Here is a 103827-nt window from a genome sequence, read left to right on the forward strand (position 1 = left end):
AGCTTTTTCAATTGCAGGCTGAGCGCCGGCTGGGTGACGCACAGGCGCTCGGCGGCCCGCGTCAGATTGCCCTCGCGCGCCACGGTGACGAATACGCGCAAAGCCGTCGGGTCCATCACGGCAAGGCTCCCGATATGAGCATGGCTGATAACGATACAAAGAATATCTGATTGGACCCGCCGTCAATCCTCGACTTTGATGAAGGCATCACAGCCATCCTGCCGTTCACGGGGATTTCACCATGAGCTTTGCTTACGTCACAGCCGCCGAACGCGTGCCGCACTGGATCAACGGCGCCGCGCGCCAGAGCCACAGCGGGCGCAGTGCCGCGATTCACGATCCGGCGCTGGGGCGGGTGGTGCGGGAAGTCGGCCTGGCCGATGCCGCCGAAGTCGACGCCGCCGTCGAAGCCGCCGCCGCGGCGCAGCCGCTCTGGGCGGCGGCGGCACCGCAAAAGCGTGCGCGCGTGCTGTTCCGGCTGAAAGAACTGGTCGAACGCCACACCGATGATCTGGCCCGGCTGATCACCCGCGAGCACGGCAAGACGCTGCCCGATGCCCGCGGCGAGGTGCAGCGCGGGCTGGAGGTCATCGAGTTCGCCTGCGGCATTCCGCAGCTGCTCAAGGGCCAGTACTCGGATGCGATCGGCGGCGGCATCGCCCACTGGAGCCAGCGCATGCCGCTCGGCGTGGTCGCCGGCATCACGCCGTTCAACTTCCCGTTCATGGTGCCGATGTGGATGGCGCCGGTGGCCCTGGCCTGCGGCAACGCCTTCATCCTCAAACCCGCCGAGCGTGACCCCTCGCCCGCGCTGCTCACCGCCGAGCTGATGCGCGAAGCCGGCGTACCGCCCGGCGTGTTCAGCGTGGTGCAGGGCGACCGCCAGGCCGTCGAGCGGCTGCTGGCGCATCCGCAGGTACAGGCGGTGAGCTTCGTCGGCTCGACGCCGATCGCCCGCCACATCTATGAAACCGCGGCGAAACACGGCAAACGCGCGCAGGCGCTGGGCGGCGCCAAGAACCACCTGGTGGTGATGCCGGACGCCGATCTCGACCAGGCCGCCGATGCGCTGATCGGCGCGGCCTACGGTTCGGCCGGCGAGCGCTGCATGGCAGTGTCGATCTGCGTCGCCGTCGGCAATATTGCCGATGCGCTGGTCGCCAGAATCGTCGAGCGCGCCCACCGCCTGCGCGTCGGCGACGGCGAGGCCGAGGGCATCGACATGGGGCCGGTGGTCAGCGCCGAGGCCAAGGCCCGCATCGAGGGCTACATCGCCGCCGGTGTCGAACAGGGCGCCGAGCTGCTGCTCGACGGCCGCCATCTGCGCGTGCCCGGCCACGAGCATGGCTACTTCCTCGGCGCCACGCTGTTCGACCACGTGCGTCCCGACATGAGCATCTATCAGGACGAGATCTTCGGGCCGGTGCTCGGCGTGGTCCGCGTCGAAACCTTTGCCGAGGCGGTGGCGCTGATCAACGAGCACCCGTATGGCAACGGCGTCGCCTGCTTCACCCGCGACGGCCGCACCGCGCAGGAATTCACCCAGCACATCTGCGCCGGCATGGTCGGCATCAACGTGCCGATCCCGGTGCCGATGGCCTGGCATTCCTTCGGCGGCTGGAAGCAGAGCCTGTTCGGTGACCACCACAGCTACGGCGAGGAAGGCGTGCGCTTCTACACCCGCTACAAGAGCGTGATGCAGCGCTGGCCGGACAACCGCGGCAACGGGCCGGAATTCGTCATGCCGGTCAATCAGTAAGTCACGCCCCAGCGCACGGCCACGCACGCCGTGGCGGCCACGGCGTGCCAGCGCGGCGATCGCCCTGCCCTCGCATTCAGGAGTTCCGATGAAGGATTTCGGCAGCTACGACTACATCATCGCCGGCGGCGGTGCGGCCGGCTGCGTGCTGGCCAACCGCCTGTCGGCCGACCCGCAGACTTCGGTGCTGCTGCTCGAAGCCGGCAACGATGAACGCTGGATCTGGACGCGGATTCCGGTCGGCTATCTGTTCTGCATCAACAACCCGCGCACCGACTGGTGTTTTCGCACCGAGCCGGAGCCCGGTCTCGACGGCCGCTCGATCATCTACGCCCGCGGCAGGGGCCTCGGCGGCAGCACGCTGATCAACGCCATGCTCTACCTGCGCGGTCAGGCCCGCGACTACGACGAATGGGCCGCGCTGTGCGCCGATCCCGGCTGGCGCTGGCAGGCGGTGCTGCCACTGTTCAAGGCGGTGGAAGACCACTGGCAGGGCGCCAGCAACGCCCACGGCAGCGGCGGCGAATGGCGCGTCGAACAGCAGCGGCTGGCCTGGGAGCTGCTCGAACGCTTCGCCGAAGCGGCGCAACAGGCCGGCATCCCGGCCAGCACAGATTTCAACCGCGGCGACAACCACGGCGTCAGCCGCTTCGAGGTCAACCAGAAGCGCGGCGTGCGCTGGAGCGCCGCGCGCGGCTTTCTCGATCCGGTGCGCAACCGGCCGAATCTGCGCATCGTCACCGGCGCGCTCAGCGACCGGCTGCTGCTCGACGGTCGCCAGACCCGCGGCATCGAGTTCCGCATCGGTGGCGAGCCGGCGCAGGCCGCCGCCCGTCGCGAGGTGATCCTGGCCGCCGGTTCGATCGGCTCGCCGGCGATCCTGCAGCGCTCCGGCATCGGCGACGGCGCAGCGCTGCAGGTGCTCGGCATTGCCAGCGTGCTCGATGCGCCGGGCGTTGGCGCGAATCTGCAGGATCATCTGCAGCTGCGCAGCGTTTATAAGGTGCACGGCATCCGCACCCTCAACCAGCAGGCCAACAGCCTGTGGGGCAAGGCGCTGATGGGACTCGAATATGCGCTGCTGCGCCGCGGCCCGTTGACGATGGCGCCGAGCCAGCTCGGCCTGTTCGCCTATTCCTCGCAGGCCGAAAGCACGCCGGATCTGGAGTATCACGTGCAGCCGCTGTCGCTCGACAAATTCGGCGATCCGCTGCACGCCTTCCCGGCGCTGACAGCGAGCGTCTGCGATCTGCGCCCGCGCTCACGCGGCTGGGTACGCATCCGCGACCGCGAGCCGACGAGCGCGCCACGCATCGCACCGTGCTATCTCAGTGATGCGGCCGACCGCGCCAAGGCGGCCCGCGCACTGCGCCTGACCCGCCAGATCATGGCGCAGCCGGCGCTCGCGCCGTACCGACCGAGCGAGCACCTGCCGGGCAGCGACGACGACAGCGATGAAGCCCTCGCCCTCGCCGCCGGACGCGTCGGCACGACGATCTTTCATCCGGTCGGCACCTGCCGCATGGGCCGCACCGGCGACCCGCTCGCCGTCACCGACAGCCGGCTGCGCGTCCAGGGCATCGCGGGCCTGCGCGTCATCGATGCCTCGATCATGCCGACGATCACCTCCGGCAACACCAGCTCGCCGACGGTGATGATCGCCGAGCGCGGCGCGCGCATGCTGCTCGAAGATGCGCGCTGAACCTGCGGCGGGCGCGGATCAGTCTCACAACGTGATGAAGTCGCCGGCGCTCAACTGGTACAGCGATATCGAGCACTCGCTGATGTAGTTGCCGTAGAGCATGCTCCACAGATCATCGCCGTCGTGCTTGTAGCACTCGCAGTAGGCTTCGACGCAGGCGACGATGCCGAGATTGCCTTTCTTCTGCTGCGTATCGCTGTACTCGGCAAACACCTTGGCCGCGCCCTGCAGGTACTCCTTCAGGTGCGCCGACGACAGCGGCGGCTTGCCGCTTTTGATGATGGCCGTGGCGAGCTCACCGTGGAAACGGTCGATGCATTTGTCCGGCCCGATGTTGACGCGCTGCGGCAGCAGGCGCGTATTGCCACAGATCGTCTTCAGGCATTCGTAGAAGCAGAACACCACCTTGTCCTTGCTGGCGATGGCCGCGAGCTTCGAGCGCATGCCGGCATCGATGCCGAGGTTGCAGAAGTGCGCGGCGTCCATGCGCCCGCAGGCGGCGCAGGATTTGTCGATGATGTTCGCGTCTTTGGCATCGAAGGCGTAGTAGTCGGTGTCGGTCGAGCGATAACCCTCATCGATCTGGTGGGTGGCATTGACGTAAAGCAGATCCTGCGGCTTCAAACCCAGGCTGTACGGCGGTGCGTTCAGCTTCGCGAGCAGCGCCCGGTAGTAGAACAGATACAGAAAGAAGTGCCGGCAACGCTCATAGGCGTGCCGGCGCAATTCATCTTTGAGGGAGCCGCCCAAGACCAGGGCGCCGGATGTCGCTTCGCTTTTTTCTCTGCACATGATGCGTCCTCTGCGGTACAGCGGATCGAGACGAGCGCCGGTCGGCGACCGGCACCACGAAGCCACAAAAACCGGAGATGGCGGCCGGCACGATCAGCTCGCGTAGCCCGTGCTCAGCGCCCGCGCCCATTCATCGCGTCCGGCGGCGACGGCCAGCTGCACCACCACCCGCGTGTCATAGGGCACGGCGATCAGTTGCGCACTCCATTGGCCGTCGGCCCGGCGTTCGACGAGGGCATAACGCGCATCTGCCGAACCGGTTTCGGCGACATGAAATTCGGGCCGGTCGGCATCGAAGGCCGGCAGGCCGACGCTGCCGGGATTGACGATCAGCTGCCCGCCGCAGCGCACGCTGCGCGGCGTATGCGAATGACCGCAGGCGACCAGCGCCGAGCGTTCCGCTCCCAGGCGTTCGGCAATCGTCTGCCGATCGGCGAGCCGCAGGCGACCGGCGTCGATGGTCTCCAGGCAATAGATGAGATCGCTGGCCGGTGTGCCGTGGCAGAGCAGGACTTCGTCGCTCAGGCGCAGCGTCGCCGGCTGCGCACGCAGCCAAGCGAATTCAGCGGCACCGAGTGCGGCATGGGCAAAGGCATCGGAAGCGCCCATCTGCGCCGGTGCCTGCGTCAGCAGCTGCCGCTCGTGATTGCCGGCGAGGCTCGGCCAGCCGGCGGCCATCAGCCACTGCGCCGTTTCGCGCGGCAGCAGCGGGCCGGACACGCTGTCGCCGAGATTGACGATCTGGTCGACACCACGGTGGTGGATGTCGGCCGCAACGGCTTCGAGCGCCGGCAGGTTGCCGTGGATGTCGGAAACCAGCGCCAGACGCAGCGTGCAGGCGGACATGCTCAGGCCGCCGCGAGCGTGTCGAGTTCGTCGCGGGCGGTCTGCGCCAGCCCAGCCCAGTACCGGGCATCCGGCGTGATGTTCTGCAACACCAGGCCATCGAGCTCACGGCGGAAACGGCTGCCGGGATCGCGCAGTTCATCGAGCACCGCGGCCAGAAAGCGGCGTTCCTCGCCACCGAAGATCAGCCAGGCATGATCGGCAGGCTCCTGCAGGTATTCAGTGGCGCTGCCGGCACGGATCGCCTGCAGGCGCTGGTCGATGCCAGCAATGAACGTGCGCTGCTTGGTGACGAAGAAATCGATGACCCGTTCCGCCTCGGCGGCCAGCTGACGCTCCAGCGCGGACTGATCCGGGGCAATCCAGGCCGGCGTCAGACCCTTCATGTAACGCATCGCCGAGGTTTCGAACTTGCCGCTGGACTGATTGACGAAGGCCGGCACCAGCTCGGTGCCACCGTCGCAGGCCAGACTCGCCGCGACCAGATCGCTCAAGCGCGGACAGTCGCCACCGCGGCCGGCCGCCGCGCGCAGCACGCGCAGCGCCTGCGCACAGAACAATTCACCGTCGATCGAGTAGGTGCCGATGGCGATGTGGCCGGCCTGTGAGCCGCTGAGCCAGGTCTTGCCGTCGCGCTTGCTGCTCGATGAGCTGCCGCTGCGGTCCTGCACCAGCGCGCCACCGATCTGCACTGAAAAACGTTCGCGCTGCTCGGCATACAGCAGGGAAAACAGCAGCTGGCGCTTGCGCACGGTCTCGGCGATGCGGCGCGCCAGATGCGTCGGCAGTTCGTCTTCGCGATTGAACACCCGCACGAAATTGACGCTGCCGGAACCGATCGACGCCAGGTCGCTGAGGATGCCGCCGCGCGCGGTGCGCGGCGCACCCAGCAACACGGCACCACCGCTGAGGACCACCGGTTTGCTCCGCCCCATGCCTGCCACCCTCCGCACACCCTTGCATCTGGGCGAGGATAGACGTCCGCGCAGGCCTTGCGAATTGCCCTATTGCCGGCACCGCCCCGTGCAGCGGGAAAGCACGCCGCGGTTCTTAGCCCGCCATCACATTGGCACCAACCTGATGGCTGGCATTGATGCGGCCCGGGCGCTTGCTGTCGACGACGGGCTCGACATCTTCCATGTCCGGCGACGGATCGGAGCCGCTGGCCACGAAATCTTCCAGTGAAATGCTCGCCAGAAAGGCATTGATGCGGGCGCTGAGATCGTTCCACATCGCATGCGTGCGACAGGCCTCGCTGCCATGACAGTTGGCCTTGCCGCCACAGTGGGTCATGTCAACGGTTTCATCCACCGCAGCGATGATTTCCGCCATGCTGATGCGATTGGCCGGCCGGGCCAGACGATAGCCGCCCCCCGGACCGCGCACACCCTCGACCAGCCCACAACGCCGCAGCTTGGCGAACAGCTGCTCCAGGTATGACAGCGAAATGCCCTGGCTGCGGGAAATATCGGCCAGTGCGACAGGACCGGAACGGTGATTATTGGCAATGTCCATCATGGCTGTTACCGCGTAACGGCCTTTGGTCGATAGCTTCATTGGTCTCACCAAAAGTGGCTTGGAGCGAATACTGCCTGCATGGACAGCCCCCACAGATCATGTGGGAAGCCTACGAAAGCCGACTAAAATGGTCAACTATTTTGCACTGCAGCAGGACGCCAACTTCCGTGGCCTTGATAAAGGCAATAACCGAGCCATCTTGCGAGAAAACGATTGACGTGACTGCGCAGCCGCAGCTGCTGCTCGACAAGCTCGGTTTCGAGCTCGAACACCGGCCAGTGACGCAAACGCGCCACCATGACTTCGGCCTGTCGGGCGTCATGGTAGATGCGCACCCGCAGGCCGGGCTCATCCCAGCAGCGCTGTCCGCCATCGATAAAGCGGTAAGTCAAATCCAGTTCGCTGGTAAAGCGAAAGCGCTCGCGCACCGTCATGTGTACATCGAGTGCACCGGCAGCCGATGACACCCATGAAGTCGCCGCTGGCGGCATCGCGGGGACCAGCCTGCGCAGCTGCATGTAGTTGCGCTCATAGCTGTCCATCAGACCGGCGAAACTGCCCGGCCTGACGTCGAGTCCACGAACATGACATGCCGCCAGCCACGGCTTCACGATTGCCGATACCTCACAGATCACCTGCTGGGAATGCTCATGCTGCCATGCAAACACGCATCGGCGGCATCCCGATCCTGAAAAAGCGGTTCCCCCCTTTATAGAGGCGACATTATAATTAGCGCCCTTGCACAACCCGCCAGTCCACGCCATTCGGCAGACGAGGCGCAAGGTTGAACCTACGCCCGACGAGCGCGCTGGGACGCCCCTGTCGAGCGTTAGGTGGCAAAGAGGCCAGCGCTGATGCACGAGGCGCGGCAGCCTCTGCGGTTTTCAGTCGCGTTTATTTAAAGTCAAGGGGAACTACATTGACAGACTACGTGCTTTGGTTTGAAACCCTCGGCATGGATGACGTAAACCGGGTCGGCGGCAAGAATGCCTCCCTCGGTGAGATGATCAGCCATCTAGCCGCCGCTGGCGTGCAGGTTCCGGGTGGTTTCGCCACGACCGCCGAGGCGTTCTGGGAATTCCTGACCACGAACAACCTGATCGAAAAGATCAACGGCGAACTCGCCAAGCTCGACATCGAGGACGTCAACGCCCTGGCCGAGACTGGTAACCGTGTTCGTCAGTGGGTCATCGACGCACCGTTTCAGCCCGCCTTCCTCGACGCTGTAACCAACGCCTATCGCTCGCTCGAAGCGGCCAGCGGCGCTGAAATCTCCGTCGCCGTGCGCTCCTCGGCCACCGCGGAAGACCTGCCGGACGCCTCCTTCGCCGGTCAGCAGGAAACCTTCCTCAACGTGCGCGGCCTCGACAACGTGCTGGTGGCGATCAAGCACGTCTTCGCTTCGCTCTACAACGACCGCGCCATCGCCTACCGCGTGCACCACGGCTTCGCGCACAGCGAAGTCGCACTGTCGGCCGGCATCCAGCGCATGTGCCGCTCCGATGTCGGTGCCGCCGGCGTCATGTTCACGCTCGACACTGAATCCGGCTTCGACGACGCCGTGTTCGTCACCGCCTCCTACGGCCTCGGCGAGACCGTCGTGCAGGGCGCCGTCAACCCCGACGAGTTCTACGTCCACAAGCCGACGCTGCAGGCCGGCCGCCCGGCGGTGCTGCGCCGCAACCTCGGCGGCAAGGCGATCAAGATGGTCTACGCCAGCGAAGGCGTCGCCGGTCGCAGCGTCAAGACTGTCGAGGTCGATCAGGCCGAACGCCGCCGCTTCGCGCTGACCGATGCCGAAGTCGAGGCACTGGCCCGCCAGGCTCTGATCATCGAGAAGCACTACGGCCGCCCGATGGACATCGAGTGGGGCAAGGACGGCAACGACGGCAAGCTCTATATCCTGCAGGCGCGCCCGGAGACCGTTAAGAGCCGTGCCGACTCGCAGGTCATGCAGCGTTACCAGCTGTCGCGCCGCGGCGATGTCGTCGCCACCGGCCGTTCGATCGGCCAGCGCATCGGCTCAGGCACCGTGCGCGTGATCCACGACATCAAGGAAATGGCCAAAGTGCAGGCCGGCGATGTGCTGGTCACCGACATGACCGATCCCGACTGGGAGCCGATCATGAAGCGCGCCTCGGCCATCGTCACCAACCGCGGCGGACGCACCTGCCACGCGGCGATCATCGCCCGCGAGCTGGGCATCCCGGCCGTCGTCGGCTGCGGTGATGCCACCGATCGCATTCAGGACGGTGACGAAGTCACCGTGTCCTGCGCCGAAGGCGATACCGGCTACATCTACACGGGCCTGATCGACTTCGACGTCAAGGAAATCAGCCTCGACTCGATGCCGAAGCTCGGCTTCAAGATCATGATGAACGTCGGCAACCCCGACCGTGCCTTCGACTTTTCACGCCTGCCGAACGCCGGCGTGGGTCTGGCCCGCCTTGAGTTCATCATCAACCGCATGATCGGCGTGCACCCCAAGGCGCTGCTCAACTACGACTCGCTGCCCAACGACATCAAGAGCCGCGTCGATGCGCAGATCGCCGGCTACGCCTCGCCGGTCGACTTCTACGTCGAGAAGCTCGCCGAAGGCATCGCCACGCTGGGCGCCGCCTTCGCGCCGAAGGCAGTGATCGTGCGCATGTCCGACTTCAAGTCGAACGAGTACGCGAACCTGATCGGCGGTCCGTTGTACGAACCGCACGAAGAAAACCCGATGATCGGCTACCGCGGCGCCTCGCGCTACATCTCGGAAAACTTCCGCGACTGCTTCGAGCTCGAATGCCGGGCGATGAAGAAGGTTCGCAACGAGATGGGGCTGACCAACATTCAGGTCATGATTCCCTTCGTGCGCACACTGGAAGAAGCCAAGGCCGTCGCCGAGATTCTCGAAGCCAACGGTCTCAAGCGCGGCGAGAACGGTCTCAAGCTGATCATGATGTGCGAGCTGCCGTCGAACGCGCTGCTGGCTGACGAGTTCCTCGAATACTTCGACGGTTTCTCGATCGGTTCGAACGACCTGACCCAGCTCACGCTCGGCCTCGATCGCGACTCCGGCCTGATCGCGCACCTGTTCGATGAGCGCAATCCCGCGGTCAAGAAGCTGCTGTCGATGGCCATCCAGGCCTGCCGCCGCCACGGCAAATACATCGGCATCTGCGGCCAGGGCCCGTCGGATCATCCGGATCTGGCCAAGTGGCTGATGGAGGAAGGCATCGAAAGCGTCTCGCTGAACCCGGATAGTGTGGTCGAGACCTGGATGTTCCTTGCGGGCGAGCAAGTCTAAGCCCCAGCCAGCAGCGGTATGATCAAAGGGCGCGGTGCAAACCGCGCCCTTTTGTTTGCGTCGCCGCGACATTCCCCCGGTCCTAACGACGCTTCAGCGGTTCTCCCCCCGAACCACACTGCCAACCTTTTGACTGGAGACCTTGCATGAAGCCCCAACCACCGCGTGGATTCCGCGGTCCCTCCCTGCTTATCGGCCTGCTGCTTACTTTAGTATCCATGCCGAGTTTTGCTGGCGGTGATGCCCACACCGCCAACGTATTCTTCTGGACAGCCCTGATGCTGCTGGCCGGCAAGATCGGCGGCCTTGTCGAGCGCTGGAAACAACCGCCGGTGCTTGGCGAGCTGCTGGCCGGCGTATTGCTTGGCAATCTGGTGCTGTTCGGTTTTGACGGCCTGGAGCCCGTCAAGCAAGACCCGATCGAGGGCTTCCTCGCCCAGCTCGGCGTCGTAATCCTGCTGTTTCAGGTCGGGCTGGAGTCGAACGTCGCCACCATGCGCCGGGTCGGTGTTGCCGCGTTCCTCGTCGCCTGCGCCGGTGTCGCAGCCCCGTTCGCCCTTGGCACCCTAGTCGTTGGCCCCTTGCTGTTCCCCAATCTGTCGTGGAACGGCTGGCTGTTCCTCGGCGCCACCCTGACCGCGACCTCCGTCGGCATCACCGGCCGGGTGTTCCGCGACATGGGCCAGCTGCACACGACTGAAGCGCAGATCATCCTCGGCGCTGCCGTCATCGACGATGTCATCGGTCTGGTCATCCTTGCCGTGGTATCCGCCATCATCAGCACCGGCGCCGTCGACCTGCTGTCAGTGCTGTGGATCGTGGTCAAGGCCGTGCTATTCCTCGGCGGAGCGATTGCACTCGGCCAGTATTCGGCCCGCGCATTGGGACGCGTGTTCTCACGTATCCACACCGGCTCCGGGATGAAGGTCACGCTGGCGATCTCCTTCTGTCTGCTGCTTTCCGCCCTCGCCTACCTGATCGGTCTGGCGCCGATCGTTGGTGCCTTCGCTGCCGGTCTGGTACTCGACGACGTCGCGTTCGAGGACTTTGCCGACCCCGAAATCAACGGCCTGATCCGCTCCGCCGTCAATGACGCCGACGCCAAAACCCGCGAAAACGTCGAACACGTGCTGCTCGAACATCGCCAGCACCATCTCGATGCCCTGGTCGCCCCGCTGGGCCACTTCGTGGTGCCGCTGTTCTTCGTCTACACCGGCATGCAGGTCAACCTGAGTACGCTGTTCGACCCACATGCACTGCTGCTCGCGCTGGCCGTAACGGTCATCGCCTTCGGCGGCAAGCTGGTCTCCGGACTCGTCGCCGGGCCGGTCGACAAATGGCTGGTCGGCTGGGGTATGGCACCGCGCGGCGAAGTCGGTTTGATCTTTGCCATCGTCGGCAAGCAGCTGGGCGTCGTCAGTGCCGAAGAGTTCTCGGTCATCGTGCTGGTGGTGATTCTGACGACACTGCTGACCCCGCTGATTCTGGGGCAACTGCTGCGCCGTAAGGCAGCCGCAGCCTCCACCGCAGCCTGAGGATGCCGGCCGACCCCGTGATACCCGTCGGCCGCTTCGCACCATCCCCGACCGGCGCCCTGCACTTCGGCTCGCTGCTGACCGCACTCGCCAGCTGGCTCGACGCGCGTGCCGGTGGCGGCCGCTGGCTGGTGCGCATCGAAGACATCGACACGCCACGGGTCGTCCCCGGCGCGGCCGATGACATCCTGCGCACTTTGGAGGCTTGCGGTCTTTACTGGGATGGCACGCCGGTATGGCAGAGCCAGCGCCTAGAACTGTACGCACAGGTGCTGGAGCAACTGCAGCAGGCGGGGCTGCTGTACTTGTGCCGCTGCAGCCGCTCGCGACTTGCTGCCACGGCGCGTCGCGGTCCCTGCGGCCTGATCTACCCGGGGTACTGCCGCGATGCCGGATTGCCCCTCGATCAAGCCGGCGCTCTGCGCCTGCGCACCGATGCTGGCGAGGTGCACTTCACCGACCGCGTTCAGGGCAAATTCAAGCAGTCACTGCATGCGGAAGTCGGTGACTTCGTCCTGCGCCGAGCTGACGGCTTGTATGCCTATCAGCTCGTCGTCGTCGTCGATGACGCCTTACAGCAGGTTACGGACATCGTCCGCGGCGCGGATCTGCTCGATTCGACGCCCCGGCAGATCTACCTGCAACGCCTGCTCGGCTATCCAGCACCGAGCTATGCCCATGTTCCGCTGGCGGTCGATGCCAAAGGCGACAAGCTGTCGAAGCTGACCCACGCGCGGGCGATCGACTGCACACGGGCACACCTGGCACTTTGGGATGCCCTGGAGTTCCTCGGCCAGCAGCCACCAGACCCATTACGCGGCGCCGACGTCTCTTCAGTCCTTGACTGGGCACGTCAGCACTGGGCGATGTCGCAGGTGCCAAGCGTCCTGCATCGGCAGTGGCCAACACCGGTCGACACGGCGGCAGGGGCGATTGCCACCCCATCTTCGTAAACGCTGTTGATGCTGGCAAAGGCAAATTCATCGGCTAACTTAGAACATTCCCACATTCGCAACGCGTGCAGTTTCACAAAACGAAAACATACTGCCGCATAACAAACAAAATAAGGGAAAACCCTAATATCACAGCTGAATCCATGCGGATGAAATGGGAATACAAAAGCTATCGAACGCGCAACACAAACAGCTATAAAAACAACATATTGTTTTGCTGCTTCGCACCATTTCTCGACCATGTAGATGAAATATTGACTTTATCCAGAATGCTGGGAAAGAATGCAGACGCGTTCGTGACACAGTTCATAACAACCATATGCAGGTCACAGCCACATTCGGCAGTTGCATTCGGGGGAATGTCTTGCCAAGACTCAATTGCGCCGAGTTTCAGCGCTTTCAGTGCCAGAGCGAATCATTTCCTATAATGGCACGCCAAACTCACGCTTCACGTGAGCCCTCTTGTTATTGCGTTAACGCTTTTTCGAGTGCCTGCAGAATCTGCAGCGACTCGTTTTCTTATTTCATTTCTTGTTTTTCATTGCCATCAGGACAGCGGATCGCTGCGGCCTTTCCGTAAGGTGCTGCCGCTGCGTGTTAAACGCATGCGGCAATGGCCGGGAGCTGCATTGTCGCCCAGGCGCCAATGCCCGTTTTTGGGGGTCGCCTCCGTCTCAGGAGGCTCAATGTTGACCAGAGGAGAAGCTTGTCATGTCCGAAGAAAAGATCTATCCCGTCCCGGCCGACGTAGCCGCGAAGGCGTGGATCAACGAGGCGCAGTATCAGGAGATGTATGCGAACTCGGTGAACGACCCCGATGGCTTCTGGGGCGAAAAAGCGTCCGAGTTTCTGACTTGGTTCAAGCCCTGGGACACAGTCAGCGATTGCGACTTCAAGGCCGGTCGCATCAAGTGGTTCGAAGGCGGCAAGGTCAACGTCAGCTTTAATTGCCTCGATCGCCATCTGGCAACGCGCGGTGATCAGGTCGCAATCATTTGGGAAGGCGACAGCCCGAATGAAGATCGCAAGATCACCTATAAGCAGCTGCACGAAGAAGTTTCCCGGTTCGCCAACGCGCTGAAAGACCTCGGCGTCAAAAAGGGCGATCGCGTCTGCATTTACCTGCCGATGATTCCGGAAGCGGCGGTGGCGATGCTCGCCTGCACGCGTATCGGCGCCATCCATTCCATCGTCTTCGGCGGCTTCTCCCCGGACGCGCTGCGTGACCGCATCGTCGATGCCGAATGCGCCGTCGTCATCACCTCCGACGAATCCATGCGCGGCGGCCGTGCCGTGCCGCTGAAGGCCAATGCCGACAAGGCAGCGGCCAACGCGCCCTGCATCAAGAACATCGTCGTCGTCAAGCGCACCGGCGGCAACATCGCCTGGGTCGAAGGCCGCGACGTCTGGTACCACGACGTCGTTGCCGCCGCCTCCACCGATTGCCCGGCCGAGGAAATGGACGCGGAAGACCCGCTGTTCATCCTCTACACCTCGGGTTCGACCGGCAAGCCGAAGGGCGTGCTGCACACCACCGGCGGCTACCTGCTGTATGCCGCGGTGACGCACAAGTACATCTTCGACTACCACGACGGTGACGTGTACTGGTGCACGGCCGACGTCGGCTGGGTTACCGGCCACAGTTACATCGTCTACGGCCCGCTCGCCAATGGCGCGACCACGCTGATGTTCGAAGGCGTGCCGACCTACCCGAGCTCCACCCGCTTCTGGGATGTCGTTGACAAGCACCAGGTCAACATCTTCTACACCGCACCGACGGCGATCCGCTCGCTGATGCGCGACGGTGAGGAGCAGGTCAAGGCCACCAGCCGCAAGTCGCTGCGTCTGCTCGGCTCGGTCGGCGAACCGATCAACCCAGAAGCCTGGGAGTGGTACTACCGTGTCGTCGGCGACAGCCGCTGCCCGATCGTCGACACCTGGTGGCAGACCGAGACCGGCGGCATCCTGATCACGCCGCTGCCGGGCGCCACCGCGCTCAAGCCGGGCTCGGCGACGCGGCCGTTCTTCGGCGTGATGCCGGCGCTAGTGGATGCCGAAGGCAACGAGCTGGAAGGCGCGACCGAAGGCAACCTGGTGATCAAGCGTTCCTGGCCGGGCCAGATGCGCACGATCTTCGGCGACCACAACCGCTTTATCGAAGCCTACCTGTCGACCTACCCGGGCACCTACTTCACTGGTGACGGCGCCCGCCGCGACGAGGATGGCTACTACTGGATCACCGGCCGCGTCGATGACGTCATCAACGTTTCCGGTCACCGCATGGGTACCGCCGAGGTCGAATCCGCCCTCGTGCTGCACGCTGCGGTCGCCGAAGCGGCGGTGGTCGGCTTCCCGCACGACCTCAAGGGCCAGGGCATCTACGCCTACGTCACGCTGATGGCCGGCATTGAGCCGACTGATGCGCTGCGCAAGGAGCTGGTCGCCCACGTGCGCAAGGAAATCGGCCCGATCGCCACACCGGACGTCATCCAGTGGGCGCCCGGCCTGCCGAAGACCCGTTCCGGCAAGATCATGCGCCGCATCCTGCGCAAGATCGCCGCGAACGAGTGCGAGGGCCTGGGCGATACCTCGACGCTCGCCGATCCGACGGTCGTCGATGACCTGATCGACAACCGCGCAGCGAAGTAAGCCGTCCGCTTCCGCACGATCATGGCCCGGCCCCGCGACTCGCAGGGCCGGGCTTTTCATTTAGCGAAAGCTATTGCGCAGGCAGCATTGCAAGTCCTAGGCGCTACACCGATGATTCCTACGTGGACCGCATGAAGACGGAGGCCACCGATGAGTGACATGGACCCGATCGTCGGCAACTGGTACCGCGACCTCGAATCTCAGGGCTGCTTCGAAGTCGTTGCCTTCGATGAAGATGCCCGTACCGTCGAAATCCAGTATCAGGAGGGTGAGGTCGAAGAAATCGAGCTCGATGCCTGGTACGACATGGTGCTCGAAGGTATCGACACACCCGACGACTGGAATGGCGCATTCGACGATCTCAACGGCGAGGATCTCGGCTATTCCGATGCCGACACCCGGCGCAGCCGCGAAGATCCACTCGGAGAAGTGGACTGAGTGAGCCCCTGCACGGCACGCTCACTCGCGGCCGTCAGCGCTATCCGCCTGCATCATTCTCTATCCCGGTGCTTCGGCGGCGGGTATCCGCTCTGTCTGCAGCCTGTCTCGACGCCTTGAAGCCAACGTTTCGCGGCGGTGTGTGCCGACCGTATCGGCGCGCCGCGAGCATGGGCGTCCGCCTGTGCCCCGATTGGCTGCCTCGCGGGCGGGCGCGTATGCTCGGGCGCCCCAACCACCGGCCGCCGTGCCTGCGCTCCGCTTCGAGGTTTCCGATGAGAACGTACCTGCCTCTTCTCGCCGCGGCCCTGCTGCTCGGCGCCTGCGCCGGCCAGGGCGAAAGCACCGATCTGCGACCACGCAGTGTGCTCACACCACAGCAGCTGGAAACCACCGCCCGCGAGGCCACCGATCAGCTGCGCGACACGCAGCCGCTGCTGCGTGAGCGCGAAACCAACAGCTACGTGCGCTGCGTCGCCGATGCGCTGATCCGAGCTCTGCCGGGTGATCCGGGCAACTGGCGGGTCACGGTCTTCATCGACAATTCGCCGAACGCCTTTGCTCTGCCGGGCGGCGACATCGGTCTCACCGCCGGTCTGCTGCGCGTACTCGACAACCAGGACCGGCTGGCAGCCGTCATCGCTCACATGATCGCCCACCAGCAGGCGGGGGACATCAGCGCGCGCGCCGCCGAACATCCGTTGCCACTCGGCACGCCGGTGAGCCGCGAAACCCTCGGTGTGCTCGGTGTAGGCCCCTCGCTCGGCACCTTGCAGCCCTTCGATGCCGCACAGGAGGCCACCGCCGATCAGACGGCCCTGCAGCTGATGGGGCGTGCCGGCTTCAACCCGGCCGCCGCCGAACACGCCTGGAAGGCGCTGCAGGCCGAGCGTGCGCTCGCCGCCGCCGGCAACGGCACGACGCCCGAGATCCTGACCATGCACCCGGCCGATCACGGCCGCCTGTCGGCACTGGCCAGCGTCCCGCCCCAGGCCATTCAGGACTTCGACAACCGGCGCCTGCGCAACCAGCGTCCGGAGTGCGGCGGCCGCGAGCCCGGCGAGTACACCTTCTGAGCCCTGCCGGCGTGCCCGCCCCGCTTTCCGAGCGCGCGCTGATCGCGCTGCTCGGCAGTGTGCAGTTCATGCTGCTGGTCGGCTTCATGATGGTGATGCCGCTCGGCCCGGACTTCGCCGCGGCGCTCGGCATCCCCGCCGCCAAGCTCGGCTGGATCGCCGGCGCCTATACCGCTGCCGCCGCCGTCAGTGGACTGCTGAGTTCGAGCATCCTCGACCGCTTCGACCGCCGCCATGCCCTGCTGCTCGCCGCCTGCGGCATGAGCCTCGGCCACCTTGCCGGCGCCTTCGCCCCGGACCTGACGATGCTGCTGGCCAGCCGCGTGCTCGCCGGCGCCTTCGGCGGCCCGGCCTCGGCGCTGTCGATGTCGATCGTCGTCGACGCCGTCGCGCCACAGCGGCGCGGCCGCGCGCTCGGCGCCATCATGGGCGCGTTCTCGCTGGCCTCGGTCATCGGCGTGCCGATCGGCCTGCAGCTGGCGCAGTGGTTCGACTGGCGGGCGCCGTTCATCTTCGTCGGCGCGAGCGGACTGCTGCTGATCGCCGTGCTCGCCGCGCGCCTGCCAGCGCAGCGCGCCCACCTCGCCCATCCGCGTGAAAGCGGCCTGTTGCGGCTGCTGCGCCCGCTCGACATGCGCATCGCCTACCTCACCGGCATGAGTGGCATGATCGCGGGCTTTCTGGTCATCCCCAACATCTCGGCGTTCATCCAGCTCAATCTCGGCTATCCGCGCACCGACATCGGCATGCTTTATCTGGTCGGCGGCGCGATCAGCTTTTTCACCACGCGACTGGCCGGCTGGATGGCCGACCGCGTCGGTGCCGTCAGCACCGCATCACTGGCAACCGTCGGACTGATCGCCTCGATCCTCATCGGCTACGTCTTCGCCAGCGGCGTGCCGGTGATGGTGTTCTTCGCCCTGTTCATGGCCTGCAACGCGATGCGCAACGTCAGCGCCAGCAGCCTGACCACCGCCGTGCCGCGCGCGCAGGAACGCGCCGGCTTCATGGCGATCTCTAATGCCACGCAGCACATTGCACTGGCCAGCGGCAGTTTCCTGTCGGCGCAGATGCTCACCAACGCCGCCGATGGCCGCCTGCTCGGCATGCCGCAGGTCGCCATGCTGGCGGCATCACTGGCCGTGGCACAGCCTTTGCTGATGTCCTGGCTCAGCCACCGCCTCACCGCCCGCGACGCCGCCGCCAGCGCCCGCGATTCCTGAGGGAGATCAGGCAGATGAACGCCCGCCTACCACTCGATTTCGACCTGCGTTACCTCGAACTTCCAGACGACATGTACGAGCGGGTGTTACCTATCCCGCACGGTTCGCATCACCTGGTGCACGCCAATCCGGGCGCCTTCGAGCGGCTCGGCCTCGACCCGGCGCTCGCCGACGACCCCGCCTTCGTCGCGCTGTGCGCCGGTCATCAGCTGCCGCGCGGCGCCAAGCCGATCGCCACCGTCTATGCCGGCCACCAGTTCGGCGGCTGGGTGCCGCAGCTCGGTGATGGCCGCGCGCTGCTGCTCGGCGAGCTGCGCGACCCCCACGGCGAACGCTGGGAAGTGCAGCTCAAGGGCGCCGGGCCGACGCCGTTCTCACGCATGGGCGATGGCCGCGCCGTGCTGCGCTCGACGATCCGCGAGTACCTGTGCTCGGAGGCGATGGCCGGCCTCGGCATTCCCAGCACGCAGGCCCTGGCGATCATCGGTTCCGACGGCCCGGTCTACCGCGAAACCCTGGAAACCGGTGCGATCCTGGTGCGGCTGGCACCGACGCACATCCGCTTCGGTCACTTCGAGTACTACGCCCACTCCGGCCGCCACGAACGCCTGGCGCAGCTGGCCGACTTCGTCATCGAGCATCACCTGCCCGAGCTCGCCGAACGGCCCAAGCCCGAGCGCTATCTCGGCCTCTACGAGCACGCCGTCGACTGCACCGCCCGCCTGCTCGCCGCCTGGCAGGCCGTCGGCTTCGCCCACGGCGTGATGAACACCGACAACATGTCGATCCTCGGCCTGACCATCGACTACGGCCCGTTCGGCTTCCTTGACGGTTACTACCCCGGTTTCATCTGCAATCACTCCGACGCCGCCGGCCGCTACGCCTTCAAGCGCCAGCCGCAGATCGGCTGGTGGAACCTCGCCTGCCTGGAAGCCGCACTGAGCCCGCTGGCGCCGCGCGAGGCGATGCGTCCGCTGCTCGACAGCTACGGCGATCGCTTCGAGTCCTGCTACTTCGACCTGCTGCGCGCCAAGCTCGGCCTGCGCGAGACCCGCGCGGAAGACCCGGAACTGATCATCGCCTTCCTCGACCTGCTCGCCGCCTACCGCAACGACTACACGCAGACCTGGCGCCTGCTGGCCAACTTCCGGCGCGACGCTGACAACACGGCGCTGCTCGATCACTTCGTCGACCGCGAACGCTGCGCCGCCTGGGCCGTGCGCTACGCCGAGCGCCTGCGCGCCGAAGGCTCCGACGACGCCGAACGCGCCGCGCGCATGAACCGCGTCAATCCGAAATACGTGCTGCGCAACTGGCTGGCGCAGCGCGCGATCGAGCGCGCCCAGGCAGGCGACTACGCCGAGATCGATCGCCTGCTACACATCCTGCGCACGCCCTGTGACGAACATCCCGAAGCCGCCGACTGCGATGCCCCGCCGCCGGACTGGGCGCGTGACATCGAGGTCAGCTGCTCGTCCTGAGCCGTCAGTGGCGGCGCGGAGCCGGCTCGCCGAGCAGCCGGTCGATGCGCCGCAGCAGGGCGATCAGCCCGGCGGCGTCGAGGTCGGTGCTCTCCCAGGTCAGCTCGGCGAGCTCGGCCATCTGGCTCGGGAACGGCGGCAGCGTGCCGAGCTCCAGCAGCTCACCGAGGCGCGGGAGCAGCACCCACTGCAGCCATTGATGGAAGAACATCGTGTCGTGGCAGAACGGCACGGTGCTGGCGAAGCAGTCGGCGCCCGGCGCCTCGGCTTCCCAGAGTTCGAGCCGGCGCAGTTCGGCTTCCAGCTCGAACAGCGCGGCGATCAGCGCGGTATGGCGTTCAGTCATGCGAGGGCCTTGGTGCTCGATCAGCGAGGGCGCGAGAATAGCGCACCGCCCTCGCGCAGACCCGCTCCATGCCCGTCATCCTGCAGACCGCCGCGCTGTTGATCCTCTCCAATGTGTTCATGACGTTCGCCTGGTATGCGCACCTGAAAAACCTCGCCGACCGGCCATGGTGGATCGCGGCGCTGGCGAGCTGGGGCATCGCGCTGTTCGAATACCTGATCCAGGTGCCGGCCAACCGTATCGGTCACGGCACCTACGACATCGGCCAGCTGAAAATCCTGCAGGAAACCATCACGCTCGGCGTGTTCGTGCCCTTCGCCGTGTTCTACATGGGCCAGCCGCTGAAGCTCGACTACCTGTGGGCTGGCCTGTGCCTGCTCGGCGCCGTGTACTTCATCTTCCGCAGCTGATGCGCAGTCCTGCTATCGTGGCGCCCCCGCCACCTCCAGCCCCGATCCGCCGATGCTAGCCCTGAAGAACCTGAGCCTGCAGCGCGGCAGCAAGCCGCTGTTTGAAAACGTCAGCCTGACGATCTTCCCCGGACAGCGGGTCGGCGTCACCGGCGCCAACGGCAGCGGCAAGTCCTCGCTGTTCGCGCTGCTGCGCGGCGAGCTGCACGCCGATCGCGGTGACGTCGACCTGCCGCCGAAATGGGTCATCGCCCACGTCGCCCAGGAAACCCCGGGCGTCGATACGCCGGCGCTCGACTACGCCCTCGACGGCGACCGCGAGCTGCGCGCGATCGAGGCCGAACTCGCCGCCGCCGAGGCCGATCCGCAGCACTGCGGCCTGCGCCTCGGCGAACTGCATGCGCGCTTCGATGCCATCGACGGCTGGACGGCGCGCACGCGTGCCGCGCAGCTGCTGGCCGGCCTCGGCTTCGCCCAGGCCGATCTGCAGCGGCCGGTGGCGAGCTTCTCCGGCGGCTGGCGCATGCGCCTGAACCTCGCCCGCGCGCTGATGTGCCGCTCCGACCTGCTGCTGCTCGACGAGCCGACCAACCACCTCGACCTCGACGCGGTGATCTGGCTCGAAGGCTGGCTGCGCAGCTACCCCGGCACGCTGCTGCTGATCTCGCATGACCGCGACTTCCTCGACAACGTGGTCGACGCCATCGCCCACGTCGAGCAGCTCGGCATCAGCCTCTACCCCGGCAACTATGAAGCCTTCGAGCGCCAGCGCGCCGAGAAGCTCGCCCAGCAGCAGCAGGCGCACGAGCGCCAGCAGCGCGAGATCGCGCACCTGCAGAGCTACATCGACCGCTTCCGCGCCAAGGCCACCAAGGCGCGGCAGGCGCAGAGCCGCATCAAGGCGCTGGGGCGCATGGAGCTGATCGCTGCCGCACACGTCGACTCGCCGTTTTCCTTCGCCTTCGAAGAACCGCGCGCGATGCCGCATCCGCTGCTTGCACTCGACGAGGCGGCGATCGGCTATCCCGGCCGCGAAATACTGCAGCGGGTCAAGCTGACCATCCAGCCGGGCACGCGGCTCGGCCTGCTCGGTCCCAACGGCGCCGGCAAGTCGACGCTGATCAAGGCGCTGGCCGGCGAGATCGCGCTGAGCGCCGGCAGCCGCAGCGAGGGACAGGGCCTGGCGATCGGCTACTTCGCCCAGCATCAGCTCGAAGTGCTGCGCCCCGAACGCTCGGCGGTGCAGCACGTGCAGGCGCTGTCGCCGACGGTCTCCGAGCAGGACATCCGCAACTTCCTCGGCGGCTTCGATTTTCGCGGCGATCGCGCACTGGAGCCGATCGCACCGTTCAGCGGTGGCGAAAAGGCGCGGCTGGCGCTGGCACTGATCGTCTGGCAGCGCCCCAATCTGCTGCTGCTCGACGAGCCGACCAACCACCTCGACCTCGACATGCGCCACGCGCTCAACCTCGCGCTGCAGGACTACGCCGGCGCGCTGATCGTCGTCTCCCACGACCGCCACCTGCTGCGCTCGACCACCGACGCCTTCCTGCTGGTCGGCGAAGGCCGCGTGCGCCCGTTCGACGGCGATCTCGACGATTACCGCGACTGGCTCGCCGAGCGGCAGAAAGCCGCCAGGGCCGCCAGCGAGGAGCCGAAACCGGCCAGCGGCAACAGCGCCGCGGAACGCCGCGAGCAGAAGCGCCTCGACGCCGCCGAACGCCAGCGGCTGGCGAACCTGCGCAAGCCGCTCGAACGCAAGCTCGCGCAGGTCGACAAGCAGCTCGAACAATGCAACCAGGAAAAATCCGCCGTCGAAGCCCTGCTCGCCGACACCACGATCTACGCCGAGGCCCGCAAGACCGAGCTGCGCGGTGCACTCGCCCGCCAGGCCAGCCTCGCCCAGCGCGTCGACAGCCTGGAAGAACAGTGGCTGGAGCTGAGCGAGCAGATCGAAACCATCAACGCACAGGGCTGAGCCGCGCCGCGCCTCAATCGAGCAGGCCGGCGGCCTTCAGTGCAGTGCGCACGCTGGCCACCCCGAGGCGGCGGCGGCCGTCGAGTACCACCTGTTCGACAGTATCGAGTGCGGCGATCAGGCGAGCCGGATGGTCGCTGCAGTGGCGCAGCAGCAGCGCGGTGACATCTGCCGGCAGCAGCAGGCCGCGCCGGCCGGCACGCGCGGCCAGTAACGCCGCGCGGCCGGCGGCATCGAGCGGCTGCAGCTCGAAGCTCATCGCCGACTCCAGACGCTCGCGCAGGCCGGCGTGCGGCAGCTCGGCGACCGGGCGATCGGCAGTGACCAGCAGCCCGCCACCGACGTGGTGCAGGCGCCCGATCAGTGCGTCGAGCGCCGCTTCCCAAGCGGTATCACCGGCCACCGCGTCGAGATCGTCGACGCAGACCACGGCGACGTTCTCCATGCCGTCGAGGGCGGCGAGCGGCAGGCGCTCGGCCGCCTGCAGGCCGATGCGCACGGTGCTCTGGCCGCGCGCGCTGGCGGCATTGCATACCGCCTGCACCAGGTGTGTGCGCCCGGAGCCGGCCGGTCCGCACAGATAGATCACCGGCTCACCCGGCTGCCCGGTGAAACGCGCCAGCCGCTCGATCGCCGGAGTGTTGGCGCCAGCGAGGAAATTGTCGAAGCTCGCCCGCTCGCGGGCATTGAAACCGAGTGGAATCTGCGCACTCATGGCGACATCAGCCTTCGTAGAGATCGCTGGCAAGGTAGCGGTCGTGCGTATGGCGCAGCAGCACCATGACGATCGACGCCACCGGCAGCGCAAGCAGCACGCCGAAAAACCCGAACAGATGGCCGCCGGCCAGCACCGCGAAAATCACCGCGACCGGGTGCAGACCGATGCGCTCGCCGACCAGCCGCGGCGTCAGCACCGTGCCTTCAAGTGCCTGACCGATGGCGAACACGCCGGCGACCAGGGTCACGTGCAGCAGATCCTGGTACTGCACCAGCGCGGCGACGCCGGCCACGCCGATGCCGACGATGAAGCCCATGTACGGCACGAAGCTGACCAGCCCGGCGAGCAGGCCGATCAACAGCCCGTAATGCAGGCCGAGCAGCGTCAGGCCGACGGCATAGATTGCGCCGAGCGCCAGCATCACCGCGAACTGCCCGCGCAGGAATGCGCCGAGCACCTCGTTGGTCTCCGCCGCCAGCGCGCTGACCGGCGGTTCGATGCGCCGCGGCAGCAGGGCGCGGATGCGCGCCACCAGCACGTCCCAGTCGCGCAGCAGATAAAAGGTCAGCACCGGCACCAGAAACAGGTTGACCAGAAAACCGATGACCACGCTCGACGAGCGCGCCGCGGTCGCCAGCAGCGTCTGCACGATGCCGCCAGCCTTGCCGAGCGCCTGCGTCAGCTCGCCCTTGAGCGCGTCGATGTCGACCAGCGCCGTATCGATCGGCAGATGATCACGCAGCCACGGCAGGCCGCTGTGCTTCAGCCAGTCGAGCACCGCCGGCCCCTGCTGCACCAGATTGACCAGCTGGCGTTCGAGACTCGGCACGATCACCAGCAGCAACAGCAGCAGACTGCCGATCAGCGTGACGAACACGCTGACCACCGCCGCGGTGCGCGACAGGCCCCAGGCTTCCAGGCGATCGGCGAGCGGGTCGCCGAGGTAGGCGAGGATCGCCGAGAACAGGAACGGCGTCAGCACCGGCGCCAGCAGCCACAGCAGGCCGCCGAGCAGCAGCAGCCAGAAGCCGACGCGCAGTTCAGCAGCCATCGCGGCGCCTGCCCTGCTGACGAGCCTTGCGTCCCCAGCGCTGCACATAATCGAAGCCGCTCCACAGCGTCAGCAGCGCGGTGACGTAGATCAGCAGATGCAGCAGCAGCGGCGGCAGCGTCCAGGCGCCATGGTTGAGCAGCAGCGCGAAGATCAGCGTCAGCTGCGCCAGCGTGTTGCACTTCGACACCCAGGTCGGCGCCGCCTGCAAGTCCTCGATCAGCCACTGGTAAGCAACCGCGCCGATAATGATCAGCAGGTCCCGGCCGATGACCAGCACCATCAGCCACAATGGCAGCTCACCGCCGAGGCCGAGCACCAGAAAGCAGCCGACCAGCAGCAGCTTGTCGGCGATCGGGTCGAGGATGCCGCCGAGGCGGCTGGTCCAGCCGAAGCCCTTGGCCAATGCACCGTCGAGCGCATCGGACACGCCGGCGAGCACGAACAGCAGCAGCGCCGGCGTGAAGCGCTCGTGCAGCAGCAGCCACAGCAGCGGCGGCACCAGCAGGATGCGCAGCACGGTGATCAGATTGGGGAGATGTCGCAGCTCCAAGCGGGCCATCCGTCAGTCGGGGGCGGGACGTGACCGGCGGAGTGTGGGTAAGCCGCCGGAGCCTTGTCAAATCGACGCCTCGGCGCGCGCGCCACGGGTCGGCGTGTAGAATGGCCGGCCTCGCGCGCAGCCGCACGGGCGCCCGCGCCCCCCGAAAAGTTTCCGCAAGCATCAGGTATGCCCCCGTGACCGAGTCATCCAGACCTTCCCTCAGCTACCGCGATGCCGGTGTCGATATCGATGCCGGCGAAGCACTGGTCGAACGCATCAAGCCGCACGCGAAGCGCACCAGTCGTCCCGGCGTGCTCGGCGGTCTCGGCGGCTTCGGCGCGCTGTTCGAGCTGCCGCTCGACCGCTACCGCCAGCCGGTGCTGGTCTCCGGTACCGACGGCGTCGGCACCAAGCTGCGCCTGGCGCTGGAAAGCGGCATCCACGACACCATCGGCATCGACCTGGTGGCGATGTGCGCCAACGACATCGTCGTCGCCGGCGCCGAACCGCTGTTCTTCCTTGATTACTACGCCACCGGCCGCCTCGACGTCGACACCGCCAGCACCGTCATCAAGGGCATCGCCGACGGCTGCGCCCAGGCCGGTTGCGCGCTGGTCGGCGGCGAGACCGCCGAGATGCCCGGCATGTACGAGGGTGAGGACTACGACCTCGCCGGCTTCTGCGTCGGCGTCGTCGAGAAAGACCGCATCCTCGACGGCAGCAAGGTGGCACCGGGTGACGTGCTGATCGGCCTGGCATCCAGCGGCCCGCACTCCAACGGCTATTCGCTGATCCGCAAGATCCTCAGCGTCAGCGGCGCCAGCCTCGACGACGCCTTCGGCAACACCACGCTCGGACGCACGCTGCTGGCGCCGACGCGCATCTACGTCAAGCCGCTGCTCAAGCTGCTGGAGAGCATCGGCGTCCACGCCTTCGCCCACATCACCGGCGGCGGCCTGCCCGACAATCTGCCGCGCGTGCTCGCCGACGGCACCCGTGCGGTCATCGACACGCTGAGCTGGGAGCGCCCGGCGGTGTTCCGCTGGCTGCAGGAGCAGGGCGGCGTCGCCGAGGCCGAGATGTTCCGCACCTTCAACTGCGGCGTCGGCATGGTGGTATGCGTCGCGCCGAACGATGTCGACCGCGCCCTGGCGATCCTCTGCGCCGCCGGCGAACAGGCCTGGGTACTCGGCCACATCGACGCCGCGACCAACGGTGCGCGCGTGGAGTTCGTGTCGTGAGCGGCAAAGCCGGCCTGGTGGTACTGATCTCCGGGCGCGGCAGCAATCTGCAGAGCATTCTCGACGCCTGCGCCGACGGCTCGCTGGCGGCCGAGGTGCGCGCGGTGATCAGCAACCGGCCGGGGGTCTACGGCCTAGAGCGCGCCCGCGCCGCCGGCGTGCCGGCGCTCGAACTCGACCACCGCGACTTCGCCGACCGCGCAAGCTTCGAAGCCGCGCTCGCCGAACGGATCGACCGCTACGCGCCGGATCTGGTGATCCTCGCCGGCTTCATGCGCATCCTCGAAACCGGGTTCTGCCAGCACTACCGCGGACGCATGCTCAACATCCACCCCTCGCTGCTGCCGAAGTTCCGCGGCACCCACACCCACGAACGGGCGATCGCCGCCGGCGAAACCGAGCACGGCGCCAGCATCCACTTCGTCACGCCGGAGCTCGACGGCGGGCCGGTGTTCGCGCAGGCAGTGGTACCGGTGCTGGCGGGCGACGATGCCGATACGCTGGCGGCACGCGTGCTCGAACAGGAACATCGCCTCTACCCGCAGGCGATCGACTGGTGCGCCCGCGGCCGCGTGCGCCTCGACGGTGACGGCGTGCTGTTCGACGGCGAACCGCTGCAGCAGCCGCGGCGGCTGACACCATGACCCCCAGGCGCGCGCTCGGCCTGCTGGCGGCTGCCTGCCTGCTGCCGGCACTGGCGCTGGCGGCCCCGACCACCGACGGCCTGCCGCCGTTCAGCGCGCGCTACACCCTCGCCTTCTCCGGGCTGACCATCGGCGAGGCGGTGGTGCGCCTCGAACGCGACGGCGAGCACTACCGCATGCTGTCGACCGCCAGTGCCAAGGGACCGTTCGCGATGATGGTGCCCGACCGCCTGCGCGAGGAGGCCGAAGGCCGCTTCAGCGCCGATGGACCGCTGCCCGATCGCTATCTGCACGAGCGCAGCGGCGGCAAGGACGAGGAACTGACACGCATTCGCTTCGACCGTCAGGCCGGCAAGGTCTACGTCCTCGACGACGGCCGCCAGGCCGAGCTGGAGCTGCGCCCGCAGATGGTCGACCCGCTCGGCCTGCAGCTGCTGGTGATGTGGCGGCTGCGCAGCGGCCAGCCGCTCGGCAGCGTCGAGCTGGTCGATGACGCCACCCCCAGCCAGTACACGGTCAGCGAAAAAGGCCACGAGACGGTGCAGACCGGGCTCGGCGCGCTCGATGCGGTGCGCCTGGATCGCGGCCAGCCCGGCGACAAGAAAGTGCTGCGGCTGTGGTTTTCGCCGCGGCTGGGCTGGCTGCCGGTGCAGATCGTGCAGCTGCGCAAGGGCCGCGAGACGCTGCGCATGACCCTGCTCGACGCCCACGGCGTCCCCGATCCATAACGCGCCATGATCCTGCAGGAAACGCTCGACATCGCCACCCGCGGCCGCGGCACACAGGAGATCAGCGCACAGATCGCCGCGATCGTCAGCCGCAGCGGCATTCATACCGGGCTGGCCCACGTCTTCATCTGCCACACCAGCGCCTCGCTGCTGCTCAGCGAGAACGCCGACCCCGACGTGCGTCGCGACCTCGAACGCTTCCTGCAGCGCATCGCACCTGACGGTGCGCCCTGGTACGCGCACGATGCCGAAGGGCCCGACGACATGGCCGCACACATCCGCTCGGTGCTGACCGCCAGCGAACTGACACTGCCGGTGCGCGCCGGCCGGCTGGCGCTCGGCACCTGGCAGGGCGTGTACCTGTGGGAGCACCGCCATGCCGCACACCGGCGGCGTGTGATCGTCACCGTACACGGCGAGGCGGCATGAAAAGCCGCATGCGCTTGCGGGTATCGCTGGCGCTCGCCGCGCTGGCCCTCACCGCCGCATCCGTCGCCGAGCCGCTGCCGGAGTGGAGTGCGCGCTACGCGCTGCAGACGCGCGGCGTCACCGTCGCCAGTGCCCTGCTGCAAAACCGCCACGAAACCAACGGCAGCACGCTGACGCTGCGCGTCGAAGGCGGCGGCGTCAGTGGCTTTCTCGGCGAGCTCGGCCGCGCCGAGCTGTTCTCGGTCGATACCGGCGACGGCAGCCGGCCGCTGAGCTTCATGGTGCACGCCAACCCGCCGTTCACCGCCGCGACCACGTTGAGCTACGACTGGGGGGCGGCGCAGCTGATCGCCCGCCACGGTGACCGTCTGCCCGAAACCCTGGCGCTCGACGACACGCTCGCCGACCCCATGGCATTTCTCGTGCGCCTGCTGGAAGCACGGCGTGCCGGCATCGCGGCACCGACGCTGCTGCGCGTCCCCTACGCCGACGGCGTCAAGGAATACCGCATCCAGGCCCTCGGCGAGGAAAACCTCGACACCGTGCTCGGACAGCGGCAGACCGAAAAATACGAACTGGCGCGCAGCGGCGGCGGCAACAAGGTACGCATCACCGTCTGGCTGTCGCCGGAGGACGACTGGCTGCCGGTGCTCGGCGTGCGCAGTCGCAAACAGGTCGAAAAAGCGCGTGTGCAGCTCGAAGCCCTGAGCCATCCATGAACGCTGCGCCCGCGACGCTCCGCGCCGGCCTGCTGCTGCTCGGTCTGGCGCCGGCGACCGAAGCCGCACCGCAGGTGCCGTTTCACGCGCACTACGTGCTCGGTGCCGCCGGCTTCAATGTCGGCACCGCCGAAGTGCACGGTCGTCTCGACGCACAGGGCCGCCTGCTGGTAACGGCGCGCGCCGACGGCACCGGCCTGGTCGGCCTGCTGCTCGGCAAACTCGGCGATGCACGCTTTCTGGTCGAGCACGACGCGGCCGGCGACCGGCCGCTCGACTTCGCCATCCGCGTCGACTCGCCGTTCGACGCCCGCGTCGTCGTGCACTACGACTGGACACAGCGGCAGCTCGACGTCGACTACAACGGCAGCGAACGCCACGATGCCCTCGACGCCGGCACCGGCGACCCGTTCGCGCTGATGCTCGCCATCGGCGATGCGCGCCGTGCCGGTCGCGAGCCGCCGAACTTCTGGCAGACACCGGATCACGAGGGTCTGCGCCGCTACAGCATCGTGCGCCAGGGCGTGGAACGCATCGACACCGGCCGCGGGCCGCTGCTGACCGAGCGCTACGACTGCGTACGCGAGCTGCGCGAGGGTGAAGACACGCTGCGCATCGTCATCTGGCTGGCGCCGGAGCTCGACTGGCTGCCGGCCAGCGGCAGCCGCCTGCGCGCCGGCCGCGAAAAAGCGCGCTTCACACTGAGCGACTGGGCGCGCGAGTGATGCCGCTCAGGTACGCGGCAGCGTGACGCCGACCTGGCCCTGGTATTTGCCGCCGCGATCGGCGTAGGAAACATCGCAGACCTGGTCGCCACCGAAGAACAGCATCTGCGCCACGCCCTCGTTGGCGTAAATCACCGCCGGCAGCGGCGTGGTGTTGGAGAACTCCAGCGTCACGTGCCCTTCCCATTCCGGCTCCAGCGGCGTGACGTTGACGATGATGCCGCAGCGCGCATAGGTGCTCTTGCCGAGGCAGACCACCAGCACGTCGCGCGGGATGCGGAAGTACTCGACGGTGCGCGCCAGCGCGAAGCTGTTCGGCGGGATGATGCAGCGCTCGCCGCGCACCTCGACGAAGCTGCGCTCGTCGAAGGCCTTCGGGTCGACCACCGTCGAGTGGACGTTGGTGAAGACCTTGAATTCATCGGCACAGCGCACATCGTAGCCGTAGCTCGAAGTACCGTACGAAACGATCTTCTGGCCATCGGCGCTGGCGCGCACCTGACCCGGCTCGAAGGGCTCGATCATGTGCTGCTCGGCGGCCATGCGCCGGATCCAATGGTCGGACTTGATGCTCACGGAAAGCTCCTGCAGCCGTGGCGAAGCGCCTGACGGCAGACGAAAAAAAGGGCGCGCAGTATAACGGCGCGCCCCCGGCCTGACGATGCTCAGGCCGTCTCAGGTCTTCTGGATGACGATGTTCGGGAACTTGTGGCTGTAGTCGCGCGCACTCAGCGACAGCTTGGCCGCGGTGCGGCGGGCGATGTCGCGATACATCATCGCGATCGTCCCGTCGGGCTCGGCGGCCACCGTCGGGCAGCCGGAATCGGTCTCCTCGCGGATGCGGATATCGAGCGGCAGGCTGCCGAGGAAGCTCACCTCGTACTGCGCCGCCATGCGCTCGCCGCCGCCCTCGCCGAAGATGTGCTCGGCGTGACCGCACTGCGAACAGATGTGGATCGACATGTTCTCCACGATGCCGAGGATCGGTACCTGGACCTTTTCGAACATTTTCAGGCCTTTGCGCGCATCGAGCAGGGCAATGTCCTGCGGCGTGGTGACGATCACCGCCCCCGACACCGGCACCTTCTGCGCCAGCGTCAGCTGGATGTCGCCGGTGCCCGGCGGCAGGTCGATGACCAGATAGTCGAGGTCCTTCCAGCGCGTGTCGCGCAACAGCTGCTCCAGCGCCTGCACGGCCATCGGCCCGCGCCAGACCATCGGCGTTTCCTCGTCGATCAGGTAACCGATCGACATCGACTGCAGGCCGAGGCTCGGCACCGGCTCGATCGACTTGCCGTCGGTCGACTCCGGCTGCTGCATCACGCCGAGCATGCGCGGCTGCGACGGGCCGTAGATGTCGGCATCGAGGATGCCGACGGTGGCGCCGTCGGCGGCCAGCGCCAGCGCCAGATTGACCGAGGTGGTCGACTTGCCGACACCGCCCTTGCCGGAGGCTACGGCGATGACGTTCTTCACGTTCGGCAGCGGCTTGAGCCCCTTCTGCACCTCGTGGGCGATGACGCGGCTGCTGACCTTGACCTCGGCACGTGCAACGCCGGGCACGGCCTCAAGACGCGCGCGCAATTCGGCGGCCAGCGTCGCACCGTAGTTGCCGCAGGGGAAGCCGAGTTCGACGTCGACCTCGACGCTGTCACCGGCAATACGGACGTCCTTGACGCACTTCGCTGCCAGCAGATCCTTGGTCAGATACGGTTCCACGTAAGCCTGCAGCGCCGCATCCACCTGCTGCCGGGTCGGGCTCGACATGAGTACTGCCTCCGCAATGCTTCAGAAAAAACGGTTGGTCCCGCGCAACGGGACGGGCGTGCATTCTAACCAAGCGCCCGCTGCATAAAACCCGCGGAAAACTGCGGTTCCTGCCATGCGGGACTCAGCGTCCCCTCATGAAAGATCCGTGCCGCCGGCGCGGCGCAGGTAGGCCGCGATGTCGACGTTGTCGATCTGCCCGGCGGCGACGTGCGCGGCGGCGTAGTCACGCCAGACCCCGGCGCGCAGGAACAGGGCGAACAGCTCGCCGTCGATGTGTGCCGCATCGCGCATGCGCGCCATGATCGCCAGCGCCTCGGAGAGTTTCTTGCCGGGCTTGTACGGCCGGTCGGCTGCGGTCAGCGCCTCGAAGATATCGGCAATCGCCATCATCCGCGCCAGCACGCTCATCTGCTCGCCGCGCAACCGGCGCGGGTAGCCGGTGCCGTCCATGGTCTCGTGGTGGCCGCCGGCGATCTCCGGCACCGCCCGCAGGTGGCGCGGAAACGGCAGACGTTCGAGCATGCGAATGGTCTCGATCATGTGGCCGTTGATCTTGAAGCGCTCTTCGGCGGAGATGGTGCCGCGTTCGACGCACAGATTCTTCAGTTCGCCGCGATCGTAGAGCAGCTCCGGCACCTCGACGCGAAACCCCCAGGGGTTGTCTGGCGCGATGCATTCGCGCTCGCCACGCTCGATGCGGTGCTCGGGGCGGTCGGCGAGCAGCGGTTCGTCGACCGGCAGCGGCGGCGCCGGCATGCGCGCCTTGCGCGCCAGCTCCTCCTGCGACAGGCCGATGCGGTCATCGAGCGTGCGCCGCCAGGTGCGCCGGGCGATGGCCTGCAGGCGCTCGATGGCGGCGCGGGCGAGGAACTCGCCGCCCTGATTGCAGCGCGCGACGAAGGCGAAATCATCATCCAGCGCCTGCCAGGCGGCATCGCGGCGGGCACTCGCGGCGGCGTCATCCGCGCCGTCGGCGCGGGCCCGCCAGTAGTCGATTTCGGCATCGCGCTTGAGCACCTCGAAGCGCATGCGCACTTCATGCAGGCGGTCATACAGCGTTTCGAGCTTTGTCGCCTTGTCGACAACGTACTCCGGCGTGGTGACCTTGCCGCAGTCATGCAGCCAGGCGGCGACATGCAGCGCCTCCCACTCGCTCGGGCTCAGCGTGAAGCCGGCGAACGGCCCCTCGCGCTCGGCGCAGGCGGCACGCGCCAGCATTTCGGCGAGCACCGGCACGCGGGCGCAGTGGCCGCCGGTATACGGGCTCTTGGCGTCGATGGCATCGGCGAGCAGCTTGATCAGCGCGTCGAACAGCGCCTTCTGCGCGCGGATCAGCTGGCGTGCTTCGAGCGCGATCGCCGCCGTGCCCGACAGCGCGCGGATGAAATCGAGCTGCGCCGGGTCCGGCACGTGACCGAGGAACAGCACGATGCCGCCGAGCAGCGTGCCGCTGCGATCGTGCAGCGGCACCGGCACCCGCGCCAGGCGCCCGGCGCCGAGCGCGGCGAACAGCGGCTGCAGGTGTTCGGGAGCTGCCTCGGCGGCGAGCCACTGCGCCTGCGTGCCGCCGGGCTGCACCAGCAGGCGCTCGATCTCCTGCGTCGAGAAGCGCGCGCTCAGTTCGAGTGCGCGGCCGTCGCGCAGCCGCGCACCAACCACCTCGAAGGCATCGCCCCGTTCATCGAGGAAATACAGCAGGCCGGCATCGGCGGCGGCGATGTCCAGCGTATGCGCCAGCAGGCTGGCGGTCAGCCGCTCGAAGTCCGGCTCGGCAGCGGTCGATACCGACAGATCGAGGAAACTGCGGATGGTGCGCTTGAGCCGGTCGAGCGTCTCCGCCAGCGCATCGACTTCACTCACCACCGAGCCCACCGCCACCGGCGCCGCGAACTCGAAGCGGCGGATGGCATCGGCCTCGCGCGCCAGCGCCTGCAGCGGCCGCGCGATCAGTCGCGCCAGCAGCAGGCCGAGCAGCATCGCCACCACGGCGATGAGCAGCGCCAGCAGCAGGCCGTGGTTGAGCAGCGCCCGCGCATCCGCCAGCAGCACGGCAACCGGCACCGCCACCGCCAGCCGATAGCCCGGTGCGCCGCGGCTTTCCAGCGGTACCAGCACACCGCGCCAGTCGCGCCCCTGCGCGGAAAAAGCATGTGCGCGCTGGGCAAGCTCGGGCTGCTGCACCGCGCTTGCCACCAGCGCCGACAGTGCACTCGCACCGTACATGTCGATGCGCGGCAGCTCGGCGTCGCTGCGCGCCAGTGCCGCGTGGTGGGCCAGCGCGTTCTGCGCCAGCACCCGCCCTGCGGCATCGAGCACGGCGATCTGCGTATCGGCGAACTTGAGGCTGCGCCCGAGGTGCGCCGACAGGCCCTGCAGCGTGATGTCGGCGGCGACCACGGCATCGGCCTGCGTGCTGTGCAGCGCCACGGTCTGCCCGACCTCGTCGCTGAGGAAATAACGATACGGCCCGCTGAAAGCCCGCCGCCCCGGCGTCGCGGCCAGCGCCGCGCGGTACCAGGGCCGCGTGCGCGGATCGAGCGCGGCGTAATCCGGGCGCTCGTCGCTGCGCAGCACCTGCAGGCCGGCATCGAGGTAGACGAAGCGGGCCTGCGCCACGCCGCTGCCGCGCTCGATGCTCTGCGCCAGATAACGGCTGTCGGACGGTGCGCCGATCGCGGCGGCGGCACTCGACGCCGGCTCCGCCGCCAGCCGCCGCAGCAGGAAGAAATCACCGTCGGCGTAGCCGATCTCCAGCGCGGCGAGCGTCGGCAGGCGTTCGAGCGTGGCGGCGAGAAAGCGCGCCTGGGCGAGGCGCTCATCGAGCGTCTTCGCCTGCACGATCGGCTGCAGCGCCAGCAGGTCGACCGCCATGCCGACCGGCGCGAACAGGCCCTGCACGTCGTAGAGCGTCTCGCTCTGCAGACGCTCGAAGTAATCGTCGACGGCTCGTTCGAGCAGTTCGGCGGTGCGCAGGTAGTTCAGTGTGATCACCGCACCGGCCACCGTCGCAACCATGACGACGATCAGCACGGTGATCTCCACCTGCAGGGAATAGTGGCGACGCTGGGACTGAGACATCACGGTTCTCGCAAGGCGCGCGCGGCGCGGGTGCCCCGGCAGGCGGCGCGTGTCCGCTGCATCCCGCGTCGCGGTGATGCCGCACCGCGTCAGGCCGATGCCGCATATGGAACATTAGCCGGCCGCGCTTGCAAGCACACTGGTGCGTGCAGCGGCCGTCGGCCGGCGCTGTTCCGTCGCCCGGCCGCTGCGCCTATCCTGCCGGTGCGCGCACCCGCGCACCCTTTTCACCACTCAGGGAGATCGCCGATCCATGAAAGCCAGAGCCGCCGTAGCCTGGGCACCGAAGCAAGCGCTGGACGTGACCGAAATCGATGTCGAAGGCCCGCGCGAAGGTGAGGTGCTGCTGCGCGTCGTTGCCACCGGCGTCTGCCATACCGACGCCTTCACCCTCTCCGGTGACGACCCGGAAGGCGTCTTCCCCTGCGTGCTCGGTCACGAGGGCGGTTGCATCGTCGAGGAAGTCGGCCCCGGCGTGAAGACGCTCAAGCCCGGCGACCACGTCATCCCGCTCTACATTCCCGAGTGCGGCCACTGCGAATACTGCGCCTCGACCAAGACCAACCTGTGCCAGTCGATCGCCTCGACGGTGTGGACCGGCTACATGCCCGACGGCACCCGCCGCTTCAGCAAGAACGGCTCGCCGATCTATCACTACATGGGCTGCTCGACCTTCAGCGAGTACACCGTGGTACCGGAGATCGCGCTGGCCAAGATCAATCCCGCCGCCCCGCTCGACAAGGTCTGCCTGCTCGGCTGCGGCATCACCACCGGCATCGGTGCGGTGCTCAACACCGCCAAGGTCGAGCCGGGCTCGACGGTCGCCGTGTTCGGTCTCGGCGGCATCGGCCTGTCGGTGATCCAGGGCGCGGTGATGGCCAAGGCCGGCCGCATCATCGCCGTCGACATGAACCCGGCGAAGTTCGAAATGGCACGCGCGCTCGGTGCCACCGACTGCGTCAACCCGCGAGACCACAGCGTCAGCGTCAAGGAAGTCCTCGTCGAGATGACCAACGGCGGCGTCGACTACTCCTTCGAGTGCATCGGCAACGTCGAGGTGATGCGCGAAGCGCTGGAATGCACGCACATGGGCTGGGGCGTGTCGACGATCATCGGCGTCGCCGGTGCCGGCAAGGAAATCCACACGCGGCCGTTCCAGCTGGTCACCGGCCGCACCTGGAAAGGCACGGCCTTCGGTGGCGTCAAGGGCCGCACGCAGCTGCCGGGCTACGTCGAAAACTACATGAACGGCACCATCAAGATCGATCCGATGGTCACTCATGTCCTCGGCCTCGAAGACATCAACAAGGCGTTCGATCTGATGCACGAAGGCAAGAGCATCCGCTCGGTCATCGTCTTCTGACCGCCCCGCCCTTCTCCGCCGGCCGCCCGCGCGCGGCCGGCCCGTCCAAGGATTCCCCAACGATGCTCAACCTCGAACGCGTCGAGCGTATCCGCGAGCACGGCGGCTGGCTGGAGCGCTACACGCATGCCTCGGTCAGCTGCCGCTGCACGATGACCTTCTCGATCTACCTGCCGCCGCAGGCCGAGCATGGCCCGGTGCCGGCGGTGTACTGGCTCTCGGGCCTGACCTGCAGCGACGATAATTTCCGCGTCAAGGCCGGCGCCCAGCGCTACGCCGCAGAACTCGGCCTGGCCCTGGTGATCCCCGACACCAGCCCGCGCGGCGCCGAGGTGCCGGACGACCCGGGCTACGACCTCGGCCAGGCCGCCGGCTTCTACGTCGAGGCCACGCAGGCGCCGTGGTCGACGCACTACCACATGCACGACTACGTCAGCCGTGAACTGATCGAACTGATCGAAGCCAACTTTCCGGTCGTCGCCGGCGTGCGCGCGATCAGCGGCCACTCGATGGGCGGCCACGGCGCGCTGGTGCTGGCGCTGCGCAATCCGGGGCTGTACCGCGCCGCCTCGGCCTTCGCGCCGATCTGCCACCCGCTGGCCTGCCCGTGGGGCGTGAAGGCGTTCAGCGCCTACCTCGGCGAAGACCGTTCGAGCTGGCGCGCCTGGGACGCGACCTGCCTGATCGAGGACGGCGCCACGCCGCTGCCGCTGCTGATCGATCAGGGCAGTGGTGATGAATTCCTCGCCGAGCAGCTGCACCCCGAGGCCCTGCAGGCCGCCTGCGCCGCCCGCAGCATCCCGCTCGAACTGCGCATGCAGCCCGACTACGACCACAGCTACCACTTCATCGGCAGCTTCATCGGCGAGCACCTGGACTGGCTCGCGGGGTATTTGCAACGTTAATACCCTTTTCAGGAGGCACGGTTCGCTGCACATTGGGAATATACCCGGCATGGATGCCGGTCACTCCCAGCCCAGCGACGCGAGGCCTCCCTAATGTCGACACCTGCCGCACCCATCAGTCCCGACGCTTCGCTTGGTCTCGAATGCCAGAAACTGGCACCCGAGTCCGTCGCCGAAGTCCGCCGCGAGATCGAGCACCACCTCGCGACGACCCTCGGCCGCCACAAGCAGAACGCCACGCGTCGCGACTGGTGGCTGTGCACCGCACACATGGTGCGCGACCGCATTTACAAACGGCTGATCCAGACCCAGGCCACGCACAGCGCGCACAACACCAAGCGCATGTACTACCTGTCGCTCGAATACCTGATCGGGCGCATGCTGATCAGCAATCTGATCAACGCCGGGCTGCTCGACACCACGCAGTCGGCGCTCGCCGAGCTGGGCATCGACCTGTGGGAGGTCTGCGAGGAAGAGGTCGACATGGGGCTCGGCAACGGCGGCCTCGGCCGCCTCGCCGCCTGCTACCTCGATTCGCTGGCCACGCTCGACCTGCCGGCGATCGGCTACGGCATCAACTACGAGTTCGGCCTGTTCCGCCAGGAGTTCGTCAACGGCTATCAGGTCGAGCACCCCGACGAATGGGCACGCTACGGCACGCCGTGGCAGCTGTGCCGGCCGGACTACACGCAGACGGTGCGCATCTACGGCTATGTCGAGGATCGCTTCGATGCCTGCGGCAACCCACACCCGGTCTGGCTCGGCGCCAAGGAAGTGCTCGGCGTGCCCTACGACGTGCCGATCGCCGGCTACGGCACCGGCACCGTCAACTTCCTGCGCCTGTGGTCGGCGCGCGCTTCGGAAGAATTCGATCTGCAGGTGTTCAACGAGGGCGGTTACGTCGAGGCGGTACGCGAAAAGGCGATGACCGAGAGCTTCTCCAAGGTGCTCTACCCGAACGACCGCACCGAGAACGGCAAGGAGCTGCGCCTGGTGCAGCAGTACTTCTTCGTCGCCTGCTCGCTGCGCGACATCATCCGCCGCTGGCGGCGCAGCGAGGCCGACTGGGACACCTTCCCCGACAAGGTCGCCATCCAGATCAACGACACTCATCCGGCGATCGCCATCGCTGAGCTGATGCGCGTGCTCCTCGATGAGGAGGAACTGCCCTGGGGCCGTGCCTGGGACATCGTCACCCGCACCTTCGCCTACACCAACCACACACTGATGCCCGAAGCGCTGGAGCGCTGGGGCATGCCGCTGTTCGGCCGCGTGCTGCCGCGCCACCTGCAGATCATTTTCGAGATCAACGCCCAGCTGATGCAGCGGGTGCTGGCGCACTGGCCCAACGACCTCGACCGCATGCGCGAAATGTCGATCATCGACGAGCGTGACGGCAAATCGGTGCGCATGGCCAACCTGGCGGTGGTCGGCAGCCATTCCACCAACGGCGTCGCCGCGATCCACTCGGAACTGATCAAGGAGCGCCTGTTCCCTGATTTCTATGCACTGTGGCCGGAGCGCTTCAACAACAAGACCAACGGCATCACGCCGCGACTGTGGCTGCTCAACGCCAACCGGCCGCTGGCCAGGCTGATCGACGAGCGCATCGGCCACGGCTGGACCCGCGATCTGCAGCGTCTGGGCGAGCTGGAACAGTGGGCCGACGACGCGGCGTTTCAGAACGCCTTCATGGCGATCAAGCGCACCAACAAGGAACGCCTTGCCGAAGTCATCGCCCGCGAGTGCGGCGTCACCGTCAGCCCCGATGCGCTGTTCGACGTGCACATCAAGCGCCTGCACGAGTACAAGCGCCAGCACCTCAACCTGCTGCACATCCTGACGCTGTACCGGCGCCTGCTGAACAATCCGTCGCTCGACATTCCGCCGCGGGTGTTCATCTTCGCCGCCAAGGCGGCGCCCGGTTACGAGCTGGCCAAGACCATCATCAAGGCAATCAACTCGGTGGCGATGCGCGTCAACAACGATCCGCGCATCGGCGACCGGCTCAAGGTGGTGTTCCTGCCCAACTACCGCGTGTCGCTGGCGATGCGCATCATCCCGGCGGCCGACGTCTCCGAGCAGATTTCGACCGCCGGCACCGAGGCCTCGGGCACCGGCAACATGAAGCTCGCGCTCAATGGCGCGCTCACCGTCGGCACGCTGGACGGCGCCAACATCGAGATCCGCGACGCCGTCGGCGAGGACAACATCTTCATCTTCGGCATGACCGTCGAGGAGGTGGAGGCCCTGCGCAAGCGCGGTTACCGCTCGACCGACTGGTACGCCGCCGATGCCAATCTGCGCACCGCCATCGACTGGCTGTGCTCGGATTACTTCACCCCGGGCGAACCCGGTGTGCTGGCACCGCTGCGCCACAGCCTGCTCGAAGGCGGCGACTACTACCTGGCGCTGGCCGACTACGCCGCCTACTGCGCCTGCCAGGATCAGGTCGGCGAGGCTTACCGCGATCGCGCTCAGTGGGCGCGCAAGGCGATCCTCAACACGGCGCGCGTCGGTTACTTCTCCAGCGACCGCGCGATCCGCGAGTACGCCAGCGACATCTGGCAGCTCGACCCGCTGCCGGTGTCCTGAAAGCACGGCGCTGACGGCGGCCTGCGCTCGCCGTCAGCGGCCGCCAGCCCCCGTCTCGACACCGGTGCCACGACCGCCGGGTGATACGCCGGCGCCGCGGGCTGTGCGCCGGCGCTCAGGCCGGCGGTGTCCTACTTGTGCGAACCGCGCGTCGCCTGCAACGCATCGAGGCGCGCACGGACGGCCGGCGTGGCCAGCAGCGCCGGCGCCGGCTGCGGCAGACGCCGGCGCCAGTTCGGGTGCTCGTCGACGGTGCCCGGCAGATTCGGCTGTTCCTCCAGACCGCAGACATCCTCGATCGGCAGCAGCGCGAGCGCAGCCGGTGCCTTGGCGACGAAGCGCAGCGCCGCGTCGACCACCGCCGCCGGCTGATCCACCGCCGGTGCCGCACCACGGGCCACGCCGGCATATTCGAACGCCCCCCACAGCGCCTTGCGATCGGCCGCACGCTCGGCGAATTCCTCGCTGTCGGCCTGCAGATGGCCGACGCGCTGCCGCCAGTCGAGATCGCGGCCCCGCCACCAGCCGGCGACCGTCGGCAGATCATGCGTCGAGCTCATCGCCAGCGCATGTTCGGACCAGCGCGAGGGGTCGACGAAATAGCCGTAGTCACGCTCGAACCACAGCACCGACATGCCGGCGACGCCGGCATCGGCCAGGCGCTCGCGCATGCCCTCGGGCACGGTGCCGAGATCCTCACCGACCACCAGCGCCCGGTGGCGGTGCGCCTCCAGCGCCAGCAGCGCCAGCAGGTCTTCGAGCGGATAGTCGAGGTAGACGCCATCGGCGCCGGTACCGCCCTCGGGGGCGACCCACAGCCGGCGCAGGCCGAGGACGTGGTCGATGCGCACGCCGCCGGCATGACGCAGCGCAGCGCGCACCAGATCGATGAACGGTGCATAGCCGTGGCGCAGCAGCGCCTGCGGCGTGTAGGTGCTGAGCCCCCACTTCTGGCCGAAGCGGTTGAGCAGGTCCGGCGGCGCGCCGATCGACAGGCCGCTGAGCACGTCCTGCGGCTGGCTCCAGGCGTAGCTGCCGCCGGCGCTGGTGCCGACGGCAATGTCGGCGATCAGGCCGATCGGCATGCCGGCGGCGCTGGCCTGGGCCTGCGCCGCCGCCAGCCCGCGGGCGGCGACCCACTGCACGAAGCGGTGGAAACCGATCTCGTGCATGTGCTCGGCGGCGAGCCGCTGCACCTGCACCCCGTCGGGCTGCTGCAGCTCCGCCGGCCACGAGCGCCAATCCCAGCGCGCCGGATCGCTGCCGTACTGCAGACCGTGCAGCAGCTCGAAGCGCACATGATGTTCGAGCGCACTGCCGCCGGCACGCACGAAGCGCTGGAAGTCGGCACCGAGCGGGTCGATGCCGGCGATCAGCGAGGCCGACAGGTAATCCCACAGCCGGCGCAGGCTGGCCTGACGCTGGCGGGCGACCTGCGGCCAGTCGACCAGTTCGCCGCCCGCCGCCGCCGGCTGGTCGAGGCCACAGGCGGCCGCTTCGGCTCCCAGCCCGGCGGCCTGCGCATCGGCGTGCAGCACGTTGAGGAACAGCCGATTCGACGGCGAGTACGGGCTGAAATGGTGCACGTCGGCGCTGAACAGCGCGTGCACCGGGCTGATCGCCAGCGCCGCCGCGCCGTGCCGGCCGAGCACTTCGGCCGTCTCGGCGAGTGCGGAAAAATCACCGATGCCGGCGTCGTGCCGGCCGCGCAGACTGTAGAGCTGCACGGCGACGCCGTAGCCGCGCGCCTGTCCGCTCAGCTCGGCGAACGCCGGGCAGCGCGCCGGTGCCAGCGCCAGTGGCAAGGTGCTCGCGCCCCATTCGAGCATGTGATAGCCCGGCGCCACATCGAGCGCCGGCAGCGCCGAACGGCCGCGGCCGTCACCGATCAGCCGCACGTCGAGCGGATTGCCGTCTTCCAGATGCAGCCGCACCACGCTGCCCGCGGCCAGGCGCAGACCGAGCGCCGGCGGCAACGGCAGGGCTTCACCGACACGGCCGACGCACAGCGCCGGCAGCGTGCCGACGGCCGCGGCCTGCACGGCGGCGAGGCTTTCGCGCACCCGCGCCGGTGAGTCGGCGGCAAAACCGAGCGCAGCCAGCGCACTGCGCAGCACATCCGGCGCTACCTGGCGCGCGATGCCACGATAATCGGTCCAGCGTGGGGAAAGACCGGCGCGCTGCGCCAGTTCATCGAGTGGGCCATCCATCGTCTCGGACGCGGGGCGCATGTGGGAAACCTCAAGGGTGGCGATGGTTGGATTCGAGATAGGCACAGGTGCTGTGTGCCGGCAGTTCACCGAGCGCCAGCCGCGCGGCCGCGCCGCGTGTGCTTTCATAGAGCAAGGCACCGTGCGGCGGCGTCAGCGGCACGCTGGCAGCCGCGAAGTTCGCCACGATCTGCAGCCGGGAGCCGTCGCCGAGGCGCCATTGCGCACAGACCGCCTGCGGCGCGCATTCACTGGCAGCGAGCGCGACACTGCCGGCCAGCCGCGGCGCGAGTTCCCGCTGGCGCAGCGCCAGCAGTGTGCGATAGCACTCGGCGACGGCGGCGCTGCCGGGGCGCGGGCAGGACGCGGTGAACGTGGTCTCGGCATTCGGATCGGGGATCGCGTGCCGCCGTCCGGCATCGGCGAAGGCGGCAAAGCCGGCGAACTCACGCCGCCGCCCCGCACACACCGCCGCCGCCAGTTCGCCGGAAAAATCGGTGAAGTACAGAAACGGCGTCGTCGCCCCCAGCTCCTCGCCCATGAACAGCAGCGGCACCTGCGGGCAGAGCAGCTGCAGCGCCAGCGCGGCATGCCAGGCCGCCGGATCGGCCAGTGTCAGCAAACGCTCGCCGAAGGCGCGATTGCCGATCTGGTCGTGGTTCTGCAGAAAGAAAACGAAGGCCGACGGCGGCAGGTGCGCGCTCGGGCTGCCGCGCGGCCGATCATCAAGCGCCGGTGACGGCTCGCCCTGCCAGGCGAAGCCTTCACCGAGGCAGCGCGCCAGATAGGCCGCCGGCGCGCCGGCGAAATCGGCGTAATAGCCTTCCTGCTCGCCGGTCAGCAGCACGTGCAGCGCATGGTGCACATCGTCGTTCCACTGCGCATCGAAGCCGGCACCGAGCAGACCGGCATCGTTGTGCAGGTTCTCCAGCATCAGGTGGATTTCCCGCCCGGCGGTGGCGGCGCGCAGGCGGGCGGCGAATTCGATGAGGAAGTCACGCTCGCCGATCGCGTGCACGGCATCGAGGCGCAGGCCGTCGAAGCGGTATTCGCTCAGCCAGTACAGCGCGTTGCTGATGAAGAACTCACGCAGCGGCCGGCAGTTGAAATCGAGCGCCGCGCCCCACGGCGTGTGCTGGTCGGGGCTGAAACACTCGGGTGCGTAAGCGCCGAGGTAATTGCCCTCGGGGCCGAAGTGGTTGTAGACGACGTCGAGATACACGCACAGGCCGAGGCCGTGGGCACCGTCGACCAGCGCGCGCAGCGCAGCGGGCGTGCCGTAGCGGGTGTCCGGCGCGAACGGCAGCACGCCGTCGTAGCCCCAGTTGCGCCGGCCGCTGAAATCGGCGATCGGCATCAGCTCGATCGCGGTAATGCCGAGCGCCGCCAGTCGCGGCAGCTGCGCGCGCACGCCGTCGAAGCCGCCGAGGGTGCCGGCGTGCACTTCCATGATCACCGACTGCGCCCACGGCCGGCCGCGCCAGTCGGCGTGCTGCCAGCGATAGTCGGCGGCGTCGACGACGACGCTGGCATCGTGCACGTCACCGGCCTGCAGCCGTGAAGCCGGGTCCGGCACGCGCCGCTGGTCGTCGATGCGGTAGCGGTAACGGCAACCGGCCTGCGTTTCGACCAGGCGTTCGTGAAAACCGTCGCCGAGCGCGGTCAGCGGCAGGGACTCGTCGTCCAGTTCGAGCCATACCTGCTCGCAGGCGGGTGCCCACAGGCGAAAGCGCACCCGGCCGTCACCGAGCACCTGCGCACCGAACGGCATCTCGCAGCGCACGCCGGCGCTCATGCCGGCTCGCCTTCGAGATCGGGATCGTCGTCCTCGATCGGCTCCGGTTTTTCGACCGGCGGTGCGATGACGTCGTCGAGTTCGAGTTCAGCGGTTTCCAGCTCGGCGGCCGGTGGCGTCAGCTCCTCGACCGGCGCGGGGCAGGGTTCGTGACCGAGCAGCAGCACGCAGGCGTAGGGTTCGACGACATAGCCATCGGCCGTAACCGGCAGGCGATCGATCTGCGGGTAGGCCGAATCGACCAGCACGCAGTAGTCATACAGCGGCGGCGGCAGGCGAAAACGGTGCGCGACGCAGTCGGCGTTGTGCAGCAGCAGGAGGACATCGAGCGTGCCGTCGGCACGCAGACCGGCGCGGCGTGCGGCGAGCAGGCGCGCAGTGGGATTGAGCCAGTCGCCGGCCTGCAACTCGACGCCGCGTTCATCGAACCAGCTGAGATCCTTCAGACCGGGCGTCGGCTCGATGCGGCCGTGCTGGAAATAATGCCCCTGCAGCAGCGGAAACTGCCGGCGCAGAGCCAGCAGGCGGCTGACGAAAGCACGCAGCGCCTGCCCTTCCGCGCCGGCAGCGAGTTCCCAGTCGAGCCAGCTCAGCGCGTTGTCCTGGCAGTAAGGGTTGTTGTTGCCGCGCTGTGTCTGGCCGAACTCGTCACCGGCGAGCAGCATCGGCGTGCCATGCGCGAAGCACAGCGAGGCCAGCAGGCTGCGGCTGACGCACAGCCGCCGGGCGTGGATAACGGGGTCGCGGCTCGGCCCCTCGCAGCCCCAGTTGCTGCTGGCGTTGTCGTTGGAGCCGTCGCGATTGTCCTCGCCGTTCGCCGCATTGTGCTTGCCGTTGTAGCTGACCAGGTCGCGCAGCGTGAAACCATCGTGGGCGGTGATGAAATTGACGCTGGCCCAGGGTTTGCGCCGGTGATGGTCGAACATCTCGGCCGAGCCCTGCAGGCGGGCGGCGAGCGCGCCACGCATGTTCTCGTCGCCTTTCCAGTACCGGCGCACGTCGTCGCGAAAGCGGCCGTTCCACTCGCCCATGCCGGCCGGATGATTGCCGATCTGATAACCGCCGAGCCCGATGTCCCAGGGCTCCGAGATCAGCTTGACCCCGGCCAGCACCGGGTCCTGCATCAGCGCATCGAAAAAACCGCTGCCCGGATCGTAACCGTCGGGTTCACGGCCGAGCGTGACACCGAGATCGAAGCGGAAGCCATCGACATGGAACTCCTCGACCCAGTAGCGCAGGGAGTCCATCGCCAGGCGGATGACCGCCGGATGCGAGAAGTTGACCGTGTTGCCGCAGCCGGTGTCGTTGATGTGGTAACGCGGATTGCCCGGCAGCAGGCGGTAATAACTGGCGTTGCCGAAGCCGCGGAAACACATCGTGGTGCCGAGTTCGTTGCCCTCGCAGGTGTGGTTGTAGACGACGTCGAGCAGCACCTCGATGCCGGCGGCATGCAGCTGCTTGATTGCCCATTTCAGCTCGCCGAGCGAACCGTCGGCCAGATAGGCGGGATCAGGAGCGAAATAGGCCAGCGTGTTGTAGCCCCAGTAGTTCGTCAGCCCCAGATCGATCAGGCGGCGATCGCGGACGAAGGCATGGATCGGCAGCAGTTCGACGGCAGTGACGCCGAGGCGGCGCAGGTAATCGATGGTCGCCGGGCAGCCGAGTGCGGCAAAGCAGCCGCGATCCGCCTCGGGAATCTCGGGATGGCGCTGCGAGAAGCCCTTGACGTGCATCTCGTAGATCACGGTATCCGACCACGGCGTGCGCGGCGGGCGGTCGTCACCCCAGTTGAACGCGGTGTCGGTGGTCAGCACCGCCTTCGGCATGTAGGCGGCACTGTCGCGCCGGTCCATCTGCAGATCGCCCCGCGGGCCGCCGAGACGGTAGCCGTACAGCGCGTCGTGCCAGCGCAGCTTGCCGGCCAGCTGGCGGGCGTAGGGATCGAGCAGCAGCTTGTGCGGATTGAAGCGGTGGCCGCGGGTCGGGTCGTAGGGACCGTAGACGCGATAGCCGTAACGCTGCCCCGGCTGCGCGCGCGGCAGGTAGCCGCGCCAGATGCCATCGCTGCAGTCCGGCAGCGACAAGCGCAGCTCGCGCTTGCCGCCGACGTTGAACAGGCACAGGTCAACGCGCTCGGCGTCCTCGGCGAACACCGCGAAATGCACGCCACGACCGTCCCAGTGGGCGCCCAGCGCAACGCAGGAACTCGCTTCCAGGAACTCTTGAACCGGCATCGTGACTCCTTCGGCGCGTGGGCGGCTGCCCCGGTCCGCAGGCGTCACCCTCCCGCAACCAGCAGCAGCGTGGACAAAGGAGGCAAAGTCAGTACCAAGGAATACGGCTGCCCGTGGCTCGGCACGGCGACGGCTTCGACGCCGCCGCTGTTACCCATGTTCGAACCGCCGAAATCAACCGAGTCGGTATTGATGCACTCACGCCAGAAGCCGGCACGCGGTGCACCGATCCGGTATGCCTCGCGCGGCACCGGCGTGAAATTGCACACTGCGATCACCGGCGCCACCTCGTCACCCTCACCACTGCGGTAGAAGGCATAGACGCTGTTGGCCGCATCATCCCCGATCAACCAGCGGAAACCCTCCGGGCGCGCATCAATCTGGTGCAGCGCCGGCTCACCGCAATAGAGCCGGTTGAGCTGACGCACCAGCGCCTGCACACCGGCATGCTGCGGGTCGCTGAGCGCCGCCCAGTCGAGCTGCCCGCCGTGGTACCACTCGCTGCCCTGCGCCAGCTCGCCGCCCATGAACAGCAGCTTCTTGCCGGGATGCGCCCACATGAAGGCGAGGTAGGCACGCAGGTTGGCAAAGCGCTGCCAGGCATCGCCGGGCATGCGCCCGAGCAGCGAGCCTTTGCCGTGTACCACTTCGTCGTGCGACAGCGGCAGGATGAACTGCTCGGAGAAGGCGTAGATCAGGCCGAAGCAGATGCGGTCGTGCTCCCAGGAGCGGTGCACCGGGTTCTTGCCGATGTAGAGCAGGGTGTCGTGCATCCAGCCCATGTTCCACTTGTAGGAAAAACCGAGTCCGCCGGACTCGACCGGATGCGTCACGCCCGGCCAGGCGGTGGACTCCTCGGCGATCATCAGCGCACCGGGGCACTCGCGCGCCACCGTGGTGTTGAGCTGACGCAGGAACTCCACCGCTTCGAGGTTTTCACGGCCACCGTAGCGGTTGGGAATCCACTCACCCTCGTTGCGCGAGTAGTCGCGGTAGAGCATCGAGGCGACGGCGTCGACGCGCAGCCCGTCGAGGTGATACTGCTGCAGCCAGTGCAACGCGCTCGACAGCAGGAAGGAACGCACCTCGTTGCGCCCGAAGTTGTAGATCAACGTGTTCCAGTCGCGGTGGAAACCCTCGCGCGGATCGGCGTGTTCATACAGCGCGGTGCCGTCGAAGCGCGCCAGACCGTGGGCATCGGTGGGGAAATGCGCCGGCACCCAGTCGAGCAGCACGCCGATGCCGGCGCGGTGGCAGGCATCGACGAAGCGCGCAAATGCCGCCGGTGAGCCGAAATCCGGCTGCGGCGCGTACAGCCCCAGCGGCTGGTAGCCCCAGGAGCCGCCGAACGGGTGCAGCGTGATCGGCAGCAGCTCGATGTGGGTGAAGCCCATATCCCGCACGTAGGGAATCAGCTGTTCGGTGAGCTCGTCCCAGTGCAGTACCGTTTCACCCGGCCCCCACGGCCGCTTCCACGATGCGGCATGCACCTCGTAGATAGACATCGCCGCGTCGCTGGCACGGCCGCTGCGGGCGCGCTGTGCCATCCAGGCTTCATCGCTCCATTCGAACGCGGCGTGCTCGACGACGATCGAGGCACTGGCGGGCGGCAGCTCCGCCGCCCAGGCCATCGGATCGGCTTTCTGCGGCAGCAGGCCGTGCTGGCCGAGAATCTCGAACTTGTAGCGCTCGCCGGCACGCAGTCCGGGGATGAACAGCTCCCAGACGCCGGCCTCGTAACGGCAGCGCATCGGATGCCGCCGCCCGTCCCAGCTATTGAAATCGCCGACCACCGACACGCGCCGCGCATTCGGCGCCCAAACGGCAAAGCGCACGCCATCGACGCCGTCGATGTTCATCGGCATGGCGCCGAAACAGCGGCCGAGTGCGGCATGCCCGCCGCCGGAGAACAGACCGAGATCCCAGGCGTCGAGCAGCACGCCGAAGGCGTACGGATCATCGATTTCATGCACCGTCTGCGCCCAGTGGATGCGCAGTCGATAACGGCCCAGATTGCCGAGGTGGCAGCTGAACAGACCCGGCGCCGCCGGATCAGCGCTCATCGGCACCGTTTCGCCGCCCTGGCATACCAGCTCCACGGCTCGCGCTCCCGGCTGGAAAGTGCGCACGACGGCGGCACCGCCATCGGTATGCGGCCCGAGCAGGCCGAAGGGATCGGAATTTTCGCCAGCGGCGAGCGCCCGCGCCGCCGCGGCGTAGGCGGACGCAAGTTCTGCCCGTGAGTCAACCAAGGGATCTCTCCTGACAAGATGCCCGTGCAGCGAAGCAAGGCTCCGCTGCATCGACAGAGGACGGAAGCGGAGCTCAGCGCACCCGCGGATCGATGGCCTGCACGCGCAGCGAGTCGGCCGTCGAGCTGCTGCCCGGCGCACGCGCACTGCGTCCGCCGCCTCCCGAACGGGTCTGCCCGTGAGCGACCGTTTCCATCAGATCCTGCAGCGGCAGGTCCAGCGCATCCCCCGCCTCCAGATTTTCCAGCATCTCCTGCGTAATCAGCGTCACGCCTTCGCGGGTGCGATGGAACAGGCGCTGATCGGCCGCGGCATCTTCACCGACCACCAGACCATCCGGCAGGTGACAGCCTTCGTCGATGACTGCCTTGCGAATCCGGCAGTTGCGGCCGACGCTCGAATGCGGCAGCAGCAGGGTTTCGTCGACGATGCTGCCGACACCGACATCGACGCCGGTAAACAGCACCGAACGCGTCACCTCAGCGCCGGTAACGGAGCAGCCGCCGCACACCAGCGAGTCCATCACGCCGCCACGGGCGACACCGGCCACCGAAGTAAAACGCGCCGGCGCCGTCTGCTCGGCATGGGTCCACACCGGCCAGCGCTCGTCATCGAGATCGATGCCGGGATCGGACGCCGTCAGCTCGATATTGGCGCGCCAGTAGGCGTCGACGGTGCCGACATCCCGCCAGTAACCCTGTTTTTCCGGCTCGAAAATGTCGCGGAACGGATAGGCGAATACCTTGCCCGAACTGATCGCGGCCGGAATGACGTCGCGACCGAAATCATGTGCCGAAGTGCAGGAACCGGCGTCGTGGTGCAGCATTTCGAGCAGGAAACGTGCGTCGAACACGTAAATGCCCATGCTGGCCAGGGCCGTATCAGGCCGGCCCGGCATACTTTTCGGCGTATCCGATTTTTCGATGAAGCCGTGCACCCGCGTGGATTCGTCGATTTCCATGACGCCGAATTCGATGGCGTCGGCGAGCGGCACTTCGAGACAACCGATGGTGATGTCGGCACCGCTGCCGACGTGATGCGCGAGCATCGCACCGTAGTCCATGTTGTAGATGTGGTCACCCGCCAGCACCAGCACATGGGCCGGCTGGTGGCGACGGATGAAATCGATGTTCTGGAATACGGCATCCGCCGTGCCCAGATACCACGAACTCATTTCCATGCGCTGCTCAGCCGGCAGCAGCTCGATGAATTCACCGAACTGGCCGCGCAGAAAACTCCAGCCACGCTCCAGATGCTGAATCAGGGCATGACTCTTGTACTGCGTCAGCACGCCGATGCGGCGGATACCGCTGTTGATGCAGTTCGACAACGTGAAATCAATGATGCGGAACTTGCCACCGAACGGTACCGCGGGCTTAGCCCGGTGGGAGGTGAGATTACGCAGACGCGTGCCACGGCCGCCAGCCATAACCAGTGCCAGAGTATCCCGCGTAATTCGGCTAACGAAGCGGGGATCGGCAATCGTCTTCATCGAAGCGCTCCTCATCTATTGGCTATCCGGATTCTGCTCCCCGCCCAACGCCCGCAGCGTCGTGGGCGGGTCCATGTATCAGCTGTATCGATTCCGCTTATGAACCTGCGCCTCTCGTGCAAACCATGCCTGTGCATATCCGCCATCACCACGCCTGGTTTTCCAAGTCCTTTGCCAAAACATTCAGTCCTCTTTTTTGCACTAAAAGAATGCAGATACCCGCTCCGCTGCACCAGTATCTGCCTTTGCTGGTAAGCAAGCTCACGTGATCACACAAAATACTGATCCATCGCAATTTTTCCCGAAGCGGGCAGTCACGCCCGCACCGTCGCCGAAATGCCACCGCACATACCCGGTACTGTTACAGTGAAGTCTGTGCAAGACGCAACTGCCGGAACATCATGAAGAGGCGTTTTCGTTCTCACCCACTGAAAAACGACCTCGCACTCAACGCCACCACCACGCATTTTCACCTCGGATGATCCACCCAGATCATCCTCACCTACGAGTTGCCAAGCGGGAGAACATTTCTGATGAAGGTGCTGCATGCAGCCTCTGAATGCCTGGGGATTGCCAAAACCGGCGGGCTCGCCGATGTCGTGGCTGCCCTGCCAGCCGCCCAACATGCGATGGGCATGGACGTGCGGGTGTGTCTGCCGGCTTATCCGGGCGCGCGCGAAAAACTGAACGATGCACGAACACTGTGCACCATTACGGTGCGAGACACCCCCTTCGAGCTCATCGAAGGCACGCTGGGTGCAGACGGTCTGCGCATCTGGCTGCTCGATTGCCCGCCCCTGTTCGACCGCCCCGGCGACCCCTACCGCACGCCGGAAGGCTACGAACACAGCGACAACCACTGGCGCTTCGGTCTGTTCAGCGAGGCGGTATCGCTGCTCGCGCTGGGTGCCGGCGACTGGCAGCCGGACGTGCTGCATCTGCACGACTGGCAGGTCGGACTCGCCGCCGCCTGGACCGCCCGCGCGCCGCAACGGCCACGCATCGTGTTCACCATCCACAACCTCGCCTATCAGGGCGTTTTCGGCCGTGACGTCTTCGACGCCCTCGGCCTGCCCGGTGAATGGTGGCAACCGCAGGCGCTGGAGTTCTACGGCCGCTTCGCCTTCATGAAGGGCGGACTGTATTTCGCCGACGCGATCACCACCGTCAGCCCGAACTATGCCCGCGAGATCCAGACGCTGGAATTCGGCTGGGGGCTCGATGGCGTGCTGCGCGAGCGGGCCAGCGTGCTGACCGGCGTCCTCAACGGCATCGACATCGACACCTGGAGTCCGACCCGCGACCCGCTGATCGAGCGCAACTACAACGGCGCGACCGTGTCCTCAGCGAAGCCGGTCAACAAGCACGCGTTGCAGGCGGAACTCGGCCTGCCGCAAAGCGACGTGCCGATGGTGGTGTTCATCGGCCGCCTGGCTGCACAGAAAGGCGCTGATCTGATCCTGGCGGCGCGCACCGGTATCGATGCGCTCGATCTGCAGCTGGTAGTGCTGGCGAGCGGTGAGCACGATCTGGAAACAGCGCTGATGCAGTGGGCGCAGGAACAGCCTCAGCGGGTGTCAGTGACGCTGCGCTACGACGAAGCGCTGGCGCACCGCATCACCGCCGCGGCGGACCTGCAGCTGATGCCCTCACGCTTCGAGCCCTGCGGGCTGAATCAGATGTATGCGCAGCGCTATGGCACGCTGCCGATCGCGCGCCACACCGGCGGGCTGGCCGACACCATCGTCGATGCCAACGAGGCGACGCTGGCCGACGGCACGGCGAGCGGCGTGGTGTTCCCTGAAGCCAGCGCCGACAGCCTGCTGCTCGGTCTGGAACGCGGACTGGAACTGCTCTCGGCACCCAAGCGCCGACTGGCACTGCGCCGGGCCGGCATGCGTCGTGATTTTTCCTGGAAGGCCTCGGCCGAACGCTACGCGACGCTGTACACCAAGCTTTGAGGCAGGACAGGCCGCCCCAGGCTCAGTGCAGCCCGGCGGCCATGCGCCGTAACCAGCCGTCCGCCTGCGCCGCGGGGCAGTTTTGCAGATTGGCGAACAGGCGCAGCGGCAGTTCACCGAAACCGTATCGTGCACGCAGCGTGACCGCGATGTGCAGCCACAAATGCGCGGTCATCTGCGCATCGGCGAGCGCGCGATGGCAGACACCATCGCTCGGCAAGCCAGCCCAGTGCACCAGCGTGGCGAGCTTATGTGCCGGTGCCTGCGGAAACACCCGCCGCGACACCCGCATGCTGCACAGCATCGGCTGCGTCCGCTGCAGCCCCTCCCGCGCCAGCTCGGCATCGAGAAAACGCCGATCGAAGCTTGCGTTATGAGCCACCAGCGGCGTGCTGCCGATGAAACGGGCCAGCGCCGGCAGCACCTCAGCCGCCGGTGGTGCGCCGCGCAGCATGGCGTTGCTGATACCGGTTAATTGCTCGATGAACGGTGGCACCCACGCCCCGGTGCGCACCAGACTCTGAAAGTGCTCGGTCAGACGGCCGTTGACGATGCGCACGGCACCGACCTCGGTGATGCGGGCACCCTGCTGCGGACTCATGCCGGTGGTCTCGAAATCGATGACGACGAACGCCCCGCACGCCTCCGCCGCCGGCGTCAGATTCGACCTCGACACGCTGGTTTCTCCTGCCATCGGCGTGCGCTCATACCAGCAGCAGCTTGCCACCGGTCATCAGCAGAATCACAGCCAGCAGCTGACGCACCCATTTGCCGTCGATGCGATGGCTGGCATGCGAACCGATGATGACACCGGGCACCGAGCCCAGCAGCAGCATGCCGAGCAAGGGCCAGTCGATGCTGCCGATCGCCGAATGACCGAGACCGGCGATCAGCGTCAGCGGAATCGCATGGGCGATGTCGGTCGCCACCAGCCGGGTCGGCGTCAGCCGGTAGGGATAGAGGTAGACCAGCATGACGACGCCGAGCGCCCCGGCCCCGACGGAGGTCAAGGTCACCAGCACGCCCAGGATCAGACCCGCCAGCACTGTCAACGCCCCCTGATAACGCTTGAATTCGATGGGCTTTTCAGTGCGCAGGTGCTGACCGATGCGATGCAGCTGGGTACGGAACAGGACCGACAGACTGGTCAGCGCCAGCGCCAGTCCCAACCCGCGCATGATCAGATGCTGCAGTTCGGGATCGGGCTTGTGCGTACTCAGCAGCCACAGCGTCAGCAGCGCCGCCGGAATACTGCCGCTGGCCAGCCGGCGCAGAACCACCCAGTCGATCGCCCCCTTGCTGCCGTGCACCCAGGAGCCGAAGGTCTTGGTAATTGCCGCATAGAGCAGATCGGTACCCACGGCCGTCTGCGGCGCCACGCCGAGCAGCAACACCAGAATCGGCGTCATCAGCGCCCCGCCGCCGACACCGGTCAGACCGACCAACAGCCCGACGATGAAGCCCGCTACCGTATTCACCCATTCCATATCAGAACCTTTGCAGCGCTAACGCCGGCCACCCAGCCGACGGCATCCCGTTCTTTTCCGTACCGCCGCGATCATCGAGACGTGCGCGTGGACGGTACCTCGATCTGTCTCAATGCTATTAGCTATTAAAATAATCCAACAAATTCTTTTTAGTCATAAAGCAAGCATCATAAAGTTGGGGTCACATTTTCAAAGAGACCCGCCGCGCGCGGACCATTTTCCGCCATCGCCATGAGCCGCCCATGAGCCAGAACTGCACCGTCGATGATACCGCCCCGACCGAAACCGCCCACGCGCTGACCATCCGCGATATCCGCTGGTGGTCGCCAACGCTGTTCTCGCTGACGCTGGAGCGCCCCGAAGCCTTCCGCTTCCTGTCCGGCCAGTTCGCCCGCCTCGGCCTGCCGGTCGACGGCGAGTGGGTCTGGCGCGCCTATTCGATCTGCTCATCGGTCTACGATGAACAGCTCGAATTTCTCTCGATCGTCGTTCCCGACGGGGTCTTCACGCAGGCGCTGAAGGACATCCAGGTCGGCGACACCCTGTGGGTCGACAAACGCAACTTCGGCACGCTGACCACCGATCGCTTCCGCGCCCAGGACGAGCTGTGGATGCTCGCCACCGGCACCGGGCTGGCGCCGTTCATGTCGGTGCTGCGCGATCCCTACACCTGGGAACGCTTCGAACGTGTGGTGCTGGTACACAGCGTGCGCAACAGCGATGAGCTCGCCTACCGCGAGTGGCTGGAAAACCTCGCCGGGGACGAGCTGTTCGGCGAGTTCGCCGAGCGTTTCCGCTACATCAAGGTCGTCACCCGCGAGGAATGTCCGGGCGCCTTTGCCCTGCGCATTCCCGAGCTGGTGCAGACCGGCATCCTCGAACGCGCCGCGGGGCTGGAATTTTCAGCCGAGCGCTCGGCGGTGATGCTGTGCGGCAACCCGGCGATGCTGCGGCAGATGAAAACCGTGCTGCAGGAGCGCGGGCTGAGCGTCAACAAGAAAAGCTCGCCCGGCAACATCCTCTGGGAAAACGGCTTCCTGCCCGAAGACAACCGTCAGCCCGACCTCTGAGCAGCCGCAGCGGCTGCCCGGATACGCAGCGGGCACGATTGCACAAACAGTGACAGCGCCTCGTCCGCGCGTTTGGCGGCGTTGCCCGTGACTGCAGTTGGCCACGGGCGGCGTGCCGGCCGCCGCTACGGCCGACCACGGGACACGGGCATGGCAGGCCCCATGACTCCGGCCGCTGCTGCACCGGCTCCACTATGCTGACAGCAGCGTTTCACGCTGAAGGAAATCACTCTGGAGCAGGAGTATCGAGCCATGGATTGCCCCACATCCCGCGAAGAACAGGCCTTGCCGAACACCTTCAAACTCGCCAGAGCGGCCAATGGCCGCCTGATGCTGGAGAACATGCAACTGAGCGAGCGCGATTGGCAGGCGGTCGCCGCACTTCTCGAACGACGCGGGTTTTCCCGTACCGGCAAGACGGTGAACGGCGCCGACACGGTGATTTATCAGGACTTCGTCCGCGACGCCATCACGCTGGCCGCCGGCTGGGATACCTGGACCGGCCATTACCTGCTGGCCGGCAACGCAGAGGGCGACCGGTTCCTGCAGGAGCTGCACCAGCAGATCGCTCAGGCAGATTAGCGGCTGCCTCAGAACTTGCGCTTGAGGAACAGCAGCGCAAAGGTGCCGGCACCGGCACCGCAGACCAGCAGCATCACCGGCCAGAAGCCGTGATCGCCGCCGGCGAACGGCAGGCCGGAGGTGTTCATGCCGAAGATGCCGGTGATCAGCGTCATCGGTGAGAACACCGCGGTCAGCACCGAGAGCACGTAGAGGTTGCGATTGGTGGTTTCAGCCAGTCGGCCGGCCAGTTCTTCCTGCAGCAGCTTGGCGCGCTCATAGAGTTCGCGTTCATCGGCGAGCAGAAAGCCGAGGTCATCGACCACCTCGCCGAGGATGCGCCGGTCGTTGGCATCGAGCCAGGCCGGTGCACGTTTGAGCAGACGGATCAGCGCGTTGCGCTCCGGCCCGCAGCCGCGGCGCAGGCGCGCGCAGCCGCGACGGATGCGCCCCAGCCCTTCGCGCTCGGAAATCCCCCCGATGAGGATCTCCTCCTCGATCTCGTCGACCTGTTCGACCATCTCGTCAACCAGGCTCTCCAGCGCCTCGGTGCGCATGGCGATGAGCTGCGCGGCGAGGCCGATGCCGCTGTCGTCGGTCGCGCCGCTGCGCACGGCGAGGCGCAGCCGGTCGGGGCTGCGCAGCGGCTCGATGCGCGCGCTGACCAGCAGACGATGATTGGCGTAGAACCACAGGCTCGCCAGCTCACCCGGCTCGGCGGTCTCGGTGCCATCGCTGTAGACCAGATCGTTGATGACACCGAGCAGGCCTTCGCCGATCGCCTCCAGCCGGCAGCGGTCCTCGCGCTCGGCGAGCGCCTGACGGAATGCCACCGGCAGGAACTCGGCCTGCGCCAGCCAGCGTTTGGCGCGGGCGCGGCCGAGATTGAAGTGCAGCCAGATCACCGAGTCGCCCGCCGCCAGCGCCGCCTCCACGCCGGCCAGGCCGATGCGCTCGGCCGGCGCATCGCGCCACAGACGAAAACCGCAGATCACACCATCTTCAGGGCTCAGCGCCTGCAACAGGCTTTCGGCTTGTGCCATGGCTTGCTTCCCCGTCCCGCCCGCGATGTCCGCCGACCATTCTGCACTGGCAACGGTGGCGGATGCATGGCGGGATGCGTCGGCGGCAGCGCTGCCGTGTCAGTCCTGCACCACACGGGCGTGCAGCGGCTGCAGCGGACGGTTGTTGTCATGCTCGTGCATCGCTGCGCGGAAGCGCTCGATCTGCGCCTTGGAAACCTCGACCGGCTGCTTGAGCACGATCCAGGTCACCCCCTCGCTGCACGGCGGTGTGGTCAGTGAGCCGGCGTAAGTGTAATAGGCCAGATCTGCCGGCAGCAGCGCATGCGGGTCCACCGGCGAAGCATCGGCAGGGTCGAGGTGCTGGCCGCTGTTATCCGGCATGTAGCGCCACCAGGATTCGAGCGTGGCGTTGGCCGCGCCTTCGACGAACATCACGCCGATGACTGCCAGCTTGCCATTGGCATCGCGGTGTACGAAATGCGCTTCCGCCGGGAAGGGCACTCCGTTGATGTGGTGCTCGCTCGGCGCGTGAAAATGCACCTGCAGCAGCTTGAGCCCGCGCTCACCGAGCTGCAGCTCGCTGCCGTTGTCGATCGTGTACTGCACCGTGTGGCCGTTGTTGACGGCGTGGATCGCCGCCGCCTGGTACTTCAGCGTCAGCGGCGTCAGTTCCTTGTCGTCGGTCGCGCGGACGTCGATCGGCGACTGCTGCTGACCAAGCTTGCAGCTGGTGTATTCGGCGCTGAGATCGCCCCAGTGCTCAGGCCCCTCTTCCCCGCTGTACCCCCAGTGCACGGCGTGCCCATCGCCGGCGTGTGTGGGCAGCCAGGCACTGGCGCCGAGCAGCGCCGCCAGCAACAGATTCCGCGGGGACAACTTCAGCTTCATCGGATCCATCTCCAGACCTCGTCTCGTTCGGTTTCGTGACCGATTTCTTGATGCACGCCATGTCCGCAAGAACGGCGCGCGGCAGACGAAATGAAGCCCGCGCGGTCCCCACGGCCGGCGTGCGTGTGGACACCTCGCCGGTATGGGCGGCAAGGTGTCGCGGTTTTATCAGAAAAAATTACAGGCGTTGATAAATCTGACACTTGTTTAAGGCTGCAGCTCGGGCCGCTTCCAGCCGATCAGGTAGGGATCGAGCAGCCACCAGCGCCCGCCGTGCTCGATCAGCTCGATGCGACGGGCGTGGTCAGCGGGCCAGGGCTGATTGAGGTAGTTCTGCTCGGCCACCTCGACGCCATCCGCGAGCCGGCGCGTGACGATGGCGACATGACCGGTACGCAGATAGTCACGACCGTAGACCAGCAGGTCACCGACCTCGGGCGCGCTGTCGGCGCCGTTGAGGAACGCGCGCAGCGGAAACTCGGCGCCATCGGCAACGCGCTGCACCGAGTCGATCCGCGTCCAGATATCGGCGGCGACGTCGACATCGCCGAACACCACGCCGTGACGCGCCAGCAGCCAGCGGCGGGCGTATTCGACGCACTGCCACTGGATGCCGGTGTAGGTGCCGTCGAGGCGATTCGGCCGCGGCAGCACGCAGCGCGCGCTGCAATTGGAATAGGCCTCGACGCCGGCCGGCGAGCGACCGAGCACGCTGCCAAACGTGGCGACGCAGTCGGTGCGGCAGGCCGGCGGCAGCGCACTCTCCTCGGCCGACAATGGCGCACCGGCCAGGCTGGCAAGCAGCGCGAACAGAATGACGCGGGCAGTGGGCATCGGGCGGTCTCCGGCAGGACGTTCGCCGGCAGCCTACGGGCTGGGCCGGCGAGCGTCACCCAGGATCACAGCCCGGTGTGTGCGGCGATGAAGCGTTTGATCTGCTCGGCGTCGGCATCCATCACCTCGAAGCGCTGCGGCAGCGTTTCGAGATCGGCGTAGCCCTGCGGGCGCGGCGGCTTGCGGCCGAGCGCCTCGACGAGGGTTTCCTCGAACTTCGCCGGCAGCGCCGTTTCCAGCACGATCATCGGCACGCCGGCTTCGCGCTGCTCCAGCGCGACCTTGAGTCCGTCGGCGGTATGGGTGTCGATGATGACGCCGTACTGGGCCTCGGTGGTGCGGATGGTATCCAGGCGATCGGCATGCGTGCTGCGCCCGGAGACAAAGCCATAACGCGTGCCGACTTCAGCAAACAACGGCGTGCCGGCCAGGCTGAAGCTGCCCTCGCGCTCAAGCTGCTGCCACAGCGCGCGCACCTGCGCGGCGTCGCGCCCGCACAGATCGAAGATGAAGCGCTCGAAATTCGAGGCCTTGGAAATGTCCATCGACGGACTCGACGTGTGGAAGGTCTCGGCCGAGGCGCGCACACGGTAGACACCCGTGCGGAAAAACTCGTCGAGCACGTCGTTTTCGTTGGTCGCCAGCACCAGACGGCGGATCGGCAGCCCCATCTGCCGGGCGATGTGGCCGGCGCAGATATTGCCGAAATTGCCGCTCGGCACAGCGAAGGAGACGACCTCATCATCACTGCGCGTCGCCGCGAAATAGCCGCGGAAGTAGTAGACGACCTGGGCGACGACGCGCGCCCAGTTGATCGAATTGACGGTGCCGATCTTCTGCCGCGCCTTGAAGGCGTGGTCATTGGACACCGCTTTGACGATGTCCTGACAGTCGTCGAACACGCCGCGGACGGCCAGGTTGAAGATATTCGGGTCCTGCAGACTGAACATCTGCGCGGTCTGGAAAGCGCTCATCTTGCCGTACGGCGAGAGCATGAACACGCGAATGCCGTGCTTGCCGCGCATCGCGTACTCGGCGCTCGAACCGGTATCGCCGCTGGTCGCGCCGAGGATGTTGAGCTCCTGGCCGGCGCGCGTCAGCACGTACTCGAACAGATTGCCGAGCAGCTGCATCGCCATATCCTTGAACGCCAGCGTCGGGCCGTTGGACAGTTCGAGGATGTGCAGGCCGGGTTCGAGCGTCTTCAGCGGCGTGATCGCCGGCGTGCGGTAGACCTGCTCGGTGTAGGTGCGCGCGGTGATCGCCCGCAGGTCTGCGGGCGGGATGTCGGTGGCAAACTTGCGGATGATCTCGAAGGCCAGCTCTGCGTAGGGCAGCCCGCGCCAGGCGGCCAGCTCGGCCTTCGTCACCTGCGGATACTGCTGCGGCAGGTAGAGCCCGCCATCCGGCGCCAGGCCGGCGAGCAGGATCTCGGAGAAGGACTTGGGCGTCGCATCGCCCCGGGTGCTGAGGTACTGCATTCGCGGGATTCCTGCGCAGGGTCAACGTGGAGGACGCGCGATTATACGCGGGCCTCCCGACCCCGTCCCGCGCCGCCTCAGTCCCAGCCGCCGGCGCTGCGCCCGAGCTCGTAGTAGCCGCCGCTGAAGAACAGCAGCGGCTCGCCGTCCTCGCGGTCGAGCGCCTCGACACGGCCGATCAGCAGCAGGTGATCGCCGCCGGGCACGGTCTGCTCCAGCCGGCACTGCAGGCGCGCCAGGCAGCCGTCGATCAGCGGCGCGCCACCGAGGCCGGGCTGCCAGACGACGCCGGCGAATTTGTCATCGCCCGAGGCGGCGAAGCGGTTCGACAGGGCTTTCTGCTCAAGCTTGAGGACGTTGACCGTGAAATGGCCATTGGCCTCGAAGGCGGCGCAGCTCGGTGTGTGCCTGTTGATGCTCCACAGCACCAGCGGCGGATCGAGCGACAGCGACGCGAAGGAATTGATGGTGAGGCCAACCGGTCGACCGGCGGTATCGACGGTCGCGGCGATCGCCACCCCAGTGGCGAACTGTCCGAGCGTGCGGCGCAGGGTCAGACTGTCGAAAGCGGTCATCGGCAGGGTTCCAGACGGCCCATCCCGGGCCGGATCGTAAAAGGCGGAGGCAGGCCAGCCCCCGGAGAACAAGATTATGCATGCTACCCGGCCGTCGACCTTTCGACCACCGCCGGCGACGCCGGCAGGCAAGCCGGTGACTCATGCTCCGCCCCCTGCTCACGCAAGCAGGCGAGAAAAGCCTCGCGCGCCGCGTGGCGTCCGGCGTCCTCACGCCAGATCAGCAGTGTATCGACCTGCGCCAGCGCCGCCGGCAGCGGATGCACCGCGATCGTTCCCAGTCGCCGCGCCGGCTCGACCACGCTCGCCGGCAGCAGCGACACGCCCATGCCGGCCGCCACACAGCCGATGATCGCCTCGAACGAGCCGAAGCCGCTGATGCGCAGCGGCGCGATGCCGGCCTGCGCCACCCATTGCTCAAGCCGGCGCCGATAGCCGCAGCCGGGCCGGAACGCCAGCAGGTGCGCTCGCGGCAGATCGTGCGGCGTGCGCACCGGCGCCACGTCAGCCGCAGTGATCAGCACCAGCGTCTCGGTGAACACGCGCTCGCTGCACAGCTGCGCGTGTTCCTGCGGGGCGCTGACCAGCGCGCAGTCGAGACGATAGGCCAGCACCTCGGCGACGAGCTGATCGCTCGGTCCGGTATCGAGCTGCAGCTCGACCTGCGGATGGCGGCGATGGAACCCCGCCAGCGCCTGCGGCAGACGCGCCGCCGCCGCCGTTTCCATCGCGCCGATCAGCAGGGGGCCGTGCGGCGTCTGGTCGACACGCACCGCCTGTTGGGCAGCCTGCGCCAGGCCGAGCAGCTGGCCGGCATAGCCGAGCAGCGTGCGCCCGGCGGGCGTGATCTGCAGGCGGCGGTTGGCCCGGTGAAACAGCGGCGTGCCGAGGGAGTCTTCGAGCTGACGCAGACGCGCGGTGACGTTCGACTGCACGTAATGCAGGCGCCGCGCCGCCGCGCTGACGCTGCCCTCCTCGGCCACGGTCTTGAAGATGCGCAGGGATTGCAGGTCCATGAAGACTCCATCCATCATTTTTAGTGATATGTTTACCGCATAATCTTTCATTATTCACGATGCGTGAATCCCTCTAGGCTATCGGCTCCCTCCCGCCTGCGAGCCGAGGTCCGCCATGTCCACCGCCCGCCTCCCCGCCGAATGGCGCTATCTGCTCGCCGGTGCCGCCGGCACCGCGATCACCATGGGCGTCGGCCGCTTCGCCTACACGCCGCTGCTGCCGCTGATGCAGCACGATCACGGGCTCGATGCCGTTGCTGGCAGCTGGCTCGCCGCCAGTCACTTCGGCGGTTACCTCGCCGGGGCACTGCTCGCCGCCTTGTGGCTGCCGGCCCGACGGCGCGCCGCAGCGTTCATCGGCGGCCTGGTCGCCAGTGTGCTCAGCAGCGCCGGCATGGGCCTGAGTGAAACCTTCACCAGCTGGATGCTGCTGCGCTTCGTCTCCGGACTCGGTGCCGCCGCCGCGATGGTGCTCGGCGGCGCGCTGGTGCTGGAGCGGCTGCCGGCCACGCAGCGCGCCTTCGGTTCCGGCCTGCTCTACGGCGGCATGGCGCTCGGCATCGTCGGCTCGACGCTGGCCATCAACGGCCTCGCCGCCGGCGGCTGGCATGCGCCGGCGATCTGGCTGGCCTGCGCCGCGGCCTGCACGCCACTGCTGTGGTGCGCGCGCCCGCTGCTCGAAGCGCCACCGAGCTCGGTCGCCGAAGCCCGCACCGCGCTCGAAGCCCGGCCGCTGCATCTGGGCTGGCTGCTGCTCGCCTACGCCTGCGCCGGTTACGGCTACAGCACCAGTGCCACCTTTCTGCCGCTGATCGTGCGCGGGCTCGGCGTCGGTCCGCAGATCAGCGCCTGGGTCTGGCTGCTGGTCGGCCTCGCCGCGCTGCCGGCGAGCTTCGCCTGGGGCTGGATCGCCGCCCGCTGCGGCAGCCGCCGTGCGCTGGACTTCGCCTATCTGGTGCAGGCCGCCGGCGTCGGCCTGCCGCTGCTGCTGCCCAATGCCACCGGGGCGCTGCTCAGCGGTGCGCTGTTCGGGGCGAGCTTCATCGCCGTGGTCGCGCTGGCGCTGGCGATCGCCCGCGAAGCCGAACCGACGCGCGCCAGCCGCGTCATCGGCCTGATGACGTCGGCCTACGGCCTGACGCAGATCCTCGGACCGCTGGTCTCGGCACGGCTGATCGGGCCGCACGACAATTTCAGCTGGCCGCTGGTGCTGGCCAGCGCCTCCCTGCTGCTCGGCTTTGCCCTGCTGCGCCTCGCCTACCGCCGCCCGCCGCTGCGACTGCTGACGGAGTCCGCCTGATGCCCATCCGCCTCGAACACCTGCTGAGCGGACGCATCGGCGTGCTCGCCGAGGCCGGCCACCGCAGTGCGATTTTCAAGACCGCGGTCGACGGCCCCTGCCGGCTGGAACGCGAAGGCCTCGCCGGCGATCAGCAGGCCGACCGCCGCTGGCACGGCGGCCCCGAGCGTGCGCTGCTGCACTACCCGGCCGAGCATTACGCCACCTGGCGGGCCGAACTGCCGGCCTTCAGCGCGGACTTCGTCGTCGGCGCCTTCGGCGAGAACCTGTCGACCCATGGCCTGAGCGAAGACACGGTGTACATCGGCCAGCGCTTTCGCCTCGGCAGTGCGCTGATCGAGGTCAGCCAGCCGCGCCGCCCGTGCTGGAAGCTCGACCATCGCTTCGACCGCCCCGGTTTTTCCCGCACGGTGGAGGCCACCCGCCGCAGCGGCTGGCTGTACCGCGTACTCGAAACCGGCAGCGTCCGCGCCGGTGACGAGTTCATCGCGGCCGGCGATACGCCCGGTGCACCGAGCGTGCGCGAGGTCTGGGATGCCTGGCTGCGCACGCCGCCCGATCCACGCCTTGATGCGTTCATGGCGGCCACGCCGACACTGGCCGCGGTCTGGCGCCAGGCGTTTGCCCAGCGGCGCCATTGACCCCAATCGGGTCTTATCGGTCGTTCGCTTTTGTTGCGGCGAAACAAAAATGAACTCTCATTTACAACAAGAGGTCATACTACGTCGTAACAGGCCCCCGGGCCGCCTGACGGAGACCTACGATGAAGACTCTTTCTGCACTGACCCTGTGCGCCACGCTGCTCGCACCGCTGCCGGTTCTGGCCGGCTCGACGACGGATGCCATCATCGGTGGCGGCATCGGTGGCGCAGCGGGTGCCGCCATCGGCAACGAGATCGGCGGACGTAACGGCGCCATCATCGGTGGCGCCATCGGCGCGGCCACCGGCACCGCCATCACCACCCAGCCCGAGCGCCGCCGCACTGAAACACGCGTCGTCGAGGAACGTCGTTACTACGTCGAAGAACCGCGCCGCCCCGGCCCGCCGCCGTGGGCTCCGGCACATGGCCGTCGCGCCCACGGCTGGTAACACCCCGGCGGCTTCGCCGGAGCGAAACCCTCACTGCAGCAGCACCTTGCGCATCGCGTAGCGCGTCAGTTCGACACCGGCCCGGCTGACGCGCTGCATCGCCTCGACCTCAAAGCCCTGACGCTCGAAAAACCCCCGCGCCACCTGGCTCGCCTCGGTTGACAGCGCCTCTGCCCCGAACCCGCGCAGCGCCGCTTCACACTGCCGGTACAGCGCAGCAGCAACGCCGGTGCCGGCCTCAGACGGCGCAACGAACAGCAGATCGATGTGGCCATCTGCAGAAAAACCGATGAAACCGGCGATGCAACCATCGCGCTCGGCCACATACACATGCAGCTCTGCCAGCCGCGCCCTCCAGGCCGCGACATCCGCCGCCATTGGCGCCCATGCCTGTCGCTGCTCGTTGCTGTAATACGCCGCGCCCAGCACGTGCACCGAGCTCGTGAACACATCGATCAGCGCTGGCAGATCAGCGGCTCGATACGCACGTAACAGCATCCGGACTCTCCTCAGCCAAAACAGCGCATCACCCGGACTGCAAAGTCATCCGCATCACGCAAACGATCGCCAAAGGCATCAGCCGCGCCCTGTGCCGGCCATCACATCCCGCCCCGATAGGCCCGCACGAGAATAGACGGGCTCACCATGGCGGGTCGTGCGGGGCCCCGTAAGGGGCGGCCGGTTCGCAGAGCACTGGTTTCTTCCCCCCCGCACGCCCCGCCGCCATCCCCGCACAGCCATACCTCACAGGCGATCTCCCACAGCGGAGAGGCGGCCCCATGCCCGTCGCTTGCGCAGACGCTACATCCTCGGAAACACCCGCAAATGGCGCCTGCAGCCTCCAGCAACGTCAGCGCTGATCGAAACGTCCCCGCGTTTTCAATAGCACCAGCCATTAAAACAGCACTCGCCCGGCCGTATCCGCCGGGCATGTGTTGTCGTAATTCATTCTCGGTTTGGCCAACGCTTGAAACGACTAAATACAAGACGGGCAGGCCGGGCAGCAGCCGTCTTAATCCCTTCTCAATCAGGTCAACGCTTTAAACTGTAATTGAAAGAATAATTATAGATAGATACATGACGTCTTAATCCCTTCTCAATCAGGTCAACGCTTTAAACTCACCCCCCTCAAAAAACCTTTTCCACTCAAGCACCTGCAGAGGGGGTTGCCAAGTTTTCGCGGAGGTCGGGGAGTTAACTGCATCGGTGTCACCTCGGGCATGGGCAGTGGGGTCAGTTTAGGCGTGGTGGGCGGTGGCGTCATCTGGCGGATGGGCGGCGCGGGCGATGTCCGGCGGGGCCGAGGCGCAGCAGGTTGTGGCCGTTGCGCAGCAACAGGATGTCCTCGGGGAAGATCTGCCGGCCAAGGACGGCGACCTCACCGCGCTCGGGCAGCGGGTAGGCGCGGATATCGTCTTCGCGGGCATCGATGATGTCGTCGAGCTCACGCAGCAGCACGTCGAGTTCGAGTTCGCTGAAATCGCCGACGAACACGGAATACTGCACGCGGGCGGCGGCGCGCGTCAGGCAGCGGGCGACTTGTGCGAGGCGTCGCGGGTCGGCGATGTCGTAGCAGATCAGGTAGAGGCTGCGGGCGCGCTTCATGTCAGTTCGACCAGCCAGTTATAGAGCCGTGTGTGCAGCAGGCGGGCAAGACGGCGCAGGCGCGGTACGCGCGCCTCGAACAGCTGCACCAGCTGCCGCTCGTCGACGGCACCCGCGGCCGCCGCACCGTGCTGCAAGCGCTCGATCACCGGCAATTGCAGGTCCCAGGCCAGCAGTCGGGTGAAATCGGCAATCGGCTGCAGGCGCTCGCCGAAACTGTGCAGATGCGGAGCATCCAGGCCGACGGCAGCCAGCTCTTCGGCCACCAGCGCAGCCAGCCAGCCATACAGATGTTGCTCGCCCCAGCGGCAGACAGCGGCGCTGGCATAGCGCCGCTTGATCGTTTCCAGGTTACGACTCAGCGCCAGCTCATGGGCGCGACTTGGGTCGAGACCGATGCGCCGGCACAGGGCACGACGGGCATGGCTTTCCATGCCGCGGCACCAGTCCACGTAGCGGCCGCGCCAGTCCGGGCGTTCGAGCAGATCGCGCAGGCGGTGAAACAGGCTCTCGCGGCTGCCGCAATCACCGAACAGGTAGGCGCGCACGCCGCCGTCACGATCGAGAAACGTCACGCTGATGCCGTGCTCGGCGCAGGCCAGCAGTGCCGCGGTGCTCCATTCACCGGCACCGCTGAGGACGACGCGCGACAGCCGCGTCAGCGGGAACAGTTGATCGGCGTGCGCCGGGCGCAGCACACGCAGTGCCGGGCCGTCGAGGCGCACGGCGAGGCCGTGACTGCCCTGCAGGTACAGCGGGCGCAGGCCGCTCATGCCTCGTCGTCCGTGGCGCTGGCCAGTTGCGGGGCATGCGCGGTGCACAGCCGCGCCAGAGCATGCGTCTGCCGGCGCAGCCAGCGCCGCGGCAGCGGCGCCCAGCACTCCCATTCGGCGAAGAACACGCCGCGTCCCTGCTTGCCGAGCAGGCAGGCACCCTTGTCCTGGTTGAAGGCCTCAGCGCGCAGCAGCCGCTCGCGAAACAGCCCGTGTACCCAAGCATCGGCGTGCGGGCGCAGCGGCTCGATCAGATCGCAGGCCAGCGACTCCCGCCCCCAGGCCGGTGCGTGCAGGCAGCCGAGCAGCGGGTCGAGGCCGGCCATCTGCACAGCGCGCACGGCCTCGCTGTGCAGCAGGGTGTAGGCGAGCGACAGGCAGGCATTGACCGGATCGCGCGGCGGCCGGCGATTACGCCCGTTGAAGCCGAGCGCTGCGGCGAACAGGCATTGCAGGCCGGCGAAATACGCCGCGGCCGCCGCCCCCTCGCCACCGCGCAGCGCATCGAGATCGCCGGCCTGCGCGATGCCCGCACTCAGCGCCTGCAGCCGTTCGAGCGCGCGGCTCAGGACCAGACGCTGATCCGTGCGCACTTGCCGGGCGCGTTCGAGCACCCGCTGCTGCGCCGCCAGTTTGCCGCTGACCCAGGTGCGGGCCAGTTGCAGACTGGCCTCGGCATCGCAGACCAGGCGGTACTGACCGAGCCGGCGGCGGGCGTCGCTGTGCGCCGGCGCGGCGAGCTGGGCGAAGCGCCGAGCGTGGCGGCCACTGAGGCAGACCAGACCGCTGCCCTGTTCGGCAAGGGCGGCGAGCAGGCTGGTATCGAGCTGGGCCTGACCGTGCACGACGATGCGCTCGACCAGCTGCAGCGGCAGCGTGCGCGCCTCGGCGCCCGGTTCGCGGATGCACAGGCGACCGGCCGCGGCACTGAGCGCCACGCCTTTGCGATCGATATACAAAGTGCCCATCGTCGCGCCTCCGTTCAGCCGACGTAGAAGAAATCCGGGTCGATCGCCGCAGCGGCGCGCCCGAGCGTGCGCGTGCGCTCCCCCTGACCGGCACGCAGTGGCAGCAGCAGGAAGCGATCCGTGTCGTCGTCCAGCAACGTGCGCATGTCACCGAGCAGCCGCCGGCGTTCGTCGGCATCGAGGAAGCACTCGAACACCGATTTCTGCCCGCCGCTGGCGTAGCGCTTGAGCAGCAGCAGCGCCTCATGCAAGCGCTGCGCGTCGCTGATGTCGTAGGCGGCGATGTACAGATCGCGGCGGCTCATGGCGGTGTCGCCTTCAGAACGGCAGCGTGTCGCGCGGGGTCTGCGGCCACAGCAGCGCCGCCGCTGCGCCGAGGTGGTCGCGCAGGCTGTCGAGCTGCCGCCGGGCCTGCTGCCCACGCCGCAGCTCGTCGCGCAGCGCACCCAGCACCTCGCGGCTGATCGATGCAGGCCGGCCATCATCCGCCTGCCTGCAGAGCGCTTCGAGCAACGCCGGCAGGGCGTCGTAGCGCTGCAGGCCGTCAGCGGCCGGCTCGTCGTCCGCGGCCTCAAACACGGCTTCGATGCAGAGGCCGTCCGCCGTTTCGCGCCAGCCAAAAGCCATCGTCCACATGTTGCAGCTCCCGCGTGTTCCAATAGCGGACAGCATGCCCGCCACGGATCGAGGTGGCGGCAACGGCTAGCTTGCGAGGACGGTTCACGATGCCGTTCAGTCCGTTATGTCGAGACGGTATCCGCCTCGTCCTGAAACAGCGTCTGTGCCACGAAATCGATGAACACCCGCAGTCGCAGCGACAGCAGGCGGTTGCAAGGCCAGAGCATGCTGAACTGGCCGGCATCGGCGAGATAATCGTCGAGCACACGGCCCAGTCGGCCGTCGGCCACGGCATCGCGCGCAGAAAGTCCGGCATGCAGGCAATGCCCAGGCCGGCGATCGCGGCGCTGCGCAGGGCTTCCATGTTGTTGCAGGTCAGTGGCGACGGGCCGCGCAACGGGTCGACGCCGGCCGCATCACGCAGCGGCCAGCGCTGCAGCTGCTCCGAATGCGGCCAGCGAAAACGCAGGCAATCATGCTGCTGCAGCTCACCCGGCACTTGCGGTGTACCGCGCCGCTGCAGATACGCCGGTGCAGCACAGAGCAGGCTGTGAAATGCGCTGAGCCGACGCGATTTCAGGCTCGAATCGCTCAGCTCGCCGCTGCGGATGACAGCATCCACGCCGTCTTCGAGCAGATCGACGAGGCGGTCGTTGCAGTCGAGATCCAGCTCGATTTCAGGATAACGCCGGCGAAATTCGGGAATGACCGGCAGCAGAAAACGGTAGCCGATGGTCGGCACACTGATGCGCAGCCGACCGCGCGGTGAGCGCGGCGTCTGCGCCAGCATCGCTTCGGCCTCGCGCAGTTCATCGAGAATGTGCCGGCAGCGCGCGTAGAACGCCGGCGATCGGCCATGCCCTCGGGCGGCAGTGCGGCAGCACTCACCTGGATCACCAACGCCTTCATGCTCAGTTTCGGCAGCACCCTGATGGCCGCCGGAACGCTGGCTGATCGCTTAGGTCGCAAACGGGGGTTCGTCTTCGGCATCGGCCTGTTCAGCGCGGTATCGCTGCTGCTCGGGCTGGCGCCCTCCATGGCTCGCCACCGGCGATCTCAACAGCGCAGCCCGACTGCTGCCGCAGCTGTCGCGCACAACGCTGGAACAGAGTTCCGCGACCGGCATCCAGCGCCTCAGCTATGTGCTGATCGCCGCGACTCTCGCCTCCGCCGGTACTCTCGCCTCCGTCGGTACTGTCTTCATCCTGCTGCGGCAGTGGCCAGCCGCCACTTGGACAGTCGAGCAGCCGCTCACTCAGCAGGTGGCGTCCAGCCCCTGCGTACCCAGGTTCGACAAACAAAAAACCCTGCCGGCAAGGGCAGGGTTTTTTGTTTATTCAGTTGGCGGAGAGGGTGGGATTCGAACCCACGTGGGGCTATTAACCCCCATCCGATTTCGAGTCGGCGCCGTTATGGCCACTTCGGTACCTCTCCGTCGAGGCGCGCGACTATACAAGGATCGGTGTCGTTCGCCAAGCCTTGCTCGCCGCCATCCCGTGCTTTTCCACGTCGGGCGCGAAAAAACGCCCGCAGCACAGCGGCGCTGTCATCTCGCAGCAGGCCTTGCTCAACGACGCAGCGGTGGTTCAGGCGCGGGTCGCGCATCAGGTCGAACACGCTGCCACCGGCGCCGGTACGCGGATCCGCGGCAGCGAAGACGACGCGCGCGACACGGGCATGGACCAGTGCACCGGCGCACATCGGACAGGGCTCCAGCGTGACGTAGAGCGTGCTGCCGGGCAGACGGTAATTGCCAACCGTGCCTGCGGCGGCGCGCAGGGCGAGCATTTCGGCGTGGGCACTGGGATCGACGCAGCCGATCGGCGCATTCGCCCCCTCGCCGAGCAGCGCACCGTCACGCACCAGCACCGCGCCGACCGGCACTTCCCCGGCAGCTTCGGCACGCTGCGCCAGCACGAGCGCGTGACGCATCCAGCGCTCATCGTCGACACTGAACGCAGCGGCGACATCCCCGGCCCTGACCGACGCTGCGCTCACGCCGGCTCCCACATGAAGTAGGACCGGGTCTTCACGGCTTCGCGCAGCAGTTCGAGCAGCGGCGCGGCGCGGACCAGCAGTCCAGGACCGACCTCGGCAACCTCCCGGCCCTCCTCCGCGGCCTGCTCAGCCTGTGCCTCATTCACCCGCACGGCATCCGCCTCGCTGTCGCGCAAGGCTTCGAGCGCCTGCTCCAGGCAGGACAAGGCATGCGGAACGTCCTCTGCCATCAAAGCGCCTTTCGGTGCCCCGCTGGTATCCATCAGCTTCAACAGTTCGTGCGCCGCACTTTCGAACATCATGATGCTGCCGGTGTTCTCGCCATGGAATCGAATCAGCATGAACAACCCTCCCTTCAGGGCCAGCTCGCACCACCGCTCAGCCGGCCTGTCTCGACCTGTTTTCAGAATACTGACTGAGCAGCACCACGCCACCACAGCTTCAAGACAGGCTGCAGCCCCAGGCAAACGGCAGCGGAGTTTTATAGAGGTTTTACAGAACACCTGAAAAGACAAGAGCCAAACCAGTCAAGTGACTGATTTGGCTCTTTTTTTGGTCGGGGCGAGAGGATTCGAACCTCCGACCACCTGCACCCCATTGACGCGAGCAAACGAAAATAGATTATTGATTTAAAAAGAAAACTTACATTTATTTGTGCATCAAAAATGCGTAAAAAACGCAAAGGGCACACTAATAATATCAATATGTTAACTGATGGTTTTATAGATGCCGATAGCCGCCTTTGCCCGTCCCAGCAGCCGCCGGCGGTCCGCCAGCCCGTTCAAGCCGCCGTTGATGCGGCGGGTGACGGCTTCGAGGTCGTCGCGGTCGGCCAGGGCGTTGATCTCGCGCCGAGACCAGTACCAGCCGGCGACGTCGACGCAGAGGCGATCATCCGTGGCGACGCGGGCCGGCTCGGCGACGACGTCGACATCGAGGCCGCTGGTCTTGCTGTATTCGGCGTAGTTGGCGCGGCCGGTGAGCTGGATCAGGCCGCGGCCCTTGTAGCGGCGGCCGTCGCCGGGCTGGGTGTTGCCGAGGTCGCGGCGGCCTTCATAGGCCGCGCCGCTGGCGATCTCCTCGCGGTAGCGCAGCTCGCCGCTCTCGTGGCCGATCTGCGCGATGAAGTGCGCGGCGCGCTGCGGCGTGGTGATGTCGTGGCGCTGCATGGTGTCGATGATCGGCGCCGCCAGGGCGGCGAGCGCGTCCTCGGCGGCGGCGAGGAAGATGAACTGCAGCAGCACGGCATCGAGTGCGCCCGGCAGCGTGGCGCACAGCGCGCGCAATGTGGCATCGCCCGGCTGCACGCAGCCGTCGCCCTCGGCCATGCCGATCATCTTCTGCTGGAAGCCGCGCACAGCCTCGGTGGTCTTGGTGCCGAAGATGCCGTCGGGCTTGAGCAGTGGATCGAGGCCAAAGCCTGCGGCGTTGAGGTTGAGCAGGCGCTGCACGGTTTCGACGTCGTCGCGCTGGTTGGTCTGATGGAATCCGACCGATCCGAAGATCATCTGAGCACTCCTATAAATAGCAACACTGATCCGCCTCGATCGCACCTATCGCGCGCCCCCTGCCACATCGGCACAGGAATCGAATACAAATAACCCTGGAGTTATTGACGGCGGCTTTTTTGGGGTTATAATAACCCCTGTCTTTTGGAGCAGATGAGGCCGCAAATGAATAGTCGCGACATCATCAGGGCGCTGATAGACGACGGCTGGCAGGAAGTGCGGGTGACTGGCAGTCACCACCACTTCAAACATCCGATCAAGAAGGGGCTCGTAACGGTTCCCCATCCGAAAAAGGATCTGCCACCGAAAACGGTTAACAGCATCCTGAATCAGGCCGGGCTCAAGTGAGCCCGGAATTTTCAGGGCGCTTTCAACACATAACTCATTAAGGACACACGCAACGCGACACAGTAGGTGGACAGCTATGTTCTATCCGCTCGCCATTGAGCCGGGCGATGCCGATCACGCCTTCGGCGTCATCGTTCCGGACATTCCTGGCTGCTTCTCGGCAGGAGACACCCTGCAGGAAGCCATCAAGTCCGCGCACGAGGCCATCCGCGGCCACCTTGAATTACTGGCTGAAGACGACGAAGACATCCCGGAGGCATCGACTGTCGACGCCCTGGTGCAGCGTGAAGACCTGCAAGGTTGCACCTGGGCACTGGCGGACATCGACGTGACGCCCTACCTCGGCAAAGCCGAGAAGATCAACGTCACCCTGCCCGGTCGCCTGCTGCGCCGGCTGGATCAGGCCGTCGCCGAGGGCGCGTTCCGCTCGCGTAGCGGTGCGCTGGCCGAGGGCGCTCAGCTCTTGCTGCTTACGCGCCAGCAACAAACCGGACGCCGGGACACCTGAGTTGCCTGCTCGCCCCGCGGAGAACAAGGGTGCTCAGAATCTGAGCACCCTTTTTTACTTCACCGAGCGATCCTGAACGTCCCGGCCCGGCGTGATCCGGCGCCGCGTTGGATGCCGTCCAGTGCTTGGTCGAACATTTCGAGGTGGTGGCGCAGGGCCATGATCTCGATGCGGCAGGCGTCGACGTTGTAGCCGGCGCGGCTGAGGAGCACGAGCAGCGCCGATATCGGCGAGCGTGAGTCCATGCCGAACAGCACGCGCGCCGGGATGTTCAGTGTGTTGCCGGAGGCGAACTGTTCGCGGGCAAGCGCCGGGTTCTCGTCGAGCCAGCGCTGTACGGGAAAGTCGATGTCGAGACGCGGCGGGGTGTCGTCGAGCGCGCGGCCGAGGGCGTTGATGACGCGGCCGATCAGCTCCGGGCCGACCGGCTCGTCGACGGTGCGGCCGGCGCGCTGGTTCCAGTGCTGCCACAGCACGTCGTCGCACTCGGTCTGGTACTGAATGATGCGCTCGCGCAGCTCCGCGCGGACCTTGTTCGGGTGGATGCTCATCAGCCAGCCGGGGAGTTTGCGCAGCGGCAGGCAGGTCATCGGGCGACGCTGAGTGTCGCCGGGAAGCTGCATCTGGATTTCCCGGACGCAGACCTTGAAGCGGCTACCGTTAAGCTTCTCGTGCTGGCCTGCCCAGTTCAGCCCCATGCCTTCGACAATTGGCTTCATTGGGGCACATGGCTCGCCGTCGTAGTCGGTAACAAACAGCGTGGCGCCGTGGAACGGCACAGGTACGACGGACGGAATCGGGGTGTTCATGGTGTGGCTCCTGGTCAAGTTGGAGCCGTCACCGCCGTTTCCAGACGGGTGGTGACGGACCGCGCGGGGCTGGAAAACCGGGACCAAGGAACCGGCACGCCCGAGGGCGTCCCCGCGCGGCCCGCCATAGAATATCGCGGACACGAAAAAAGCGCCGCGATGGTCTTGGCGCTTGCGCGCCTTGATACTCGGGTTTCCAGGCCCGGCCGCCCATTGGGGGCGACGGGATCAGGATAGGACTGCGGCCCGCCGGGGCGCAAGTCGTCAGTCCTGAATCGTCGTCAGGATGCCGTTGTTAAAGTAGAGATATTGTGTGTCGCTACCACGTCCTATGACCCACTGCTCACTGACGCCGTAGACGCTGGTCGTGCGGTTGACATGAATAAACTGACCGTCCAGTGCACAGCGCGCTTCATCAGCCGTCATGCCGATGATCGGCTTGTGTTGCAAAATTGCCTGACGTGTCCTCGGTGATCGGCCGCAGGTATCTGCACGCTGCTGCTCAATTTTGCGATCGTATTCAGCCGCGGCCGCCTTTGACTTGGCGATGGCTGCGGCTTCAGCAGCATCCCTTTGTCTCCGCTGGCGGTTTTCTTCTTCCATACAGGCCGGGGCAGGAATGGGGATGGCTTGTCGCTTGCGCACACGATCGAACTCCGCTTGTCGCCATCTTTGTATTTGTTCTTCGCATGATCCGACCTGACTGGATGCACTGGGCACTGTCGGCACAGCACCAGGACACGGCTTGTCTTGAAATACCGGCCGTCCATTCGGACCAGCACATTGAAAGACATCAGCGCGCACTGTCATCGAAAACAATACGGCGAGCACAACGAGAGCTGATCGCGTGAGTAAACATCTCATCGTCATACGCCCGATCAGCGCACGCATCACGTCTTGTCCTTCAGCTGCTCGTGCAACAACCGGCGCATCTCGGCGATGTTGGTCACGATGCTCGCGAAGCCGATCAGCAGGCATGGCGTTACCAGAGCGGCGCCGAACATGACGACGATCAAACCCCACTCAAGCCCGCTTCGCTCGCTCGACGTTATCGCGACAATCAACATCCCAACCGCCGAAATCCCCAGCAACACGAGCATCGACACGGCGATGCCGCGCAGATAACTGGCGGCGGAGAGTCCGGGGATCTCGATCTTTCCGGCTGGGCGCCATGGCGGCGGCTCCATCATGGCCGGCTCTGGCGCTTTGGGTGCTGGTGCTGGTGCCGGCGCGGGCGGCTTCCTCAGCCTCGCCAGCGCAGCCTCGAACTCATCGTAGTTCGCGCCGCAGAACGCGCATTCGGTGTACGGAGGCCCGTCCTTTTCGCCACGCACCTTTCCGCACTTCTTGCACTCCCGTCCGATGTTACTCGGTGCCTGCTCCATTCCCTGCTCTCCCTCCAAACACTGCGCTGATCGTAGCGATGGAGCATCAGTAATGGCTTGCACGCGGTCTGTGCGATCAATCACACCTCGATTTCCAACGCCGCCGAATACACCGGCGCAGCGCCGGCCAGCACATCGCCGCGCACGTAAACGCTCTCCCCGATCGCCGCCGCACCCCGCGGGCGGATCGTGCCGCCGCCGAGCAGTGCCACGGTGACGCGGCCGTCGGCGCCTGTCGCGGCCGTGACGACGCCGGCCAGCAGCGGATCACTCGCGACCAGTGCCCGCCAGCGCCGCGCCACCGAGCCGGTGTCTTCACCGAGCGTGACGCGCTGGCGCACGCGGTAGGCACTGCCCTGCGACTCCAGCGAGACGCGGTGCGCAGAGACGATGCCGCGCGCGCCGTCGATATCGAGCAGCTGGCCCAGTTCGACCAGCGGAAAATCTGCACCGAGCGGCAGCTCGAATGAACTGACCGCTGGCTGCCGCCACAGCGCGGCCAACTCCCGTGCACCGCGCGCGCGCAGGCCGTCTGCGTGCGTCAGCAGCGGATCGAGCACCGTTGAGGCCAGCGTGGCGCCGGCGGTGCCGGTGCGACGCACGCGTGCCAGCAGCCCGTCAGCCTCGCCGCCGCCGAGGTAAACCGCCTCGGCCTGCGGCGGCCGCGTACTGCGGCGGCTGAGCACGGTCACGCCGGCGCCGCCGGGCACGATCAGGTCCGGGGCGGCGTCCTGATACGCCCACGGCAGCACGGGATAACGTGGCAGCACGCTCAGTCGCCGGGCGGTCCGCGACGGCACGACGACGCCGCCGGCTGATTGCGCCAGCTGCGTGATCGCGGCCAGCGGTGTGGCGGCGGCCAGCGTCCACACGCCCGCCGGCACCAGCCAGTCGGCGGCGCGCCAGTCGTCGATCAGCCAGTCGGACCACTCGGCCAGCTCGCCATCTGCCAGCTGGCGCACCGTGGCAGCGACCGAGGCCGTGCGGTCGCGCGGCAGCACATACGGCGCATCGAGGAGCGCCGACAGCGAATATCCGCTGAGCTGCCGCGTCACCCGGCCGTGACGGATCTCCTCCGTCCAGCCGTCGGCCAGCCAGCGCCAGTGCACGCCGTTGATGTCGGCGACCAGCTCGACGGGCTCGTCATCCGCCAGCGGCTCCAGCAGCCCGAGCACATCGGGACCGAGCAGTGACGCGCTGGCGCGGATGATCCCGGTGTCGGCGTCGACCTCGAAGGCCATCCCCGCACACGGGATCGGCGCGCCGTCGGCGGCCCGCACCAGACTGTAGGTGGTTGGCACGTAGTAGATCCTCCGAAGGGGAATGGCTGGCAGACACGCTGGCCGCCCCAACCACAGGGCCAGTGCGCCCCAGTCGTCTGGGTCGATCCGGCGGCACAGGCGCAGATCGACTGGACTGCCCAGCAGCGGCCGCGGCACTGGCGTGGGGGCTGGCACTGGTACGGGCGGGTAGAAGCTGGCGGCGCGTGGATAGACGGCATCACGCCACCGGCTGAGGCGATCAGCGGCACCGCGGCCGGCTCGCCGCCACGCGCCCATCGCCTCTACAGCTGGCCGATCCGCCGTCTGCCAGCCGGTCCGCAGCCAGAGATCAGCGCGCGGCAGGTATTGCCACAGCAGCAGGCCACCGCCGGCCGCGCGATCGGCATCGGCATAGTGGTCACCGAGCAGTGCGGCGACGCGCGACAACTGCCGCCAGCCAGCCGTCACGGTCTGGCCGGTGCTGCGTGCGTCAGTCCACTGCACCGCCGCGGCACCGGCGGCACCGCCACTGCTGCGCCAGGCCGTCGCCGCATCAGCGCCGCTACCGACAGCCGCTCGCCACTGACTGCGCGCCGCACCGCCGACAGCGGGACGCGCCGTGAAGTCGCCGCCGGCGGCGGCATCGACTCGCCCTGCTCCCCGCCAGGGGCTGTGACACTGCGCGCCGATACCCCGCGGCACGTTGATATCGACGTCGACACCGAGGCCGAGGCCTGCGAGCAGCAGGCCGACGCTGCCGCCGGCGGCGACGCTACGCCCACGCGCAGCACTGACGTGTCCTGCCAATCCAGGCAGCTCGCCGCCGGCGGTGACTGCATGCTCGGTGCTCGGCGCTGTGCCTGGATCGCCGAGCCACAGATCGACGCTGCCCGACGAGGCAGGCAGCGGACTGCGCAGATAGAGGTCGGTCACGACTCGGTGAGCACCAGGGCGCTCGATAGCACCAGCAGCTCGCCCGCGCGCAGATAGGTTCCGCCCGAGATACGCACCAGCGCGGTGCTGGTGTCGTCACCCACATCACCGTCGAGCATCGCCACCGCATCGCCGGCGATCAGCCGACACCACGTCGCCGCGCCTGCGGCGGCGACCATGGGAGCGGTGGCGGGCACCGTGATGACTAGCGCCCGGCCGCTGGCGCTGATGTCAGCCCTGTCGATCGTCCAGACAGCCAACAGGGTGGCCGCGTCAGGCGCAGCGCCGACCGCCGGCACCGGGTCGCTGTAGATCTCCAAGCGCGGATCACTGCTCCCGGCCAGCAGACGCGCTGCACGAGCCGTCGCCGCCGCGACGGCCAGCGGATCGAGCACGGCGATCACGTCGGCAGCTCCGCTCGACGACGATCGTGCACAGCAGCGTCCTGCACACCGGTGGGATCGGTGCCCAGAACGATCCATTCACGGTCCGTGGCGAGCCCGGTGATCTGATAGGCGCCGGTCGCGGCGTCACTCCACACCTCGCGAGCCACTCGCCCGGAGTCTGCATCCAGCACGCGCACGCGACCTAGACCGGGCTGTGGCGGATTGCCCAGGTAGAGCGTGCCCGCCAGCGCGCCGTCTCCCGTCAGGTCAGCCGATCCGCCAGCGCGCAGGCTGCCCAAAACACTCACGGCGCCTCCCAGTCGCTAATCGCGATTGCCAGCGCGCCAGCCCGCTTCACGCTAGACGCATCAGAGACATACCCAGTGATTAGTACGGCCAGCACGCCGCCGATGTCGACCAGACCTGCAGACGGATACCCTGATGCATGCAACAGCCCATATAAACCGCGGCAGCGGCCGCGCGGCGCGCCGCCATGAGCTGCATGCAGAGGGATAACCAGCGCACCGCCACTTGGGGCCGGATAGGGCGGGCCAAACCCGTACCCAGGAGTCCAGACCGCGACACCGTCTGACACCACTGCGCCGGCATCGATAGACGACTCCCCCGACCAACCACTCGGGTATCCAATCGTCACCACAGAATCAGTGAGGCGTCGGGCGGAATGCAGGACCGCAAACGACTCATCCTGCGACGCTACTCCGAAACCTGCGACCGCGGAGCAGTAACCGTCGGTCAGCGCCAGGCGACCCAGATCACCAAACATGTGCAGTCGCATACGACTGATTGACGCTGACGTGCCGCAGGCAACGTAAATCGTGTGCTCGTCGGCCACAACGACCCACCGCACATCTCCGCCGGAGGATTTTGCGATACGTACCGTGTCGCTGCCAGGAAACGGTGAGGCACCTGCATCAATCGCCGTAGCCGCACGGTAGCCACGCAGCACAGCCGTCGTACCAGCCGAATCGTCAATCAAATAGGTGAACTGTCGCCCCAATACACTGGACGACCGGTACATGGCCGAATTACCTGCAGTGTAAATTTTCGCCCATCCGCCGAGCCCAGCCACCTTGGCGGTGATTGCTCCGCTGAGCGTGCCGTCTGCAGCGGCTGTTGCCCACGCGAACGTCGTCGCGCTGACCCTGGTGACGCGGTGCTGCCCATCCAGCGCAGCCCCGGCACCGCTGATCTCGATGATCTGCTGGTCTAGATAGGGATGCCCTGTGTTGACCGTGGCTGTCGCGGTGCCAGCAGACACCGTCAGCGCACTCAGGGTGACCGCACAGTACCCAGCGCTGCAGGCATCGATCAGTGCAATCAGGCTACCGGCTGTGCCGCTCAGAGCAGGCGCTCCAGCCACAGCAGTACCGGCCGCATCATGGCTAGAGAACCACTTCACCGGGTAGTTCATACGTCCACTCCGCCAGCGGTCTCAACCTTAAACGAATCCACCCCGCTGGCCGATGCGTCGAGATCGACAGTACGTACCAGCGCCAGCTTCACGCCGCAGGGGTGGGTGCGGAATATGATCGTCGAGCCAACCGTCCGATCGAGTGAGAACCCGGCGGCAGCCATCGACCAATACGGCACCCCGGTGGTGTCGTTGATTGGCGACAGGCCATCGTTGACGTTTCCGAGCGCCACCAATCCGAGCGCCCGCCCATAGATTTTCACGTTCCCAGCGCTATCGGTCAGCGTGATGCGCCAGTGCTCTTCGACAGCTCCAGCCCCTGTGACGGCGATCGGCTGGGCGGCATCGTCATAGGTTAACGCCGCCGCGGCACCAATCACTTCATCCGACCACACCCCGGTCCAAGTCTGCTGGGCGTGCAGATAGCTGGTCCGCGGCTGCAACGTCCCGTGCTCCTGCAGCGTGCTGACGAAGCTGCCTGCCGGATAGTCGTGTGAGACCGCGCGCATCAGCGTCAGCGTGCCGTCCACGTCCACTCGCCGGCAGCGGATCACATCGGCGATGCGCGCCTGGTAGCTGTACGGCGCACTGTGGCCGGTCAAGTCCAGAGGCGTCACCCACGTCAGCAGCCCTGCATCGAGGTCTACGGTGTAGAGCGTGCTCGACACCCGCTGTCCAGCTGCATCGAGTACGCGCACGCGCTGCAGCCGGTCGTAGCCCAGGTTGATCACGGTGCCAGCGGCGGGCATGCCGCCGGTGGTCTCGTGCGTGTAGTGGACGAGCACGGCGTCACCCGCCCGGAATATCGGCAGCTGGCCGTCGATGGGCAACCGCGTGCTGGGCATCCCGACCTGATCCGAGCTGAGCGGCACACTGGACACGGCCACCGTCGTCAGCCGCACCGTTTCCGGCAGCACGGCGCGCGGCCGCCAGATCTGATCGCCAACGATCAGGTCGGCGGAGTACCAGGCAGCGGTCAGATCGTCAGGCGTCAGTGACGCCACCGCCAGCCAGTCGCCGAATCGCAACCGATAGAGACCGCTGTCAACGTCGATGGTCCCGCGCAGCAATCCTGTGGCGAGCACGCCGCTGCCGTCGTCCGTCGCGCTGATCGCCGTGCCGTCAGTCGCCGTCGCGTGGATCTGCGTGACGCCGCCCTTCAACGGCCGGCTCGGCACGTAGCCGACCAGCTCCGTGGTCGGCCGCACGGCACTGCGGGTCAGCAGCGCCTCCAGCGTGGCGCTCGACACTGGCGTGCCGGGCGTGACCGTGATCGTCACCACGCCGGCCGCGGCATCGAGCACGCCCACCGCCGTGGCGGCGCCAGACGTCGGCACCAGCGCGCGGTACACCACGCCACCACTCTCCCAGTAGCGATCCCCACTGAGGTTGAGTGACAGCGAGCCGCTGACGATCTCTTCACCGCCCACCGGCAACGCCACGCGCAGAGGGCCTGCCTCTGCGTAGAGCTCGTCGGCGTCTGCCGACGCGTCGATCGTCGACCAGTAATCGACCACCGGCGCAGCATCAATCGACGGCAGCGTACCCACGCTGATGCGCGTTTGCAGCTCCTTCCCTCGGGCGTCCGAGTAATAGGTCAGCCACGATTCGCGCGCCGTGCTGGACGACAGCGAGATCACGATATCGCCCGTGGCGTAGTCAACGCTGCCCACGTCGACGCCACCCCACAGCAGGCGGCCGGCGCCGTCATCGATGAGCGCAGCGTCTTCGATCCAGAACGACGGCTGCAGATCGACCACATCGTTGGTGCCCGTGGTCGACGGATTGGCATCGAGACGCACCGCCCGCAGCGTGACCCGCAAACCGCCAGGGCGGATCGGGACAGCGGGCGCCGGCAGCGTGCAGCTGCAGCTGGTCGCATTGATGTGCGTGGCGGCCAGCGTGCCGGTGCTGACCGCACGGCGCTCGACGAGCCAATGCACCATCGACCCCGGATCCGGCAAATACGCATAGACCACGTCGGCAATGCCGGTGCCGTGCACCAGCGATCCGCTGGCGTGCCCGCTGATCACACCGTCGCTGCCGACGACCAACGTCCGCGCGACACCCGCACTGGTCCAACTGGCAGACACACTGCCGGGCTGCAGCCCGGCCGGGAGCTCGACCCGGTGCCGCGCATCGAGGATCACTGATCCGCCGTCTCGCCGGGTGTACTCGGCCGCGACGGCGTACTGATAGACGATCGACGATCCGAGATCCGGCAGTGCCGCCAGAGACGGCAGGATGTCCCCGTCCACGTAGCTGACACTGCCAGCGCCGCCGGCGCCGCTCAGCGTGCCGGCGCCGTCATCAGCGAGGGTGAGCCAGGTGCCATCCGACAGATATGACACCGAGACGGTACCCGGTGCCGGCGGTGGCTCGGCCGTGTATGCGTAGGTATACCCACGATTGCCGGTCGTGACGGCGGTCTCGGCAGTATCCACGACTCCGACGACACGGGCGGCCGGCGCGGCGTCGACGTGCCAAGTGCCGCCGATTGATGTGCGAATGGTCCCCGACGCGTAATCGATCGTCGCGGTGAGCCCACTGCCTGCCGCCGTGCCATCGCCCAGATCGACCAGCGTGGCGGTGCCGCTGATCGTCACCGTGCCCGGAGTAATCGCACGCGCCAGATAGATCACGCTGCCAGTCACGCCGCTGGCCAGCCGCAGCACGCCGCCGGCCTGCACCAGCTGTGCCCGGCTGGCGCCCGCCTGCAGGCTGGCAATCGCCGTCTCCGTGGTCGCCGACGGTACCAGCGGCTGCCGAATGCGCTCCACTTGCACCGTCGGTGATCCCAGTGCAATCGGTGCCGTCGTGGCAGCGATCCCCCACAGCCGCGCAGCACCGGTCGCCAGCGTGACACGCACGACTGACGCCAGCGACGCGACCTGTGGATCGGCGCGCGCGATATCCGTGCCGGTGAACGAGCTCTCCAGCGCAGAGTCGTCACTGAGCGTGACGGTCAGCACCGTGCGGGCGTACTCGCCCTTGTCATCGACGCGGGTGCGCATTGCTGACTCGACCGCCGCGACACGCACGTACTGTTCTGCACTGGCCGATTGAAGCACCAGCACATCGCCAGGCACTGGCGCTTCATTGCCAGGCTGCTGCCAGATCTGGATCTGGCGCGATCCGACACCGGCACCGGGCATCAGAAATCCGGGGAAATAGCTGGCTGCGAGCAGCTCGTTGGTGCTGCGCCCGACGACGTCGACGCGCGTGTCGTCCCAGGCACCGGGCGGCAGCAGGGCGATACTCACGTCATCGCTGATGGGCGGCTGCGCGATGAATGAGTACGCGCGATACCACTCGGAATCGTCTGCGGTGGCGGCGATCGCAAAAATGGAGCGCACGTTGACGACACCGGTGAAGTCCAGCTCAGCCAGATCAGGCCATATGCCGTTTTCCGCTCCGAACACGATGACTGTCGGCGACGGCAGCCCGCCGCCGTCATCGTAATCGGTCATTCGCTGGCTGGCGTAATACGTGATCGAGTCGTCGGTGATGGGCATGATCAGACCGTGCGCAGGTGAAGAATGACGTCGAACCAGTCACTCGGGTCTGTAGGGGCTGTCGGTAGCAGCTCATCAGCCGCTATCGGCGAGACGTCGTAGCGCCAACCGACGGCCAGCACACGACTGTCCGGCAGCAGCAACGTCAGTTCGCGGCCAGCCGTCAGCGTGGCGCTCAACGCGCTGAGCGTCTCGCGAGTGAGCCAGTGCACGGCCAGCGTCACCGGCCGACCAGCCGACAGCGTGAACGGCTCCACAATCAGCGAGCCAGTGATGTCCCGATCTACAGACTCGACCACCGGAGACCAGTCGCCGGTGAGCTCGTCCGTCCACAGGGTGTCGTCCGGCAGCACGATCCCGTCGAGCGTGCAGCTCATCGCCGCCCACCAAATCGGGTGGCACGCTCGACCGCATCGAGCACCTGGTTGATCGCGCTATCGTCGGTGGCGACAGAGACCTCACGCCCACCGATTGACAGCTCCAGGCGGGCGGTACGACCCGTCGCAGCGGCCCTCGTGTTTCGCGCTGGGGCCGTTGATTGAGCTGCCGCCGTCGATGAGTTGGCGGCATTGGCGCCCTGCTGCGCAGCCTGCTGTTTGAGCGTGAGCTGATAGTTTTGCTCTGCCAGCCGCAGCGCCTTGTCGGCATTGCCGATGGACTGCTGATCACCTGCCTGACGCGCGGCGGTGGCCTGCTGTTCCAATTTCGCGCGCTGCTCGGCGTATCTCAGCCGTTCGTACTCAGCCTGATCACCGCGCAGCTGCGCGTTTTGTTGCTCAAGCTGCGCGACAGTGCCCGCCAGATCCTCGCGCAGGCTTTGTACCGCTTCACGCGCGCGCTCAATCGACGCCGTGAACTCCGATAGCTGCGACTCGTCGAGGTACTTCGCCGCATTCGCCGCCAAACTGGTTGCCTGCGCGAGCTGAGCGGCAGATGCGCCCCCGCGCTCCATCGACCTGTCGAGTGCGGCCTGCGCACGCGCCACATCCAGCGAGGTCTGGTAATACTTCCGCGTGACCTCCTCGGCATCCAGAAAGTACTGCGTGTACTCTTGCCAACCGAGCGACTCTCCCTGCAGGTATTCACGCATGGAGGCCATACGATCAGTGGTTTTGCGCAGCTGCACTTCGAGCGCTTCGATGCCGCCTCTCGCGAGGTCAATATCGTCGCGGACTTCCTGCGGAAATAGCTCCCGCATACCAACATGAGCTTGGCGCAGCTCATCAAATGCAATGCCGGCGGCAGTCGACAGCTCGTAAACCCGCTGTCGTGCGATGCGCATATTTTCTGCCAAAACCTCAGCCGCTGAGGCTGTACTCACCAACTGCTGCCCTTGCTGTTGCACAGCTTGGGTGTTCGCTTGTGCGGCGTCGGTGTTTTGCTGGTTCGCGTCAGTATTCTGTTGTGTCAGGTTGGTGTTGTTTTGCACCTGAGACCCAACACCGGCGAGTTGCTGCCCAGCCTTCTGACCTGCGTTTCCCGCACGCATAGCTTCCGCAGCGAGCTTGTCAAACGCCTCACCGACCCCCAACGCTGCCGCCTTTGCTGCCAGATTCGCCGCGATAATTTGTTCACTGCCGTCGCCGGCAGCGCGAGCGGCGGCCACCGCCCGCTCGGCGTACTGCAGGAATGCGCTCTGCACATCGCCAGCGCTGGCGGTGCCGGAATTTCTGATGATCTCGAACGCCAAGCGACTGCTTTCGGCGATCTGGTTAAGACTCTCCTGGCTTTGAACGCCTAAGTCAGAGAACGCCTTTGCGACCGGATCGGTGGCGTCCTTGATCGCTCCGATGCGCCCTTTGACACGCAGTAGCGCCAAGTCGATCTCGTCGGCCGACAACCCGGCCGCTTGCGCCCACTGACGGAACAGACCGCCCAGAGCATCGGCATCGCCGATGGTCGTTACCTTCGACAACGCGCCAGCGAAGGCGCCGCGCACCGCATCGGCCGACGCGGTACCGTTGGCCAGCACCGTGCGAAATGCATCGACAGCGTCCGTCGATGCCTGCGAAAAGCCGACGCCCACCGAGGCAGCGTCAACACCCAGCTTCGCCAACGCCGCACTCAACGTACCGCTCAGGATTTGGGATAGGCGATCCGCATATCCAAACGTACCGCCGAACGCGCGCTGTGCTTCTTGCTGAAACCGCAGCAGGTCATTGCCAGAGAGCTGCGCCAGCGTTGTCGACAGGCCGCTCTGAATCTCGGTGTTCGTGACCGTAGAGCGCTGGCGCACCAGATCGAGCGCGTCGGCTACGCGCTGCACACCGGCCGCACCAGCGCCGCTGAACAGCCCTTCATTGAGCAACGCTGCGAACACCGGCCCGAGTGCCTCGCTCTGGCGCTTGGCCTGGCCCAGCTTATCGATCGTCTCCTGCACCGATTTCGGCAGGCGTTCGTAAGCGGCCGCTACCTGAGCCCCGGCAGTCTGCGCCGCGGCGCCCATCTTTGCCGCCGCAGCGGCCGCCTGATCGGACGCTGCCGTCGCCTTCTTCGGTCCCTGCTCGGCGTCGATGAACAGTTGCGTGAACTCGTCGCGCAGCGTGCCGAGGCGCTGCCGGTGACGCTCGGAAGCGGCGTCCCAGGTGTCGTCCGTGAACGACGCCTTGGTCAGTTCCCAGCCGTAGCGCACACCTTCCGCAATCTCCATGATGCCGCCAACCAGCGCGACACCAAACTTGCGCACCCCGGCGTATTCCTCGCGCAGCTTCTCGCCGATACTCCAGCCGATTTCGAACGAGGCAACCGCTGCGAATGCCGTGCTGAACTTGTTGGCTGCCAGCGTCGCGAGCGTGATCTCTGTACGCAGCGCAGTAATCGCCGCCGTCACAGTCGGCAGACGTGCACCGGCGGCCGTGACGGCCAGCAGCGCCAGCTCCAGCCCCTTCGCCGCGGTGGCAGCCGTGGCCAAAATGGTGGCGGCCCCTGTCAGTGCAGGAAACTGATCGATGAACGCGGCCAGCCCCGCGACGCCCTGACCGAGCGCCTGCACTATGCCGCTGATCGCGGGCAGGAAGACGTTGCCCAGATTGATGGCCGCTGTGTTGACGACGTTCTGCAGGATGTCGAGCTGCGCCTGAGTGGTTTGCAGGCGCTTGTCGAATTCCTGCTGCATCGCCCCGGCGACGCGCGTCTTATTCGCTACGAGTCCGAGCGCCTTGTCGTACTCACCGAGACTGCCCAGCAGCAGCGAGATGTCGTCCTGATACTCCGCGCCGAACAGGCGCGACAGGGTCTCAGCGCGAGACTGGGTATCCAGCTTCTGCAGGGACCGCAGCAGGCCGAGAATCGCTTGCTGCGGGTTCGCCTTGATGTTGGCTGCCAGCTCTTCCGCTGATAAACCGATGCGGGCGAGCCCGGTGCGGAAATCGTCGCCGGCAATGTTGGCCGTCTGCATCTTGGTGAGCAGCGCATTGATCGCCGTCGCCGCCACTTCTGGCGGTTTTCCGAGCGCCAGGAACGCAGCCCCCAGCGCAGCGGCCTGGTCAGCTGCCAGCCCGAAATTCTTCGCCGAGCCGCCGATGCGCGCCAACACCTCAACGATGTCAGCCTCGCGCGCCGCCGTGTTATTGCCCAGCGTGTTGACCGCATCCCCCAACCGCTCGACCTCGGCCAGTCCGAGGCCAAACACCGTTTTCAGCGTGGCAACCGACTTCGCGGCGGCCGCCGGGGCAATATCAAATGAGGTCGCCATCTTGGCGACCAACTCGGTGAATTGACGAATGTCGTTGCTGGCAACACCAAGCTGACCGCCGGCCGCTGCAATCTCAGCCAGCGCTGACGCGCTCAGCGGCAGCTGGGTAGACAGCTCGCGGAATTGCGCACTGAGTGTTGCCAGCTGCTCCTGCGTCGCGTTCGTCGTCTTCTCGACCTGATACATCGAGGTCTCGAAGTCGACGGCTGCACTGGCCGCCACGACCAAACCACCGGCCGCCGCCGCGACGGTCGCCAATTCCCCTTTGGCCCGCCCGAGGGCATCACTCCAGCCGACTGTGCCCCGCTCCAGATCGGCGATTCCCTCGCGCAGTTTGAGCTGCGCCTGCGCCAGTTCTTCGGTCGAGAGCTTGCCGCTGGTGCGCAGCGTGTCGTAGGCGGCGCGCAGCTTCTCGACCTCTGCGGCGATTTGCTGTTGCGGAATCAGGTTCAGTTGCTGCCGGGCGCTGGCGAGCGTGCGGAACTGCTGGTAGGTCTCGACCAGCTTGCGGGTTTCGGCGTCGAGTGACTCGATGGCGACCTTACCAGCCATCACGTCTTTGGCGAGCGCATTGAACGCACGGATCTCGGTCGGAGACTTACCCAGTTCCTTGAGCAAGGCCGTCCACTCGGCCGAGAACTGGCGCAGGTTCTTCGCCGACTCGACAGTGTCGAGCCGGAACTTGGCGCTGATGACTTCGGTGGCCATGCGATCTCTTCAAAATAAAAGCCCCGCCGTGGCGGGGCTTATTGGCATCGGCAGCTCATCCTGCACCTGCGAGGAACATCCTTACGCCGCTGTGTGCGCACGGTAGCGCACCGGACCCTGCCAGCCGTGCGGGGTGACCAGCTTGCCCTTGAGCGTGATCGACACCGGCTCATTGGTCACCCACGCCAGCGCGCCAGAGGGCGTGACGCTTGCCTGCCCCACTTCGAGCTCGACCGCCTGCCCGTCGTAGTACAGATTGCCGCCGACGGTCAAGATGCCCAGCTGGATGAGAGGCACGGTGCCCATGTAGATCTCGCTGCCGACACGCGCCTGGCAACTGAGCGTCGCGTCCACAGCCGTGTCGTCGGCAATGCTGCCGGTCGAGAGCACCCGCAGCAGGCCGGCCGCGAGGTCAACTTCGTAGTCTTCACCGGCTGTCTTTCCGGCGATGGCGAACGCGGTCAGTGAGTTGCTCCCGAGCGCCACCCAGCGGTCATGGTAGACATGGACTGTCACCGCCTCGTCGGTTTTGGCCGCCTGCAGATAGGTGGCCGGGACACCCCGCAGCCCCATCGACAGCAGATCGGGCTGCATGTCGTCAAACACGATCTCGATCTCTAAGGCCTTCGGTACCGGATAGCTGTCGAGCAACTGCCCTTTCTCACCACGCCTGAACGAGGGGCGATCGACGTAATCGGGGTCCGGCTGAGTGATGTCCAGCTTGCTGCAGTTGACGGGACCAAAGCCGCCCTGCCGAACACCTGCGTTCAAGCGAAACAGCAGCACGTCAACGTCGGTCAGCAGACCATAATTTTCAAGCACGGCGGCACACCTCTGTAGCAAGCAGCGGGCAAAGAAAACCCGCCGGGCGGCGGGTGGATGGTGACGACACGCCGGGCCGTGTCAGCGGCCCGGTTCGGTGTAGCCGATGACGATCGGCACGCGCAGCACGGCCAGCGTGCTGCCGGTATCGGGTTCTTCGATCTCGCAGCCGCCGCTGGCGAGCGATTGCGCCAGCCCGCCCAGCACACGACCGCCGGGTGCGATCAGGCCAGCGAGGCAGGCGCGCACATCACGCAGCAGCGCATCGCGTGCGGTCTGCGCGGCCGCAATCGCGGCCTGTAACTCGGCCTGCGGATCGGCACCCGGCGGGCTGTCGGCCTCGCCGGCGTCGACGACGAGTTCAAGCAGCGCGGCGCGCGAATAGACGGGTCTGGCAGGTGTACCCCCCGTCATCTCGTCGCTGACGGCAATCAGAACGCCGAACGGCCGCGGCGGCAGAGCATCACCGATGCGGGCGACACGCTCGCGGTAAACGCGCCCAGCCAGCGCCGGCAGTGCGCTGAGGCGCGCGATGAGTTCGGTTGTGATATCGGTGATACGAGCGTTCACGCCTTCTTCCATTCGGCGATCAGGCGGCGCTCGAAGTGCGCGAGCAGCAGCGCCTGGTAGTGCTCGGCGCGTGTGCCACGCACGGCGGCTTTGACGGCCGCGGCCACGCTCGGGCCGATGGCCGGCGTCGGCCGCGCCCAGCGGGTGACGACGCCGCCAGCCTGGGTGGCGTAACTGTTACGGGTGGCGAGCGGCTGCGGCCGGCCGCTGTGCGCCTTCGGGTTGATGAAGCCAGCGGCGATCTTGCGCCCGACGCCGGGGAAGTCGACGAGGATGCGCGCGCGGGTGCCGTGGCCACCGGTCACCGGCTGCGCCTGGTAGCGGTATTCGCGCACCGGCACGCCGGTACTGTCGGCGACCAGCAGGGCGAGGCCGGGCCGGCGCTGCGTGGCGCGGCGCACGGCCATGGCGTACTGCAGGCGGGCAGCGGGCAGGCCAGTGTCGGCATGCAGCGCGCCGGTCAAATCCTCGCGGCTGTAGTCGGCGACATAGTTCAGCGCGGTGATGCTGGCCCGCGCCTGCACTTCCGGGAACGCTGCGAGGCGGTCACCCCACCTGCGCAGCACATCCAGCCCTTCGATGGTCGAGGTCATCGTACCCACACCTGATAGACGACGCCGTCAGTGCTGCCGTCGACGGATTCAACGACGGTCCAGATGTGCCCGGCGACGGCGATCCGCTCACCGGGCACGAGCCGCGGAGCCTCGATCAGCGCCAGCTCGATACGCGTGCGTAGCTCTTGGCCGCCGGCGTAAGTCCCGATGCTGGCACTGTCGCGGATCAGTGCAGCACGTACCGGGTAGGCGCTGCCGGTCGTCGGTGTAATGGTGGCCAAGTCACCGTCGAGCGCCGTGGTCGTGCACAGCATGTCGGTATGTCGGCCGTCCGGGTCGCGGACGCTATCGATGTGCCACAGATCGCCGGCCGCGGTACTGAGGTACCGCCCGGCGCGCAGCAGGGGCGACCAGCGGGCGCGGATCGTGACTGGCACAGCTGAGCGCAGCCCCTGCGCGGGGGCGATGTCTGCCGTCGTCTCGGGGACGATGGCACCGCTGCACCAGAGCGGACCGAGCGCGACCGGCGCCGGCGGCTCGCCTTCGAGCGCGTACAGCTCGGCGCGGGTGTTGAGCCGCCAGGCCTTCACAGGCGCGGCACCCAATACGGCGCCTCGAGCGCTTCGGCCGCCCGCCGGCAGGCCGGCTCCTGGTCGATGTCGATCAGAGCAACGAAGCGCAGCGCCACGGCCGACACCAGCGGCGCGGGCACATCGGCGCCGCTTTCGCCGTAGCCGGCGCGGTACTCAATGACGACCTCCCCCTGCCAGCCGAACACCGGCGCGACGCTGACCGCATCCGGGCCGCGGCCGGTGACGGTGTAGTCCTCTCCCTCGACCAGAGCGCCGCGCTCGTCACCGACTGTCAGCAGTTCGAGCACCGGCCAGCGTGCGAGCGTTATCGATGCGCACGGCGCCAGCTCGATCTGCCGCCAGCCCTGCGCGATCAGCGCCCGCCGCGTCGCGGCCTCGACCATCGCTACCGCGGCGGCGAGCGAGCCGGACAGGATGATGTCGCGGTCGGTACCGTCGATGCGCGCGTGCAGCTTGGCGGTTTCGAGGTCGAGCGGCAGGCAGGCGGGCGGGGTGACGAGGAGGAGGCTCATGGGGTGGCCTCGATGCACGCCGTCGTGCCGGTCTCTGGGTCGGCTGCGTCGTGCGACCCGGGCACGGCCGGGCCGGGGGCGGCGGCGATCGGGGCGGAGAGCAGCGGCTTCGTCATACTGTCCTCAGCCCCATCTGTGCGATCACCACGAGCGGATCGAGGTCGACCTGCACGACCGCGAGCGCCGCAGGTGCAAGCTGGCCGCCGAGCGCGGTCGGCAGCAGCGTCAGCAGCGTGCTGGCCGCGGCGATTTGTGTGGCCTGGTTGGCGGCCGTCGCGCCCGCCAGCAGCGCGGCTGATTCGGGGTCGGTAAGGCCACCGGCCGTGATGTCGCCGAGCGTAACCGACGCCTCGACGACCTCCGCAACCGTGCCGTCGCCTTTGTCCTTCAGGCGCTTGACGCCGCCGCCGTAGACCGTGACGAGGATGTCAGCCATCGGTGTCACCGCTGGGCTGGACTGCGTAATTTTTGACGAGGCGGAAGCTCATGGCAGCGGCCCCTTACTTCGGCGACTTGAGCGGCTGGCCACGGATGACGCTGGCGCTGTAGACACCGCCGGTGGTGGCGCCGCTGACGGTGCTGACGACGCGCAGATAGCGCTTGAGGCCGCGGTAACCGACCTCCTGCACGCTGGCGCTGATGATCGCGACCAGCAAACCGGTCAAATCAGCAGCGTCGACATCGGTCCACGCGCTGTTGTCGTCGCTTTCCTGCACCTTCGGCGTGTGCGTGCCGTCAGTGATGGTGCCGGCGCTGACGATGACCGTGGCCGCACGGAAGCCCTGCAGGTCGATGCCGGTGCCGTTGGCAGTGGCAGTCCGGGCGGCCGGCACGAGGCTGGCGGCGACGGACAGGTTCTGGCTCTGATCGCGGAACATGGGTTACCTCGACGGGGCGGCCCGGCCGCCCGGCTGCGGATGCGGGGCGCGGCTCAGGCGAGCTTGACGCGGGCGAAGGCCTCGGCGAGCACCGGCGCGCCGTCGATGTAGCGCCGCCCGATGAAGCCGACCTGGTTGTTTTCGGCGTACAGCTCGTTCAAGCGCTTGAGGCCGACGCTGGCGCCGGCCTCGGCGATCCAGTAGTACGAGATGTCGCCGAACAGGCCGACGTACAGGCCGGTGGTGAAGGTGTTCGGCACCCACTCGGATTCGTCAATGCGATGGCCGAGCAGCATGTCAGGCTCGCCTTCACGCTTCGAGGGCTGCCACAGGTACTGGCCGGCGGTGTCCTTGAGCTTCGAGACGGCGGAGATGCCGTCGCGGTGGAACAGCCAGCCGGCTTTGCGGCGGTACGGGGCCTTGAGCGCGTACTTGGCGGTCAGCAGGCCGTCGACGGTGATGGCGGTCGCGGTGTTGCCGGTGCTGTAGTCGCGCGCGCTCGGAATGCCGTCGTTCGACGCGACGAACAGGCCGAGCGGCTGCTTGACGCCGTTGCCGAACAGGAAGGCCTTCTCCTGCGCGAGGTCGAACTTGTAGCGCAGGCGATCGTTGACGATGCGTTCGGCGTCGGTGGCCATCAGCAGATCTTCGGAAACCTTGATGCGCTTGGCGAGCGGCTGCGGGATCAGCTTGCGACGACCGAAGGCCATGCTGCTGTCTTCGCTGCCGGTGCGCACCTCGCTGGTCCAGTCGGCATCGTCCGGATCGTTGTCGAGGCTGGGCGCGCCCATGCCGGGCAGCGGCACGTCGGTGAAGACGCGGGCGCGGGCGCGGATGAACATCTGGTCGTCTTCCGGCTTGATCAGCTCGTTGACGAACTGCTCGGGCGGCAGCAGGAAGCCGCCGGTGCTGCCAGCATCGGCCTGCAGCGCGCGGGATTCGCCTGCACGCAGGTAGACCCGGAACGCGGTGCGGTATTCCTCGCTGCCGCGCGGCCCGTCGCCGGGCTGGTCATTGCCGGCGCGGCGGCGGTACTCGCCTTCGCTCAGTTCGCGCTCGGCTTCGATCTGGCGCTGCTCGCGCTCGATGGCCTTGCGCAGACCGTCCTGTTCGGCGTGCAGGGCGTCGTACTGGCGTTCCTCGTCCTCGCTGAGCCCGCGCTTTTCGCCTTCGGCGCGGTCGAGCAGCGCGCGCGCGCCGTCGATGGCCTTCCCGCGCTTGTCCATCAGTTCACGCAGCTTTGCGTTCATTCGTTTACCTCGGACATGGAAAAGCCCGCACGCGGCGGGCTTGTGGTGGTCGGCGGGCGGCGGCTGTCAGCGCCATGATTCGATCTCAAGCCGTCGCCGGCGCAGGGCGATGGCGGCCGGCGGCCGGCCGGTCGGATCCGGGGTGGCGGCGGCACGCAGGGCGTCGAGGCTGCGCTGACTGAGCGCGGCGCCGGTCTGCGGATAGGCCGGAAACACGACCGGCGAGACTTCGAGCAGCTCGACTTCGAGCAGCGTGCGGACGTAGCTGCCGTCGGCCGCCTTGGTCCACTTATCGTCGATGGTCCTGAAGCCGAACGACATCTGGTCCACGTCGCCACGGCGAATCGATTCGGCTGCGTCGCGGCCCCAGGAGTTGGCCGGCGGGTCGAATTCGAAGGCGAGGCCGCGGCTGTCTTCGCTCAGGCGCAGCGTGCCGGCGCCGCTGCGGCCGAGCACGTAATCGCTGTTGTGGTTCCAGAAGGCGCGGATGTCGGCGCTCGACAGGCTCTTGGTGAACGCGCCGGGGGCGATGCGTTCGCGGAAGCCGCCCAGATCCTCGGAAAGCTGGTCGAAGACCGCCGCGTGGCCGCTGACGATGCCGATAGCGCCATCGGTCGCCGTCAGGCGCAGTTCGACGCCACGGATGGTGCGCAAGTCATACGGGCTGGACATCGGGGGCGCCTCCGGCGGGCTGGCCGAGCAGATCGGTCGTGGTCATGTTCTGGGGCACGAGGTACTTGTCGAGGTCGGCGCCCGCCCAGTTCAGTTCTTCAAGCGCGCGGGCTTCGTTGCGGGTCATGACGCCGAAGCCGACCATGGTCTTGAGGTACTCGGCTCGGGACGTGGCGTCGCCACGCAGCAGGCCGGCGACGGTGTGTTTCCAGTACAGGCTGGCGGATTCGGCCTCGGTGAGCAGGTCGCGGCTCATGGCCTGTTCGATGTTGGTCAACCATTCGAGCAGGGTGTATTGCACGAAGCCGATCGACATCTGTTCGATGCCGGCGCCCCAGCTCGAAACCTTGTCGGTGGCGGCGATCAGGTGCGGCGGCACGCCGTAGATGCGGCACACCTCTTCAACCTGTGTGCCGCGGGTCTGCAGGAACTGCGCTTCCTCGGCCGTCATCGACAGCCGCTCGATCGCCATGCCTTCGTCGAGCAGCAGCGGCTTGTAGGCGCCAGCGCCGACGCGCTCGTTGAAGCTGGCCTTGAGCCGATCGAACGCCGGATCGCTCAGCACCTGCGGATGCGTGACGACGATGTTCAGGTGCGCGCCGTTTCCGAACAGCCGCGCGCCGTGATCCTGCGCAGCCAGGCCGAGGCCGACGGTCTCGCGGTGCACGCGCAGCGGGGACAGGCCGGTCAGGCCGGATGTGCTGAGGCCGCGCCAGTGGTGCACCTCGTCGGCGAACAGGATGCCGCCGGGGCCGGTGGCCGGCTGGTACCAGTAGCCGACCCGGTCGCCTTCATCGGCCCAGGTCGGCCGTCCGGCGGCATCGAGCCAGAGCGGTTGCACGCGGTCGGGGTGCATGGGCACGAGTGAGGCGAGCCGGCCGCGGCCGTCGTAGCGCTTGGCGCTGTAGCCGTTGCCGCGCATCAGCACGGACATCGCCATCTGCCGACGCCATTCGAACTCGCTCTGCCAACTGTTCGGCCGCTGCAGTCGGCGGCGGGTGTGGTGGTCGGTGGCGATCTCGCGCGAGTCGTGCGGCATGCGCCGGTACAGGTCGAGCGGCAGCGCGGCGAGCACGCCGGCGAGCAGACGCACGCAGGCATAGACGGCGGCGAACGTCAGCGCGCTGTCGGGCGTGACGCACTGCCCGGATGCGGTCGCGCGACCGCCGAACCAGCCGGAAAGCGCCGGATCGCGCACCGGCTTCGCGGCATCGACACCGCTGCGGGTCTCGCCAGCACCGAGCATGGCGCGGATCAGACTCACGATGCGCGCCTCGCGCCCAGTACGGCGCCGACGAGCAGCAGCACGCCGGCGGTGATCCAGCCGGCCGGCTCGTAGACGAGGTGCGCGCCCCAGGCGCAGCAGCCGACGCCAGCGACGGCGGCGATGACGAGAACGGCATCGGTCATAGCGTGCGCAGGCCTCGGGTTTCGTAGACGGATTTCGTCGGCTTCGGCGACATCAGCTGTCCGGCGCCCATGACAGCAGCGACGATTCCGTCAATGCGGCCGGTGCTCTTGGCCTTGCTCGGCTTCCGGTTGCCGGCATCGTCTTCGGATAGCACGGTGTTTGCGGCGCACCACGTCATGCACGGGTTTCCGTTGTGCACGACTTCGCCGCCGAGCAGGCGCCGCTCAAATTCTTCAACAGCCGGGCTCATCGACTGGAATCCCTGGCCGAATTCGATCAACTCGGGCAGGCAGATGCCGGCCTCGGCCGCCGCTTCACGCAGGTCTGCAATACGCCAGCGGTCGTAGGCGAGCCGCACCGTCGAGGCCATCGACACGATTTCGGCAATGCGCCGGCATACCGCGGTGCGACTGACAGCAGCGCCGGGCGTGGTTTCGATCCAGCCCTGATCGCGCCAGACGGTGTAGGGAACGCGATCTGCATCCGCCTTCGCGGACAGCCCTTCTTCCGGCATCCAAAAGAACGGCACGAGTCGCCACGGTTCTCCAACTTCTGCCGGCTCGATCCACAGCACCAGCGCCGTGAGGTCGCGCGTCGAGGACAGGTCGAGCCCGCCGACGACACGGCGACCACGGAAGGCGCGCCATTCGTACTGCCGCGATGCGCCAAGCCATGTGTCAGCGCCGATCCACGGGTTGTTGCTCTCGACCCACTGGCAGAAATTCAGCCGGCGGACGACGGCTTCCTTGCTCGGCATGCCGCGCGCCTGCGTAACCTGTTCGCGCAAGTATTTGATGCCTGGGATGCCGACATCGAGCGACGGGTTGACCTTCGGCCAGCAGGATTCGTCCGTCAGCGGATCTTCGTGATCGTCGAGGGCGCAGACGTAGCCGAAGAATGCATCGTCCTCAATCATGCCAGACGCCACATTGACGGCGTATTGGTGATACTCCCAGCACACCGAGTGCCGCGAGGTGCCGCTGTTGGTGATCATGACGATCATCGCCTGCCGGCGGCTCTTCGTGCCAGCACGCAGCATCTCGACGACGATGTTGCTCTTGTGTTCGTGGACCTCGTCGATGAGGCCGATATGCGGCCGCGGACCCGACTGGCCATCGTCGGCACTGATCGGGCGAAAGAAGGCACCCTGCTCCAGATAAGCGAGGTTCCAGATTTTCTCGCCGGTACCGGAGGCGGTCAGCCTAGCAGTCAGCTCGGGCGACAGCTGCCACATGGCGACCGCGTCGCGGAACAGGACCATGGCCTGATCTTTTTTCGTGGCCGCGGCGTAGATCTCGGCGCGCGGTTCGTTGTCGGCTGTCAGGCCGTAGTGGCCGATACCGGCGACCAACGGGGACTTTCCGCTGCCCTTCCCGGTCTCGATGTAGGCGACGCGGAAACGACGGAATCCGTCCGGACCCTTCCAGCCGAACAACGAGCCGAGCACGAAGCACTGCCAGCCGTCCGGGTAGAACGGCTGGCCCTCGAACTGCCCGCCGTTGAGACAGAGCACCTCGCGAAAGTAGGCCAGCACACGGGCTACTGCATCGGTATCCCAGCGTAGACCTCTGCCTGCCCCTTGTTCCAGATCCAGCAGGTGTCGAGCGCAGGCTGCTCGCACATGCGGTCCTGCAGTGACGCGTCCATCCTCAACAGCATGTGCATAAGCCGTGGCTTCATCAACCGAAGAAGCGGGCCGGGCTTTTTTCTGAGTTGGTTTCGTCATCGAACAGATCGAGCTGCGCAGAGCGAACGTTACGGCGAGCGGACGGGCTTAACCCGAATTCCACCCCGAATTGACGAAGCTGTTCAGCGGCCCGGTTAGCTACCTGCAACCAGACACCTTGCTGTCTATATCCAGAAGGGGTGGTTTCCACGTACCGCTCGTTGTTCTCTGACAACTTTCGACGGGCAAGCAACCAATCAGCATAAGCTTGGCAATAAATAGCCAGCATTGATCGGTCGAGCTTTGTTACGAGCCCCTGCTCGAAAAGCTCAGAGGTAATTCGCTTCCATTCTTTCTTTGCATCTGCAGTTAGCTCTTGCGGGCAAGATGGAATCTCTGTCCGAGGACAAACAGCATCTCGCAACTGAGATGCTGACAACTTGCTGCGGTTTCCCTGCAGCATGTGCACATTTGCCGGAAGAGGCTTACGACCAGCTCTACTCATTGTCGATACCCCCCCCTGAATTTCCCGGCGCTGTAAAAAACGAGTCCGCACCGTTCGACGCACGCCGCGCTATAGCCTTTTTATCCCCCCTACCCTCCGAGTGCCAATGATGCCCAGGATCAATGGGAATACCCTCAGCATTACATCCAGATGCAATTCCGCCAGCTTCAATTCGCTGCTTATGTCTGTCATGACACGGCTTGCAGAGCGCCTGCCAGTTATCCGTGTTCCAAAAAATTACCCGGTCTCCTCGATGTGGAATTATGTGGTCAACCACCGTGGCTACTGTTGATCGGCCACGCTCCAGGCACATAGCGCACAACGGATGCAGCCGAAGATAACTCTCTCGGGCTTTCCGCCATCGAGAATTGTACGGAGATTTACTGGCCATCAGCCCCATCCTGCTGGTCATCCACCCGGTCAATCCGTACCGACAACCAAAGAGGACCCATCAGCGATCCGTTGTCCGCTGCCATATCGCCATTGTCCATGGCCGCCTGCACACGAGCATCCGCCTCTGCTCGGTGCTCAGTACAGTAGCTACCCACCACCGCCAAGCGTCGGCACCCAGGATGCCTACAGGGAGACGGAGCCCTGACGGCCACTACTGCCCGTCCTCGCTGCTCGTCCGTTCGATGCGCACCGCCAGTCCCGCCTTACGCAGCAGCCGCGCACCGTGACCATGAAGCAGCGCTACAGCGAGCGCGGTCACAACGCCCGCCGTCAGCATGCGCGCGAGCAGCGGTGCCCCATCAAGCACCCGCACCGGAACGACTTGCGCTACTACCCCGAACAAATCCACCACCAGACTGGCCACCGCACCTGCAGCGCCGATAGCCGCATAGGCCAGTACCAATGCCCACGTTACCGGCCGACCAAACGCAGCCCGCGCCGACGCGATACCCGCACCGCCTAGCCCACCGCAGAGCAGCGCCGCAAGGATCAACACAATGTCAATTCCAGTGATCGCCTGCCGCTCGTCGTTCATCGCTCTCGCCACGCAAACAAAAAGCCCCGCGCGGAAACCCGGCGGGGCTTATGAGTCTTCTTCACGCACGGCAACGCTCGCCATCGGCGAGCGTTGGTGCGCCATGCGCGAGAAACTTGATGCGTTAATCATAGACACAGCAGCCACAGCCTGACAACCCTCCCCACTCACCCCCGCAGTAACGACCGGCCCGCCAACACCAACCCCAGCGCTATCCGTGCTCCGCGCAGACGCGCATGCCACCGCACTGGTCCAGCCCAGCTGACGCTGAGCATCAGACAGACCCTGCGAGGAGGCTGGCCCTCCACGTAGACCAGCCTCAGCAACGCGCGCTCGTACTCCGGCACACGTCGCATCGCTACTTCAACAGCCTCTGCATCGAGCGCGTCGACGGGAACATGCACTGACTGAATCGATGACTCCCACCGCGGCGCGCGATAGAGCCGCTCAGCCGATGCACACCGGCCTGCGCCACCACGCTCACTGCACAGCCAACGAGCCCAGTTGATGAGGCGCTCGTCCACCGTCGACTCTGACCAACCACTCGACAACATCACATCAGCCGCGACAGCCATCGACCATCCTCCGCAGACCCACCGCCGCCAGCAGAGCAGAGCGGCCAGATTCACCAACCGACCGCTTCACCAACCGATCGGATCGCTCGCCAATCGGCACCAACACCGGACTCGCCCGCTCAGCCGCAGCCACGGCTGCCGCCATCCGTCGCCGCCGATCACGCTCAGCGGCAATCTCCGCACCAGACTCCGCCGCAAATGTCCCCGCTTGAGCTCTCCGCACCAGACCGTGCAGATACGCCAGCCGGTCCCGCACGACTCCACGCACTATTGCGGCCGCCCACTCGTCCGCAATCTGCTGCGCTAGCCCGGGATCAAACTCGCGCAGGAGCCGCGCAGCCGCCGTCCGCTGTGCAGGGCGCAGTTCGGGCAACTCAATGGGAACAGGCGGAGCCATACCGATCAGCGGCAGCTCTCGCTGAGCGGAAGCTGATCGTCTTTGATCTTCATCACCACCACACAGCTGTGGATCGGGTGGCGGCGCGGTAGTGGTGGTTTTATTACCGGATACCGGAGGCCGTGGCGGCCTGACGCCGAGGCGGCGCGTCGGCCTATCCTCGCACAGCGCCGCTAACTGATTGATCTCACTATTAACAAACCCATCATCAGTAGAGGCTTTCCAGCGTGGCGGCCTAGTGGCGGCCTGAATCTGGACAGACGATTCCACCGCCGGCGTCAGATCTGTTTCCGCGAGCAGAAACCGCACTATCAAGCGCAGCCGTGGCGATCGATCACCCTGCTGTAACCGAGAACAGCGCTGGATCAGGCCAGCGCGCTCCAGCGCTGCCAACAACCGCTTTATTTGGTCATCACTCGCCGACGGCGCTGTCGCAACGCCAGGAACAGGATCGATACCCAGCACCTCGCGGAATTGCTGGTACGTGATGCGCCGAGCGCGGCCCGCCACACCGGTGCGGTAGTCCATACACGGGCGCAGCCCCATCAGGTACAGCACACGCGCCGCATACGGCAGCCCGCGCAGCGCATCCAACTCGGCATCACAGATGCGCACGCTCATGGTTCGCCCCCACTGCGCACTCGCCACAGCGCTTGCAGCCGCTCACGCAGCGCGTCTGCCGATCCGTGCCGCTGCTCCCACCGCTCCAGAAAATCGCGTCTCTTCTGCAACGGCCAGGCAGCGATCGTCTGCGCCAAATCATCGAGGCGCCGCGCCGAATCCCGCTCGATGTACTCAAGCAGCTCGTCCACCGTCGCAAACAGCAAAATCATCGCGCTTCTCCCGCACGCACCGAGCGCAATGCCGGGGCCGGTGTCGGCTGTGTCGGCTGTGTCGCATTGCGCGCCGCATGAGCAGACGCGACGAGCTCATCGAGGATGAGCTGAATGGCACCGGACTCAGCCGGCGTAATGCGGCCATCCTTGAGGGCATCGACGATCTCGGTGGCGACCCGACCGACCTGCACGGCCAGATCAGCAGCGGCGGTGAGTGGGCACCCCGGCTCGTGCAGCTCCGCGGGCCGCAGCGCCAGACCATGCCGCGCCGCGAGCACTTCAAGCACGCGACTATCGCCGGTGATGCTAATCAGCGCATCAAGGTCGGCGACCGTCATCTCATTGCGGCCGCCGCCGCTGGCCTTGGCGTACATGACCGCAGCGCTACGGCCCATCTGCTCGGCCAATCTGGCAACGCCGGCAGGATATTGGTGCACCGTGTCATACACAGCGCGCTGTATATCGTGATGCGGGTCCACTACGGCGAGCCTCGTATTATTGGATACGACTATCGAGATTGCGCCGATGATTTCGGCACACGTCCTGGTGTTCCTGAAGTCGCAGCAGCCGGGCGCAGGGTGTCAGGCAGCATGGCTCTTGGCCTCGCTGGGACGAGGCGCAGCGGCGGGTTCACCGAGCGGCGGCAGCCAGTCGGGGTCTGGATAGATATCAGGACGCATCTGGTGTGGCGTCACGGTGCCGTGCGTAGCCCGGTAGATCGGCAGCACGCGCTCAGCGGGGATGCCAGTCACAAGCCACTTCCGGACGGCTTGCACTGTGACGCCAAGGGTCCTGGCCATTCCGGACTGCCCTTTGACGGCCTCAATTGCAGCTAGGAGTGCAGCGGTGTCGTTCATGAACACCAGTATTGAACCGATAGTTCACAACAGTCAAGCACTGATAGTACAGCAAACAATGCGGCACCATGAACCAATGGTTCATGAACTTGATGCACGACAAGCCTTTTCGACTCGCTTACATCAGGCACTCGACGCGCTCGGGTTACCTATGCGCGGGCGTGCCACTTGGCTTCATGACAGGACAGGGCTTTCCCAAAAAGCGGTCGGAAAATGGCTCAACGCCGAGTCGATGCCTGACACCAAGCGGTTGGAAGGACTAGCAAAACTGCTGAGCGTTGACGCACGTTGGCTGTTGTCTGGGCTGGGCGAAATGGGCGGACACAATGTCCGCGAAGATATGCCTGCCTCTGATCTTTCCGCCTTCACCGCCTCTCTCCCCGCACGCATCCGCTCCGCCCGCCTGGCCCGCGGCTACACCGTCGAACACGCCGCCACTGTGGTGGGCGTCACAGCGGCGCGGTGGGAGGCGTGGGAACGTGGCGATGATCTACCACCGCCACCACGGCTGGCACTGATTTCAGGAGCGCTGGGCGTTGAACTCGACCAGACCCCCGAGCCAACGAACATCGAGCCATACCGACCTGGCCCGTTCACACACGTTCGGCGCATACCGGTGGTTTCGTTCGTCACCGCCGGGGCGTGGACTGAAGTGCGTGAGCGATTGCCGGACAATCTGGAGTGCATCGACGCCGAGGACGTCAGCGCAGCCGCATTCGCCGTGCGCGTCGTGGGCGATTCGATGACGCCACTGTTTCCAGCCGGCACCACGCTCGTGGTAGACCCCGAAGCCAGAAAACAAATGGACGAAATGGTTGATCGTTTCGTTGTTGCTCGCCTACCAAACAATAACGAAGCCACATTCAAGCAGCTCGTCAAAGACGCCGGCACCTTTTTCCTAAAACCTCTGAACTGCGTGTACCCGCTAATTCGGGTGACAGAAGACTGCGAGATTGTCGGTGTTGTGGTGGAGTCTCGGCAAATCTGGAGATGATCAATGATGAGCTTGTGGCGAGTAATTCTGATCAGCGCAATTTCCACCACGGCGCTCGCGGAAGAGCCACCAGTTTCATGCCGCGTCGTAGGCGTACACGACGGCGACACACTTACCTGCCTGACCGCTGATCAGCGGCAGATTAAGGTCAGGCTAGGTGAAATTGACGCCCCTGAAATTAAACAACCGTGGGGGGATCGCTCGAAGCAGGGGCTTTCAAATCTGTGCTTTGGTCGACAGGCAACGCTTAACGTACAGGATACCGATCGCTATGGCCGAACTGTCGCAAGAGTAATCTGCGATGGACGTGACGCAAATGTCGAACAACTGCATGCTGGCTTGGCGTGGCTTTATCGGCAGTACCTGCGTGACACCGCACTGATCGCAATCGAGCAGGAATCGATCAAGGCAAAGCGTGGGTTATGGGGGGATGCGCAACCGATCCCTCCATGGGAGTGGCGGCGAGGAATACGCGAAAATGGACAGCCAGCGCAACCTCCGAGTCCAGCCGCTCCGATCACTAAACCGGACGCTCCTCTATCGACGTTTACGTGTTCTGGAAAAACGCGTTGTGGGCAGATGACCTCATGCGCTGAGGCTAGATTTTACCTTGAGCAATGTGGAGTTATCCGCCTCGATGGCGATCATGATGGAACGCCGTGCGAATCGATCTGCCGGTAGCGCTACTTCCATGACAACGACTCTGGAAGCAATCGAACTGGCATCGATCAAGGCTGTTTCCACCCGCATATGGCTCGACGACTGCAACCGGCCGCTGGCATCGCCAGTCTGGAAAGTGGCGCTCGCCACCGAATCCGGCCGCGCCAACGCCTTCCTGAAGCTCCTGCCCGCACACCAGTTGATCAGCGAAGCCGTCTGCACGCTGCTCGGGCGCGCCGTCGGCCTCGATCTGCCGCGCGGCTTTCTCGTCGAAGCCACCCCGGACACCTTGCCCGATGCCGACTGGCAGCCCGGCGAAGCGGCGCGGCTCGGCTTCGGCAGTGAGGACGCCGAGTTCCAGAGCTTCGCCTTTGCCATCCACCACGGCAGCGCCGCCATCGAGCGCGAGCTGATGCAGTGGCAAGGACTCGCCCCGCTCGCGTTCTTCGACGAATGGGTGGCGAACACCGACCGCCACTTCCGCAACCTGCTCTACCGCGGCGGCGAGTTCATACCCATCGACCACAGTCACGCGCTGACCGGCCATGACTGGACTCCTGAGCGCCTCACGCCAAGCGCCACTGTGGTCAATCAGATGCTCACATTCGCGACCCGCTACCTGAGCGAACACCAGCGCTTTCAGTGGCGACGCAGCGCAGCCGACTGCACCGCCGGTTACCACCGCGTGCCACTCGACGAGCTGGCCGAGTATGCAGAGCTAGAACGTTACGCCACGCCCAAACAAACGCTGGCGGTGCTGGACTTTTTGCGGCGCCGAATCTTTCATGTGCCCAAGCTTGCCGCCGGCAAGCTCGGACTTCCGGAACTGGATTTCTGGCCGCACATGAAAACGCACCGCGCTTTCCCATCGCCCGGCGCTTATCGCGCCCAGTGGGCGCCCGTATACCTCGAACCCATCATCGGCTCGGGAGAGCGCTTGACGGTTGGCATTCTGGTGCTTGGCGCCGACGGCCAGCGCCAGGTTGCGCCAGTGCTGCGCGAGGACCAAGTCTCTACGCTCTGGGGTGAACAGGGTCGTGGGCTACTTAGAAGCATCGACCTGTGCCTGAACGTGCTACGCGAACACCTGAGCGATGGCGGCGATCTCGATCGCTGGCCGGCGCCCTTCGCCGGCGTCTGCATCGGGCCGCTCAAACCGGCGCGCGGCGACGACGCCATCGATGTGCTGCGCACTGGTATGAGCTTTTCCGCCTGCTTCTCGACACTGGAGCAAGGCATCGAGGAAACCGCCGAAGACGACGACACGGAAGACCCGTGGCCGAAGCAGGTACATGCCGCCGTGCAGGCGCGTGTCCCAAGCCTGTCCGGAAATTTCAACAAACAGATCAAAACCGCCACCGCCGCCCGCCCGACACCAGTCGGCTACCTGAGTACCCGGCTCGCCGCCAACCTTGGCAAACTCATTCCCGGTCCGCGCCTCGGCGAGTTCGTGAAAACCGCGAAGGTTAAGGCACTGAACCTCGTCATCGTGCGTGATCTCGAACCGTGCCAGCGCCAGTTCGAACTACTGATCTTCCGCCCGCGCGAGGACGACCCAAGCTACACGGCTCGGCAGATGAAAAACCTCAGGGGCGCGCTGCTCGAACTTAAAGAAGCGGGCAATCACCACGAGCTGCGCGTGGTGGAAGTGCTCGACGCCGCTCAGGCAGCCGACAGGATCATCCGGGCCGAGGCGGCGGCGTAGTCACCCTGAGTAACGCCGGCCCCGACCAACCAACCCCGCCCCGGCGGGGTTTTTCATGCCGCGGCGAAGGCGATCGCGCGTGAAGTCGTCAAGGAATGCTTGACGACTGGCACCGAAGGCCCGCGCCAGGCGCGCGACCATCACAGCTCTGCCAGCCGCTCCAGCGTATCCGGGTGCTCGCGCGTAGCGCGGATCAGCGCGGCATCCACCGCCGGCAGCGGCCGGTGCTCCAGCCGGTGCGCGCGCAGCGTCACCTTGCCCTCGCGCTGCTCGCGCATCGCCTCGATGCCTTCCATCAGTTCGCCGAAGATGTCGCGCTTCATCGCCCTGCACTCCTTGTGATAGCCGACACCGATACGTCGATCGTAGCGCGCTCAACAGTACTGTGAGCGCGCATTGGGCCAGTCGCTACACGCATACGCTACAACCACCGCGCCTCTGTGGGCGCCTGAGCTAGAGCGTAGCTGGCTGGCGTGGTTCCAAAATTACACCGATAAATTGAACTATTAGTTCTTGACAATTTGAACCATTAGTTCACTATTTCCCCATCCCGCCCGCCGGGCGGCCTGATGGGGAACGCCATGCAAGACCAACACATCACCGGCGCCGATCTAATCGGCTCCGAGCGCCGTCGGCAAATAGAGAGCGAAAGATTCTCTGCCGAGCACGACGACGTGCACACCAGAGATGAGCTGGCTTGGGCAGCCATCTGTTACGTGATCCCGCCCAAAAAGAGACAGATGTCTGTCTGCGGAATGTGTTGGGGGTGGAAACCACAGTACTGGCCTGAGTCCTGGTCCACGGAATGGTGGAAGCCTGGAGCAGGAAACCTCGAAGGCCGAATCAGCGAGCTGGTCAAGGCCGGAGCACTGATTGCCGCCGAGATCGACCGGCTGAAGCGCGCAGGCGTTTTCGACCCGTCCATCTGACCTGCCAAATATCCGGCGAGCCAGCTGGATAGGAGAGATGAAATGCCCCACTACACCACTCTTGAAGCACGAAAAAAGTTATGCCCATTCATGGGTAAACACTGCCTTACCGCCGAATGCAGCGCCTGGCAGTGGGATGAAGAGGGTCAGCCTGGGCGCAGGTTTATCGACGCCGTGGTCCTCAATGCACAGGAGGAAGTCGAGGCGAAAGGAGGCCTCTTTGGAGCCTCCACGCGAGGCCTGGAGTTTGTCCCTGCTGACTGCATCAGCGGCAGCGGGGCGGGGTGGATTGAGCCACTACATGAATACCACGCCCGCTGCACAGGGTTTTGCGGAGCTTTTCCGCAGACCTCCACCCGGGTGCCGCAGTGATGAGTGGCCTCGTGCTCACCCGCCGGATCGGCCAGCGGCTGATGCTTGGCCTCCCCGCGACGCACGTGCTGAGCGTGCGCGCCATTACAGCTCGCGCCGCTGTCGTGTTGATCGTCCCCCTCCTGCACGGCGGGCCGACTGTTCACCAGGTCTCGCGTGGCGGCAGCGGCGTCGAGGCACTGCCAGGACTGATCCTGTCACTCGACACCGTCTACCGTGCGAATGACGTCGTTGAGCGCCGCGTCGCTCAGCTACGCCTGCAGGCCATCCGCGCGCGAGTCCCAATCTGGCGCGAAGAGCTGTACGACGACGTGCTCGCCGGTGTGCTGGGAGCGGCAGCATGAGCCTGCCATCAGCACGCCGCCTACAGCAGGCGCAATCCGCCGCCCGCCTGCGCCGTAACCAGCGGGGACACCTGCAGTCAGTCCCCACCCTGCCGCAGATGCTGGCTGTCGCCCGCGCGGTTTATTGGCACGCGGAGCGTGCGGGCGTCCCTCGCCCTGATCGCTACGCCATCAGCCGCTACGCCGCTGACCTGCGTCGCCGCGGCTGGAGCGGCGCAGAAGCCGTCCGGCAGGCAGCGCTGATCACCAAAGAAAACGGACGGACATCGTGAAGCCGATGTTTTGCGTCGCCGTCTACCGGTCACTCATCGTCAGCGGATGGATTGCCAGCGCCGCCATCGCTATCGAGCTGATTTCGAGGGCTATCCAATGATGCAGGACAGCATAAAGCCGCGCCGACGGCGTGTTGGAATAAAGCCGCCACCAGACTGCCTCACGCTGCATGAAGCCGCAGTTGAGCTCGAACGGCCACTGACGCTGTTCACCAACTGGCTGCGCGTCCGGCGCTACACGGACGGGAATCTCTACCCGAACCCGCAGCTGTTGCAGATGGACCTGCTGGATGTCCGCACATGGCAGTACTGCCTACCGAGCGGCATGCCAAAGCACTACAGCCGCACCTTTGTCACCAGGAAAGGCATGACCTGGCTGCGCTCGGTACTGCCATCGACGCAGGACATGCGGGCCGAGGTGTCACTGTGAACAACGACGCAGAGCTTTTTCGCCTCAGACAGGCCGTCTCAGAAATCAGGTCTCAACTGCTGCGCGAAATCGACGCAGGACTCAGTGGCGGGCTATCCGCTGCCGAGGATGCGTTACACCGCGCGCGCGAGCTGGCGATCAAACTAGAGGATCGCCGGCGTGCTGGTTGACACGGATGCCCTGCGCATCCCCCCGCACTCCAACGAAGCCGAACAGGCGGTGCTGGGCGGCCTGCTGCTCGACAACGCGGCCTGGGATCACGTCGCCGACCGCGTCGGTGAAGAGGATTTCTACCGCGCCGACCATCGGCTGATTTTCCGTGCCGTCAAACTGCTCGCGGAAAAGGGCTCGCCGCTTGACGTGGTGACGCTGTCGGAATGGCTGGCGAGCCATGATCTGCTCGACGACGCCGGCGGCCTGCCGTATCTGGCGCGGCTTGCGCGCGATACACCGAGTGCCGCCAACATCCGCGCCTACGCCGACATCGTGCGCGAGCGCTCGGTGCTGCGTCAGCTGATCCGCGTTGGCACCGATATCGCGGCGCGTGCCTTTGCCCCTGAAGGTCGCGACAGCAAGGAGCTGCTCGACGAGGCCGAGCGCCAGGTGTTCGCGATCGCCGAGCAGGGCAATCGGCAGAATCAGGGTTTTCAGCCGATCAAGGACTTGCTGACCAAGGCAATCGACCGCATCGACACGCTGTTCGAGCGCGACGACCCGATCACCGGCGTGCCGACCGGCTGGAACGACTTCGATGAGATGACGGCCGGCCTGCAGGCGGGCGACCTGATCATCATCGCCGGGCGGCC

Annotated in this window: 104 protein-coding genes, 1 tRNA gene and 1 pseudogene (1 of these 106 cut by a window edge); 39 read left to right on the forward strand and 67 right to left on the reverse strand. The window is 66.4% G+C overall.

What is annotated here, in order from left to right; genetic code table 11:
- Positions 1-116, reverse strand: partial view of a LysR family transcriptional regulator gene (locus tag C7443_RS02050; protein WP_110016906.1) — the start only. 784 nt of this gene lie to the left of the window's left edge; the window shows 116 of its 900 coding nt (coding positions 1-116); it begins with the start codon at positions 114-116; its stop codon lies beyond the left edge, outside the window.
- A 125-nt stretch (positions 117-241) separates the two neighbouring features.
- Here C7443_RS02050 and C7443_RS02055 point away from each other — a divergent pair, with 125 nt between their 5' ends.
- Both C7443_RS02055 and C7443_RS02060 read left to right on the forward strand, forming a co-directional pair.
- Positions 242-1759, forward strand: a complete 1518-nt coding sequence (locus tag C7443_RS02055) for a CoA-acylating methylmalonate-semialdehyde dehydrogenase (RefSeq protein WP_110016907.1) — start codon at positions 242-244, stop codon at positions 1757-1759.
- An 88-nt stretch (positions 1760-1847) separates the two neighbouring features.
- Positions 1848-3461, forward strand: coding sequence for a GMC family oxidoreductase (locus tag C7443_RS02060; RefSeq protein WP_110016908.1), 1614 nt, complete (start codon positions 1848-1850; stop codon positions 3459-3461).
- A gap of 24 nt (positions 3462-3485) precedes the next feature.
- On the opposite strand, the gene C7443_RS02065 is transcribed toward C7443_RS02060, so the two are convergent.
- From C7443_RS02065 to C7443_RS02085, 5 genes are all read right to left on the reverse strand, one after another.
- A complete protein-coding gene (locus tag C7443_RS02065; RefSeq protein ID WP_146213208.1) occupies positions 3486-4211 on the reverse strand; it encodes a hypothetical protein in 726 nt (241 codons plus the stop codon).
- Positions 4212-4346: 135 nt separating this feature from the next.
- Positions 4347-5099 (reverse strand): metallophosphoesterase family protein, encoded by a 753-nt coding sequence (locus tag C7443_RS02070; protein ID WP_342774189.1) that lies wholly within the window; start codon positions 5097-5099, stop codon positions 4347-4349.
- A 2-nt stretch (positions 5100-5101) separates the two neighbouring features.
- Positions 5102-6034, reverse strand: a complete 933-nt coding sequence (locus C7443_RS02075) for a hypothetical protein (protein ID WP_110016910.1) — start codon at positions 6032-6034, stop codon at positions 5102-5104.
- Positions 6035-6149: 115 nt separating this feature from the next.
- The gene (locus C7443_RS02080; RefSeq protein ID WP_110016911.1) at positions 6150-6656 is read right to left on the reverse strand and encodes an Rrf2 family transcriptional regulator; all 507 of its coding nucleotides are present in this window, start codon (positions 6654-6656) and stop codon (positions 6150-6152) included.
- Between the two features lie 92 nt (positions 6657-6748).
- A complete protein-coding gene (locus C7443_RS02085) occupies positions 6749-7228 on the reverse strand; it encodes a DUF1249 domain-containing protein (RefSeq protein WP_246004500.1) in 480 nt (159 codons plus the stop codon).
- 344 nt (positions 7229-7572) lie between these two features.
- On the opposite strand from C7443_RS02085, the gene ppsA reads away from it, so the two are divergent.
- From ppsA to C7443_RS02125, 8 genes are all read left to right on the forward strand, one after another.
- Positions 7573-9909: a phosphoenolpyruvate synthase gene (gene ppsA, locus C7443_RS02090; RefSeq protein WP_425467062.1), complete on the forward strand. Its 2337-nt coding sequence runs from the start codon at positions 7573-7575 to the stop codon at positions 9907-9909.
- A gap of 146 nt (positions 9910-10055) precedes the next feature.
- On the forward strand, positions 10056-11444 hold the full coding sequence (locus tag C7443_RS02095) for a cation:proton antiporter (protein WP_246004501.1): 1389 nt from the start codon (positions 10056-10058) through the stop codon (positions 11442-11444).
- 2 nt (positions 11445-11446) lie between these two features.
- Positions 11447-12397: a tRNA glutamyl-Q(34) synthetase GluQRS gene (gene gluQRS / locus C7443_RS02100; protein ID WP_211346135.1), complete on the forward strand. Its 951-nt coding sequence runs from the start codon at positions 11447-11449 to the stop codon at positions 12395-12397.
- A gap of 711 nt (positions 12398-13108) precedes the next feature.
- Entirely contained in the window at positions 13109-15046 is a 1938-nt protein-coding gene (acs, locus tag C7443_RS02105) for an acetate--CoA ligase (protein ID WP_110016915.1), read from the forward strand.
- A gap of 150 nt (positions 15047-15196) precedes the next feature.
- Positions 15197-15484, forward strand: a complete 288-nt coding sequence (locus C7443_RS02110; RefSeq protein WP_110016916.1) for a DUF6763 family protein — start codon at positions 15197-15199, stop codon at positions 15482-15484.
- A 275-nt stretch (positions 15485-15759) separates the two neighbouring features.
- The gene (locus tag C7443_RS02115; RefSeq protein WP_170123454.1) at positions 15760-16560 is read left to right on the forward strand and encodes a M48 family metalloprotease; all 801 of its coding nucleotides are present in this window, start codon (positions 15760-15762) and stop codon (positions 16558-16560) included.
- 11 nt (positions 16561-16571) lie between these two features.
- Positions 16572-17783: an MFS transporter gene (locus C7443_RS02120; RefSeq protein ID WP_110016918.1), complete on the forward strand. Its 1212-nt coding sequence runs from the start codon at positions 16572-16574 to the stop codon at positions 17781-17783.
- Positions 17784-17797: 14 nt separating this feature from the next.
- A complete protein-coding gene (locus tag C7443_RS02125) occupies positions 17798-19264 on the forward strand; it encodes a protein adenylyltransferase SelO (protein WP_110016919.1) in 1467 nt (488 codons plus the stop codon).
- A 4-nt stretch (positions 19265-19268) separates the two neighbouring features.
- On the opposite strand, the gene C7443_RS02130 is transcribed toward C7443_RS02125, so the two are convergent.
- Positions 19269-19610 carry a YqcC family protein gene (locus C7443_RS02130; RefSeq protein WP_110016920.1) on the reverse strand — a complete coding sequence of 114 codons (342 nt, stop codon included), beginning with the start codon at positions 19608-19610 and terminating at the stop codon, positions 19269-19271.
- Positions 19611-19678: 68 nt separating this feature from the next.
- On the opposite strand from C7443_RS02130, the gene C7443_RS02135 reads away from it, so the two are divergent.
- Positions 19679-20020 carry a DMT family protein gene (locus tag C7443_RS02135; RefSeq protein WP_110016921.1) on the forward strand — a complete coding sequence of 114 codons (342 nt, stop codon included), beginning with the start codon at positions 19679-19681 and terminating at the stop codon, positions 20018-20020.
- 52 nt (positions 20021-20072) lie between these two features.
- The gene (locus C7443_RS02140; protein WP_110016922.1) at positions 20073-21998 is read left to right on the forward strand and encodes an ATP-binding cassette domain-containing protein; all 1926 of its coding nucleotides are present in this window, start codon (positions 20073-20075) and stop codon (positions 21996-21998) included.
- 13 nt (positions 21999-22011) lie between these two features.
- Here C7443_RS02140 and C7443_RS02145 read toward each other — a convergent pair whose 3' ends face one another.
- From C7443_RS02145 to C7443_RS02155, 3 genes are read right to left on the reverse strand one after another with little or no spacing between them, the layout of a single operon-like run.
- Entirely contained in the window at positions 22012-22713 is a 702-nt protein-coding gene (locus tag C7443_RS02145; RefSeq protein WP_110016923.1) for an HdaA/DnaA family protein, read from the reverse strand.
- Between the two features lie 7 nt (positions 22714-22720).
- Positions 22721-23767, reverse strand: a complete 1047-nt coding sequence (locus C7443_RS02150) for an AI-2E family transporter (RefSeq protein WP_110016924.1) — start codon at positions 23765-23767, stop codon at positions 22721-22723.
- Positions 23757-24320 (reverse strand): CDP-alcohol phosphatidyltransferase family protein, encoded by a 564-nt coding sequence (locus tag C7443_RS02155; RefSeq protein ID WP_110016925.1) that lies wholly within the window; start codon positions 24318-24320, stop codon positions 23757-23759. The genes C7443_RS02150 and C7443_RS02155 overlap by 11 nt, the downstream gene beginning before the upstream one ends.
- Positions 24321-24505: 185 nt before the next feature.
- On the opposite strand from C7443_RS02155, the gene purM reads away from it, so the two are divergent.
- The 6 genes from purM to C7443_RS02185 are packed head-to-tail and all read left to right on the forward strand — an operon-like array spanning position 24506 to position 28797.
- Complete coding sequence (purM, locus tag C7443_RS02160) at positions 24506-25552, forward strand: phosphoribosylformylglycinamidine cyclo-ligase (protein WP_246004502.1); 1047 nt, start codon at positions 24506-24508, stop codon at positions 25550-25552.
- Positions 25549-26196, forward strand: coding sequence for a phosphoribosylglycinamide formyltransferase (gene purN, locus C7443_RS02165; RefSeq protein WP_110016927.1), 648 nt, complete (start codon positions 25549-25551; stop codon positions 26194-26196). The genes purM and purN overlap by 4 nt, the downstream gene beginning before the upstream one ends.
- Positions 26193-26924, forward strand: a complete 732-nt coding sequence (locus tag C7443_RS02170; protein ID WP_110016928.1) for a DUF3108 domain-containing protein — start codon at positions 26193-26195, stop codon at positions 26922-26924. The genes purN and C7443_RS02170 overlap by 4 nt, the downstream gene beginning before the upstream one ends.
- Before the next feature lie 6 nt (positions 26925-26930).
- Positions 26931-27353: a secondary thiamine-phosphate synthase enzyme YjbQ gene (locus C7443_RS02175; protein ID WP_110016929.1), complete on the forward strand. Its 423-nt coding sequence runs from the start codon at positions 26931-26933 to the stop codon at positions 27351-27353.
- Complete coding sequence (locus C7443_RS02180; RefSeq protein ID WP_110016930.1) at positions 27350-28072, forward strand: DUF3108 domain-containing protein; 723 nt, start codon at positions 27350-27352, stop codon at positions 28070-28072. The genes C7443_RS02175 and C7443_RS02180 overlap by 4 nt, the downstream gene beginning before the upstream one ends.
- Positions 28069-28797 (forward strand): DUF3108 domain-containing protein, encoded by a 729-nt coding sequence (locus C7443_RS02185; protein WP_110016931.1) that lies wholly within the window; start codon positions 28069-28071, stop codon positions 28795-28797. Before C7443_RS02180 ends, C7443_RS02185 begins: the two co-directional genes overlap by 4 nt.
- A gap of 6 nt (positions 28798-28803) precedes the next feature.
- Here C7443_RS02185 and dcd read toward each other — a convergent pair whose 3' ends face one another.
- The 3 genes from dcd to C7443_RS02200 all read right to left on the reverse strand — a co-directional run bounded on the left by dcd (position 28804) and on the right by C7443_RS02200 (position 33645).
- Positions 28804-29373 carry a dCTP deaminase gene (gene dcd, locus C7443_RS02190; RefSeq protein ID WP_110016932.1) on the reverse strand — a complete coding sequence of 190 codons (570 nt, stop codon included), beginning with the start codon at positions 29371-29373 and terminating at the stop codon, positions 28804-28806.
- Between the two features lie 99 nt (positions 29374-29472).
- Positions 29473-30564 (reverse strand): iron-sulfur cluster carrier protein ApbC, encoded by a 1092-nt coding sequence (gene apbC, locus C7443_RS02195; protein WP_110016933.1) that lies wholly within the window; start codon positions 30562-30564, stop codon positions 29473-29475.
- 135 nt (positions 30565-30699) lie between these two features.
- Complete coding sequence (locus C7443_RS02200; protein WP_110016934.1) at positions 30700-33645, reverse strand: HD domain-containing phosphohydrolase; 2946 nt, start codon at positions 33643-33645, stop codon at positions 30700-30702.
- Between the two features lie 253 nt (positions 33646-33898).
- Between C7443_RS02200 and C7443_RS02205 the strand changes: the two genes are divergently transcribed.
- From C7443_RS02205 to C7443_RS02215, 3 genes are all read left to right on the forward strand, one after another.
- Positions 33899-35008 carry an S-(hydroxymethyl)glutathione dehydrogenase/class III alcohol dehydrogenase gene (locus C7443_RS02205; RefSeq protein WP_110016935.1) on the forward strand — a complete coding sequence of 370 codons (1110 nt, stop codon included), beginning with the start codon at positions 33899-33901 and terminating at the stop codon, positions 35006-35008.
- Between the two features lie 62 nt (positions 35009-35070).
- Positions 35071-35913, forward strand: coding sequence for an S-formylglutathione hydrolase (gene fghA / locus C7443_RS02210; protein ID WP_110016936.1), 843 nt, complete (start codon positions 35071-35073; stop codon positions 35911-35913).
- 93 nt (positions 35914-36006) lie between these two features.
- A complete protein-coding gene (locus tag C7443_RS02215) occupies positions 36007-38508 on the forward strand; it encodes a glycogen/starch/alpha-glucan phosphorylase (RefSeq protein ID WP_110016937.1) in 2502 nt (833 codons plus the stop codon).
- A gap of 131 nt (positions 38509-38639) precedes the next feature.
- On the opposite strand, the gene malQ is transcribed toward C7443_RS02215, so the two are convergent.
- Genes malQ through glgC form a run of 5 tightly spaced genes read right to left on the reverse strand, consistent with a single transcriptional unit; the run spans position 38640 to position 48491 of the window.
- Positions 38640-40739, reverse strand: coding sequence for a 4-alpha-glucanotransferase (malQ, locus tag C7443_RS02220; protein WP_246004503.1), 2100 nt, complete (start codon positions 40737-40739; stop codon positions 38640-38642).
- A 10-nt stretch (positions 40740-40749) separates the two neighbouring features.
- Entirely contained in the window at positions 40750-42513 is a 1764-nt protein-coding gene (treZ, locus tag C7443_RS02225; protein WP_110016938.1) for a malto-oligosyltrehalose trehalohydrolase, read from the reverse strand.
- A complete protein-coding gene (glgX, locus tag C7443_RS02230; protein WP_110016939.1) occupies positions 42510-44747 on the reverse strand; it encodes a glycogen debranching protein GlgX in 2238 nt (745 codons plus the stop codon). Before glgX ends, treZ begins: the two co-directional genes overlap by 4 nt.
- Before the next feature lie 44 nt (positions 44748-44791).
- A complete protein-coding gene (gene glgB, locus C7443_RS02235) occupies positions 44792-47050 on the reverse strand; it encodes a 1,4-alpha-glucan branching protein GlgB (protein WP_110016940.1) in 2259 nt (752 codons plus the stop codon).
- A 22-nt stretch (positions 47051-47072) separates the two neighbouring features.
- The gene (gene glgC / locus C7443_RS02240; RefSeq protein WP_110016941.1) at positions 47073-48491 is read right to left on the reverse strand and encodes a glucose-1-phosphate adenylyltransferase; all 1419 of its coding nucleotides are present in this window, start codon (positions 48489-48491) and stop codon (positions 47073-47075) included.
- Positions 48492-49024: 533 nt separating this feature from the next.
- On the opposite strand from glgC, the gene glgA reads away from it, so the two are divergent.
- Positions 49025-50452 (forward strand): glycogen synthase GlgA, encoded by a 1428-nt coding sequence (gene glgA, locus C7443_RS02245; protein ID WP_110016942.1) that lies wholly within the window; start codon positions 49025-49027, stop codon positions 50450-50452.
- A gap of 22 nt (positions 50453-50474) precedes the next feature.
- Here glgA and C7443_RS02250 read toward each other — a convergent pair whose 3' ends face one another.
- A complete protein-coding gene (locus C7443_RS02250; protein ID WP_281279370.1) occupies positions 50475-51128 on the reverse strand; it encodes a 3'-5' exonuclease in 654 nt (217 codons plus the stop codon).
- Positions 51129-51156: 28 nt separating this feature from the next.
- Positions 51157-51939: a sulfite exporter TauE/SafE family protein gene (locus tag C7443_RS02255; protein ID WP_110016944.1), complete on the reverse strand. Its 783-nt coding sequence runs from the start codon at positions 51937-51939 to the stop codon at positions 51157-51159.
- A 242-nt stretch (positions 51940-52181) separates the two neighbouring features.
- On the opposite strand from C7443_RS02255, the gene C7443_RS02260 reads away from it, so the two are divergent.
- Positions 52182-53009, forward strand: coding sequence for a ferredoxin--NADP reductase (locus C7443_RS02260; RefSeq protein ID WP_110016945.1), 828 nt, complete (start codon positions 52182-52184; stop codon positions 53007-53009).
- 252 nt (positions 53010-53261) lie between these two features.
- Positions 53262-53591 (forward strand): hypothetical protein, encoded by a 330-nt coding sequence (locus C7443_RS02265; RefSeq protein WP_110016946.1) that lies wholly within the window; start codon positions 53262-53264, stop codon positions 53589-53591.
- Positions 53592-53599: 8 nt separating this feature from the next.
- Here C7443_RS02265 and C7443_RS02270 read toward each other — a convergent pair whose 3' ends face one another.
- The 6 genes from C7443_RS02270 to C7443_RS02295 form a co-directional block, all read right to left on the reverse strand.
- On the reverse strand, positions 53600-54613 hold the full coding sequence (locus C7443_RS02270; RefSeq protein WP_110016947.1) for a CorA family divalent cation transporter: 1014 nt from the start codon (positions 54611-54613) through the stop codon (positions 53600-53602).
- A gap of 99 nt (positions 54614-54712) precedes the next feature.
- Positions 54713-55483: a carbonic anhydrase gene (locus tag C7443_RS02275; protein ID WP_110016948.1), complete on the reverse strand. Its 771-nt coding sequence runs from the start codon at positions 55481-55483 to the stop codon at positions 54713-54715.
- A gap of 207 nt (positions 55484-55690) precedes the next feature.
- Positions 55691-56317 (reverse strand): CHAP domain-containing protein, encoded by a 627-nt coding sequence (locus C7443_RS02280; protein ID WP_110016949.1) that lies wholly within the window; start codon positions 56315-56317, stop codon positions 55691-55693.
- 65 nt (positions 56318-56382) lie between these two features.
- Complete coding sequence (gene thrC / locus C7443_RS02285; RefSeq protein WP_110016950.1) at positions 56383-57798, reverse strand: threonine synthase; 1416 nt, start codon at positions 57796-57798, stop codon at positions 56383-56385.
- 77 nt (positions 57799-57875) lie between these two features.
- On the reverse strand, positions 57876-58373 hold the full coding sequence (locus C7443_RS02290) for a flavin reductase family protein (RefSeq protein ID WP_110016951.1): 498 nt from the start codon (positions 58371-58373) through the stop codon (positions 57876-57878).
- An 83-nt stretch (positions 58374-58456) separates the two neighbouring features.
- Entirely contained in the window at positions 58457-59389 is a 933-nt protein-coding gene (locus C7443_RS02295; RefSeq protein WP_110016952.1) for a LysR family transcriptional regulator, read from the reverse strand.
- 115 nt (positions 59390-59504) lie between these two features.
- Between C7443_RS02295 and C7443_RS02300 the strand changes: the two genes are divergently transcribed.
- From C7443_RS02300 to C7443_RS02310, 3 genes are all read left to right on the forward strand, one after another.
- Entirely contained in the window at positions 59505-60689 is a 1185-nt protein-coding gene (locus tag C7443_RS02300; RefSeq protein ID WP_110016953.1) for a YbfB/YjiJ family MFS transporter, read from the forward strand.
- On the forward strand, positions 60689-61330 hold the full coding sequence (locus C7443_RS02305) for an MOSC domain-containing protein (RefSeq protein WP_110016954.1): 642 nt from the start codon (positions 60689-60691) through the stop codon (positions 61328-61330). Before C7443_RS02300 ends, C7443_RS02305 begins: the two co-directional genes overlap by 1 nt.
- A gap of 122 nt (positions 61331-61452) precedes the next feature.
- Complete coding sequence (locus C7443_RS02310; protein WP_110016955.1) at positions 61453-61779, forward strand: glycine zipper domain-containing protein; 327 nt, start codon at positions 61453-61455, stop codon at positions 61777-61779.
- A 30-nt stretch (positions 61780-61809) separates the two neighbouring features.
- Here C7443_RS02310 and C7443_RS02315 read toward each other — a convergent pair whose 3' ends face one another.
- The 7 genes from C7443_RS02315 to C7443_RS02345 all read right to left on the reverse strand — a co-directional run bounded on the left by C7443_RS02315 (position 61810) and on the right by C7443_RS02345 (position 66533).
- Positions 61810-62214, reverse strand: coding sequence for a GNAT family N-acetyltransferase (locus tag C7443_RS02315; protein ID WP_170123455.1), 405 nt, complete (start codon positions 62212-62214; stop codon positions 61810-61812).
- An 825-nt stretch (positions 62215-63039) separates the two neighbouring features.
- On the reverse strand, positions 63040-63384 hold the full coding sequence (gene cas2 / locus C7443_RS02320) for a CRISPR-associated endonuclease Cas2 (protein ID WP_110016957.1): 345 nt from the start codon (positions 63382-63384) through the stop codon (positions 63040-63042).
- A complete protein-coding gene (locus tag C7443_RS02325; RefSeq protein WP_170123456.1) occupies positions 63381-64157 on the reverse strand; it encodes a CRISPR-associated endonuclease Cas1 in 777 nt (258 codons plus the stop codon). The genes cas2 and C7443_RS02325 overlap by 4 nt, the downstream gene beginning before the upstream one ends.
- On the reverse strand, positions 64154-65125 hold the full coding sequence (gene cas1, locus C7443_RS02330) for a CRISPR-associated endonuclease Cas1 (RefSeq protein ID WP_110016959.1): 972 nt from the start codon (positions 65123-65125) through the stop codon (positions 64154-64156). Before cas1 ends, C7443_RS02325 begins: the two co-directional genes overlap by 4 nt.
- Before the next feature lie 14 nt (positions 65126-65139).
- A complete protein-coding gene (locus C7443_RS02335; protein WP_110016960.1) occupies positions 65140-65430 on the reverse strand; it encodes a CRISPR-associated endonuclease Cas2 in 291 nt (96 codons plus the stop codon).
- 13 nt (positions 65431-65443) lie between these two features.
- The gene (locus C7443_RS02340; protein ID WP_246004505.1) at positions 65444-65704 is read right to left on the reverse strand and encodes a hypothetical protein; all 261 of its coding nucleotides are present in this window, start codon (positions 65702-65704) and stop codon (positions 65444-65446) included.
- The gene (locus C7443_RS02345; protein ID WP_246004506.1) at positions 65697-66533 is read right to left on the reverse strand and encodes a LysR substrate-binding domain-containing protein; all 837 of its coding nucleotides are present in this window, start codon (positions 66531-66533) and stop codon (positions 65697-65699) included. The genes C7443_RS02340 and C7443_RS02345 overlap by 8 nt, the downstream gene beginning before the upstream one ends.
- Here C7443_RS02345 and C7443_RS20330 point away from each other — a divergent pair.
- A pseudogene (locus tag C7443_RS20330) lies at positions 66509-66782 on the forward strand (MFS transporter); the annotation flags it as partial. The gene C7443_RS02345 and the pseudogene C7443_RS20330 sit on opposite strands and share 25 nt — an antisense overlap.
- A gap of 303 nt (positions 66783-67085) precedes the next feature.
- On the opposite strand, the gene C7443_RS02355 reads toward C7443_RS20330, so the two are convergent.
- The 4 genes from C7443_RS02355 to C7443_RS02370 all read right to left on the reverse strand — a co-directional run bounded on the left by C7443_RS02355 (position 67086) and on the right by C7443_RS02370 (position 69249).
- Positions 67086-67177: transfer RNA gene (locus tag C7443_RS02355), tRNA-Ser, on the reverse strand.
- Positions 67154-67741, reverse strand: coding sequence for a tRNA adenosine(34) deaminase TadA (gene tadA / locus C7443_RS02360; protein ID WP_281279371.1), 588 nt, complete (start codon positions 67739-67741; stop codon positions 67154-67156). Before tadA ends, C7443_RS02355 begins: the two co-directional genes overlap by 24 nt.
- Positions 67738-68082 (reverse strand): DUF1840 domain-containing protein, encoded by a 345-nt coding sequence (locus C7443_RS02365; RefSeq protein WP_110016963.1) that lies wholly within the window; start codon positions 68080-68082, stop codon positions 67738-67740. Before C7443_RS02365 ends, tadA begins: the two co-directional genes overlap by 4 nt.
- Before the next feature lie 366 nt (positions 68083-68448).
- A complete protein-coding gene (locus C7443_RS02370; protein WP_110016964.1) occupies positions 68449-69249 on the reverse strand; it encodes a glycoside hydrolase family 19 protein in 801 nt (266 codons plus the stop codon).
- A gap of 165 nt (positions 69250-69414) precedes the next feature.
- Here C7443_RS02370 and C7443_RS02375 point away from each other — a divergent pair, with 165 nt between their 5' ends.
- Positions 69415-69597 carry a type II toxin-antitoxin system HicA family toxin gene (locus C7443_RS02375; protein ID WP_110016965.1) on the forward strand — a complete coding sequence of 61 codons (183 nt, stop codon included), beginning with the start codon at positions 69415-69417 and terminating at the stop codon, positions 69595-69597.
- Between the two features lie 76 nt (positions 69598-69673).
- A complete protein-coding gene (locus tag C7443_RS02380; RefSeq protein ID WP_110016966.1) occupies positions 69674-70105 on the forward strand; it encodes a type II toxin-antitoxin system HicB family antitoxin in 432 nt (143 codons plus the stop codon).
- 59 nt (positions 70106-70164) lie between these two features.
- On the opposite strand, the gene C7443_RS20240 is transcribed toward C7443_RS02380, so the two are convergent.
- The 29 genes from C7443_RS20240 to C7443_RS02520 form a co-directional block, all read right to left on the reverse strand.
- Positions 70165-70914: a phage antirepressor N-terminal domain-containing protein gene (locus tag C7443_RS20240; RefSeq protein WP_211346137.1), complete on the reverse strand. Its 750-nt coding sequence runs from the start codon at positions 70912-70914 to the stop codon at positions 70165-70167.
- Between the two features lie 264 nt (positions 70915-71178).
- The gene (locus tag C7443_RS19760; protein WP_146213209.1) at positions 71179-71805 is read right to left on the reverse strand and encodes a DUF4124 domain-containing protein; all 627 of its coding nucleotides are present in this window, start codon (positions 71803-71805) and stop codon (positions 71179-71181) included.
- Entirely contained in the window at positions 71805-72299 is a 495-nt protein-coding gene (locus C7443_RS02395) for a hypothetical protein (protein WP_110016968.1), read from the reverse strand. The genes C7443_RS19760 and C7443_RS02395 overlap by 1 nt, the downstream gene beginning before the upstream one ends.
- Before the next feature lie 80 nt (positions 72300-72379).
- The gene (locus C7443_RS20245; RefSeq protein WP_110016969.1) at positions 72380-74494 is read right to left on the reverse strand and encodes a hypothetical protein; all 2115 of its coding nucleotides are present in this window, start codon (positions 74492-74494) and stop codon (positions 72380-72382) included.
- Entirely contained in the window at positions 74491-74898 is a 408-nt protein-coding gene (locus C7443_RS02405; RefSeq protein ID WP_110016970.1) for a hypothetical protein, read from the reverse strand. The genes C7443_RS20245 and C7443_RS02405 overlap by 4 nt, the downstream gene beginning before the upstream one ends.
- Positions 74895-75188 carry a hypothetical protein gene (locus C7443_RS19765; RefSeq protein ID WP_146213210.1) on the reverse strand — a complete coding sequence of 98 codons (294 nt, stop codon included), beginning with the start codon at positions 75186-75188 and terminating at the stop codon, positions 74895-74897. The genes C7443_RS02405 and C7443_RS19765 overlap by 4 nt, the downstream gene beginning before the upstream one ends.
- A complete protein-coding gene (locus tag C7443_RS02410) occupies positions 75185-76312 on the reverse strand; it encodes a hypothetical protein (protein WP_110016971.1) in 1128 nt (375 codons plus the stop codon). The genes C7443_RS19765 and C7443_RS02410 overlap by 4 nt, the downstream gene beginning before the upstream one ends.
- Positions 76309-79827 (reverse strand): hypothetical protein, encoded by a 3519-nt coding sequence (locus tag C7443_RS02415; protein WP_110016972.1) that lies wholly within the window; start codon positions 79825-79827, stop codon positions 76309-76311. The genes C7443_RS02410 and C7443_RS02415 overlap by 4 nt, the downstream gene beginning before the upstream one ends.
- Positions 79828-79829: 2 nt before the next feature.
- Positions 79830-80204 carry a hypothetical protein gene (locus C7443_RS02420; RefSeq protein ID WP_110016973.1) on the reverse strand — a complete coding sequence of 125 codons (375 nt, stop codon included), beginning with the start codon at positions 80202-80204 and terminating at the stop codon, positions 79830-79832.
- Positions 80201-84229: a phage tail tape measure protein gene (locus C7443_RS02425; RefSeq protein WP_110016974.1), complete on the reverse strand. Its 4029-nt coding sequence runs from the start codon at positions 84227-84229 to the stop codon at positions 80201-80203. Before C7443_RS02425 ends, C7443_RS02420 begins: the two co-directional genes overlap by 4 nt.
- An 81-nt stretch (positions 84230-84310) precedes the next feature.
- Positions 84311-85051, reverse strand: a complete 741-nt coding sequence (locus C7443_RS02430; RefSeq protein ID WP_110016975.1) for a phage tail tube protein — start codon at positions 85049-85051, stop codon at positions 84311-84313.
- An 81-nt stretch (positions 85052-85132) separates the two neighbouring features.
- Positions 85133-85621, reverse strand: a complete 489-nt coding sequence (locus C7443_RS02435; RefSeq protein ID WP_146213211.1) for a hypothetical protein — start codon at positions 85619-85621, stop codon at positions 85133-85135.
- Complete coding sequence (locus C7443_RS02440; protein ID WP_110016977.1) at positions 85618-86214, reverse strand: hypothetical protein; 597 nt, start codon at positions 86212-86214, stop codon at positions 85618-85620. The genes C7443_RS02435 and C7443_RS02440 overlap by 4 nt, the downstream gene beginning before the upstream one ends.
- The gene (locus C7443_RS02445) at positions 86211-86780 is read right to left on the reverse strand and encodes a head-tail adaptor protein (protein WP_110016978.1); all 570 of its coding nucleotides are present in this window, start codon (positions 86778-86780) and stop codon (positions 86211-86213) included. The genes C7443_RS02440 and C7443_RS02445 overlap by 4 nt, the downstream gene beginning before the upstream one ends.
- A complete protein-coding gene (locus C7443_RS02450) occupies positions 86762-87280 on the reverse strand; it encodes a head-tail connector protein (protein ID WP_110016979.1) in 519 nt (172 codons plus the stop codon). The genes C7443_RS02445 and C7443_RS02450 overlap by 19 nt, the downstream gene beginning before the upstream one ends.
- 112 nt (positions 87281-87392) lie before the next feature.
- On the reverse strand, positions 87393-87716 hold the full coding sequence (locus tag C7443_RS02455) for a hypothetical protein (RefSeq protein WP_110016980.1): 324 nt from the start codon (positions 87714-87716) through the stop codon (positions 87393-87395).
- A 64-nt stretch (positions 87717-87780) separates the two neighbouring features.
- On the reverse strand, positions 87781-88158 hold the full coding sequence (locus C7443_RS02460) for a hypothetical protein (RefSeq protein ID WP_110016981.1): 378 nt from the start codon (positions 88156-88158) through the stop codon (positions 87781-87783).
- A 53-nt stretch (positions 88159-88211) separates the two neighbouring features.
- Positions 88212-89408 (reverse strand): phage major capsid protein, encoded by a 1197-nt coding sequence (locus C7443_RS02465; protein WP_110016982.1) that lies wholly within the window; start codon positions 89406-89408, stop codon positions 88212-88214.
- A 66-nt stretch (positions 89409-89474) separates the two neighbouring features.
- Positions 89475-90080, reverse strand: a complete 606-nt coding sequence (locus C7443_RS02470; protein WP_110016983.1) for an HK97 family phage prohead protease — start codon at positions 90078-90080, stop codon at positions 89475-89477.
- Positions 90064-91344 (reverse strand): phage portal protein, encoded by a 1281-nt coding sequence (locus C7443_RS02475; protein ID WP_110016984.1) that lies wholly within the window; start codon positions 91342-91344, stop codon positions 90064-90066. The genes C7443_RS02470 and C7443_RS02475 overlap by 17 nt, the downstream gene beginning before the upstream one ends.
- Positions 91341-91490 carry a hypothetical protein gene (locus C7443_RS20035; RefSeq protein ID WP_170123457.1) on the reverse strand — a complete coding sequence of 50 codons (150 nt, stop codon included), beginning with the start codon at positions 91488-91490 and terminating at the stop codon, positions 91341-91343. The genes C7443_RS02475 and C7443_RS20035 overlap by 4 nt, the downstream gene beginning before the upstream one ends.
- Positions 91487-93217, reverse strand: a complete 1731-nt coding sequence (locus tag C7443_RS02480) for a terminase large subunit (protein ID WP_110016985.1) — start codon at positions 93215-93217, stop codon at positions 91487-91489. Before C7443_RS02480 ends, C7443_RS20035 begins: the two co-directional genes overlap by 4 nt.
- On the reverse strand, positions 93171-93620 hold the full coding sequence (locus tag C7443_RS02485; RefSeq protein WP_170123458.1) for a phage terminase small subunit P27 family: 450 nt from the start codon (positions 93618-93620) through the stop codon (positions 93171-93173). Before C7443_RS02485 ends, C7443_RS02480 begins: the two co-directional genes overlap by 47 nt.
- Before the next feature lie 34 nt (positions 93621-93654).
- Positions 93655-94074, reverse strand: a complete 420-nt coding sequence (locus tag C7443_RS02490; RefSeq protein WP_342774191.1) for an HNH endonuclease — start codon at positions 94072-94074, stop codon at positions 93655-93657.
- A 192-nt stretch (positions 94075-94266) separates the two neighbouring features.
- Positions 94267-94650 (reverse strand): hypothetical protein, encoded by a 384-nt coding sequence (locus C7443_RS02495; RefSeq protein ID WP_110016987.1) that lies wholly within the window; start codon positions 94648-94650, stop codon positions 94267-94269.
- A gap of 558 nt (positions 94651-95208) precedes the next feature.
- The gene (locus C7443_RS02505; protein ID WP_110016989.1) at positions 95209-96243 is read right to left on the reverse strand and encodes a hypothetical protein; all 1035 of its coding nucleotides are present in this window, start codon (positions 96241-96243) and stop codon (positions 95209-95211) included.
- Positions 96240-96455, reverse strand: coding sequence for a hypothetical protein (locus C7443_RS02510; protein WP_110016990.1), 216 nt, complete (start codon positions 96453-96455; stop codon positions 96240-96242). Before C7443_RS02510 ends, C7443_RS02505 begins: the two co-directional genes overlap by 4 nt.
- A complete protein-coding gene (locus tag C7443_RS02515) occupies positions 96452-96937 on the reverse strand; it encodes a phage regulatory CII family protein (protein WP_146213213.1) in 486 nt (161 codons plus the stop codon). Before C7443_RS02515 ends, C7443_RS02510 begins: the two co-directional genes overlap by 4 nt.
- A 102-nt stretch (positions 96938-97039) precedes the next feature.
- Positions 97040-97315, reverse strand: a complete 276-nt coding sequence (locus C7443_RS02520) for a transcriptional regulator (protein WP_110016992.1) — start codon at positions 97313-97315, stop codon at positions 97040-97042.
- On the opposite strand from C7443_RS02520, the gene C7443_RS19770 reads away from it, so the two are divergent.
- The 3 genes from C7443_RS19770 to C7443_RS02540 are packed head-to-tail and all read left to right on the forward strand — an operon-like array spanning position 97314 to position 100674.
- The gene (locus C7443_RS19770; RefSeq protein ID WP_170123459.1) at positions 97314-98309 is read left to right on the forward strand and encodes a S24 family peptidase; all 996 of its coding nucleotides are present in this window, start codon (positions 97314-97316) and stop codon (positions 98307-98309) included. The two genes, C7443_RS02520 and C7443_RS19770, sit on opposite strands and share 2 nt — an antisense overlap.
- Before the next feature lie 6 nt (positions 98310-98315).
- Entirely contained in the window at positions 98316-98990 is a 675-nt protein-coding gene (locus C7443_RS02535; protein WP_110017028.1) for a thermonuclease family protein, read from the forward strand.
- Positions 98947-100674, forward strand: a complete 1728-nt coding sequence (locus C7443_RS02540) for a HipA family kinase (RefSeq protein ID WP_146213215.1) — start codon at positions 98947-98949, stop codon at positions 100672-100674. Before C7443_RS02535 ends, C7443_RS02540 begins: the two co-directional genes overlap by 44 nt.
- Before the next feature lie 140 nt (positions 100675-100814).
- Here the strand turns inward: C7443_RS02540 and C7443_RS02545 are convergent, their stop codons facing one another.
- Entirely contained in the window at positions 100815-100997 is a 183-nt protein-coding gene (locus tag C7443_RS02545; protein WP_110016994.1) for a hypothetical protein, read from the reverse strand.
- Positions 100998-101255: 258 nt separating this feature from the next.
- Between C7443_RS02545 and C7443_RS02550 the strand changes: the two genes are divergently transcribed.
- The 6 genes from C7443_RS02550 to C7443_RS02570 all read left to right on the forward strand — a co-directional run.
- A complete protein-coding gene (locus C7443_RS02550; RefSeq protein ID WP_110016995.1) occupies positions 101256-101603 on the forward strand; it encodes a hypothetical protein in 348 nt (115 codons plus the stop codon).
- Positions 101604-101645: 42 nt separating this feature from the next.
- Entirely contained in the window at positions 101646-101975 is a 330-nt protein-coding gene (locus tag C7443_RS02555; RefSeq protein WP_110016996.1) for a hypothetical protein, read from the forward strand.
- Entirely contained in the window at positions 101975-102319 is a 345-nt protein-coding gene (locus tag C7443_RS02560; protein ID WP_110016997.1) for a hypothetical protein, read from the forward strand. Before C7443_RS02555 ends, C7443_RS02560 begins: the two co-directional genes overlap by 1 nt.
- Positions 102316-102591: a hypothetical protein gene (locus C7443_RS19775; protein WP_146213216.1), complete on the forward strand. Its 276-nt coding sequence runs from the start codon at positions 102316-102318 to the stop codon at positions 102589-102591. Before C7443_RS02560 ends, C7443_RS19775 begins: the two co-directional genes overlap by 4 nt.
- Before the next feature lie 97 nt (positions 102592-102688).
- Entirely contained in the window at positions 102689-103021 is a 333-nt protein-coding gene (locus tag C7443_RS02565) for a hypothetical protein (RefSeq protein WP_110016998.1), read from the forward strand.
- Between the two features lie 159 nt (positions 103022-103180).
- The coding region (locus C7443_RS02570) for a DnaB-like helicase N-terminal domain-containing protein (protein WP_281279372.1) at positions 103181-103827 on the forward strand (647 nt) is incomplete at its 3' end.

It is taken from the genome of Plasticicumulans acidivorans (genome assembly GCF_003182095.1).
Classification (GTDB): Bacteria; Pseudomonadota; Gammaproteobacteria; order Competibacterales; family Competibacteraceae; genus Plasticicumulans; species Plasticicumulans acidivorans.

Bases quoted from the DNA above. Each gene is read 5' to 3' on its own strand.
- C7443_RS02055 (WP_110016907.1), top strand. From the start codon at position 242: ATGAGCTTTGCTTACGTCACAGCCGCCGAACGCGTGCCGCACTGGATC.
- C7443_RS02060 (WP_110016908.1), top strand. From the start codon at position 1,848: ATGAAGGATTTCGGCAGCTACGACTACATCATCGCCGGCGGCGGTGCG.
- C7443_RS02070 (WP_342774189.1), bottom strand. From the start codon at position 5,099: ATGTCCGCCTGCACGCTGCGTCTGGCGCTGGTTTCCGACATCCACGGC.
- C7443_RS02075 (WP_110016910.1), bottom strand. From the start codon at position 6,034: ATGGGGCGGAGCAAACCGGTGGTCCTCAGCGGTGGTGCCGTGTTGCTG.
- C7443_RS02080 (WP_110016911.1), bottom strand. From the start codon at position 6,656: ATGAAGCTATCGACCAAAGGCCGTTACGCGGTAACAGCCATGATGGAC.
- ppsA (WP_425467062.1), top strand. From the start codon at position 7,573: ATGGATGACGTAAACCGGGTCGGCGGCAAGAATGCCTCCCTCGGTGAG.
- C7443_RS02095 (WP_246004501.1), top strand. From the start codon at position 10,056: ATGAAGCCCCAACCACCGCGTGGATTCCGCGGTCCCTCCCTGCTTATC.
- gluQRS (WP_211346135.1), top strand. From the start codon at position 11,447: ATGCCGGCCGACCCCGTGATACCCGTCGGCCGCTTCGCACCATCCCCG.
- acs (WP_110016915.1), top strand. From the start codon at position 13,109: ATGTCCGAAGAAAAGATCTATCCCGTCCCGGCCGACGTAGCCGCGAAG.
- C7443_RS02110 (WP_110016916.1), top strand. From the start codon at position 15,197: ATGAGTGACATGGACCCGATCGTCGGCAACTGGTACCGCGACCTCGAA.
- C7443_RS02115 (WP_170123454.1), top strand. From the start codon at position 15,760: ATGAGAACGTACCTGCCTCTTCTCGCCGCGGCCCTGCTGCTCGGCGCC.
- C7443_RS02125 (WP_110016919.1), top strand. From the start codon at position 17,798: ATGAACGCCCGCCTACCACTCGATTTCGACCTGCGTTACCTCGAACTT.
- C7443_RS02130 (WP_110016920.1), bottom strand. From the start codon at position 19,610: ATGACTGAACGCCATACCGCGCTGATCGCCGCGCTGTTCGAGCTGGAA.
- C7443_RS02135 (WP_110016921.1), top strand. From the start codon at position 19,679: ATGCCCGTCATCCTGCAGACCGCCGCGCTGTTGATCCTCTCCAATGTG.
- C7443_RS02140 (WP_110016922.1), top strand. From the start codon at position 20,073: ATGCTAGCCCTGAAGAACCTGAGCCTGCAGCGCGGCAGCAAGCCGCTG.
- C7443_RS02145 (WP_110016923.1), bottom strand. From the start codon at position 22,713: ATGAGTGCGCAGATTCCACTCGGTTTCAATGCCCGCGAGCGGGCGAGC.
- C7443_RS02150 (WP_110016924.1), bottom strand. From the start codon at position 23,767: ATGGCTGCTGAACTGCGCGTCGGCTTCTGGCTGCTGCTGCTCGGCGGC.
- C7443_RS02170 (WP_110016928.1), top strand. From the start codon at position 26,193: ATGACCCCCAGGCGCGCGCTCGGCCTGCTGGCGGCTGCCTGCCTGCTG.
- C7443_RS02175 (WP_110016929.1), top strand. From the start codon at position 26,931: ATGATCCTGCAGGAAACGCTCGACATCGCCACCCGCGGCCGCGGCACA.
- C7443_RS02180 (WP_110016930.1), top strand. From the start codon at position 27,350: ATGAAAAGCCGCATGCGCTTGCGGGTATCGCTGGCGCTCGCCGCGCTG.
- C7443_RS02185 (WP_110016931.1), top strand. From the start codon at position 28,069: ATGAACGCTGCGCCCGCGACGCTCCGCGCCGGCCTGCTGCTGCTCGGT.
- apbC (WP_110016933.1), bottom strand. From the start codon at position 30,564: ATGTCGAGCCCGACCCGGCAGCAGGTGGATGCGGCGCTGCAGGCTTAC.
- C7443_RS02200 (WP_110016934.1), bottom strand. From the start codon at position 33,645: ATGTCTCAGTCCCAGCGTCGCCACTATTCCCTGCAGGTGGAGATCACC.
- C7443_RS02205 (WP_110016935.1), top strand. From the start codon at position 33,899: ATGAAAGCCAGAGCCGCCGTAGCCTGGGCACCGAAGCAAGCGCTGGAC.
- fghA (WP_110016936.1), top strand. From the start codon at position 35,071: ATGCTCAACCTCGAACGCGTCGAGCGTATCCGCGAGCACGGCGGCTGG.
- C7443_RS02215 (WP_110016937.1), top strand. From the start codon at position 36,007: ATGTCGACACCTGCCGCACCCATCAGTCCCGACGCTTCGCTTGGTCTC.
- malQ (WP_246004503.1), bottom strand. From the start codon at position 40,739: ATGCGCCCCGCGTCCGAGACGATGGATGGCCCACTCGATGAACTGGCG.
- treZ (WP_110016938.1), bottom strand. From the start codon at position 42,513: ATGAGCGCCGGCGTGCGCTGCGAGATGCCGTTCGGTGCGCAGGTGCTC.
- glgX (WP_110016939.1), bottom strand. From the start codon at position 44,747: ATGCCGGTTCAAGAGTTCCTGGAAGCGAGTTCCTGCGTTGCGCTGGGC.
- glgB (WP_110016940.1), bottom strand. From the start codon at position 47,050: ATGCAGCGGAGCCTTGCTTCGCTGCACGGGCATCTTGTCAGGAGAGAT.
- glgC (WP_110016941.1), bottom strand. From the start codon at position 48,491: ATGAAGACGATTGCCGATCCCCGCTTCGTTAGCCGAATTACGCGGGAT.
- glgA (WP_110016942.1), top strand. From the start codon at position 49,025: ATGAAGGTGCTGCATGCAGCCTCTGAATGCCTGGGGATTGCCAAAACC.
- C7443_RS02255 (WP_110016944.1), bottom strand. From the start codon at position 51,939: ATGGAATGGGTGAATACGGTAGCGGGCTTCATCGTCGGGCTGTTGGTC.
- C7443_RS02260 (WP_110016945.1), top strand. From the start codon at position 52,182: ATGAGCCAGAACTGCACCGTCGATGATACCGCCCCGACCGAAACCGCC.
- C7443_RS02265 (WP_110016946.1), top strand. From the start codon at position 53,262: ATGGATTGCCCCACATCCCGCGAAGAACAGGCCTTGCCGAACACCTTC.
- C7443_RS02270 (WP_110016947.1), bottom strand. From the start codon at position 54,613: ATGGCACAAGCCGAAAGCCTGTTGCAGGCGCTGAGCCCTGAAGATGGT.
- C7443_RS02275 (WP_110016948.1), bottom strand. From the start codon at position 55,483: ATGAAGCTGAAGTTGTCCCCGCGGAATCTGTTGCTGGCGGCGCTGCTC.
- C7443_RS02280 (WP_110016949.1), bottom strand. From the start codon at position 56,317: ATGCCCACTGCCCGCGTCATTCTGTTCGCGCTGCTTGCCAGCCTGGCC.
- thrC (WP_110016950.1), bottom strand. From the start codon at position 57,798: ATGCAGTACCTCAGCACCCGGGGCGATGCGACGCCCAAGTCCTTCTCC.
- C7443_RS02290 (WP_110016951.1), bottom strand. From the start codon at position 58,373: ATGACCGCTTTCGACAGTCTGACCCTGCGCCGCACGCTCGGACAGTTC.
- C7443_RS02295 (WP_110016952.1), bottom strand. From the start codon at position 59,389: ATGGACCTGCAATCCCTGCGCATCTTCAAGACCGTGGCCGAGGAGGGC.
- C7443_RS02300 (WP_110016953.1), top strand. From the start codon at position 59,505: ATGTCCACCGCCCGCCTCCCCGCCGAATGGCGCTATCTGCTCGCCGGT.
- C7443_RS02305 (WP_110016954.1), top strand. From the start codon at position 60,689: ATGCCCATCCGCCTCGAACACCTGCTGAGCGGACGCATCGGCGTGCTC.
- C7443_RS02310 (WP_110016955.1), top strand. From the start codon at position 61,453: ATGAAGACTCTTTCTGCACTGACCCTGTGCGCCACGCTGCTCGCACCG.
- cas2 (WP_110016957.1), bottom strand. From the start codon at position 63,384: ATGAAGCGCGCCCGCAGCCTCTACCTGATCTGCTACGACATCGCCGAC.
- C7443_RS02325 (WP_170123456.1), bottom strand. From the start codon at position 64,157: ATGAGCGGCCTGCGCCCGCTGTACCTGCAGGGCAGTCACGGCCTCGCC.
- cas1 (WP_110016959.1), bottom strand. From the start codon at position 65,125: ATGGGCACTTTGTATATCGATCGCAAAGGCGTGGCGCTCAGTGCCGCG.
- C7443_RS02335 (WP_110016960.1), bottom strand. From the start codon at position 65,430: ATGAGCCGCCGCGATCTGTACATCGCCGCCTACGACATCAGCGACGCG.
- C7443_RS02345 (WP_246004506.1), bottom strand. From the start codon at position 66,533: ATGCTGGCGCAGACGCCGCGCTCACCGCGCGGTCGGCTGCGCATCAGT.
- C7443_RS02365 (WP_110016963.1), bottom strand. From the start codon at position 68,082: ATGCTGATTCGATTCCATGGCGAGAACACCGGCAGCATCATGATGTTC.
- C7443_RS02370 (WP_110016964.1), bottom strand. From the start codon at position 69,249: ATGATCTTCGGATCGGTCGGATTCCATCAGACCAACCAGCGCGACGAC.
- C7443_RS02375 (WP_110016965.1), top strand. From the start codon at position 69,415: ATGAATAGTCGCGACATCATCAGGGCGCTGATAGACGACGGCTGGCAG.
- C7443_RS02380 (WP_110016966.1), top strand. From the start codon at position 69,674: ATGTTCTATCCGCTCGCCATTGAGCCGGGCGATGCCGATCACGCCTTC.
- C7443_RS20240 (WP_211346137.1), bottom strand. From the start codon at position 70,914: ATGAACACCCCGATTCCGTCCGTCGTACCTGTGCCGTTCCACGGCGCC.
- C7443_RS19760 (WP_146213209.1), bottom strand. From the start codon at position 71,805: ATGCGTGCGCTGATCGGGCGTATGACGATGAGATGTTTACTCACGCGA.
- C7443_RS02395 (WP_110016968.1), bottom strand. From the start codon at position 72,299: ATGGAGCAGGCACCGAGTAACATCGGACGGGAGTGCAAGAAGTGCGGA.
- C7443_RS02410 (WP_110016971.1), bottom strand. From the start codon at position 76,312: ATGAACTACCCGGTGAAGTGGTTCTCTAGCCATGATGCGGCCGGTACT.
- C7443_RS02415 (WP_110016972.1), bottom strand. From the start codon at position 79,827: ATGCCCATCACCGACGACTCGATCACGTATTACGCCAGCCAGCGAATG.
- C7443_RS02420 (WP_110016973.1), bottom strand. From the start codon at position 80,204: ATGAGCTGCACGCTCGACGGGATCGTGCTGCCGGACGACACCCTGTGG.
- C7443_RS02425 (WP_110016974.1), bottom strand. From the start codon at position 84,229: ATGGCCACCGAAGTCATCAGCGCCAAGTTCCGGCTCGACACTGTCGAG.
- C7443_RS02440 (WP_110016977.1), bottom strand. From the start codon at position 86,214: ATGACCTCGACCATCGAAGGGCTGGATGTGCTGCGCAGGTGGGGTGAC.
- C7443_RS02450 (WP_110016979.1), bottom strand. From the start codon at position 87,280: ATGAGCCTCCTCCTCGTCACCCCGCCCGCCTGCCTGCCGCTCGACCTC.
- C7443_RS02455 (WP_110016980.1), bottom strand. From the start codon at position 87,716: ATGGCTGACATCCTCGTCACGGTCTACGGCGGCGGCGTCAAGCGCCTG.
- C7443_RS02460 (WP_110016981.1), bottom strand. From the start codon at position 88,158: ATGTTCCGCGATCAGAGCCAGAACCTGTCCGTCGCCGCCAGCCTCGTG.
- C7443_RS02465 (WP_110016982.1), bottom strand. From the start codon at position 89,408: ATGAACGCAAAGCTGCGTGAACTGATGGACAAGCGCGGGAAGGCCATC.
- C7443_RS02470 (WP_110016983.1), bottom strand. From the start codon at position 90,080: ATGTCCAGCCCGTATGACTTGCGCACCATCCGTGGCGTCGAACTGCGC.
- C7443_RS20035 (WP_170123457.1), bottom strand. From the start codon at position 91,490: ATGACCGATGCCGTTCTCGTCATCGCCGCCGTCGCTGGCGTCGGCTGC.
- C7443_RS02480 (WP_110016985.1), bottom strand. From the start codon at position 93,217: ATGACGAAACCAACTCAGAAAAAAGCCCGGCCCGCTTCTTCGGTTGAT.
- C7443_RS02485 (WP_170123458.1), bottom strand. From the start codon at position 93,620: ATGCTGCAGGGAAACCGCAGCAAGTTGTCAGCATCTCAGTTGCGAGAT.
- C7443_RS02490 (WP_342774191.1), bottom strand. From the start codon at position 94,074: ATGACCAGCAGGATGGGGCTGATGGCCAGTAAATCTCCGTACAATTCT.
- C7443_RS02495 (WP_110016987.1), bottom strand. From the start codon at position 94,650: ATGAACGACGAGCGGCAGGCGATCACTGGAATTGACATTGTGTTGATC.
- C7443_RS02505 (WP_110016989.1), bottom strand. From the start codon at position 96,243: ATGAGCGTGCGCATCTGTGATGCCGAGTTGGATGCGCTGCGCGGGCTG.
- C7443_RS02510 (WP_110016990.1), bottom strand. From the start codon at position 96,455: ATGATTTTGCTGTTTGCGACGGTGGACGAGCTGCTTGAGTACATCGAG.
- C7443_RS19770 (WP_170123459.1), top strand. From the start codon at position 97,314: ATGAACACCAGTATTGAACCGATAGTTCACAACAGTCAAGCACTGATA.
- C7443_RS02520 (WP_110016992.1), bottom strand. From the start codon at position 97,315: ATGAACGACACCGCTGCACTCCTAGCTGCAATTGAGGCCGTCAAAGGG.
- C7443_RS02535 (WP_110017028.1), top strand. From the start codon at position 98,316: ATGAGCTTGTGGCGAGTAATTCTGATCAGCGCAATTTCCACCACGGCG.
- C7443_RS02540 (WP_146213215.1), top strand. From the start codon at position 98,947: ATGGCGATCATGATGGAACGCCGTGCGAATCGATCTGCCGGTAGCGCT.
- C7443_RS02545 (WP_110016994.1), bottom strand. From the start codon at position 100,997: ATGAAGCGCGACATCTTCGGCGAACTGATGGAAGGCATCGAGGCGATG.
- C7443_RS02550 (WP_110016995.1), top strand. From the start codon at position 101,256: ATGCAAGACCAACACATCACCGGCGCCGATCTAATCGGCTCCGAGCGC.
- C7443_RS02555 (WP_110016996.1), top strand. From the start codon at position 101,646: ATGCCCCACTACACCACTCTTGAAGCACGAAAAAAGTTATGCCCATTC.
- C7443_RS02560 (WP_110016997.1), top strand. From the start codon at position 101,975: ATGAGTGGCCTCGTGCTCACCCGCCGGATCGGCCAGCGGCTGATGCTT.
- C7443_RS19775 (WP_146213216.1), top strand. From the start codon at position 102,316: ATGAGCCTGCCATCAGCACGCCGCCTACAGCAGGCGCAATCCGCCGCC.
- C7443_RS02565 (WP_110016998.1), top strand. From the start codon at position 102,689: ATGATGCAGGACAGCATAAAGCCGCGCCGACGGCGTGTTGGAATAAAG.